We start from the raw sequence: 115,343 nt of genomic DNA, 5'->3' as shown, positions 1-115,343 counted from the left end.
TGAGATGCTTTCCCTGATCCGTATTCCGTATGCGACATATGAGTCCATTATTACTAAAGGCATGGAGGATGGGGAATTAAAACAGGATGACCCACAGGATGTAATGCATATTATCTACGGTCTGTTTAGCGGATTGACCACACTCTATTACGAGAAGGACCTGACGGATATTCGTCGTATTTACCACAAAGGCATAACCGGTCTGCTGGCAGGCATTCAACAACGTTAACCATGAAAAGCTGATGTAACAGTCAGTTTTTCTTTTTAAATATTAATAAACCGGACAGTCGGTTTAAAAGAGGAGATGGAGAATGAACACATTGTTCAGGAATAAAGCTTTTTTAATCGTGACAGGGTCTGATCTGCTGCAAAATCTGGCGATATGGATCCGAAATATGGCGATCCTCTATTATGTGATGGATCGAACTCAGGGAAGTCCAATAGCCGTCTCGCTGATTACCGTACTTGAATATGCCCCGATTTTTGTTTTCTCCATTATAGGCGGTGCACTTGCTGATCGCTGGAATCCCAAACGTACGATGATACTGGGGGATATTCTGAGTGCGTTGTCTATTGTCATGATTATTGGCGTTTTATCTTCCGGGTATTGGCAGATTCTATACGTAGCCACGTTTGTATCGTCTATCGTTAGCCAGTTTTCTCAACCATCTTCTCTAAAGATTGTGAGGCGAAATGTAAAGGGAGAACATTTGCAGTCTGCAATTGCTATTACACAGAGTGGTCAATCGTTGTTTTTAATTCTCGGACCAATCGTCGGAACCTTTATCTACACTGCAATGGGAATTCAGGCATCCATGTACGCATTACTCATTCTATTCCTCATCTCTGCGCTTCTACTCACATTTCTGCCTAAAGACGCCACTCAGCGGGAAACAAATACCTCATTACTAGCGGATATCAAAGAGGGCTGGCAATATGTTGCTCGATCTCGCTCGTTGAAAATGCTTAGTCTGGTATTCATCTGTATAGGGCTTTCTGCAGGTCTCATCAGCCCACTTGGAATATTTCTGATCACCGAACGTCTGGGACTTGAAGCAACGTCGTTACAGTTTTTGTCAGGTGCATCTGGAATAGGTTTATTGATTGGAGGAGGTATTGCGGCTGCTGTAAGTGGCAAGTTGAATCAGACTTTAACTCTAATCGTAGGTGTGCTGTGTCTGGCTGTAGCCACGATGGGGGAAGTGTTATCCAGTTGGTTCTGGCTGACTCTTGTCATCAGCTTTTTGAGTTCAATCAGTTTGGCATTTATCAACGTTATCATCTCTACGTATTTGGTCACCCGGATAGATGAGCACTTGATCGGGAGGGTGAATGGCACCATCACACCTCTATTCATAGGAAGCATGCTTCTTGGATCTTCCATGGCAGGTGTACTGATGAACAGCACATCCATTTATATCGTCTACGCAATTTCGGTTACCGTGATGATGCTGGGTATTGTTCCAGCGATGCGAATTCAATTTCACAATCATCAGACGGCTTCTGCCAGCCAATTGAATTCGGAAATCTCTTCGAGCCAAACCTAATCCATGCATTCTCGTGTAACAATAGTTCGTCTATTAAAAACAAAAATGTACAACAAAAAAAGCAGCGGGATCATCCCACTGCTCTTTTTGTATCTGTATTATAACTTATTGAAAAAGGACGGCGTACTCACCGTATCCTTCTTTTTGCAAGTCTTCTTTGGGTACAAAACGAAGTGCCGCAGAGTTGATGCAATAACGCATTCCACCTGCTTCGGCAGGACCATCGTTGAAGAGGTGACCCAGATGGGAATCACCCTCACGACTTCTCACTTCGGTACGAATCATGAAATGGCTGAGATCGGTTTTTTCCTTCACGTTGTGGTCACGTAATGGACGTGTGAAGCTCGGCCAGCCGCAGCCGGAATCGTATTTGTCGGTAGAACTGAACAATGGCTCGCCAGATACGATGTCCACATAGATACCATCACCGTGGTGATCCCAGAATTCGTTATGGAATGCAGGCTCGGTCGCGCTGTTCTGCGTAACTTCATATTGAAGCGGCGTCAAACGCTCTTTTAGCCCGTCTTTATCCACGTTACCGGACCAGTTGCGTTCGATAAAGTCTACGCGTCCAGAACCTTTGCTGTAGCGTTTATAGTGCGCAGGGTTCTTCCGGTGATAATTTTGGTGATGTTCTTCCGCTTCATAGAACGGTTTCGCTGGCAAGATCGGAGTGAAGATTGGTTTGTCAAAACGTCCACTTTGTCCCAGCTCCGCTTTGGAAGCTTCCGCAATCTGGCGCTGTTCTTCGCTGTGATAGAAGATGGCCGTCTGATAGGAAGATCCACGGTCATGGAATTGTCCGCCTGTATCCGTAGGATCAATCTGCTGCCAGAACAGTTCAACCAGTTTCTTATAAGGGAAGATGGCAGGGTCGAACGTAATTTGTACAGCCTCTACATGTCCTGTTGTCTCCGAGCAGACCTCTTCATATGTTGGATTCTCGGTATGTCCTCCTGTATAACCCGATACGATCTTATGAATACCGGGCAGTTCTTCAAAGGGGGATACCATACACCAGAAGCATCCGCCTGCAAAAGTTGCTAACTCACTTGAATGTTGTTCCATGCTATAGTCACTCCATTTCTGATGAAGATTTAGCGCTCGTGTTCGAGCTCCAGCAATCTACCGTTTTATTAAACTTGTTACACAAGCATTAGGCTTGCTCTTCTATTATATCCTGAATTGGCAAGCCAACCAAGCCGGAATGAAAACAAGCTGAATCTGAACGGTTTGCGAATTCTGAATTCAGGCTTTGTTGCGTGACCGAAAGCGAAATAAGAGCAATACAATGGCCATGAACACCAGATATCCGGCAAGGATCGCCAGGCTCAGCCAGATTGAGGTTTCAGCTTGTGCACCTGCATAGGCAAATACAAAAATCGCTGGCATTTTCCCAATGGCCGTGGCAACCATGAAGACCCAGAATGGCGTGTACGTTATACCTGCGTAGATATTAACGGCCATCTGAGGCACGATCGGTAACAGTCGCATCGACATGACGCCCATGAACGGATGTGCTTCCATCCATGTGGTAAAACGGTTCAGACCCCGAATGCGTTCGAGGTACGATCTCGCCTGATGTCTGAAAATGGTTCTTGCTCCGCCATAAACGAGCATGGCTGCAAGTGTGGTGCCAAGCCAGCATATCCAGGCTGCCGTGGTAGTACCGTAACTGTAACCAAAGGCGATAATAACAAACTTATAAGGAATCACTGGCACAAGAGCAAACAATGTTGCCATGGCGAGTAACAGCGGGATGGACTGATGAAGATCGGTCCAGGCCAGCAGTTCATATCTGTAAATAAACGTGACTCCTGCAAGTAAAACATATAACAGAAGCCATAACCATTTTCGCAAAATCCCAAACGCTCCTTTCAGATCAGGCAGGTCTAGTCGTATCCCGATCTGTACTGCTGTTCCTCCTAAGTTTACCACGTTCGCCCATTGTCTGAACAATTCGAGCGAAGTCTGCTGCAATCACTGGCAAGTTGCTGTCCGAAGGGTTACACTATAGGACGTGGAAATATAGAACCGAACTGAAGGTGGAATGATCATCATGGAAACAACCCAACGTAAACGAGTTGCAATTATCGGCCTGGGCGATATTGCACGTAAAGTATATTTGCCGCTGTTAACAGCTCATCCGAACGTGGAGATTGTAGGCATTATGAACCGATCTCCGGAGCCGGTCAAAGCCGTTCAGGAGGCGTATCGATTAGAACGGGGAACAACGGATCTGAAAGAACTGTTGTCCTGGGATCTGGATGCCGTGTTTGTACATACAGCAACGGAAGCACACTTTGACATTGTCATGCAATGTCTGGAACAGGGATTAGCCGTGTACGTAGACAAGCCGTTATCCTATACGATTCGCGAGTCGGAAGAGATGACTGCTTTTGCCGAGGCACAAGGGCTGCTACTGGCAGTGGGCTTCAACCGCAGATTCGCACCGATGTACCAAAAAGCGAAAGAATGGATGCAGGGTGGAGAAGGCTTCGAGTCCCTGACAGTGACCAAACATCGTACAGGCATTCAGGATCGCCCTGCGGCAGAAACCATCTATGATGATCTCATCCATATGCTGGATCTGATGTTGTGGTACTCGGATCATAATGTGGAGTTGCTTCATCAATGGATTCGGAAGAATGATCTGGACAGACTGCTGCATGCAACTGGAACGGCCAAGCTGGGCAGAACAGCCTACGGTCGATTCGATATGGTGCGTGAAGCTGGGGCAGATCTGGAGAAGATCGAATTGCATGGTGGTGGACGATCTGTTGAAGTGGTGAACATGGACACGATCAGCTGCATGGAACAGGGGAGTCTGGAAACCAAAGAAACGTTCGGGAGCTGGGACACCGTGTTAGCACGCAGAGGTTTTAGCGGAGCAGTTGACAATTTCCTGGCTTGTCTGGACTCACCTGATGATTGCCTGATCAGTGCAAGTCACGTCATGGACAGTCATGAACTGGCTGAACAATTGATTCGCAAATAATTGCAGAATACACATACGGAGGAATACAAGTCATGGATGAATATGAAAAGGAACGTAATAAACAGATCGAGGAAGCCGTTATTGAAACTTATAAACAGGAAGAAGAGATGATGATCCTCGTATTTGCCCAGTGGTGTGTCAATAATGGTTTGGACCCGGAAGAGATGTACCGGCAAGCCTACCCGAATCAGCAGAGCAACGAGCGTTTGCAGCAGGTGCAGAAGCTGATTGTATCCAAGGAGGAAGCCGGTGAGATCCCGGATGATACGGTACTTGGCGTGTTGTCCATGTTTGGCAATGAAGATCTGGCGATGGTTGTATCCGAGGCCATAGCCGCGCGCAAATAAGTTCAACTTACGTATACTGGTATGATTACATCTGTTCCCGGTGAATGACGCGGAATTCCTTCGGGGACATGCCGAACCGGGAACGGAATACCCGATGGAAATAGGTATAGTTGTTAAAGCCGGAAGACTCAGACACTTGCTCCAGAGTCATTGGACTGAAAATAATCCGTTCCCTCGCCATGTTCAGCCTTACGTCAAGCGTGTATTGCATGATGCTTTTGCCAAACGCTTCTTTGAAGAGATGAACACCCCGTGAGACACTGATACCAATATGTGTTGCCACATCATCGAGCTTGAATAAAGAGGAAGCGTTTTCTTCAATATAATTCTTGATCTCATAAGCCACGTAATTGGTATTGGTTATCGTTGGATGCTCCGCGAGCAGACGATCCACTTCGAGACATAAAATTCGCATATAATAACTTGAAATTTCCGGATAAGGATTGGAGATGCGGCGCTGCTCCAGTACGAGCTGTCGAAACAGGACCAAGAGGCTTTCCGTCAGTTCGACTTTAATTCGGGTCGGCCGTTTGTGACGTTTCCACCACTCATCCACCCAGGAACCATTGAAGAAGATGTGATAGTCGCCACTCTCCACCAGTCGTTCTCCCATCGGATTGGTTTCATTGTCTATTCTCAGCTCATAAGGCTCGTCAGGATCAAAAAGAAGCAGATCGCCCGCATCCACCAGGGACATGTCTCCGTCTATGCGTGCGCGGCAACGTCCGTCTGTTTGCAGTCTTAACAGGTAGTTCTTCACCCCTTCAGGCTGCACCATAGCGTAGGGTTTACGATGAAATGAAAAGCCTGCTGTAAGAACTTGGCAGGAAGAATCTGTCGGCATGGGCATACTCCTTGCAATTTGAAAATTATGACCAGATAGTTCATGTTTCAATCATATTATTCATTTTAATTCAAGCTGAAACGGAATACCATAGTATTAGATTTAAGGAACAGGAAACATCCAACAAAACATATGTATCTCAACCATTCAAACGCAGATTTTCACCATGCGTAAGGAGATGAACGTCACAGTGGAGAAAATGAAAGCAGGCATCATCGGGTGTGGTAACATCAGCGCCATCTACTTGGAAAATCTCAAAAACAACCCGGTTATTGAAGTCGTGGCTGTTGCGGATTTGATTCGTGAACGCGCTCAGGAACGGGCAGATGAATTTAATATCGCAAACGTTTACAATGTAGATGAGTTGCTGCAAAATAACGAAATTGAACTTGTGTTGAACCTTACGGTTCCTGGAAGTCACGCCATGACCGATCTGGCTGCACTCGAAGCAGGCAAACATGTGTATGCCGAGAAGCCGCTGGCAATTTCTCTTGAGGATGGTCGCAAGGTTGTTGAGCTGGCTGAGGAAAAGGGATTGTATGTTGGTTCTGCACCGGACACCTTCCTTGGTTCAGGCATACAGACAGCTCGTAAGGCCATTGAAGATGGGCTGATTGGCAAGCCGGTTGCAGCGACTTCATTTTTCATGGGTGGAGGACCAGAAGCTTGGCATCCTAATCCGGAGTTCTTTTATGTTGCAGGTGGCGGACCGATGTTTGATATGGGACCTTACTATCTGACCGCTCTGATTACGTTGCTTGGACCGATACGCAGAATCAGCGCCTCGGCAGGCATACAGATTGCAGATCGCAAGATTGGCTCCGGACCGAAGGAAGGTACAGCGCTTCAAGTAGAGACGCCTACCCACTTGGCAGGAACGATTGATTTCGCAGAAGGTGCCATTGCAACCATGATTACCAGTTTCGATATTCGGGGAGCTTCGGATCTGCCACGTATTGAAATCTATGGTACAGAAGGTACGCTTAGTGTACCGGACCCCAATTATTTTAATGGGGAAGTGAAGGTGCGCAGATACGGTCAAGACACTTGGGAGACGGTCAAACCAGTCTTCGAAAGTGGACAAAACGAACGAGGCATCGGCGTAACGGAAATGGTTGAATCCATTCGTGCCGGACGGGAACACAAGGCCAGTGGCAAGCTTGCTTATCACGTACTGGAAGCCATGCATTCATTCCAGCGTTCTTCACTTGAAGGCAAGCACGTACATCTGGAGAGCAGCTATGATTCTTTTGCAGTAACTCGTACAGTTCAAACTGAGATTGAAACCGTGGAATCCCACTAGTCTGAGTAAAAAGTGTTCGAAGCTTGATGCTCTTGCGAGTGAAGCAGAATAACCAGTATTCTTACGTTCAATTTCAGGATAGAAACACTCTCGATTTTCCACACTAATCAAACAGGCATGTGATCTGAACGGTAATTGTATACAGTTCAATATTCATGAATTCAGCAATCATACGATATCTAATCCAGGGAGGAATCGCACTTGAAACTCGGCGTATTTTTGGTACTATTCGGAGGACGTAAATTGGAGGATGCTCTTGATTATGTAGCATCCAAGGGATTAAAAGCAGTAGAGATCGGAACAGGCGGACATCCAGGCAATGCACATTGTAAGCCAGATGAGTTGTTAAGCAATCCTACAGCATTGAAAAACTTCAAAAATGCAGTGGAATCACGTGGTTTGACGATCAGCGCACTCAGCTGTCACGGTAACCCGCTACATCCGCAAAAGGATATTGCCAAAGGATTCCACGATGATTTTGTTAAAACGGTAGAACTGGCTGAGAAGCTGGAAGTACCTGTAGTGAATACATTCTCCGGTTGTCCGGGAGATCATGAGGATGCCAAATATCCGAACTGGCCTGTTGCACCATGGCCAAATGACTTCCAAGAAATCCTGAAGTGGCAGTGGGAGAACAAAGTTATCCCTTACTGGACAGAGTGGGGTAAATTTGCAGCAGATCGTAACGTAAAAGTTGGATTGGAGCTGCACGGTGGATTCTCCGTTCATACTCCAGCAACGTTGCTGAGACTGCGTGAAGCAGCAGGTGAAGTGATTGGAGCCAATCTGGACCCAAGTCACATGTGGTGGCAAGGTATTGATCCGGTTCAGGCAATTCACATCTTGGGACGTGAAGGAGCCATCCATCACTTCCATGCAAAAGATACAACGATTGATCCGGTAAACGTGAACAAACACGGTGTAACGGATATGCAGGACTATACCAATATGCTGGATCGGGCTTGGCAGTTCCGCTCGGTTGGTTATGGACATGATAACAAGACTTGGGCAGATATTATAAGTGCCTTGCGTCTGGTCGGATATGATTATGTAGTAAGTATTGAGCACGAAGACGGTCTGATGTCGGTTGAAGAAGGATTCTCTAAAGCCGTGCAAAATCTCCAGCAAGTATTGATTGAAGAACCGCTGGGCGATATGTGGTGGGTTTAGAGCTACACTAGGGGGAAATTGAATATGATCAACGTCACCATTTGGAATGAATTTGTCCATGAGAAAATTCACGATGAAGTAAGGGAAGTCTACCCGGATGGTCTGCATCGAGCACTGGCTGACGGACTTGGCGGCGAAGGCTTTGCTATTCGTACAGCTACACTGGATCAGCCTGAACACGGATTAAGTGATGAAGTGCTGAATTCCACAGATGTGCTCATATGGTGGGGACATATGGCACATGATCGCGTAAGCGATGAGATCTCACAGAAGGTTGCGCAGCGAGTGCTGAACGGGATGGGAATGATTGTGCTCCATTCAGGTCATTTCTCCAAACCATTCAAAGCGCTGATGGGAACAAGCTGCGATCTGAAATGGCGTGTAGCTGACGAGCAGGAAATTGTATGGTGTGTTAACCCATCTCATCCGATTGCGGATGGCATAGAAGGCAAGATTGTATTGGAAAAAGAAGAGATGTACGGCGAATTCTTCGATATTCCAGTACCGGATGAACTGGTGTTTGTAAGCAACTTCCAGGGTGGAGAAGTATTCCGGAGTGGATGCACGTTCCGGCGTGGTGAAGGTAAAATCTTTTATTTCCGACCAGGTCATGAGACGTATCCGACCTATTACAAGCCGGAAATATTAAGAGTGATCAGCAACGCTGTGAAATGGGCATATCCTGCCCGCAGCTTTAAGCCGGAATTTGGCAAGAGTGAACCTGTAAGACCATTTGGTGGCGTGCTGGTTTAATTCACTAACTCAATCGTGAAATGGAAATTATAAGTTTTATTCAAAAAGAACCCTTCTCCGAGTCAATGATGACTGTGGCAGTTGGGTTCTTTTTGGGTAAGATAGTACTATGGGGAAGTTATACGATATTTCCCATGGTTACGACGCAGCGTGTAATGTATACTGGGATGTATGATCCATTTTGGATGTTATGCTTCTAAAATTTAAACTTTTTAGTTGCAGGCGTTTTCTTTGAAGCTTAAATATGTTATTATGAAATATACTAACAAAATGTAAGTTGATTTGAGTGATCTCTAAAGAGGTGATTAATGTGGAAGGTCAAGACTTGCGGATGTGTCCGCGTTTTGAAACGGCGTTTTCTTTTTTGGGCAAGCGCTGGAATGGTTTAATTATTCAAACATTGATGAGTGGTTCGAAGCGATTCAAGGATATCTCCAATCTGATCCCATCCATGAGTGATAAGATGTTATCCGAACGGATGAAAGATCTGGAGAGTGAAGGTATTCTGGTTCGTCACGTCTATCCCGAGACGCCGGTTCGTATTGAATATGAACTGACGGATAAAGGTAGAGCGCTCCAGCCTGTCATGAATCAAATTCAAGACTGGGCTGAGAAGTGGGTTGACTAACGTATAAGCATCACCCACTTTCGTTGCATGAATGACATAGACTCCTGATTTCTGTGGAAATCAGGGGTTTTTGTCTTAAGTATAACGTGGATCGGCGTTTTTCTCTTGGGCTATGCACATGTTGTCATGAGTTGTAGTATAATCTATAGAAAATGGCCACAGACGGCCGGAGCGAAGGAGGCCCACTTGTCATGAGAGAAGAAAGCTTATCCCGTGAAGTACGCTACGGCAAAAAAGATATTGCAGAACTTGAGAGCGCATCCATTCAGGTACATCTGATTTACAAAAAAGCTGCGGAGTTGTTTAAGCGCACAGCATATTCCCGTTCGGTTATGGATGATCTTGCCGAAGTGAATACGCATTCTGTGAACAGCGATGGTCCGAGATTAGCTCCGGCGGTGCTGCAAAAATGGATTCAAACGTCCAGGGGCTGGAAGTGTATCGGATGTGAGCTGGGACAACCTGATTCAAAGACTTCTCAGATGGAAGATACCATCCATGGTGAGCGGTTGGTTCTGGATGTGGGAGAAGGTCGGTTGGTTCAGGCAGAAATGCTGATTCAGGCGGTTGTCTGGTCTCAATATGAGAAGATTCGAATGTTTGCACCATGGCTTGGGGATGAACCCTTTTATAGCGTGCAGGAACTGGATGTCATTGCCCGTTATATTGTGCCTACCTATTTCTCGGAACGGCCTTTGCACGAGCAAGGCAAGGTATTCAAGGTCCATCAACAATATGGGCAGATTCCGCTATATCAGGAGTATGTAGACGCACCTTCATGTTGTGTACAGGTGGATGGTGGATTACTTGAAGGTCGATTGCTGACAGGTGTATATGTATCTGAGGAGCAGTTCTTCGGGCTTAATCCATATCTGAAAGATGGCGATGGAGGACGGACATATATGCAGGCTAGTGTCCAGTGATAACGTAACCAATTCGAACATAAAAATGAATTAGAGTGGAGAGCCTGTGTGCAGGCTCTCTTTCTTGTACAAGCCCTATTTGGAGGGGACACCCTATAAAAGTAACGGCTTTGACACTTTTTTTTGCCGAAAGTTGTGCCATAATAGAGGTTATGGACAACAGGGTGAATGATTTTACGCAGGGTGGTGTTACCTACATGATGAAGAAAATCCCCGGTTACATAGGTGTATGTTTGCTCCTACTGGCGATCTTGGCTGGTTGTAGTGAGACACAGCCTTCTGAGCAGCCAATTGTCAAGGAGACAGAAACAGCGAATACGATCACAGTGGCTGTAGATGGCAGTACGTTTTTGCCTGATGCAACAAAGTCCATTAAGCGAGATTTTAGTGAGGGATTGACACTCAAAAAAGCATTACTCAATAGCGGACTGGTTGATTTTACGGCAGATGGCAAACGGATTCAATCCGTCGGTGAAGTTTCTCTGGATTCTTCGCTTAGCTGGGCTGTCAAATTAAATGGCAAGGATATTGAGCAGGAAGATTGGGACATGGAACTTCATGCCAAAGATGAAGTGATCATTTACGTGAAAGCCGCTGACAGTGGGGGAGATGGCGTTGCATATCAGACAACGTTACTCAAGGTTAGCGGTGGAAACATTATGCCAACCCTTAATCGTCAATATGCCGGCGTCTACGTTCAAGAGTGCACAGTTCGTGATGTGTTGAAGTCCAGCGGCATTGTAAGAATGTCGGAGAATAACAAATTTGTCGTTTCGGTCGAGAATGTCACACCTCGTATGAATGAGCGGTGGGTCATTATGGTGAATGACAAAGAATTAATGGAAAATGGTCTGGACATGAAATTGAATCCACGTGATGCGGTAAAGCTTGAATTGACCAATGCATCCTAAGTATACCAAGAAGCCCAATCTCTTTTTAGAGAACTGGGCTTTTTTCATTATAATATATAAGCAATATCCGATTAACATATTCAAATATTAAATACGACAGATCTCGTTCGGGCAAAGTTCACAGTGACAGATCCCTTGCAGCATCTTCAGATCTTTGATAACAATCATGCCATTGTCATATTCAATCGCATCTTTCTTACGCAGATCGCTTAACATGCGGTTTACACTTTCACGTGTGGCTCCAATCATATTGGACAGGTCCGTGTGGGTGATTTTTTTGTGAATAATGACATGCTCCCCATGAGGCTCACCATACGAATTCGACAACCGAATGAGGGTGGAGCAGAGTGCACCCGGTTTGCCATATAACATGAGATCCCGGAATTTGGTCTGTGTCAACCGGTGGTGGATGCCCATCCATTTCATAAAGTCGATCGCAAAGTCACAATGCTGGCAGATTAACATCTCCAAGTCTTTATGCTCCAGTACACCAATCTCACTATCCTCCAGCACTTCCGCTGAGAAGCTGTGTTTAGAGCCAAAGAAGGGATCAGCCTGGCCAATCATATCACCGGATTGATACATGTACATGATCAGTTCCTTGCCTTCATCCGTGGATTTGGTGATCTGGGCACGACCCCGTTTCATATAATAAAGTTTGTCAGAGATGTCGCCTTCCCAGTACAGATGTGTACCTTCCGGATAAGTTCTATCTTTCATGGTAACCAGCAGATGGTTGAAATTTGCTTCCGAGAAACAGTTGGTATTACCGCGCTTTTCCAGTACAGTTGTTAGTTCTCTCATAAGTCTATCTCCCCTTTATGTCCATCGGACGACCTTCTGTAGTAAGCAGTAGCCTCCGAGGTTCGCCGCAAACCGTTGCCGTCCTGATCAGGGTCATCTCGGCCGGGAGGAAGGACGGTACAAATTGCGGTGGTTCAATTTTTAAGTTCAGTATATACCTAATCTTACCGTTTGAGGGGGAAGTAAAGGGGGCAAAAATGACGAAATTTCAAACATTGTGATAAAATTCACTTTTAATGGAGAGGATGAATTTTACAGCCCTATATTTTAAATAGGAAGTGAAAATGGTCGTATGAAGGACACTACAAAACTTAAATTAAATTTGTTATACTTTGTGAAAAAAATCACATAATTAAGTTTATTGTCATGTTACGATGTGAATGTAAACGAGAGAGACAAACTAATACGAACCTTTAGGAGGATGAGGGAGATGGCTGTAAAGAACGAAGTCGCCCCAGCAAAAGAACCGACAGCAGGTCAGTATATTCAAACGTTAATCGACAAAGCGAATAAAGCACACGCCGCATTCATGAAGATGGACCAGAAGCAGATTGACCGGATTGTGCAAGCGATGGCGCTTGCGGGTCTGGATAAACACATGATGCTCGCCAAGATGGCCGTAGAAGAAACAGGCCGCGGAGTATATGAGGATAAAATCACCAAAAATATATTTGCAACTGAATATGTATACCACAGCATCAAGTATGACAAAACCGTAGGTGTGATTGAAGATAACGAGTATGAGAGCTTCCAGAAAATTGCGGAGCCGGTCGGTATTATTATGGGGATTACCCCGGTTACGAATCCAACATCAACAACGATGTTTAAAGCACTGATCTCCATCAAGACGCGTAACCCAATCATCTTTGGTTTCCACCCATCTGCACAGAATTGTAGCCGGGAAGCTGCTAAAATCCTGTTGGAAGCGGCTGTGAAACATGGTGCACCAGCGGATTGTATTCAGTGGATTGATGATCCTTCTATGGATCGTACAAACGAACTGATGAATCACAATGATGTGGCTCTCATTCTGGCAACAGGCGGATCAGGAATGGTACGTGCAGCGTATAGCTGTGGTAAACCTGCACTGGGCGTAGGACCGGGTAACGTTCCTTGCTTTATCGAGAAAAGTGCTGATATCAATCAGGCAGTGACGGATTTGATCCTGTCCAAATCTTTCGATAACGGCATGATCTGTGCTTCCGAACAAGCGGTCATCATTGAAGAACCGATCTTCGATCAAGTGAAGAAAAAAATGATAGCCAATGGCTGTTACTTTGTTAACAAAGATGAAGCAGCAAAATTGACAGCAGGTGCGATTAATGCCGAGAAATGTGCTGTGAACCCGGCGATTGTTGGTCAATCTGCGGTAAGCATTGCGAAATTGTGCGGTATTGAAGTTCCAGCAGGCACCAAAATTCTCGTGGCCGAGATTGAAGGGGTAGGTACCAAATTCCCATTGTCGGCTGAGAAATTAAGTCCGGTACTGGCTTGTTACAAAGTTAAAACGGCAGCAGAGGGTATTGAGCGTGCAGCAGAAGTGGTTGCTTTTGGCGGCATGGGTCACTCCTCGGTTATCCACTCCACAAATGAAGAAGTGATCGGCAAATTTGCAGATCGTCTGCAAACCGGACGGATTATTGTGAACTCGCCATCCACACACGGTGCCATCGGGGATATCTACAACACAAACATGCCGTCATTGACACTGGGATGCGGATCATACGGACGTAACTCGACTTCTTCAAACGTAACCGCTGTGAACTTAATCAATGTGAAAAGGGTGGCTCGCCGTACCGTGAATATGCAATGGTTCAAAGTGCCAAACAAAGTCTACTTCGAAAAAGGGGCAACGCAGTATCTTGCCAAAATGCCTGATATCACACGTGTGGCGATTATTACGGATGCCATGATGGTGAAACTTGGATATGTTGAAAAGGTAGAACACTATCTGCGTCAACGCCAAATGCCAGTAGCGATCGAAGTATTCTCCGATGTTGAGCCAGATCCATCGACAACAACGGTAGACCGCGGAACCGAAATGATGCGCCGCTTCCAACCGGACTGCATTATCGCACTCGGCGGTGGATCACCGATGGATGCTGCCAAAGCTATGTGGTTGTTCTATGAATATCCGGACACGGACTTCAACGATCTGAAACAAAAATTCATGGATATCCGCAAACGGATCTACAAATATCCACGTCTCGGCGTAAAAGCGAAATTTGTAGCGATCCCAACAACATCCGGTACAGGTTCTGAAGTGACATCGTTCGCGGTTATCACAGACAAAAATCAAGGTAACACCAAATATCCATTGGCCGACTATGAGCTGACACCAGACGTAGCCATTGTTGATCCAGAATTCGTATACTCCCTGCCTAGAACAGCTGTTGCAGATACAGGTATGGACGTACTGACTCATGCGATTGAAGCATATGTGTCTGTTATGGCAAATGACTACACAGATGGACTTGCGATCAAAGCAATCCAACTGGTATTCCAATACCTGGAGCAATCGGCACTGCAAGGCGACAAACTGGCACGTGAGAAAATGCATAATGCTTCCACAATTGCTGGTATGGCGTTTGCCAACGCATTCCTGGGCATTAACCACAGCTTGGCGCACAAATGGGGCGGTCAGTACCATACCGCACACGGACGCACCAATGCCATTCTGATGCCACACGTCATTCGTTACAACGCGAAAAAACCGACCAAATTTGCATCGTTCCCGAAATATTCGCACTTTGTAGCGGATGAGCGTTATGCCGAAATCGCACGGATTCTGGGATTGCCTGCACGTACGACAGAAGAAGGGGTAACCAGTCTCATCAATGCGATTCGCAAACTGAACAAAACATTGGGCATTGAAGAATCGTTCCAGGAAATCGGATTTGATGCCAAAGACTTTGAAGCACATGTAGATTATCTGGCTGACCGTGCCTTCGAAGACCAATGTACAACTGCCAATCCGAAGTTGCCGCTGGTAACTGAACTGGCTGATGTATACCGCAACGCTTTCTACGGAAAGTTTGAATAACAAATTCAGAACGAAGTGTGCCTTACGGCAAGAAGATCAGGGTTCCCCGAGAGGGGAGCCCCGATTGCCGTCTTTCACACAATAACGAGAGGGCAGAAAAACAGAAGAGCGAGCATCTGTTTTTCAGGATTTATTCTAAGATATGATTTGCTCCGAGCATAGAGGAGCAAAAGGGTTCTAGAGAGGTTACACGGAATCCGTGATGTGGCTGTTTGAGCCAGATGTTCAAACAATAACGAAGAGGGCAGAAAAACAGAAGAGCGAAGCATCTGTTTTTCAGGATTTATTCTAAGTTTAGTTTTGCTCCGAGCATAGAGGAGCAATGGTTCTTAAAGAGGTTACACGGAATCCGTGACGTGGCTGTTTGAGCCAGATGTTCACACAAGAACGAAGAGGGTAGAAAAACAGAAGAGCGAGCATCTGTTTTTCAGGGTTTATTCTAAGTTTTGTTTTGCTCCGAACATGGAGGAGCAAAGGTTCTTAAAGAGGTTACACGGAATCCGTGATGTGGCCGTTTGAGCCAGATGTTCACACAATAACGGAGAGGGCAGAAAAAACTGAAGAAGCGAAGCGTTCGCCTTTATCCCCGGATTTTCCCCTTTGAAAAATAAAATTGAAAAAATCCGGGGATAACAGCGATCGGAAGTTGTTCTGCCCGCGCAGTGGCTAAGTGTGAATTTACCGGGTTCAATGGGACAAAGCGCAGGTGGAGTGAGTTAGTTCACTAACTTTGTGACAAAAATCACAGATGATGAAAGTGCCAAGTCGTATACTGAAAATGTAAGAAAAACATTCATCCCGCGGTTCCGGTTCCCAAGTAGAGAGAACATGTTCCGGTTTATGTGAAACAATTCACATTAATCGCGGCTCTGGGCACACAATGCTACGAATGAAGCAAGATGTTATGTGTCCAGAAATCCAAATTAGTGGAGGGATTAAGATGTCGGTGATTGAAAAAGATGTCAAACAACAAACAGGCTGGAGAAACTTTACCAAAGGAACATGGACCAAATCCGTAGATGTGAATGATTTTCTGGCACACAACTTGTCTCCGTATTACGGCGATGAAGCATTTCTCGCAGGTGCAACCCAGAATACCAAAGAATTGTGGGATATCGTATCTGATCTGACCAAAAAAGAACGGGATAACGGCGGTGTCCTTGACGTTGATGTGAACACACCAGCGACTATTGTTTCTCACCAACCCGGTTATCTGGATCAATCCAAAGAACAGATTGTCGGCGTTCAAACCGATGCTCCGTTCAAACGTTCCATTCAACCAACAGGCGGAATCCGGATGATGATTGATGCATGTGAAGCATACGGCTTCGAATTGCCTCAAGGCGTCATTGATATATTTACGAACATTCGCAAAACACATAACCAAGGTGTATTCGATGCTTATACTTCCGATATGCGTGCAGCGCGTAAAGCAGGGATTATTACAGGTCTTCCAGATGCGTATGGCCGTGGCCGGATCATCGGTGACTATCGTCGTGTAGCTTTGTACGGGGTAGACTTCCTGATTCGTAACAAAAAAGGCGAATTGAACGCACTTGAAGTTGATGTCATTGATGAAGATGTCATTCGTCTGCGGGAAGAATTGTCTGAGCAGATTCGTGCATTGCAAGAATTGAAGCAATTGGGCGATATGCACGGGTTCGATATTTCCTTGCCAGCGACAACAGCAAAAGAAGCATTCCAATGGTTGTACTTCGGTTATCTTGCTGCCATCAAAGAACAGAACGGTGCTGCGATGTCCCTGGGACGTGTATCTTCTTTCCTGGATATCTACATTGAACGTGATCTGCAAGAAGGTATTCTGTCCGAAGAACAGGCTCAGGAATTGGTTGACCATTTTGTAATGAAACTGCGGATTGTCAAATTCCTGCGTACACCGGATTACAACGAACTGTTCAGTGGAGATCCAACATGGGTAACGGAGTCCATCGGGGGTATGTCTGTAAATGGTGAAACACGTGTAACCAAAAACAGCTTCCGTTTCCTGCATACACTGCACAACTTGGGTCCTGCACCAGAACCGAACTTGACTGTACTATGGTCCACTAAACTTCCAGAAGCTTTCAAAGATTATTGCAGTAAAGTATCCATTGAAACCAGCTCAATTCAGTATGAAAATGATGATCTGATGCGTCCAATCTACGGTGACGATTACGGTATTGCATGCTGTGTGTCGGCTATGAAGATCGGGAAACAAATGCAATTCTTCGGCGCTCGTGCCAACTTGGCAAAAGCTCTCCTGTATGCGATCAACGGTGGTCGTGACGAGAAATCCGGAGCACAAGTTGGACCTGAGTATCCTGCCATTACTAGCGAAGTGCTGGATTACAATGAGGTTATGAAACGCTTCAAACCAATGATGGAGTGGCTGGCGAAGCTGTATATGAACACCCTCAACGTCATTCACTACATGCACGATAAATACAGTTATGAGCGTATCGAAATGGCATTACATGACCGTGACATTGTACGTACGATGGCTTGTGGTATCGCCGGTCTCTCGGTTACAGCAGATTCACTGAGTGCAATCAAATATGCCAAAGTAAAACCAATTCGTAACGAACAAGGCATCGCAGTTGATTTCGAAATCGAAGGAGACTTCCCTTGTTACGGTAACAATGAAGACAGCGTAGACAGCATTGCTGTTGAACTGGTTGAGAACTTCATGGGCATGATTCGTAAGCACAAAGCTTACCGTAACGCAGTGCCAACACAATCCGTTCTGACGATCACATCCAACGTAGTATACGGTAAGAAAACAGGGACTACACCGGATGGTCGTAAAGCAGGTGAACCATTTGCTCCAGGTGCGAACCCAATGCATGGTCGTGACAAAAAAGGTGCACTGGCATCCCTTGGATCTGTAGCCAAATTGCCTTATGAACACAGTCTTGACGGTATTTCCAATACCTTCTCCATCGTGCCAAAAGCATTGGGTAAAGAGGAGACTACACGTAAATCCAATCTGACTGCGATGATGGATGGGTACTTCGGTCAAAACGCTCATCACCTGAACGTTAACGTATTTGATCGTCAGCAATTGATTGATGCGATGGATCACCCGGAAAACTATCCTCAACTGACTGTACGGGTATCCGGATATGCGGTTAACTTCATTAAACTGACTCGTGAACAACAGTTGGATGTCATCAACCGTACGTTCCATGGCTCCATGTAAGTAATTTGCAAGTAGAAGACCGTTAGAGCAAGGCATTCCAAATCATATTAAACGCACAGCGGATGCGGATACAGAAAGGAAGAGGCAGCATGGTTAAAGGACATATTCATTCACTCGAAACTTTCGGGACGGTTGACGGCCCAGGCATCCGCTTTGTGCTTTTTATGCAAGGATGTCTACTCAAATGTCAGTATTGCCACAACCCTGATACATGGGCGCTGGATGGTGGAAAAGAAATGACACTTGAGGAGGTACTGGCTGAAATTGAGCCTTATCTATCCTACTACCGCAGCTCTGGAGGCGGACTCACGATATCTGGCGGAGAACCAACGTTACAGGCCCACTTTGTAGGGGAAATCTTCAAAGAAGTGAAGCGCCGCTGGGGATTGCATACGACACTGGACAGCAACGGATTTAACGAACCGGAACGGATTCACGATCTGTTGGATCACACAGACCTGGTTCTGCTGGACCTCAAACATATTGATGATGAGAAACACATCAAGTTGACAGGCAAATCCAACGAGAGAACGTTGAAAACGGCCAAGTGGTTATCGGAGCAGGGCCGGAAAATGTGGATACGCCACGTGTATGTGCCTGGCATTCATAACGAGGAAGAGGATCTGCTTAACCTCGGACGGTTTATTGGGACATTAAATGGCGTTGAGAAGTTCGAAATTCTTCCATACCATCAGATGGGGATTTACAAATGGGAAGCGCTCGGTAAAGTATATCCACTGGATGGTGTTCCTTCACCAAGTGAAGAAGAAGTGGAGCGGGCGTATCGCCTGATCGAACAAGGTCGCCAGGAAACGGCTGGTGTGGCTTGTTCAGGTAAGTAATCTAACCTTTATATATAGTAAAAACAATCAATCAAGCAGTCCTTGCGAACATATTTCGCAGGGGCTGTTTTTTTGCTGATATCCATTGTAAATGCAAGATTATGGGTCCAGTGAAGGATTTTATCCCTCCATTGATGAATTGTCATCCTTACGATGTAAGCTCCGGCTTTTTATAATCAGAGTGTAAAGCCAAATGCTCAATATCTTGAGGAGGGTCAACCAGATGAAAAAAGGAATGACATTACTGCTTTCATTATTGCTTATCACTTCATGGACTTTGGCGGGATGTGCAAGCTCAAGTAACGAGCCACAGCAGGGCGCAGGCAATACACCTGTGGAGGAGACAAGTAAGGAACCGGTTGAGATGCTTCTCCGTCACACGCAGGTGGGAGCCGACAAACAGAAAAGACTGGCCATTCTGCAGGATGTTGTGGACAAAGTTGAGGGTGAGATACCCAATCTGACCTTTACGCTGGATGGTGTCGAATCCGATGTGAATCGCAAGGAGAAGCTTCGCGGGGAGATGGCGGCAGGTAACCCGCCGGATATATTTGAACTGTTCGGTAGCCCGGATTCCAAAGTTTATGCCAAGGAAGGTATGCTGCTTGATCTGACTCCGATCTTGCAAGAGCTGGGCATTCAGGACCAGTTTACATCGCTTGAACCGTTTACGTATGAAGGCAAAGTATATGGACTGCCGATTGGCGGTTCGGGCGAAGGTTTTTTCTATAATAAAGAGTACTTCGAACAAAAAGGATGGAAAGCTCCAACCACCATGGCTGAACTGGACAATATACTGGCCGAGATCAAGGCCGATGGCAAAGTGCCGCTTGCTTCAGCATCCAAGGCGGGCTGGGTACCGCTTATGTTAACCAACCACCTGTGGTCCCGGTATGCCGGACCGGAGATTACCGCAAAGTTTGCAACAGGTGAAGCGAAGTGGACCGATCCGGGTGTTGTGCAAGGTTTTGCCAAACATAAGGAATGGGTGGATAAGGGTTATTTCAAAAAAGGTGAGCTGGGCTTCGAGTATGCCGAATATACCACGCAATTTACGAGCGGAGAAGCGGTGTTGATGTATGACGGAACGTGGAAATCATCTGTATTCAAAGAAGGCCAGAGTGGTGAATCGCTCATTGGTAAGGTTGGATTCTTCAATATGCCTCCGGTAGAGAACGGAGCAGGTGATCAGACGTCTTTGATGCGTGATGTGAACAATGGATACGGATTCTCGGCAGCAGTGGCGGATGACCCGCAGAAGCTGGAAGCAGTGAAAGCTTTTATCAAAAATTTCTACAATGAAGATATGCAGGTCCGTGGCCTTGTGGAAGATGGTGTGTTACCTGCGATGAAGCTGGATGAGAAAGTGCTGACCGACAGTATTACCGATGATCTGATGAAAGAAATTGTGGCCGTGCTTAATGCGTCCAAGACGTCGTTCCCGGCATTTGATGCACTCGTTCAGGCCGATGTGACGACTGAGATCAGCAATCTGCAGATTCAGAAGTTGATTGGTGGGCAGACCACGCCAGAGAAAATGGCAGAAGAGTTGCAAAAGGTGCAAGAGGAAGCAAACGCTTCCGTAGAATAAATCAATCCAAGTTGAAACTGCGTTCGTTGAAGTGACTGAAGGAGGCTGACCATGAATACTTCACTCCGCAGCCCGTTAATCTATACGTTATTTGTAATGCCAGCCCTAATTCTGTTTGTGATGTTCTTCTTATATCCTATTGGCAGCTCCCTGTATTACAGTCTGACGAGTTGGAATGGGGTATCGGCTGAGCCACGTTTTGTGGGTTTATCCAACTATGTGAAGGCACTGACCGATGAACGCTTTTGGATTTCCACACGGAATAACGGCTTTTTCATCGGATTTTCGGTACTGATTCAGGTACCCCTCATCGTCCTGTTTTCACTTCTTATTGCCAATGTGAAAAGACTAAAAGGTCTGTATAAAACAGCTGTTTTTTTACCATCGATCATGTCGACAGCCGTTATCGGTATCTTGTGGGGGTTCATCTATGAACCCAATATCGGGCTATTAAACAAAATACTTCATGTGCTGGGCATCGATCCAATCTACTGGTTATCGGATAACCGATTCGCAATGTTGTCCATTTTGGTGACCAATGCCTGGCAGTGGACGGGATTTTACATTGTCATGGTGCTGGCGGCCATACTGGCGATTCCCCGTGATCTGGATGAAGCGGCTGCAATCGATGGGGCAACGGCGGTACAACGTGCAATGCGAATTACGTTGCCGCTGATCCGGCCGATCATTTCAGTGGTGATCATGTTGTCCATCGCAGGTGCCATGAAAGCAGCCGACATCGTGATTGTCATGACCAAAGGTGGGCCCGCAGGGTCCACCGAGGTTCTGGCCACATATATGATCAAATACGCGATTACCAACTTCAAATATGGCTATGGCAATACCATTGCAGTGCTGATCTTTGCTCTGACGCTTGTGCTCACTGCGATGTATCAACTGCTGGTAGCGAGGCGGAGCGAGAAGGTGGAATATTGATGGCAAAAAGCTTAAAAAGCAGTATACCTCATGTGTTGTTAATATTGTATTTAATCGCGATTTTGTTTCCCTTTTTATTTGTAATCTTCTCTTCATTTAAGCAGGATAACAATGAAATCGCCTTGAATCCATTCGGTCTGCCTACAACATGGGAGTTTAACAATTACGTGGAGGCTTGGGTGAATGCAAAGATTGGCACATATTTCTGGAATAGCCTGTACATTTCGGTTTTATCGTCGGCGTGTACGATTGTGCTTGGTGCCATGTTTGCTTTTGCCGTAACCCGGATGAGACACCGGAGATGGAGCCTGTTTCTGTACAGCTTAATTCTGGCAGGTATGCTTATTCCCAACAATGCACTTATGCTGCCGATCTATCTGCTTGTTCGCAAAATGGGCATATTGGATACGCATCTGGCATTGATCGTGCCCTATGTGGCCAATGCGATCCCCTTTACCATTATTATACTGGCGGCTTTTATGCGTTCTCTGCCTGGAGAAATTGAGGAAGCGGCGGTCATGGACGGCTTGAGGGCCCCGGGTATCTTTGCTAAAATAGTGATACCTCTTACGGTTCCGGCTATTGTTACCGTTTTTATCGTTAATTTCCTCGGCAACTGGAACGAATTTTTACTCGCCAACTATTTCTTATCCACCGATAAATTGCGTACGCTGCCAGTGGGCATGGTCCAGTTTCGGGATCAATATCAGATGAACTATGCCCAGATGTCGGCAGGTATTGTATACAGCGTTGTACCTGTACTTGTGATCTACGCTATACTCCAAGAGAAAATTATAGAAGGAGTAACTGCGGGTGGTGTCAAAGGTTAATACCATGAACCAGTTGATAGGGAGAACGGGATATGAACTTGCGAATGAAGCTGGCCTTGGCATTTCTGCTGCTGATTATTGTACCGATGTGTGCGCTAGGCATTGGCATGTTTCTGGTCACATCACATACGATTGAGAAAAAATACAATCAACAGGCCGAATATGCGCTTCAGGCCATCAGTTATAATATCGAGAATGTATTTCAGCAGATTAACAATGTGACCGACAACGGGATAGCCACATCGGTTTTCCAAATGGCGTTGAACGCCAAAGATCCGACCAAGCAGGATCTGGGAACCGGTAATCAGTTATCCCTGAATGCCAGCCAGCGCAATTTCCGTTCCCTTCTATATAATTATCCGTTCATCAGTTATGCCTTTTTATATGATTTGCGTTCGTCTGAGAATAACCAGATTGTCTCCATTTTCACTAAAGAAAATTTTCAAGCCCTTCCTTTTCAGCAATTCAAAGTACATCCCTTATTCAACGAAATTCAGCAACTTAATGGCGTGCCCAAATGGCTCGCACCTCTGGAATATCCCGAATTAACCGGGATAGAACCTGTCTTCACCCAGATCAGACTGGTCAAAGAACTCAGTTATTTTCAAAATATCGGCGTGCTTGTTGTTCAGATCAAAAAAGGAGAGATCGACAGGATCTTCCGTCACCTGCAGATCAGCGATTCGGCACAGGATACATCTTTCCTGTTAATTAATGAAGAAGGGCTGATCGTCTATGATCCTGCAGGTATTTATAACGGTGAGAACATGCAAAACCTTGGTGCTGAATCCGGCAGTTACGGTCCTGGCTTTAGCAGTGTCAGAACGGTCTTTGACGGCAAGGAGAGCATCATTTCGCAATATCATCTGAAGAACTATAACTGGAGCCTCGTCAGTGTGACTTCATGGGAAGCCTTATCTGCGGAAACCAATGCCTTTGCCGGTTGGTCTGTCATCATTATTCTGTTATGCCTGCTCGCAGCGATGATCTTTAATCTTTTTTTCATGAATCGCATTACGGGTAACATTGCTGTACTTGTAAGGTTTATGCGTCGTGTGGATGATGGTGATTTTAATGCGAGGGTGGAAGGAAAAGGATTCGATGAAATGCAGCTGCTTGCGCAAGGGTTCAATGAACTATTGGATCGGATCGGGGGATTATTCCGTCGTGTTCGGGCAGAGCAAGAGCAGAAGGCCCAAGCGGAACTACGTGTACTACAGGCCCAGATCAAACCTCATTTTCTGTTTAACACATTGGAATCCATTAATGGATTAGCGCTGCGTGGGGAGGGCCGCAAAGTAAGCGAGATGGTGACCAGACTTGGCAATATGCTTCGTATCAGCATTCAGGATCAGGAGGAGATTCCGCTGGGTGAGGAAATAAGGCATTTGCAGAGTTATCTGGAGATTCAACAGTACAGGTTCAGTGATTTGTTCACCTATGAGATTGACATTCCATCCCATCTATACAGCTCAATCCTGCTCAAGCTGACCCTCCAGCCTCTGGTGGAAAATAGCATTCAACATGGGTTTGAGGGGATCACCTATCCAGGTGTACTGCGGATAAGCGCATATGCGGAACGGGATCATCTGATGTTATGTGTTGAGGATAATGGGATCGGTATTCCCCAGGAAATGCTCGCACGATTTGAGTATATGGCAGAAGATCCGCCGGAAGTTATGCTCGCGGAAGGGGCGGAATCATTATCGTCCATAACGGAACGCCGGGGATTAGGATTACGAAGTGTGGCAGATCGAATTCGTATTCAATACGGGGCCGGGTATGGCATATTTATATGTTCAGCACCGGGGTATGGCACAGTTATTCGATGCATCATTCCATTATATGAGCAGGAGGAAGCCGGATGAATCTGACTGCAATGCTGGTTGACGATGAGCTGCCGATTCTGGAGAATCTGAACTACATTTTACCCTGGGAAGATATGGGGATTGAAATCACAGGTACAGCGAGAAGCGGGGCAGAAGCGCTGGGGAAAGTTACAGAAAGTCATCCAGACATTCTCTTGTGTGATATTCGGATGCCGTCTATGGATGGATTGGAACTTATTCGTTTACTGCGAGAGCAGGGTGAAACGTGTGAAATTATTTTACTGACCGGTTATCAGCAGTTTGAATATGCTCGAACCGCTATTAAATATAACGTACATGAATACATATGTAAGCCAATTGATTATTTGAATCTGGAACATAAACTGCGTGAGCTTGCCGGGCAGATCCAGAAGAGACGTCTGGAAAACGAATCGCAACGTTATCGCAGCCAAGAGATGGAAAGCTGGATCAGACACAAACAGTTGATTGACCTGTTGCGAGGAGAAGCACCATTGAAGATTGCCTATCCTGCTTCTGTTCCTGAATTTATAACAACTGCTGCACCGTATACGTTGCTGCTGGTGGATGCAGTCGGTTATTTTCGCCATTCGATCGGTTGGTCCGAGCTTCAGCACCAACGATGGCATGAGACCGTAATTTCCAGACTTAGGGAAGTGGCAGAGAGAATTACGGGTGACTGTCAGATTCTTTCGACCCGCAAAGGGGAGTGGTGCATCCTGCTGGAGGCATCGGGTGAGTGGAAACGTCGCTCAGAGGAACTGGCCCATCAACTGTGTCTCGAATTAAATGTGATATTATCCTTGGATTCAGGTGTGAAGGTTAGGGTGGTTCAGGATGGTGTGCCTGTGAATCTGGAAAGTCAAATTCTGGAACGATACCGGCATTGTCAAAAAATACTGATGTCCCATTCGGAGAGTGAAGACAAGGTGCTGAAGGCGAGTTGTCCCGAAACCGCCTTATCGTATGATCATACGGCCTCCAATGGGGCTAACTCATGGATTACAAGAGAAGATCTGGAGCTTGTTACTCGGTGGATTCGTCAAGGGAACAAGCAGGGATTACGTGATGTATTGGATCGGCTTAAACAGCAAATGGGGAATTCAGGACAATCCTTCAGCAGGGTAGATGAAACCAATCTTCGGTTTATGCTTGTGCACATGCTTCGTGAACTGCGGGAAGTACAGGCCCTCGCTGAAGAGCACGAAGTGAATTTTTGGAATGCACTGCAAGGGACCGTATCCATGAGGGAACTCCTTGAATTTGCAGAGGTTGTTACCCATGCCTATCAGGGCAAACAAACGCAGCCACGTCCTTCTGTATCGGAACTGATCCTGTCTGCATGTGAGTATATGGACGCACGGCTGCAACAGGACTTAGGAATAGATGAAGTCTCAAATTGGCTCGGAATCAGCCCGGGATACTTCTGCCAACTATTTAAAACCCAAATGGGTGTTACTTTTGTGGAATATATGACGCAGAAACGGATGGAAAGTGCTGCTTTATTGTTGAGTACAACCGAATGGAGCATTACAGCGATTGGGGAAGCCACAGGGTTCAAGGAGCGCCGTTACTTCTCCAAGGTGTTTCATAAACACTTCCACATGAAACCCTCCGAGTACAGGCAGAGTAAACGATTGGGTTCGTAGTGGCAAGGGAACCGGGAGGAGAGGTCAAATGAAACTCTTAAATGATCTGACATTGGAGCAAAAGGTAGGACAATTGTTGATGTGTGGATTTCACAGTCAGCACGCAGATGAACAGATTACTCGCTTAATCCGTGACTATCACGTCGGGGGCGTCATTTATTTCCGGCGCAATGTCGAAAGTGTAGATCAATTGACGCGGCTGTCCGCCGAACTGCAAGATATGGCTGCTGAAGCGGGGGCCCTACCACTCATGATTTCGGTGGACCAGGAAGGTGGCATGGTTGCACGGATTGACAAAGAGGGAATGACCCAAGTGCCGGGTAATATGGCGCTTGGTGCGACAGGCAATCCGGATTATACCCTAGAGTGTGCTCAAATTCTGGGTCGTGAGTTAAAAAGCATCGGTATTGATATGAACCTTGCGCCAGTGGTCGACGTGAATAACAACCCGCTTAACCCGGTTATCGGTGTGCGTTCGTATGGTGAACATGCTGAAAGTGTGGCCACTCATGGCGTAGCAGCCATCACCGGATATCAATCACAGGGCATAGCTGCTACTGCCAAACATTTTCCTGGACACGGAGATACCGCCGTAGATTCTCATCTTGGTATGGTTACAGTACCTCATGATCGAAACAGGCTGGAACAGATGGAGCTGCTACCGTTCCGCCGGGCGATTGAAGCCGGCGTTGATGCTATTATGACAGCTCATGTGATGTTCCCTTCGATTGAGCCCGAGCCCATTCCGGCAACGTTGTCACATAAGGTGTTAACGGGTCTGCTACGTGAGGAAATGGGTTTTGAAGGCATTATTATTACAGACTGTCTTGAAATGCATGCAATATCCAAGCCATATGGTGTAGCTGAAGCTGCGATTCGTGCTGTGGAGGCAGGAGCAGATCTGATTCTGGTGAGTCATACGTTGCAAGATCAGGTTGCTGCGCTGGAAGCCATTGTGGAAGCAGTTCGAACGGGCCGGATCTTGGAAGAAGTTATTCATCAGGCGTTGGAACGCATTATGACATGGAAAAGAAATCGCTGCGGGCAGCAGAATAATCATCTTGTTTCGCTGAAAGCGAATGAAATGGTCGAAGCAACAGATGTTGAACCTGTTGATTGCACTGAATCTACTAAACCCACAGAGCCCAACGAATCGACGTTGTTCAAGATTGCTTCAAGCAGTATTACCATCGTTCATAATGATGGGCTGCTGCCGTTGGACCCAGAGAAGGACGTGTATGTCATCTGGCCTGAGGTTGTGCAACGGACAGAGGTGGATGAACCATGGTCTCATACAGAATCGCTGGGTATGGCGTTATCGCAGCTGCGAGGCAGAGTTCGTGAGCACAAAATTACTACTCAGCCCACTTATGATGAAGCAGATCGGATATCGGCGGATGTGTCGGAGAGTGAACAAGTTATCGTATGTACGTACACATCGGCAGGTCATCTTCCGAAAGGGCAACAGTATTTGGTTGAAAAGCTTAGTAAGAATCATTCGCTGATTGTAATTGCTCTGCGCAATCCATATGATCTGCTGGAGATTTCGAGGCCGGGAAGTTATGTGTGTACGTATGAGAATACACCCGCCGTTGTTCGGGCCCTGTCCCATGTGTTAACAGGTGGACTGCAGCCAACTGGAAGTCTGCCTGTCCGTTTGCGCTAGGCCTATTCAATCCTTAAATCTCTCTGTGATATGGTGCTGATTGACCATCTCCTGGAGAGATTTTTTTGTTAGAATTTTCTATTGGTTAATTTTGGGATATGGATGCTTAAAAGATAATTGATAGATAACTATTTTCATAGTATTTTCCTTCTATTAAAAGTTTACAATTCTCCTCTTAACTTTTTAGCAACTTTTCCCGGTTCCAAGCGTCTAATAATATGACTTTTTGAGGGGGATATTTATAAAATGGGAGCAGAAGGAGCCAAAGACAAAGAATGAATTTGAAGAAGAAATTGTCCATACTTACCGCTTTTGCTGTGTTTCAGGCGTTTGCAGTGATTCCTGCCAATGCACAATCAGCAGATCAGAGCGATACTACATCAGTGAATACAGCCAAAGTTAAATCCGTGGAGGTTGTGAAGAAAGAACAAACCATCGCGGAATCCGAAGTGAAATCCGGAACAAACACTCCAACATCAAATAATGAAACAACTGAAGAAGAGAACCCTGAGACAGTTGTTCCTACAGGAACAGACGCGACTCCTGTTGAGCCGGTAATTGAACCTACGGACGAAGAAGGTACAGCTGAGGAAACACCAGCACCTGCACCAGTTGAAGTGGAGCAACCATCTACAGGCGGTTCATCTGTTGCTGGAGGCGGGGGTGGAGACCTCACTCTTTATATGAACAGTAATAAAATGATGCAAGATGGCAAAACGTATCTTGCTGGACAGCCGATGGCTGTTAAAAATGGTGTATCCTATGTAGCGATCCGTGCTCTCGTTGATCGGGTTGGCTATGATGTCAAATATGATAACACAACCAAAGAAACGATCATTATTAGTGGTGAAGATGAGCTGCGTTTCAAAACAAACAGCAAGATCTATACCGTTAATGGTGTGTCCCGAACGATGAAGGGCGCGGCTTATCAACAAAAAAATACGTTCATGGTGCCGTTGACTTCAATTACACAGGCTCTGGACATTACGTATAAAGTAAATCAATCTGCCAAAACGGTTGTATTGAATCTGAGTACCAAACCGGTGGCAAGCTTCACGGTACAAAAAGAGGTTTTTGCCGGAGACCAGGTAACCTACACAACCAGATCCAGCTCTCCCAAGGGACTCAGCATTGTAGATGAGCGTTGGACAGGTCGTCAGGATTCATTCGACCAACCAGGTGTATACACAGTAACCTATGCGGTCCAGGATTCAAGTGGTCAATGGAGTGATCCGTATTCGGTTACGATTAAGGTTGAAAGACCAAATCTGCCACCTGTCGCAATGTTTACGACAGATAAAGAAGAATACAAAATGGGTGAGAAAATCACTTATATTGATCAAAGCACAGATGATGAGAACGCAATTGTAAAAACAGAATGGGATAACAATGCACTTGCATTCTTTGTTCCAGGACCGAAGACCGTAACGATTACAGTTACCGATAAACATGGTGCTAGCGATAGCTATACCAAGATGATCAATATTACGGGAGAAACACTTTATAGTGTGACTGACTTCAATCAATTGTTCACACCAGTCGGTGAGAAGTTCACTTTTGACGGTGGTGGAGTACCGGCATTGGAGAAAGTTCCTTTCACGTATTATGACGAACCAAGTCTGCTGATCCGCAGTAACAGCCCGGAAACCGTGAATACAGAAGGCATTGTGTACAAGGAATCTTCCTTCGGACAGACACGCTTCATGATTCACCATGTGAACAACACGGGCAAAAACGTGAAAATGTATGTTGTAGCGACAAACAACAATGCATACACGGCGTCCATTGACCAGCAAAACATGGGTTTTGCAGGACCGTCTCCTTTTGCAACGGTAGCTGGAAAGTTGTCGATTGACCGTTGGTTCCAATCCATGCAGAATGGTACCGGACAAAAGAAAGTGTACATCCAGCCAGGAGAAAGCAAGCTGATTCTTAATGATCTGAGCGTTCTTCCGATGAAACAGGGACAAGTCATTTCCTTGTATTCGGATGTATTCAGTGACTATGAACTGGATTACAACATTATTATGATTGAAGAAAACAAGGACCCAATGGAAGTGTTGTCGAGCCTGCCGGTTCTAGATCGTGATGGTGTTCACAACCGCGGAACGTACCCGAATGCAACACGGATCATTACGTACGATCAAGAATTAGGATCGAAGCCTGCACGTCTTCCACTTGGAGATAATGCAAGTGATCCAAACCTTGTGGGAACGGACCCTATGGCTTTCACTGAAGCGTCCAACGCAGGTAACTTCGGTGTATTGTACAAAATTACATTGAATAATGTTGCTCCGCGCACATTGATTTCATTCAACCCTCGTGGAGGCAGATATTCAGGTGTGGCACTCGTGAATGGACAGGTCGTTCAGATTTCCACAGGTAAATCTGTAACTGCACCTAATGAGCAAAGCGTAATGTATCGCACAGGTTCGTACGGCGAGAGTGTAACTATTCTCTTCTCGGCGGCACCAGGAAGTAACTTGCCTGTTAACCTGCTGTTCACGCCGCTTCCGGCTGAAAAGTAATATTATGAACATGCACGGACGGTTTGGAGTGAAAGCTTATATCATATATACCCGTTCACCCCAAAAGTCGCCCGAACGATTGATCATCTGAACCGTCAGGAAGGGACTCCATCAAAATGTAATGTCATTAGCTCAAGCTAGACTAATGGCAATGCATGTGTATGGAGTCCTTTTTATGTGATGTTGAAATGACCTAACCCGGTGTCTTCGTTGACTCTAATCGTAATTTGATGCATTATTAGAGGTATACAAGAAAGCGAAAGTTTTCGCTTTTGCCGAATAAACTGTCGCTCTATGAATGATGCAAAATGCTCGTATGACAGGAGGTGCTTAAGATCATGCTGTCGACAGAACAGATTATTTCGACCATGTCCTCACAGGGGCTTCGCATTACCGATCAGCGGAAAACACTGGCCCGGTTATTTGCCGAGTCCCCCGGGTATCTTACACCCAAGGACGTCTATGAATATATGGGTAAGACTTACAGCGGACTGAGTTTTGACACAGTATATCGTAATTTGCGGGTGATGCAGGAACTGGGTGTACTGGAACAGGTCATCTTCGAAGATGGCGTTAAATTCAAAGCACACTGTAGTGAAGATCATCATCACCATCATATGATCTGTCTGAAGTGTCAGAAGACATATCCTATAATTTTTTGCCCGATGCAGCTTGCGGATGCGCCTGAGCAATTTCAGGTTGTGGACCACAAGTTCGAGGTATTTGGATATTGTAAGGACTGTGCAGAGCATGCTCCGGCCAAAGCAGCGTCGGGACATCAACACGCTCATGGGAAGCACTGACCATGAAGTTATCGCGCAGAATTGCTCAGGCACCCATTCGGGTGTACCGCAACTATATCTCTCCATTAACACCGCCAACATGTCGGTTCTATCCGAGTTGTTCGGCTTACGCCATGGAGGCGATTGAAGTGCACGGTGCGCTCAAAGGTTCGTTGTTAACAGCGAAACGTATTGCCAAATGCCACCCGTTTCATCCAGGCGGTGTAGATCTGGTGCCACCAAAGGCGGAGAAATCCATGATGGTATCAGAGTAACGATGTAGCTTGAAGTATTCGGGTGGCCTGGAAGCAGACCAGGATTGACTTGAGGATGCTGTCCACTTGACAAAGGGGTCCGCATTTCAGTATATTTTTCCTATATGATTTTCCAGTGAAGGGATAAGTACAGACACACCCCCAGTGCAGAGAGCCGGATGAGCTGAGAACCGGTCTGGGAGGAGGATGGAATATGGTCCCGGAGGAACCTCTTTCGAGCGTGCAGACAGTGATTTAAGAGCTGCTGTCGTAAGGCTGAGGCGTGATCCAGCGTTAATGGGCGGTCGAAGGACCGACAGAGCCTGTGTTTTGCGAAAAACATGGGGAATTTGGGTGGTAACACGTGAGAGCAACTCTCGTCCCATAGGGGCGGGAGTTTTTTGTGTTCTTTTTTAGTTGTTTTGGACGAAGAGATCACATGAAACAGGAACATTTGAAGGAGGAGAAGTCATTCATGGCTGACCAAAAAACATTTTATCTGACAACCCCGATTTATTATCCGAGTGACAAATTGCATATTGGGCATGCGTATACAACAGTGGCGGGAGATGCGATGGTTCGTTACAAGCGTTTACGCGGTTATGATGCTCATTATCTGACAGGAACCGATGAACATGGCCAGAAGATTGAGCGCAAGGCACAAGAGAAAGGACAGACACCGCAAGCTTTTATCGACGATATCGTTGTGGGGATCAAGGAACTGTGGAACAAGTTGGACATTTCCAATGACGACTTTATCCGTACAACCGAAGAGCGTCACAAAACCATTGTTCAGGATATCTTTGACCGTTTGCTGAAACAGGGAGATATCTACAAAGGTGAGTACGAAGGATGGTACAGCATTCCGGATGAGACGTATTACACAGAGACTCAACTGGTGGATGTAGAGAAGAATGAGAAGGGTGAGATTATCTCGGCCAAGAGCCCTGATAGCGGACACCCGGTTGAATTGGTCAAAGAAGAATCTTACTTCTTCCGTATGAGCAAATATGCAGATCGTTTGTTGAAATATTATGAAGAGAATCCAGGCTTTATTCAGCCGGAATCCCGTAAGAACGAGATGATCAACAACTTCATCAAGCCAGGTCTTGAAGATTTGGCCGTATCACGGACTACATTTGAATGGGGCGTCAAAGTGAAAGGCGATCCAAAACACGTAGTCTACGTGTGGATTGATGCGTTGTCCAACTATATTACAGCTTTGGGCTACGGTTCATCCGATGCATCCCTTTATAACAAGTTCTGGCCTGCGGATGTACATCTGGTTGGGAAGGAAATTGTTCGTTTCCATACGATCTACTGGCCAATTATGTTGATGGCATTGGATCTGCCTTTACCGAAGAAAGTGTTCGCACATGGCTGGTTGTTGATGAAGGACGGTAAAATGTCCAAATCAAAAGGTAATGTCGTTGATCCAGTGACTCTGATTGACCGTTACGGTCTCGATGCACTGCGTTATTACCTGCTGCGTGAAGTACCGTTTGGTTCCGATGGTACGTTTACACCGGAGAGCTTCGTAGAGCGTGTTAACTCCGACCTCGCGAACGATCTGGGTAACCTGTTGAACCGTACAGTTGCCATGGTAGACAAATATTTTGAAGGCAAAGCCCCGGCGTTTGCTTCGAATGTAACGGAATTTGATGCTTCGCTGGAAGAAGCAGGCCATGCTACAGTGGAAAAAGTGGAACAGGCGATGGAAAACCTGCAGTTTTCCGTAGCACTGACAGCAATCAGCCAGTTTGTCAGCCGCACCAACAAATATATTGATGAGACGCAGCCATGGGCGCTGGCTCGTGATGAAGCAAAACGCGATGAATTGGCATCCGTTATGGCTCACCTGATCGAAAGCTTGCGAATTGCTTCCATTCTGTTGCAACCGTTCCTGACGCGTGCTCCTCATAAAATCTGGGCACAGCTGGGCATTCAGGAAGGTGAACTTACGACTTGGGATACAGCCAAGCAATGGGGTCTGGTTCCAGCTGGAAATGCCTTGCAAAAAGGGGATCCAATCTTCCCGCGTTTGGATTCCGAACAGGAAATTGCTTATATCTCTGAAGCAATGACAGGTGGCCAAAAAGCAGCACAGCCTGAAACAAGTCAAGCAGATGCTGGAGCTTCAGCAGCTGTTGAACCGGTAACTGCACCTGAGGGTACCGAAGAGATCGGTATTGACGATTTTGCCAAAGTTGAACTGCGTGTCGCGCAAGTCATTTCCTGCGAACCTGTCAAAAAAGCGGATAAGTTGCTGAAATTGCAGCTGGATCTGGGTTATGAGCAGCGCCAGGTCGTATCTGGAATTGCGAAGTTCTATTCGCCAGAAGAGATGGTTGGACGCAAAGTCATCTGTGTGACCAACCTCAAACCGGTGAAACTTCGTGGTGAACTTTCCCAGGGTATGATCCTCGCAGCATCGCATGGCGACCAGCTTACACTGGCTACAGTACCAGACAACATGCCTAATGGTGCACAAGTAAAATAAGAATTGAGTTATGAAATTGATTCAAATACTGTCGTAACTATGACTCAAGGTGGCCCGATGTAATTCGGGCCCTTTTTTTTGTTGATATAATTCGTATCTGACGGGAAGAGAACAAGCATATAATGTTATGAACTCCGTACTTCAGGAAAGAATGAATAGGACGGGATAGCTTGACAAGTAGGTTCAGGTTACCTATAATTCTTTCAGTAATGTTTACGATTAAGAGATGCGGAGTGAATCATAATGACATTTTATAAAGTGCAACATCAAGTTCAGGATAACCGTACAGGAAAGACGGGCAAAAGAGGCAACATAAAGCTACTGTGGACGGGTTTGCTTATTCTCACTTTGCTGGTATTGTCAGCGTGTGGGCAGGATAGTTCCAATAGTGCGAAGATTGTGGAAGGCAAGGTAAACGTTGTGACAACATTTTATCCTGTATATGCTTTTACGACTGCAATCGGTGGTGAGGATGCCAATGTCATTAACCTGTTGCCAACGGGAGTAGAGCCACATGACTGGACTCCGAAGAGTCAGGATATCGTTAATACGTCCAAGGCACAGCTGTTTCTCTATAATGGAGCTGGACTGGAAGGATGGGTGCCGAATTTCCTGAAGTCGCTGAATAGTGATACACAGGTGAAGTCTGTTGCCGTCAGTGAAGGTGTTAAGCTGTTAACGGCTGAGGGTGATGATGGGCACGGTCATGGCGAAGAGCACGAAGACGAGCATGCGGATGAACACACAGATGAGGCTACCAGTGAAGATGTCGCTGATCATCATATTGATCCACATACGTGGGTTAGTCCGAAATCAGCCATGATCATGGCTGAAAACATCAAAAATAGTCTGGTCGAGGCAGATCCTGATCACAAAACAGGTTACGAACAACGTTATGAAGAGCTTCGTACCAAGCTTGAGACGCTGGATCAGCGTTTCACAGATGAATTGGCTACCGTACCGAACAACGAAATTGTTGTCTCGCACCAAGCGTTTGGCTACCTTGCACGTGATTATGGATTAACCCAGCATGCCATTATGGGACTTTCCCCGGATGCTGAACCGACAGGACAGGATATTGTGAAGCTTGCGAAACTGGTTAAAGATGAAGGCATTAAATACATTTTCTTTGAAGAGCTGGTATCTGACAAATTGGCGAAAACATTGGCAAGTGAAGCAGGAGTAGAGACCATGGTCCTTAATCCGGTTGAGGGATTGACCAAGGAGCAGGCAACAAATGGGGATGATTATTTCACCCTGATGGAGAAAAATTTGCAAAATCTGCTGATCGCATTAAAATAAGATAGAATGAAGAATTCAGATCGAAGAGTCTTTACCGTTCACGGTGAAGGCTCTTAGGACGCTATGGGATTCTTATATATAATGAAGGGCGGCTTTGCCATGCAGCAAATCATGCCACTATGTCATGATCCAATTATAGAGATCGAGAAACTATCATTTTCCTACGGGGACCAGCGAGTGATTGAGAATCTCGATTTTATGGCCCAGGAACGGGACTTTGTCGGGATTATCGGTTCCAATGGGGCGGGTAAAACGACATTGCTGCGCATGCTGGTAGGACTTCTTCCTCCTGCGCAGGGAGATATCAAACTATTCGGACAGTCGATTCGCAGGTTCAAGGACTGGGACCGAATCGGGTATGTGCCGCAAAAGAATGCATTTAACCCGTTATTTCCTGCGACCGTTCGTGAAGTGGTCATGTCAGGCTTGTACAATAACAAAAACATGTTCCGTCGTATGTCTCGCAAATGTCAGCAACAGTGCACGGATGCGATGCAGGTCATGCGGATCGAGGATCTGGCGAACAAACGAATTGGTCAATTGTCCGGTGGACAGCAGCAGCGTGTATTTTTGGCACGAGCGCTTATCAATCACCCGGATCTGTTGATTCTGGATGAACCTACCGTAGGTATTGATGCTGAATCACAGGCCAGTTTCTTTGAACTGATTACCCATATGCATGAACATCACCGTATGACTTTTCTAATGGTGTCTCATGATATGGATCGGATGGAGAGTTATCTGGGTTCTGAAGCTGCGGTAACGAATGGCAAAATTAATTTTCATGTCCGTCATTCGCATGAGGTACAGGATTGTGCTGAGACCAATCTGCAACATACCACTGCACAGGTACGCTAGCCGTATTTATGGCCCATTAGATTAGAGTAAGGCCGAAGGAGTCGTGTTTGTTTTGGAAATATTAATGAGTGATTTTTTTCAGCGTGCCCTGGCGGGTGGGTTGTTAATTGGCATTACCGCTCCGTTAATCGGACTGTTCCTGGTCTTACGGCGGTTATCCATGATCGGAGACACCTTGTCTCATGTGACCATTGCCGGTGTTGCACTTGGATTCCTGATTGAAGTGTATCCCATTGCGGTGGGCTTGATATTTGCCGTGCTTGCTTCATTTGCGATAGAGAAATTGCGCAAAGCGTACAAGAGTTACGCCGAATTATCGATTGCCATTATCATGTCCGGTGGTGTGGCTCTTGCTTCCTTGTTCTTCACGCTGGGCAAAGGATATAATGCAGATGTCATGAGTTATTTGTTCGGCAGTATATATACATTAGACGCTACGGATCTGAAGCTGGTAGGTGTGGTTACGCTGATCGTGGTGATTGTAGTGGCATTGTTACATAAGGAATTTTTCCTGCTCAGCTTTGAGGAAGATGCGGCAGCGGTTACCGGGTTGCCTGTAAGAATTCTGAACATGTTAATCACTGTGATGACAGCACTTGTCATTAGCACGGCGATCAAGATTGTTGGTGCGCTTCTGGTGTCAGCGCTATTGACCATTCCGGTAGCGGTCAGCCTGTTGATGGCCCGGAGTTTCAAATCCGCCATTATTTTGTCCGTGGTGATTGGCGAAATTGCCGTAGTCCTTGGACTGGTTGTAGCAGGCATCTGGAACCTCGCACCTGGAGCAACGATTGTATTATTGCTGATCATGATGCTGATTCTGACGATGATTGGAAAAAAAGGGTTCCGAGCCTGACGACTGAACGAGCAAGCACGTGAGCCCGGGGAAGGGAGACATCCGCTTCATGCCTGATGTTAATGTATGGATGGCTTTTGTAGCAGGTTTGGTCTCATTTATATCACCATGTTGTCTTCCGCTGTATCCATCATACCTCTCCTACATTACAGGTATGACGGTGCAACAATTGAAGGATGACCGCAATCAGCGCGAAGTCCGCTTTAAGACCATGACGCATACACTGGCGTTTATTTTAGGCTTCTCGGCTGTATTTTATTCGCTTGGCCTGGGTGCTGGACTGTTTGGCCAATTTTTCAATGATAACCGTGAATTGATTCGGCAATTGTCTGCCATTTTGATTATGCTTATGGGGTTATTTTTGCTTGGTGTGTTCAAGCCACAGTTTCTGATGAAGGAACGCAAGCTGGATATGAAATGGAAACCAGCAGGCTATCTGGGCTCTTTTATATTTGGCATCGGTTTCTCAGCAGGCTGGTCGCCGTGTATTGGCCCTATTCTAACAGCGATCATTGCGATGGCTGCAAGTGAGCCCACAACTTGGCTGGCGCTGATAACAGGTTATACGGCAGGGTTTGCAATCCCGTTCTTCATTTTGGCCTTTTTCATTGGTTCGACACGCTGGATCTTACGGTATTCGAATGTCATGATGAAAGTCGGCGGAGCATTAATGTTGTTCCTTGGAGTATTGCTTTTTACAGATCAGATGACGAAGATTACCATCTGGTTGCAGCAGATTACACCAGACTGGATGATTATTTAAACGGATGAACTGAATTTAAGTATTGTTATGTATGGCATAGCAGGCTACATGTTACCAGAGACACTCTGGGTCATGTAACCTGCTTTTTAATCGTTAGGAATGCTTATACCAGCATATCGTTAAGGGCAGTCCCGTTTTTTGTTTAGGTGAAGTAATCAATATTGGCTAGTGGAAAATGTTCAAAGATCCGTTCCGTAATGAATTCGCGCAGCGCATCTTGCTGGTCATCCTTATACACATACTTGTACTGACCCCAGCGGCCCCATTTCATTTTGCGTTTCTCGATATCCATCTCCAGCTTGGTTTTGGGATAACGCTTCTCAATGGTTGCTTTGGCCGTTTTGGTAAAACGGTGCTGGATCATTTCAAAGGTAAGGTCCTTAGTTGCTTCCTCTGGAAGTGTATCTGCCAGTTTCTGCAACAGATCCGAGTATCCTTCTTCCCAGCCGTCATACCACATAATCGGAGCGATAATGAATCCCAGGGGATAACCGGCGTGTGCAATTTTGCCAGCAGCTTCAATGCGTTCCTCAAATCTGGAGGTAGCCGGTTCGAAGTTTTTGATGACATAATCCGAATTGACACTAAACCGGATACGGGTGTGGCCGTTATGCTTGATGTTCAGCAACGGATCAACGTGATGATATTTGGTTACAAAGCGCAAGCGCCCGTATTCTTCATCCGCCATAAAACGAATCAGGTCACTTAAATTTTCCGTGATATGCTCAAGTCCTACGGGATCAGACGTACAGGCGGCTTCAAATCGCGTGATTTCAGGCGCCCGTTCTTCGATGTATCCTTTTGCAGCCTGAATGATCTCCTCGGTATTAACATAGACACGAACATAAGGTTTCGCACCAAGTGTAGTTTGAAGATAACAATAATGGCAGTGCCCCATACAGCCTGTAGAGATGGGAATGGCATATTCCGCTGAAGGTTTCGACTGGTCAAACTTGAGTGTTTTGCGCACACCAACGACCAAAGTACGCTTTGCCATCCGGTACTTTTCTTGTTCGGTTTCACCGGGCAGGTTTGTGATTCGGTTATGGGATGTGGTCATCTGATAAGGTATGTTTTTGGATGTCACCCACTCCATAATCCGTTTGCCTTTATCATATTCCAATGCACCGGGTTCAAAATACACCAAATCGGGAATAAAGGGTTTAGTACCTTTTGCTTTACGAACTGGCGGTGAGGCTACACTTGTACTCACGAAATCACTCCTTTCGATGCGGAACTTTGCTTAGTTTGCCTCGTTTGGTGAGAAGTCACGCTGCCAATTACTTGTGTAACAGCGCGCTCCGAATTGTGCAGGACTTGCCAATGCGTATTGATAACATGTATCATTATAAGATAGGGACCAGGCACGAATAGGGGCCGGTCAGAGAGAAAAGAGGGAAGCAGATGCCAACGCCCAGTATGGAAGATTATTTGGAGCGTATATACAAATTAATTGATGAAAAGGGCTATGCTCGTGTGTCTGATATAGCTGAAGGACTGGAAGTACATCCTTCATCGGTGACGAAGATGATCCAAAAGCTGGACAAAGACGAGTACCTGATCTATGAGAAGTACCGCGGACTGGTGCTTACGCCAAAAGGCAAAAAGATGGGCAAACGTTTGATGGAGCGCCATCATCTGCTTGAACAATTTTTGACAACGATTGGTGTTCAGGAACAAAATATCTACAATGATGTTGAAGGCATTGAACATCACCTGAGCTGGGACTCCATTACATGCATTGAATCCTTGGTTGAATACTTCCGTCAGGATGAGAGCCGGTTGCGTGACCTCAAAAATCTTCAGGACGTCATGAGTAATACGGAGTCTTAAGATTCAGCAGTGGAATAAACATGATGATATACAATGAATTGTATCCTGTGATCAAAGGATGCTTCTTGCCGTTTCAATGGCAGGAAGCATTTTTTTGTGTGCAATCACACCATAATTTGGAGATTTTCGCAACTAAACGAAGGGTAGGAGCGTCTATTAAACTAGTAGAATTTACCGCAAATTTATAATGATTTTGGAGGACTGCACTAATGAATGTTCGTAAAGGATTGATACTGCTGCTCATTTTTGTACTTGGATTACAGACAGCAGGCATGACGGCACAAGCGGCTGGTCAGAAGGAAATCGCTATTTTTCTAGACGGCAACCGTTTGGAATCGGATGTATCACCCTACATCTTGCCCAAAGTAAATGTAACGATGGTACCTCTGCGTGTCATTAGCGAAGGACTGGGTGCGTCTGTTTTATGGTCTCAAGCTACTCGTACCGTGACCATTCAGAAATCCGATTCGGTCATCTCTATGACGAGCGGACGCCAGCAGGCAACTGTGGATAACGCTGTAGTTGGTCTGGATGCATCGGTCGAATTGAAACAAGGTCGGGTCATGGTACCCATTCGTTTCGTCAGTGAGAACCTGGGCATTCGAGTGAACTGGAATCAGTCAGCCCAGACCATTGATCTGTACACAGGAGACGAATCAGTCCCAACTCCTGAACCAACCCCGGCAACCCCAGCGGAGCCTGGAGGCACGGGCACTGTACCAGCTTCTGAAGAGATGCGGGGAGCCTGGATTTCCACTGTGAATGGAGACTGGCCTACATCCGGTGCCAAAGGAAATGTAGAGAAGCAAAAGCAGGAGTATACAAAACAGCTTGATACTTTGCAAGGTATGGGCATCAACGCAGTATTTGTCCAAGTGAGAGCCAATGGGGATGCCATCTATCCTTCAGGTCTGGTACCTTGGAACAGCGTATTAACAGGAACACAAGGTAAAGATCCCGGTTATGATCCCCTCGCGTTTATGGTTGAGGAGGCACACAAACGAGGTCTTGAGTTCCACGCCTGGTTTAATCCGTTTAGAGCAACGAACTCAGCGAGTACATCAAACTTGGCAGCAAACCACATCTCCAAGCTTCATCCAGACTGGATTGTGAATGCATCCGGCAAAATGTACATTAACCCGGGTATCCCGGAAGCCAGACAGCATATTATCGATACGATCATGGAAGTGGTCAATCAGTATGATATTGATGGTGTACATCTGGATGATTATTTCTATCCATCCAATGTGACTTTTAATGATGATGCAGCCTTCAAAACTTACAACACATTGAATACCAAAGACCGTGCTGAATGGCGTCGGGACAATATCAATCAGTTTGTTAAGCAGCTCGGGCAGAGCATTCACAGAGTAAAAGCTAACGTTGAATATGGAATTAGTCCATTTGGTGTATGGCGTAATAAATCCGTTGATCTGACAGGTTCTGATACCAAAGCAGGAGTAACCGCGTATGACAGCATGAATGCAGATGTGCGGACATGGATTAACCAGGAGTGGATCGACTATGTCGCTCCGCAGGTGTATTGGAGTATGACACTGAGCGTAGCCCGATACGACAAAGTCGTGGACTGGTGGGCGAATGAAGTGGCTAACACAAATGTAAAATTGTATATCGGCCACTCACCTTATAAGTTAGGTACGCCAGAGATTGGCTGGCAGACATCACAGGAGATCATCGATCAGCTGAACTACAACAAGAAGTATTCTTCGGTTAAAGGGGATATATTCTTCAGTTCACAATACCTGACGAAGAACCCTCTCGGCCTAATTGCCAAATTAAAAGCTTATTATGGTCTCTAAAACAATTTAACAATACGGTTATAAGACAAACCCTTGTTCTCATAGAGTGGCAGTAGAAACGTGGCTGCCTGGAGAACGGGGGTTTTTTGTTATGTTAATTAACGCTGTGTTTGAAGGTGGAGGCGTCAAAGGGATCTCGCTTGCAGGTGCTGTGCAGGGTGCTCAAGACTGCGGCATTCAGTTTAATCGAGTGGCAGGCACATCATCCGGTTCCATTGTAGCTGCTCTGCTAGCGGCCGGTTACAGGGCCGAGGAGATGAAAGTCATTATTGAGAATACCCCCTTTGTTTCATTGCTGCGTCGCTCCCCCATATTTAATACCCGATGGATCGGACCCGCGGCAAGGCTGTTCTTGAAGAAAGGCTTGTATTCGGGGGAGGCATTGGAATCATGGATTCGCAAGATGTTGGAGCAGAAAGGGATTCGCACATTCGCTGACTTGCCGCAAGGTAAGTTGCTTATTACGGCATCCGATATATCCAATGGAACCATTCTGGTGCTGCCGGACGATATTCGACGGTTCGGCATTGATCCTGCCAAGCTGGATGTTGCAAAAGCGGTACGTATGAGTTGCAGTATCCCTTATTTTTTTGATCCCGTAGTCATACGCAAATCGCCAGTATTCTCCAAAGGACTTCCTTTTCAAGATCAGTTTGTCTATGTAGTGGATGGTGGATTGCTTAGCAATTTTCCGCTGTGGCTCTTCGATGGGGATCGTACGGAACGAGGGGGAGACGTTATTCCGGTTGTCGGATTCAAAATGGTGGGGAAGACGGAAGTGGAACCTGCCCGTATTAAAGGACCGTTAAGCATGCTTCAGGCCCTTGTGGAGACGATGCTCACAGCACATGATGAACGCTACATCGAACAGATTAACCGGTTTCGGACAGTGAAGATACCAACGCTTGGGATTAAACCAACGCAATTTCATTTATCGTTACAGGACAGCACGGCCTTATATCGATCAGGTGCTACCGCAGGGAGTGAATTTTTCAACGGGTGGAATATGAAAGTGTATGATGAACAGCTGGACAAACAAAGAAAAGAATTGCGCAAGAAACAGGCAGAAGCTCCGCCTCTGATTCCTGTATAAACGTGAAAAAAGCAATTCTCCGCATATTGGGAGAACTGCTTTTTTGTATATCAGTAACTTTTAATGAAATTTCGGTATATCTTCATCGCTTTTCCCTTTTTGTCCCTGAATCACTTGGAAAGGATAATCCTTGCGTTTCTTAGAAGAGCCGCTGCTCTTTCTGGCACTGGACTGTGCATTGACTTTTGCCATGGTTCGTGCCGATGGCTTGATCTTTGGTGATTTGGTTTTGCTTGCCCAGCGACGAGGCGGATATTTGTACAGCAGGAATACAGCTCCGAACACGACCAGAGGAATAATGATCCTGGATGGACTAGCGTTCCCCAGCCAAGTCAAGACTCCAACAGCAGCTAGTGCGATGAACGTCCAAAATAAGATTGCCTGCTTGTTCATATCATTCACCCTTTCACAGGATCGAGTGTTGCAACAGGTACTTCTGATGTAGCAGAGACATTGGCAAGCTTGGCATCCAACTCACGCATACGGTTAAACGAAGCAATGGATACTTCTACCTGTTCGTTGGTCGGTTCTTTTGTTGTCAGCAATTGCAGCCACAATCCCGGGTATCCGAGATAACGCAGTACAGGAATATCACGTACTGAATTCGTGAGCTTTAACAGTTCAAAAGAAATGCCTAGCACAACTGGCAATAACAACAGACGCTGACCCATCCGTTCCCAGAGGTTATCGTACGTGAAGAGAGAGTATAGAAACACTCCAATAATGACTGTCAACATAATGAAACTGCTTCCGCAGCGGTAGTGCAGTCGGCTGTACTTTTGCACGTTCTCCGGTGTCAGTTCTTCACCAGCTTCATGTGCGCTGATTACTTTGTGTTCCGCTCCATGATACTGGAAGAGACGTTTAATCATCGGCGTCTGTGAGATTAACCACAGATAGGCGAGTAACAGGATCAGCTTAATGCCGCCTTCCAGTAAATTATGCAAAAACTGATTGTCGAATGCATTTTTGAATAGAAAATTCTCGATAACAACAGGAAGCAATGTGAGCACAACTTTACCAAAAAGGAATGAAAGGATGGCTACGGCAGTCACACCGATGATCATGCTTAGGCTCCAGCCCGAACCTTCTTTCTCTTTTTGCTTGGCTTTCTCTTCCGGTTCCAGTTCATCATCAGCATAGGCGTCAGCAGAATAATTGAGATGTCTGCTACCTTTGACACTTGAATCTATAATGCTGACAATTCCGCGTAATAAAGGAATCCGCCGCAATTTCGTGACCCAGGACTTGTCTTGCTTGGGAACTTCCAGATACGTAATTTCGCCGTCTTTTCTACGAACAGCTGTAACGTTGACATGTTTCCCACCGAACATTACGCCTTCAATGACAGCTTGCCCCCCATAGCTGACAGGCTTGGATTGTTGAGGCAAATTATTCACCTTCCTATTCTGTTCTAGGCCTTCGCGATCAAAGGCAGTTTAATAACCCTATTGTATCGAATTTTAAGACCAATTTCTAGTTTGTGAGTCAAACCTTGAAGGATGTTGTTAAGATTGTCCTGTTTTGAACATACTACCTCGTAGAATCAGAGCGGAAATTCGAGGCATAATGCGGGATTATCAACTGAATAAAGGAGAATATCGATGACAGAACGTAAGCATGAAGATACATCACACGATGAAGGTCAACGTCCCAATGAGCGGCAGCAAAAAGACAGGGGCAGACGCCCTACCCAGAGGCAAGGTCAAGCACACTACTACACGAATCCATTTTCCTTTGCGTTAGAGCTTGGCTTTTTTGCCGGTTTTATCTGGGGCGGGCTACATTGGCTATTCTATCTGTTGCATTTTACGATTGTACCTGTCGGATTTCTGGCCGAGCCTTTTTTCAAACATGAATATATATATACCGCAGCAGGACATTTGACAGGCTGGCTGTTTTTTATCGTCTTTTCCATCTTGGCATCCTTACTCTACACGTTCACGATTAGAAAACTGAAAGGGCCGTTACCCGGCATGGTGTATGGAATCGTCTGGTGGCTGATTCTCTTTATACTGGTCGGACCAAAACTGGGGATGATGAAACCTTTGAACGGTTTAACGTGGGATTCAATCATCACGGAACTCTGTTTCTTTTTGTTATGGGGGCTGTTCATTGGTTACACGGTAGCCATGGAGTACACGGACGAACGCAAACGCGAGCCGGAGCAAGCGGGGGCATAGCGCAAAAAAGCTTCTCAATCCGGCAATGGCTGTGTTAAAATAGCAGATGGTTATTTGCAGAGAGGGTGGAGCAGCGATGAAACGAATTATTGTGATCAATGGTCCGAACCTGAACATGCTTGGTGTACGTGAACCGGGCATCTATGGAACGCTTAGTCTGAAGGATATTGAAGACAAAATTCGCAGACAGGCTGATGAACTTGGCGTCTCCATCGCTTTTTATCAATCGAACCATGAAGGGGACATCATTGACCGCATTCATGCAGCGATGGGTGAGGCAGACGGAATCATACTGAATGCCGGAGCATTTACCCATTATAGCTATGCTATACGTGATGCAATCAATGCTGTAAAAGTCCCTACGGTGGAAGTACATCTATCCAACATTCATGCACGCGAAGCGTTCAGACATCATTCAGTGATTGCAGCGGAAACAATCGGGCAGATTGCCGGGTTTGGCGAAGTAAGCTATGAACTGGGATTGCTGGCTCTTGTGCGTCATCTGGACAAACAAACCTGAGCCGGGAACCCGGGAATGTGAGAGAAAGAAGGGTTACCGATGGAAAACAAACGAGTAAATAAGTTGCGTGAAGCCATGCGTGAGCATGAACTCACTGCAATGCTGATTACAAACCCGATTAACCGTCGTTATATGACGGGCTTTACAGGCTCGGCGGGATATGTGCTGATTACGGAACAGGATGCATATGTGCTGACTGATTTCCGTTATATGTCACAAGCGCCTCAGCAAGCCAAAGGATTTACCGTTGTGGAACATGGAGCTAAGCCGATGGATACGGTGCGCGAATTGCTGACATCCGCGAATATCAAAGAAGTGGGCTTCGAACAGGATAGTGTCACATTCGGCACGCATTCCGCTTATGCTGAAGCACTGCAGTCTATTGAACTGAAAGCTGTATCCGGGATCGTGGAACAACTTCGTATGTTCAAGGATGAAGACGAGATCGCGGTCATGCAGAGAGCAGCAGATCTGGCGGATGCCACGTTCAGCCACGTTTTGCAGTTTGCAAAACCAGGTATGACGGAGCGTGAAGTGGATCTGGAGATGGAGTTTTTCATGCGCAAACATGGAGCAACGTCCTCTTCGTTTGACACCATTGTAGCATCGGGTGAACGTTCTGCTATGCCTCACGGTGTAGCGAGCAGTAAGGTCATCGGACAGAATGAGTTAATTACATTTGACTTTGGTGCACTTTTGGACGGATACTGTTCAGATCTGACACGTACCATTGCAACAGGTACACCTGTACCTGAACTGCGCAAAATTTATGACATTGTACTGGAAGCTCAGTTACATACGCTGGAGAACCTGAAACCGGGTATGACCGGACGGGAAGCAGATGCATTGGCTCGTGATATCATTGCAGGTCACGGATATGGAGATCAATTCGGACACAGCACAGGCCACGGTCTGGGTATGGAAGTTCACGAAGCTCCTCGCCTGTCCAAGCTTAGCGACGATGTATTGAAACCGGGTATGGTTGTTACCGTTGAACCGGGTATATATATTGACGGGCTTGGCGGCGTGCGTATCGAGGATGACGTAGTGATTACCGAGACGGGTATTCATATTCTCACGAAGTCGGACAAGAAGTTCACCGTAATCGGCTAATTTACAGCCACCAGGGATATAAGACGATTTTTAATATAGAGGAATGTACATCTGCGATTGATTCTATGCGAGCGCATACGCAGTGAAGGGGACGGAATCGATTCAGAAGAAGCGTCAGCGTTCGCCTTTGTCTCCCCATTTTCAACCTTATGTAATTCTAATCATGAAAATGGGGAGACAACAGCGATCGGAAGAACGATCCGAACCCGAAACGGTCATGTCGCACAGAGTCACTAAGTAGATGAACTCACTTTTATATTAACCCACCGTCTTATATCACCTACTTTTTAACCATATCAGGAGGGATTTTTTGTGATTTCAGTAAACGATTTTAAAACAGGCTTGACCGTGCAAGTAGATAACGATATCTATACCGTGCTTGATTTCCAACACGTTAAACCAGGTAAAGGCGCTGCCTTCGTACGTTCCAAATTGAAAAACCTGCGTAACGGTAACACCGTTGAAAAAACATTCCGTGCGGGCGAAACGATTGGTCGTGCCATCATCGAAAACCGTGGCGTATCCTACCTGTATGCAAGCGGTACAGAGCACACGTTCATGGATAACGAAACTTATGATCAGTTCACATTGACTAGTGATCAACTGGAATGGGAATTGAACTTCCTGAAAGAAAACATGGTCGTTAAGATTGTTAGCTACCAAGGTGAAATCCTCGGAATTGACTTGCCAACAAGCGTTGAGTTGAAAGTCATCGAGACTGAGCCTAGTGTTAAAGGTAACACTGCACAAGGCGCTACCAAAAATGCAAAAGTGGAAACAGGCTTGAACGTACAAGTTCCTTTGTTTATTAACGAAGGTGATGTTCTCCTGATTGACACACGTGAAGGTAAATACTCTTCCCGTGCGTAACTTTCACAAGCTGTAAGCTAATAAACGGTATTAACAACCCTTTGCCATTCCTTTGGCAGAGGGTTTTTTCGAAAAAAGATTAGCCTATCAGGCGCTTTCGTAATATACTGGGTTAAAGTCATTTCTCGTAGAGAATAATGACGATGGACATTAATTATGCATACTGCACAAGGTAGGGAGTGGATTTGCGTTGTCATTGTACGTCATGAAATTTGGGGGCAGCTCGGTCGGAGATACAGAACGCATGAAGCGTGTAGCCGGACGTGTTGTAGAAAAAGCTGATGAAGGACATCGGTGTGTAGTCGTGGTTTCGGCCATGGGGGATACAACAGATGATTTGATTGATCAGGCAAAACAACTGAATAGTGATCTGCCTGCTCGTGAGATGGATATGCTCTTAACGACAGGAGAACAGATTTCGATCTCTTTGTTATCGATGGCTATTCAAGCGCTTGGACGTAAGGCAGTATCGTTTACGGGCTGGCAGGCGGGATTCCGCACAGAGCCGGTTCACGGAAAAGCACGTATTCATGATATTCAACCTGACCGCGTGAATGCAGCACTTGCCGAGGGCAACATTGTTATTGTTGCAGGCTTCCAGGGCATGACGGAAGACGGCGAGATCACAACGCTGGGTCGTGGTGGTTCGGATACAACAGCTGTAGCGCTGGCTGCAGCAATTAAGGCTGATGCGTGTGAGATCTATACGGATGTAGACGGAATCTATTCTACGGACCCGCGGATCGTTAAGGTTGCACGCAAGCTGAAGGAAATATCGTATGACGAAATGCTGGAACTTGCTAATTTGGGAGCAGCGGTGCTGCATCCGCGTGCAGTAGAGTACGCGAAGCATTCCGGTGTACCTTTAATTGTAAGATCCAGCTTTAACCATAATGAAGGAACGGTTGTGAAGGAGGAAGCAGCAATGGAACAAGGCGTAGTGGTTAGTGGTATTGCCTATGACAAAAATGTGGCTCGCATCAGTATTCTGGGTGTGCCGGATGTACCAGGAGTTCTGGCTGAAGTATTTGGTGCGCTTGCGTCCAATCAGCTGGATGTGGACATTATCGTTCAGAGCGGAGTGATGGATGGCAAAGCGGACTTCTCGTTCTCTGTGGCGCTGTCTGATCGTGAGAACGCATTACGTGTCATTGAAGGCCTTCACAGCCGTTTGCCTTACCGTGAAGTCACATCTGAGGAGAACCTCGTTAAAATCTCCATTGTTGGCGCAGGCATGGTCAGTCACCCAGGTGTAGCTGCGAAGATGTTCAAAGTCATTTCCGCTGAAGGCGTGAGCATCAAGATGGTGAGCACTTCCGAGATCAAAGTATCTTGTGTTATTGACGGAGATAAGCTGCATGACGTCATTAAGGCATTGCATACAGCATATGATCTCGACACTGCCGAGCAAGCCGTTATCGGTGGACCTCAAGATCGCAGATAAGTATTTTCTGTGTGTGTAAATTAGCAAAGGTGTACTGTTGCCAACGGGCAGCAGTACACCTTTTTTTGTTTTTCTCATGGCAATTCTCACATCAACTTGAACATCTTTCCCCCGCGTATGCCTCTATAAGGTTGCATGAGGTTCCCCTCCCCCATCTCGGGAACACAATCCAGCAAGTTTAATTGAGAACAATATGAAATGTCATGAACCCTGCCTAGCTTTTCAAGCCTACGCCCGCTAACAGATCCCTGCACCAGCTCGGGGATGCTCTCTTGACATTGGGATACCGCCTGATGAAGTGCTATGCCGAGATCGTTTAGTTGGAGGGGAGAACAGGATTGACGGTGCAGTTCGTCGATGATACATCCAGCACACAAGGCGTCCTCCAGTGCAAATTCATCCTGATTCCCCGCACATAACAGCAATACATCTCGTTGAAGTTGGCAAAGAACTGCTGCGACAGCCCTGACATTGAGAAATGATCCAGCTAGTACATGTTTCGCCCTGGAAGCTTTGATCAAGGCGCGGGTTCCATCGGTTGTGGTCAGTATGATTGTTTTATCTGCAATGTCCTCAGTCATATATTCATAGGGGGAATTCCCCACCTCGAATCCGGTGATTTTTTTGTCAAAACGTTCCCCGCCTCGAATGCAATCTTTCACTTCCATTTGTTTGGCTTGTGGAACGGTCTCTACAGCAATCACAGCGGAAGCGTCATACGCCAGAGCCGTAATAATCGTACTGGTCGTACACAATACATCAATGACAACTGCACTTCGCCCTGCGATATCAATAGTACGTACTTCATTCACATTGCCAACGACATCAACTCGCACTCCCCACAACTCCTTTCTTATCTGGGGATCGGTAGTTCTGTTTTGAACCGAAATGGAACTTACCTATCTGCAATTACTATATGCATGCACATCTAGACGGGTGCCTAGAACAGAAGGTGCATCTATGCTTTCAACTCTCAACCGTATTCTGAAGAATTGATAGATTTCAGCGTCATAAATTAAATGTACAGGCATAAACTTGAGATATGAACAAGCGCCAGAAGTGTGAACCAAATGATCTCAAGGTTGGAGGAGCCTACTCATGAAGGTGAACTGGAGGGAACTTTTTCCGGAACCGATCCGAACCATTCTTGGAAGAATGCCACCCGCTCTATTGGAACAAGTGGAGGAAGTACGTATTCGTGAAGGCAGACCCCTGGAGATTAATGCAGGCAACACATACCACTTCCTGACACCTCAAGGTTGTCCGACCGGGAATCCTGAAGAAGCGTATGTTCCTCAGAAAGAAGTGACGCACAGGTTGTTGGACCTGATCAGTAACCATTCACTTTATACATTGGAAGAGGAACTGCGCAAAGGGTTCATCACCATACCTGGGGGACATCGAATCGGGCTTGCTGGACGAACGGTACTAAGCGGTGGGCGTGTCGAATACCTGCGTGATATCAACGGGTTTAACGTTCGGGTAGCCCGTGAGGTACATGGAGTGGCTGATCGTATCCTTCCTTATCTTCTCGATATGAAGAGCGGACAGGTCCTGCACACGTTGATCCTATCACCACCACAACAAGGGAAAACGACGTTGTTACGAGATCTGGCGAGACAAATTAGCAGTGGTACAAAGCTTACAGGGGGAACTGAACTGGTTCAGGGAATACGCCCACGTCTGAAAGTGGGCATTGTGGATGAAAGGTCCGAAATCGCTGGTAGCTACAAAGGAGTACCTGGCTTCGACGTAGGTCCCCGAACAGATGTGATGGACGGTTGTCCGAAGGCTGAGGGCATGATGATGATGCTTCGCTCCATGTCGCCCGATGTCCTGATTGTGGACGAGATCGGTCGTCCGGAGGATGCCGAGGCGGTGATGGAAGCCCTGCATGCAGGAGTCTCAGTGATTGCGACTGCGCATGGCCGTGACCTATCGGAGCTGTCGGCCAGACCTGCCCTCAGAACCTTAATTACGGAGCAGATGTTTCAACGTTATGTCCAGCTGCAACGGACGAGCCGGGGCATGACCTTTCGGCTGGCTGATGGCAAAATGCGTGGGTTGCAGCAGACCGGGGCAGGAGGTGAAGCCTTTGGTTAACATGTTTGGTGCGGTAATTATTTTGTTAGCCAGCACCCTCGCCGGATTTTACAAGGCCAGACAGTATGCATTAAGACCGAGACAGTTGCGAGAACTCATTGCAGCCCTCCAGCGACTAATGACGGAGATTAACTATGGGCTCACTCCACTTCCCGATGCCATGGGCAAGATGGGAGCACAGACCAAAGAACCTGTAAAGACGCTGTTTCTTCATGCAGCTACACAGATGGAACCTCCTCATGGACTCACTGCCCGGGAAAGTCTGCAGTCAGGCGTGGATCTGGCGTGGGGAAGATCAGCCATGAAGGCTGACGAGAAGGAAGTGATGCTGCAATTAAGCTTCAGCCTTGGCACAAGTGACCGTCAGGATCAGACCAAACATATATCGTTAGCCATTCAACAACTAATGCATGAGGAATCCCGTGCCCAGGCCGATCAAATGAAATATGAACGAATGAGCCGAAGCCTCGGGATGCTTGTCGGAGCGTTAATCGTCATTCTGATCTTCTGAAATAGCCGGGATAGTGAGGTGCCAAGGTCATGAATCTAGAAGTGAACGCAATCTTTCAAATTGCGGGTATCGGAATCATCATCGCCATGATTCACACGGTACTGAAACAAATGGGAAAGGAAGATATGGCTCACTGGGTGACCGTAATCGGATTTGTCGTTGTATTGTTCATGGTGGTCCGTATGCTGGACAGCCTGCTACAAGAGATCAAATCGATATTTCTTTTTCAATGAAAAACGGTCATGAAGCCGGATGGTGGTGACCTGTGGAAATTATCCAAGTTGTAGGTTTGGCGCTCATCGCAACAGTGCTCATTCTGGTCATTAAGGAACAGAAACCGATGTTTGCCTTTCTGATTGCTGCCGCGACTGGCATTGTCATCTTCATGTTGTTGATTGGCAAAATCGGTGCAGTCATCGAAGTGTTAAAGCGGCTTGCCGAGAATTCAGGCATGGAAAGTATTTATCTGAAAACAGTGCTGAAAATTATTGGCATAGCGTACATCGCAGAATTTGGCGCACAGATTGTCAGGGATGCAGGTCAGGAGAGCATTGCGTCCAAGATTGAACTGGCTGGTAAGGTATTGATCCTTGTACTTGCTATACCGATCATCAGCATTATTATCGAAACCGTCATGAAGCTGATGCCGGTGTAGAAAGGGCGTGCGGACTTCATATGAAATCAATGCATCATAAGCCGCAGTGGCGCCTTACGGTTGTGCTGATGCTCTGTTTTCTGTTTGGTATCCTGGGACAGGTTACTGCAACCTCGCCTTCCGGTGAGTGGATGGAGCAGCAGGCCGATCAGCTTCCCAAGGATCAGGTGGAGAAATACTGGGATCAACTGATGCAACAATACGGTGGTTTCTTCCCGGATGGGAAGACCCCTTCCTTCATGGATATGTTAATCCCCGGCAATGAAGGGTTCAGCCTGAAATCGGTGTTTGTGGCGATCGGAACCTTCATGCTGCATGAAATTTTATATAATGGCAAGCTTCTGGTCACGATTGTGATGTTAAGTGTACTCAGCATGATTCTGGAGACTCTTCAGACCGCATTTGAGAAAAATAATATTAGCAAAATCGCCTATTCCATCTGTTATATGGTCATTATCATCATTGCAATCAACAGCTTCAGTGTGGCGATTGGATACGCCAAGGATGCCATAACTGGCATGATCAACTTTATGATGGCCATGGTTCCCTTGTTATTCACACTGCTTGCGTCCATGGGTAATGTCATCACCGTCTCGGTGACACATCCACTCATCATTTTCATGATTCATCTGGTGAGTACTTTGATTCACTTGCTGGTATTCCCGTTACTCTTCTTCTCAGCTGTTCTCCATCTCGTCAGTTCATTGTCTGACAAGTACAAGCTGACACAGCTGGCAGACCTCCTGCGCAATATTAGTGTGGCACTGCTGGGTATCCTGCTGACGATGTTTTTGGGTGTAATCTCGGTTCAGGGAGCATCGGGATCGGTAGCGGATGGAGTCAGCCTGAAGGCCGCCAAATACATCGCAGGCAACTTTGTCCCTGTCGTGGGCAGAACATTTGCGGATGCGACGGATACGGTAATTACAGCTTCTTTACTTGTCAAAAATGCAATTGGACTCACCGGGGTGATCATCATTTTGTTCCTATGTGCCTTTCCGGCACTCAAGATCCTGGCTCTTGCCTTGATATACAACGTAACTGGTGCCATTATGCAACCGCTCGGAGACACCCCGATTGTAGGATGCCTGCAGGCCATCGGCAAGAGCATGATCTACGTATTTGCGGCGCTCGCAGCCGTCGGGCTCATGTTTTTCCTGGCAATTACCATCTTGCTGACCGCGGGCAATATGACTGTCATGATGCGCTGAATGTATGTTGAGAAGAAAGGGGATGGAAAGGATGGGGTGGCTGAGCAACTGGCTCCAGGAATTGATTATGATCGTTCTGCTGGCGACTTTTGTGGATATGCTGTTGCCCAATCGATCCATGGAACGTTATGTCAAGCTTGTGCTGAGCCTTCTCATCCTGCTGACCCTTTTATCACCCATAACCAAGCTCCTCAAAAGTGATCCGATTGGCGAACTGAAACGGGCAATGTCGGCAATGGATGCTCCATCGGATGGGAATGCAACACTCGAACAGATATTAGCTCAGGGCAAGCGGCTGCAATCCAATGAACAGGAACAATCCTTACAATGGACAGCCAAAGAACTGGCTAATGTCATGAAAGGTCAGATTGAAGAAACAACAGGTGCCAAGGTGCGGTCCGTAGAGGTACAGCTGACCATGAGTAAATATGAAACCGAGATGGAAGTTGCCTCATCAGTCGAACTGCCTGTGATCCAGCGTGTATTGGTCGAGATGGCCGGAGAGGGTGCAGGAAAAGAAGTGAAGGCAGGCCAGCAAGAAGTCGCTGCAAATACACAACCCATATTTGGAACTAATACAGAATCCGAGAAGGATGAAACACATCAAATTCAGCAGCCCATCCAGGTTGGTCAGATTGAAGTGCCTGATATTCAGATTGATGTGAGTAGAGGGCAACGTGATGAAAATGAAGCGTCTTCCGAGCCTGTTATACGTGATCAGGCAGATGAGACGAAGCAGCAAGGTGAGACATCCACAAGGTCCGAACATGCGGTGCAGATTATTACATTGTTGACTGAAAAGTGGGATGTTGATGCAAACAACGTTCAAGTGACAGAACCAAAAAGTGCTGGAGTGCTCTGAGAAGGAGGGTGTCCGATGAAACAATGGTTCAAAAAGATGGAAACCTGGATGGGTGGCGGAGAGGGTGGGGCAAGGCGAAGTCAAACCTTCCGCTGGCTGATTATCCTTGGTTTGATCGGGGTGGGAATCATGCTGTTCAATTCCTTCGTCAATGTCAAAAAAATTGATTCCGAAAATATCGGTCGGGAACCACCGGACCCGGCAACATCCATGGCATCCATACAGAGTGATCCGTCGGAACAGAATCCTTTTCAGGCGATCGAAATTGCATTTGAAGACAAAATCAAAGGTGTGCTGGAAAACATTGTTGGTGTGGGAACGGTTGATGTGATGGTTACCGTGGATTCCACAGAAGAATTGGTCGTTCAGCGGAACGTGAAGGATTCTCAGCAACTTACCGAAGAAACCGATGCTAGCGGGGGCAAGCGACATATGACGCAATATACCCGTGATGGCGAGATTATTACGTACGAAATATCAGGGGATCAGACACCTATAGTGACCAAAAAGCTCAAACCGCAGATCCGTGGGGTGCTTGTGGTTGCGAGGGGTGCAGAGAACAAGGTTGTGAAGGACCTGATAACCGATGCTGTGGAAAAAGGACTGAATGTGGCAGCCTACCGGATCTCGGTTGTCCCGCGCAAACAAGACTAATCTGATGTGTTGAATCACAAGATTCAATTCTCATAAGATTGAAGCCAATTTGAGGAGGAAGTTCTAATGAATAACAAACGTCAAACGGTATGGCTCGTTTCCATGCTGAGTCTGATGGTCATTTTGTCCGCGTATTATCTGTTCACTGAGGATTCCGGTCCAATCAACGCGCCGGTGGCAGACAGTCAGCAAGTGGATGGAATCAAGCAAGGGGAAGCAAAGGAGACGGCAGGCATTCTTGATCCTACAGAAGGTTTTGTTGTGAATGAAGTGGTGAATAGCGGCGAAGTTGAAAGTGATCCAAGTGCGGCTGGCGCTATGGAAGAACCGGCGGCTACGGAAGGTAAAGAAGCTGGAAATACAGAGAAAACACCTGCTGTCGAACCAGGCGAGAATAAGAGTGAGGCAGGCAAAGAAACCAACAAAGAGACCGACAAAGGGGCAACAACTACACCGGAGACAGACGGTCAGACAGGCGGCACTGCAACCAAGACAGATGAGGAAGTCCTCAAGGAAATGGAAGAGCAGAATACGACAGCATCTGCGAGCAGCCAGTTCCAGAACTACCAGTGGCAACGTGAAGAAAGCAACAATCGTAAGTATGAGGAACTGATGACCGTGGCAGGTGATCTGAGCAAAACGCCAGAGGAGAATGCCAAAGCAACGGAGCAACTCCGTACACTGGAAGAAAAAGAAGCCAAAATCACTGGCATTGAAGAGACGCTCTCTCAACAGTACGCTAATGCGATCGTTCAAGAAGATGCCGACAAGTATAAAGTTGTGGTCCTCAGTGACAAACTGGATGTAAAACAGGCGGTATCCATTGTCGATCTGGTCATGAAAGAATTGGCGGTTTCACAGAACAAAATCAGCGTGCAATACGTCACAGAACAGTAATCCAAATCATGGAAATGCAGTCCCGGGAGCTGGTTGTACTCTCGGGCTCTTTCCATTTTTAATGATTATGATATAATACATAAAGCCATATGACCGTCCTAGTGAGACTGGCATGATGCCGAAGGAGTGAATAATGGAAATGTTTAAATTGAGTGAAATCAAAGAACTGATTAAACTGGTAGATGAAAGTTCCGTTCAAGAGTTGGAAATTGAAAATGAAGGATCACGGTTATCGATCCGCAAACCGGGCAAAACGGAGTATGTTCAAGCAGCTGCTGTGCAACCGCAAATGATTGCTGCTCCGCAAGTACAGCCGGCCGCAGTGGTAAGTGAAGCTGCACCGCAGGTCGATACTACAAGTCATTTACATAAAATTGTATCTCCGATGGTAGGTACTTTTTACAGAGCTTCCTCGCCGGAAGCGGGTCCTTTTGTGAGCGCTGGTGATAAAGTTGTTGAGAAAACAACGGTATGTATCATCGAAGCTATGAAGCTGATGAACGAGCTTGATGCGGACATCAAGGGAGAAATCGTTGAAGTGCTGGTTGAGAACGGACAGCTGGTCGAGTATGGGCAGCCCCTTTTCCTGGTGAAACCGGAATAACCGTTATAGCTGGTAAACAGCTAACCGCATGAGCTTCGAAGGAGGACAAAACGAAATGAAATTTCAAAAAATACTGATTGCGAACCGTGGAGAGATTGCGGTACGTATTATTCGTGCCTGCCGTGAAATCGGCATCTCAACGGTAGCCGTCTATTCGGAAGCGGACAAGGATTCTCTGCATGTTCGTCTTGCAGATGAGGCTTATTGTATCGGACCGACACTGTCTAAGGACAGTTACCTCAACTTCACAAACCTGATGAGTGTAGCCACACTGACGGAATGTGATGCAATCCACCCTGGTTACGGTTTTTTGGCGGAGAATGCTGATTTTGCGGAAATTTGTGAGTCTTGCAATATTACGTTTATTGGACCTTCTCCTGAAGCCATCACCAAAATGGGTGACAAGGCTGTTGCCAAACAGACGATGAAAGATGCAGGAGTACCTGTTATTCCTGGATCAGACGGCCTTGTTGAAAATATGGATGAAGCCATCATGATTGCTAGAGATATCGGATATCCTATCATTATCAAAGCTACTGCTGGTGGCGGAGGTAAGGGAATTCGTATTGCCGAAGATGAAGAAACGCTGATTAAGCAGATTACTGCTGCTCAGCAGGAAGCACAAAAGGCATTTGGCAATGCAGGTGTATATCTGGAGAAATTCCTGACAGGTATGAAACACGTGGAAATTCAGATCATTGCTGATAAACACGGAAATGCAGCACATTTGGGAGAGCGTGATTGCTCGGTTCAGCGTCGTCGCCAGAAATTGGTAGAGGAAGCTCCGTGTCCAATTCTCTCCGAAGATGTGCGTACACTGATGGGCGAAGCTGCAGTACGGGCTGCCCTTGCTGTGGATTACTCGGGAGCGGGTACATTGGAATTCCTGCTCAGCCCGAATGGCGAGTTCTATTTCATGGAAATGAATACGCGTATTCAGGTAGAGCACCCGGTTACTGAGATGGTTACTGGCGTGGATCTGATCCGTGAGATGATCTCCGTAGCTGAAGGCAACCCACTTTCATTCCGTCAGGAAGACGTGGTTATCAATGGCTGGTCCATTGAATGTCGTATCAATGCAGAAGATCCGGACCGTAACTTTATGCCATCACCAGGCAAAATCGGATTCTACCTTGCACCGGGAGGACCTGGCGTTCGTGTAGATAGTGCTGCTTATCCGGGTTATACCATTTCACCTTTCTATGATTCCATGATCGCAAAATTGATTGTGTGGGGAGCGAATCGTGAAGAGGCGATTGCCAAGATGAAACGTGCGCTTGGGGAATTTGCGATTGAAGGCATATCTACAACTATTCCTTTCCATCAGAAATTGCTGGAGCACCCAACGTTCATTCGTGGGGACTTTGATATCAAATTTCTTGAGGAAAACGAGATTTAAAAGGTATATTGGGCTTGTTTGTCATAATGTAGCCCAAATGATATAGTATGTAATAATAAGAGCGCATGTCTCCTGCAAAGGATAAGCCCGCACCTCGCGGATGTTTGCAGGAGTTCCGGTAAAGCCGGACCGGAAGGGTTCTGAAGGTTGATTAACCTGAGTCCAGCGCCCTGACGGATGGCCGCAAACTTATCTCGCGAAAGGTGTGTTGAACAGTTATGAGTACACTACCGACTGAATTTGAACGAACGGATATCGGTGAAATCCAGATCGCACCTGAAGTTATTGAAGTGATTGCTGGATTGGCAACCCTTGAAGTGAAAGGTGTTGCAGGCATGAGTGGCGGATTCGCTGGCGGATTTGCTGAATTGCTTGGTCGCAAAAACCTTTCCAAAGGTGTTAAAGTTGAAGTGGGCCAACGTGAAGCTGCAGTTGATGTTTCCGTAATTATCGAGTACGGATACCGTTTGCCACAAGTAGCTACGGAGATTCAACAGAACGTGAAACGTTCCATCGAGAATATGACAGGATTGAATGTGAATGAAGTGAATGTGCACATTCATGACGTTCAGTTCAAGAGCACCGAGAAAGTGGAAGAAATCGACCTGAACAGTCAGCGCGTAAAATAAAAGAAGACAGATTCCCCCGGCATCATCTGCCGGGGGTTATCCCGTCTTGGACAGGTCTTCATTATAGCGAAAGCTAGATGAGGATCTGATTTTTTGCTAGTGAACAGGTTAAGTCATGTTAGTGAGCAAGGGAGGCTGTGCAGTTCGTGGCTAAAATACTGGATCGGCTTCTGTTGTTTATATACAGCATAAGCGTTGGAGCAATATCGGCAGCCGTCATTCTTCTGATTAGCGGTGTGCTGCCTTACGAATTGAATTACCAGCAGGAACAAAACGTTATTGTTGCGTCGGTTATTGCAGCAGCGATTTTGTTTATCCTGAGTTTGCGATTTTTCTACATCTCGGTTCGGCGTGAGCGTGCATCGTTGCCGTCTGTAGATCAACCTACTGAGTTTGGTGATGTACAGATTTCGATGGAGACGATTGAGAATCTCTGTTTGAAGGCAACTTCCCGTTTCAGGGGAGTACGTGATGTCAAGGCACGCATACGTGTGGTTGAGTCAGGACTGGAGATTATGATCCGTGCGGTAGTGGATGGTGAGACACCTATTCCTGCGCTGACTTCTGATCTGCAAAAGGCGATACATGATCATGTACAAGAGATTACGGGCATCCCGGTTTCTTTTGTCACCGTGTATATCGCTAATGTAACCCAGTCGCCTAACTACAAGAGTCGAGTGGAATGAGGTGAGTTTCACTGATGCTGTGGAAAGAGATTTGGGATAGTCACAGAGGCCGAATTACCGGAATTATCGGCGGCATCTTTTTTGGATTTCTTTATGTATGGATCGGTTTTTGGGATATGTTGTTCTTTGCACTCTTGGTGTTCATCGGTTATACGTTAGGCAGACGGAGCGATTCGAAGCTGGGTTCGTCCATTCCCTGGAGGGAGTGGGGACAATGGCTTGGCGATCGCTGGCGTCCGTTTAAGTGACCTACCTGAACCCTGCAATATGTTTCTTCCGAAAATAGAGCTGTAGTTTAGGTTGCCCGTTTTTTGGAGGAAACGTATTGCAGGTTTTTTTTGTGAAAAGGGATAACAATAACAATACCGTGTAAGCCATTGATCTAACCGATACAGGATTTGATGAGATGGATGCATGGATTATAAAATAAGCATGATGACGCTCCAGACGGAGCGCTGCAGGAGGCAGGACATGAAAAGACGTTTGGCAAGGGAAATTGCAGTACAAAGTCTGTATCAGATGGAAATGAATGAGGTAGGCGCAGCAGAAGCTGTAAACATGTTGATCAATGAAGCTGCTGAAGATAATGAAACCGAAGTGGTCATCCGCGATGCAGATGTAATGCGTACTTATGTTACTGAGATTGTACAAGGAGCCTGGAACAATAAGGAAGCAATTGACGGGCTGCTTGTGGATTATTTGAAAGGATGGCAGATTAGCCGTCTGTCACGTGTAGATCGCCAGATTCTACGACTGTCAACGTATGAAATGGTATTCCGTGATGACATCCCGGCAAAGGTATCGGTCAATGAAGCAATTGAACTGTCCAAATATTTTGGTACAGAAGAATCCGGTAAGTTTGTCAATGGCGTACTTGGACGCATGATTCAGGAAGTTGACGCGATTAAAGCAAAATTATCTTAAGTTATGATTAACTATGGAGCATGTTCAAAAGGACCGGTTTTCAGTATCCTTCGTAATCAAAAGCGGTTTTTTTGAACAACCTCTAAATTTATATTCACATAAGGGAGAGAGAGTACAATGACAGCATCTATTATTAACGGTAAAGAAGTATCCCAAGAGATCCGCGCAAGCATGACAACAGAAGTGAAACAGCTTAGCGAACAGGGGGTAGTACCTGGTCTGGCTGTTGTGCTCGTCGGGGAAGATCCGGCATCCCAAGTCTATGTGCGTAATAAAGAAAAAGCATGTCACGACCTCGGTTTCTACTCCGAAGTGCATCGCTTGGATGCAGATACGTCCCAAGAAGATCTGCTTGCGCTGGTGGACAAGCTGAACAATCAACAATCCATAAACGGAATTTTGGTTCAACTGCCACTCCCTAAACATATCGAAGAGAAAGCGGTTATTGATGCAATTGCCGTGGATAAAGACGTAGACGGGTTCCATCCAGTCAATGTTGGTAATCTCGTTATTGGAGACGATAGTCTGCTTCCATGTACCCCTGCTGGTGTAATCGAACTTATCAAGCGTACTGGACTGGAAATGTCCGGTAAACATGCGGTAGTCATCGGAAGAAGCAATATTGTCGGCAAACCGGTATCCCTGTTGCTCCAACGTGAGAATGCAACGGTAACGATGTGTCATTCCCGTACAGCCAACATGAAAGAAATTACACGCCAGGCGGACATTCTAGTTGTAGCCATCGGCCGTGCCAATTTTGTGGATGCTGATTTTGTGAAACCGGGTGCTGTTGTTATTGATGTCGGCATGAACCGTTTGGAGAATGGCAAACTGGCAGGAGACGTTGATTTTGAGAGTGTAAAAGAAGTTTCTGGTCCAATTACACCGGTTCCTGGTGGTGTTGGTCCGATGACAATCACAATGCTGATGCAAAATACATTGATCGCTGCCAAGCGCGCTCACGGATTGGCCTAGGGTTTTGTCTGTGGCAGATCAAAAGATCTACTCCATCAAAGACCTGAACCGATATATTCGAATGAAACTAGAATCGGATCAGGTCCTGTCGGACGTTTGGCTACGCGGGGAGATTTCGAACTTCACACATCACTCCAGCGGCCATATGTATTTTACATTGAAGGACAAGGACAGCCGGATTAAGTCGATTATGTTTGCGTCCCATAACCAGCGATTACCCTTTGTACCGAAGGAGGGTGCAAGGGTTATTGCTCGTGGTAATGTCTCGGTGTATGAACGGGATGGGCAGTATCAATTCTACGCTACCCATATGCAGCCGGACGGGATTGGAAGTCTGTATCTGGCATACGAACAGCTGAAGAAAAAGCTCGAGGAAGAAGGATTGTTTTCACCTTCTCGAAAAAGACAGATCCCTCGTTATCCACAGACCATCGGGGTTGTAACTTCACCGACGGGAGCGGCGGTGCGGGACATCATGATCACACTCCAGCGCAGATACCCTTCTGCCAAAGTTGTTTTGTATCCTGTTCTGGTTCAAGGCAAGGGTGCAGCACCTTCCATCGTCAAAGCGATTGGCAACCTGAATCGGATGGGAGAAGCCGATGTACTTATTGTTGGACGTGGAGGCGGTTCACTGGAGGAATTGTGGGCGTTCAATGAGGAGATTGTGGCAAGAGCAATAGTTGCTTCGGATATTCCTGTCATTTCTGCGGTTGGGCACGAAACGGACTTCACTATTGCTGATTTTGCAGCCGATTTGCGTGCGGCTACACCTACAGCAGCTGCTGAATTAGCTGTACCTAATCGAGCTGAGTTGCTTGATCAGATCGGACAACGTCAGCGCCAGTTACAGCATAGCTTGCGTCAGCGTGCTGTACATAATCGCGAACGGCTAGCAAGATTACAGCGTTCGCCGGTGCTGGTTCATCCAAGACGTACCTTGATGCAACACACCGAACGACTGGATATGATGCACCAACGGCTTTTGAGAACAGTGGATACGCGTATGAAATGGACAGGAGAGAAGCAAGAGCGTTTGCGGGCAGCACTGCAACGATTCAATCCTCGTGAGCAGGTCAATGCAGCACGCCGTGAGAATGCGGCAGCACGCAGACAACTGGAACTTGCGATCAGGTCTATAACCAGATCGAAGCATCAACAGTGGAAATCATCTGTGCGGCATCTGGATGCGCTTAGCCCGCTTAAAGTCATGTCACGGGGATACAGCCTTGTCTATGACGAGCAGGAACAGCGATTAATCAAGTCCACGAAGGATGTACAGCCTGGAGATTCAATTAAGATTAAATTAACAGACGGACAGCTGGACTGTCAGGTTTGGGGAATGAAGGAGGACGACAATACCCATGGCGAATGAACCGGAATTGAATTTTGAAGAGGCAATGGCGGCATTGGAAGACATCGTAGGTCAGCTGGAACATGGTGATGTTCCGTTGGAACAGGCCATCGATCTGTTTCAACGCGGGATGAAACTTTCGCAACTTTGCGGTCTGAAGCTGGAACAAGTGGAACGTAAGATCGAGATGATCGTAGAAGAAGATGGAGAGCTTCGCAAGAAGCCTTTCGGAACTGCTGACGATGAGAGCGGTGAAGTCCATGAGTAATCGTCCTTCGTTTCAAGCATATCTCGAAGAGGTCACAGCTGAGGTGACAGAAGCGTTGAAACACACGCTTCCCGATCATTGGGATGTACCCCAATCGTTGACGGATGCGATGCAGTACTCACTCATGGCCGGAGGCAAACGCCTTCGTCCTCTTCTGGTCGTTGCTGCGGCGGAAGCCTTCGGTGCACAGCGTACAGCTGCAATGCCGGTAGCCTGCGCCGTGGAGATGGTTCATACCTATTCACTGATCCACGACGACCTGCCTGCTATGGATAATGATGATTACCGCAGGGGAAAATTAACGAATCATAAGGTATATGGTGAGGCAACAGCCATATTGGCAGGCGATGCGCTGTTAACCCATGCTTTTTATAGCATTGTTCAAGCTGGACGCCGTAGCGGTGTGGCGGCAGATGCGTTGCTGTCCATCGTAGAGGACATGTCCGAACTCGCTGGAGCAAGAGGTATGGTTGGTGGCCAAGTTGCGGATATGGAAGGCGAGCAAGGCATGACTGATCTTGCACAGCTTCAATATATTCATTTGCACAAAACAGGTGACCTGATTGTTTTCTCCCTCATTGCTGGAGCACGAATCGGTGGAGCAACGGAAGGACAATTGGAAGCCTTGCGTGTATTTGGCCGTGATCTGGGGCTGGCGTTCCAAATTCAGGATGACATTCTCGACTTGACGGGTGACGAGCAGAAGATGGGCAAGAAAACACAGAGCGATGTGAATCAGCAGAAGGTAACATATCCTTATTTTATTGGCATGGAGGCTTCTGTAGCTGAGGTGAAATCTCTTACCCAATCTGCAAAAGACGCACTTGAAAGAGCTGAGTTACCTGATGCATCCAGATTGCTGGAAATTGCAGATTACCTGATGAGTCGAGACCATTAGATTCTGATAAAACGCGCTGTTTCAAAACCTGTATAACCGTGTAATGAATGTAATGTCCTTTTTCCGAGTAGATGGAAAAAGTCTGTCCCGAGTGGATGCGGGAATACATATGGAGAAGAATTTTAAATAACTTGCTGGCGAGAATGCTCGTTATCGGGAGTATAGTGCAGTAAATTATGATTCTTGTTCTTTTATGTTATAATGATTTAATGTCATTTGATTCATAATGTATATATCGATTTACAACAATAACTAAACAATCTAGGAAAGCGGGGAGATTCTCGTGCTGCTTCCACAAATTAAACAACCCAGTGATCTAAAGTCGATGTCTCAGGATGATCTTGCCCTTTTGTCGGCAGAGATCCGGCAGTTTCTGATTGAGAAACTGTCTGTTACAGGTGGGCATCTCGCACCCAACTTAGGCGTGGTTGAGCTCACGGTAGCCCTGCATTACTGCTATAACAGTCCAGCAGACAAAATGATTTTTGATGTAGGGCATCAGGCTTATGTGCATAAAGTCCTGACAGGGCGTATGGATCGCTTTGATACATTGCGTCAACATAACGGTCTGTGCGGGTTTGTCAAACGCAACGAAAGCGAACATGATGTATGGGAAGCTGGACACAGCAGTACTTCGTTGTCCGCTGCGATGGGGATGGCCCTTGCACGTGATCTGAAGGGTGAGGACAACCAAGTTATCGCGATGATTGGTGATGGAGCGCTTACAGGTGGTATGGCTTTTGAGGCCCTTAATCATATCGGTCATGAGCAGAGAAAACTGATGGTTATTCTGAATGATAATGAAATGTCCATTGCTCCAAACGTTGGGGCCATGCATAAATATTTGAGCAAGATTCGTTCGGATCGTCATTATCTGAAAGCAAAAGATGATGTCGAGGGGATGCTTAAAAAAATTCCAGCTATCGGAGATCGATTGGCCAAATCGGCAAGCTGGATCAAAGATAGTGTCAAATATATGATGGTACCAGGTGTTCTTTTTGAAGAACTGGGCTTCACGTATTTGGGACCGATTGATGGGCACGATATTCCCAAATTGATTGAAACCTTCAAACAGGCAGATAACGTTGATGGCCCTGTGCTCGTTCACGTGCTCACGACCAAAGGTAAAGGTTATCAGCCAGCAGAAGCCGATTCGCACAAGTGGCACGGGATTTCACCGTACAAAATTGAATCTGGGCAAGTGCTGAAGGCAGTTGGAAAACCGATGTACACGGAAGTGTTTGGTCAAACGTTAATTGATCTTGCAAAGCAGGATAAGCGGATCGTAGCTGTAACGCCAGCAATGCCTACAGGATCAGGTCTCATTCCTTTTAGTAAGGAGTTTCCTGACCGCATGATTGACGTAGGGATCGCAGAACAGCATGCGGCAACCATGTGTGCTGCACTGGCTATGGAAGGCTTGAAGCCGGTCTTTGCCGTGTATTCTACGTTTATGCAACGTGCATATGATCAGATTGTACATGATATTTGCCGTCATAACGCTAACGTGATGTTTGCTATTGACCGTGCCGGGTTTGTTGGTCCGGATGGGGAAACACATCAAGGGGTATACGATGTGGCATTTATGCGCCATATTCCAAATATCGTCCTGATGATGCCAAAAGACGAAAATGAATTGCGCCACATGATGAAAACGGCGCTTGATTATAATGAAGGTCCAATTGCTTACCGTTATCCACGAAACAATGTGGTCGGTGTGCCTTTGGATGATGTACTTGTTCCGATTCCAATCGGATCATGGGAGCAACTGCGTCCATCAGAGGGATATGCTGTCATCGCTTCAGGGTCGATGGTGCAGCTTGCAGAAGAAGCAGCAGAGATGGTGAAGCGGGAAGGGATCACAGCAGGCGTAATCAACGCTCGCTTCCTCAAACCTCTTGACGAGCAGATGTTGCGTGATTTAGCTGTTCGAGGCACCAAATTGATTGTACTTGAAGAAACATCCCAAGCAGGCAGCATGGGTAGTGCAGTGCTGGAGTTTTATGCAGAACAGGGACTACATGATGTTCATGTACAATTGATGGGGATTCCGGATCGCTTCATCGAGCATGGCAGTATTAAGGAACAACGTGAGGAAGTGGGTCTTACCGTTGAAAATGTATGTGCTGAACTGCGCAAGATGGCTGTTCAATTATCTTACGGCATACCCAAAACACGTTTTCCTTCGTAAATTTACATGATAGGAGACAGACATGTCACTCCCGAAAGAACGAATTGATGTTCTGCTGGTTGAGCAGGGCTATTATGAAAGTCGTGAGAAGGCAAAAGCTGCAATCATGGCTGGACTGGTATATGCCAATAATGAGCCGATCGAAAAGGCGGGCATGAAGATTCCAAGGGAAGCCGAGCTGAAAGTTAAAGGCTCGGTGCATCCCTACGTCGGCAGAGGCGGATTGAAGCTCGAAAAAGCGATCCGTCATTTCGACCTTGATATGAATGGACTTGTCATGCTCGACATTGGTTCATCCACCGGTGGATTTACGGATTGTGCACTTCAGCATGGCGCGTCTCACGTCTACGCTATTGATGTGGGGTATAATCAGCTCGACTGGTCTTTGCGTAATGATGAGCGGGTTACTGTTATGGAACGAACCAATTTCCGCTATGTGACTCCTGAAGATCTGACGGGACCCGTCCCGAACTTTGCGAGCATTGATGTGTCGTTCATTTCACTGCGAATCATATTGCCGCCACTTCTGGCTCTTTTGAAACAACCTGCAGATATCGTTGCATTGATTAAACCTCAATTTGAGGCAGGGCGTGAAAAAGTAGGAAAGTCCGGTGTGGTACGTGATACGAAGGTACACAAGGATGTATTGCAGACCATGCTTCATTTTGCCAGTCAACTTGGTTTGCATCTGCAGAGTTTGACTTTTTCACCGATAACCGGTGGAGAAGGTAATATAGAATTTCTCGCACATTGGCGTCTGGAAGCACCAGAGGCCACACAACCAGAGATCGATCCAGCTTCACTTGACGCACTTGCGGAGCAAGTTGCGAAGGAAGCAGCTCATACATTTACGGGAAACTCATCATAAGATGGGTTTCTTTTCGCTGGAAAGGTGATTGACGTAAAGGGAAATCGTTACTGAACCTCGAATATGTCTTCGAGGTGAGCGATAATGGATGGTCAATATGACACAATCGTTATAGGTGTACTTGCTGTCTGTTTGATCTTGTGGCTGTTCTTTGGCTTACGTAATTGGGTGAACCGACCGATGCCGGTAAGCTTGTCTGGAATGCAACTGAACGTGAAGATTCAGGATTCCCCGGCCTTGGATTTGCTTGAAGCACAGGGTTACGAAGTCATCGGTGGCAAAATGAAAGTTCCTTTGGCTTTTGAGGCCAATGAATCCGTTTATTACAGCAGATTATTCATTGATTATGTTGCAGAACGTGAGGATCTCAGATACCTGGTGAAAACGTCTCGTCGCAGGCAGCCAATTGAAATGACCGGCCCTGCGCTAAGGGATCGCTTCCTCAATTATCTGTTGTTATATCCTGGCTGTGAAGGATTGCTGTATGTTGACGTGGAGGATTCCGATATTAAGTTAATCAGGCTCATGGACTATCAGGAAGATGTGTATGATGGGGATGATCTGGACTAATATAAAAGAATAAACATTGCAGGGCAAAGTCTGCGGCGAATTACAAATGCTGCTTTATTGCAATACATTTAACTGGAGGCATGTATGAAAGGACAAAGGCACATCAAGATTCGTGAAATCATTAGTCAAAATGAAATTGAGACCCAGGATGATCTGGTTGAAGCACTACGCAAATCAGGTTTTCAGGTGACTCAGGCGACGGTATCCCGGGATATCAAGGAGCTTCTGTTAATCAAGATTCCGATGGATGATGGCAGATACAAGTACTCTTTACCAACAGACCAACGATATAATCCGATTCAAAAGTTGAAGCGTGCACTCGTTGACAACTTCCTGCACATTGATCACACAAACAATCTGGTTGTGATGAAATGTTTGCCGGGAACAGCAAACTCCATTGCAGCTTTGCTTGATAATATTGAATGGAATGAAGTCATGGGGACGATCTGTGGAGATGATACCATTCTGATTATCTGCCGGACTGAAGGTAACAGCGTGACCGTTATTGAACGCATCATGGGTTATATTGCTTAAATTAATGGTTCAAAAACATAATTTCTGAGTTAGTCATCCGGAGGTGTTTTTGCAGATGTTAGTTACGTTATCGATTCGAAATCTGGCTGTGGTGGAAGAAGTGGACGTTGTATTCCATCCGGGATTCCATGTACTCTCAGGTGAAACGGGTGCAGGAAAGTCGATTATTATAGATGCACTTGGCTTAATTGCTGGTGGACGAAGTTCAGCTGATCTGATCCGGTACGGATGTGAGAAGGCAGAGATGGAAGCCTTGTTCGAGATGGAGCAGAGTCATCCGGTCTGGCTAACGTTAGAGAAGCTCGGTATCCACTGTGAGCCGGAAGAGCATTTGGTCATTCGACGTGAGCTGAATACTCAGGGGAAGAGTACGTCCCGCATTAATGGGCAATTGGTCAATCTGACCATGCTGCGGGAAGTAGGCGAGAAGCTGATCAATATTCATGGACAACATGAACATCAGAGTTTGCTGCGTGCAGAGAGCCATCTGGGGCTTCTCGATACTTATGGCTCGGAAGTAATAGGACCTGTCAAAGCGAAGTATCAGGAGCGTTACAGCAAGTTTATCACGGCTGAAAAAGAACTGCGTGCGCTTCAGGAGTCCAGTCAGCGGGCATATCAACTCTTGGACATGTATCGCTTTCAGCTTGAGGAGATCGCAGCAGCAAGCCTTACACGAGGCGAGGATGAATTACTCGGGGAAGAACGGGTCAAACTATCCCATAGTGAGAAAATGATGGACAGTGTTGCCGGTGCATATGATCTGCTCAGTGGTCAACGCGGACTTGAAGCTGTGAGCATTGCCCTTTCAAGAATTGAAGACATTTCTGGATATGATAGCAAAGGACTGCAACCAATCGTAGAACAGCTGCAATCCGCATTTTATCAATTGGAAGATGCAACATTTCAGTTAAGGGATTACCGGGAGAAGATTGAATTTAATCCGGCAAGGCTGGAAGAAGTGGAGCAAAGGCTGAATCTGATTTCTGGCCTCAGACGGAAATACGGGGACAGTGTTGAACTTATTCTGAGTTATTATGATCAGATTAGCCATGAAACCGACCAACTGGAGAACAAGGACGAACGGCTGGAGAAATTGCGAGCTGAACGTGACAAAATGCTTAACCTTGTGATGGAATCTGCTGAAGAACTCAGCAAGGTTCGTAAACAATGCGCCGAGGAACTTGCTGCACAGGTGGAAAGCGAGCTCAAGGATCTGCAAATGGAACGGACTACGCTTCGTGTTCAGATTACTCCTTTCGAAGATCCGAAGGGCATTGAATGGAATGGACGCCGTATTCGTCTGAATCGTCAGGGTGCGGACAATGCGGAATTCCTGATCTCACCGAACCCGGGCGAGCCATTACGACCACTTGGCAAGATTGCTTCAGGTGGTGAGTTGTCGAGAATGATGCTGGCGATGAAGAGTATCTTTGCGCGACATGACCGGATACCTGTGTTGATTTTTGATGAAGTTGATACCGGAGTTAGTGGTAGAGCAGCTCAATCCATTGCTGAAAAACTGTTCCGTTTGTCTTCTACTTGTCAGGTTTTCTCAATAACTCACTTACCACAAGTGGCTTGTATGGCAGATCATCAGTATCTCATTGAGAAACATGTCTACGATGGACGGACGATGACGCAGGTGGAATCGCTGTCAGACGAAGGCAGAGTGAAGGAATTGGCACGTATGCTGGGCGGCGTGGAAATTACAGAAAAAACGCTGCATCACGCACAGGAAATGCTGAATTTGGCGGAAGCCAAAAAAGGGTGAAACGGACGGCTGGCGTAATGATTGACAGTAATAAAAGCCTGGGGGCGAGGTTATCTTATAGGTACGCAATTGGCGACCACCTTTCGTCAAGCGAAAGAAGCAAAGGGAGTGTGACAGCCATTGAATTCCCCCCTCAGGAAGAAATTGCTAGGTCTTTTATTTGCCTTCTTTCTTTGTGTGATTAGCCAGGCCATTCAGCCTGTGCAAAGTTATGCTTCACTGCCGGATGAATTGCAAGTGTTTGCTGGCAGGCAAGCGGATGTCCGGCTCGCTGTACCTGCTGCTTCAAGCGCCGTTGTAGATCGTCCTGATATCGTTGGTTTGGATGATCAGGCAGCGATGCATGTTACCAGGCAACAACCTTTGCATCTTCACCCTCAACAGACGGGACATGCCAAATTAACGTTGAAGTTGTGGGGTAAAATTCCGGTCAAAACAGTCCATGTGAATGTGATACCGGATTTGCGTGTTGTACCCGGGGGTCAAACGATTGGCGTCAAAGTTAAATCGGCAGGCATTCTGGTTGTAGGTCATCATCTGGTCCACTCTGGGCAGGATGAGCGTGTATCGCCAGGAGAAACAGCAGGCATTAAGCTCGGAGATCTAATTACGCATATGGATGGTAAACGCCTTGATGGTGTGGCAGGTGTCTCTGAGGCCGTTGAACTTGCAGGGAAAAGTAAAAAAGGTATTGATGTTGTTTTGAAACGTGGTAAGGAAACGGTGAAGACACGATTAACTCCGGCGTATGACTCCGAGGATCAAGCGTGGAGGCTTGGATTGTACATTCGTGATTCTGCAGCCGGTGTTGGCACACTTACCTTCTATGCTCCAGATCAGGGCGTATACGGCGCACTGGGCCATGTCATTACAGATATGAACACACAAACATCTATTGTTGTAGGTAGTGGTCAGATCGTTCAGTCTAATGTGACGTCCATTTCTAAAAGTGAGACCGGTGATCCGGGTGAAAAACGTGCTCATTTCCTCAAGGAAAGCAAAATTCTGGGCAATATTGAACGTAATACGGCTTTTGGCATCTTTGGTAAAATGTCCGGAAATCCTGAGCACAGTCTGTATTCGAAAGGTATTCCCGTCGCTTTTTCTCATGAAGTCAAAGAAGGACCGGCCGAAATACTTACCGTGGTTGACGGCCAACAAGTTGAACGCTTCTCGATTGACATTGTTCATGTGGCAGATCAAACCGAGCCAGCAACAAAAGGTCTTGTACTTCGAATCACGGACCCGAAACTGCTGGATAAGACCGGAGGTATCGTTCAAGGTATGAGTGGCAGCCCCATTGTACAAAATGGTAAGTTGATCGGTGCAGTTACTCATGTATTCGTGAATGATCCAAAATCGGGTTACGGTTGCTTCATTGAATGGATGTTACAAGATGCTGGCGTTATGATGAAAAAGGAAAACGATAAGAACCTCAAGGCTGGTTAAACAGCCCTGAGGTTCTTTTTTGTCGAAAGCAAACATAATATATCGGATAATGAAATAAATTATTTATTATATAGGATCAAGAAAAAAAAATAAAGAAAAATAATTTTCGACAGGAGGAATTTAACTTGCTGTGTCGAAAATTTAACCTGTAAGGAAATGTACGAAACGATGTTTAATTTAAAGGAGGATACCGTTTTGCAAAAAATTGAGGTATTGCTGGCCGATGATAATCGTGAATTTACGAATTTGCTTGCCGAATATATATCTGAGCAGGAAGATATGGAAGTAACCGGTATTGCATACAATGGAGAAGAAGTACTGCAATTGCTGGAGCAAACTCGGGATGTGCCGGATGTATTGATTCTGGATATTATCATGCCGCATCTGGACGGTCTGGGTGTGCTTGAGCGCTTGCGCAACCTGAACCTGTCTCCACAGCCTAAAGTCATTATGCTTACGGCATTCGGACAAGAGAATATCACACAGCGTGCCGTGCAACTCGGAGCTTCTTATTATATTCTCAAGCCATTTGACATGGAAGTGCTTGCGAATCGTGTGCGTCAACTGGTTGGAACACAGACCGCGATGTCCACAAGCAGCGGTTCATCCATGTTCATGAAATCCAATGTTGTGCCAATGGGCAAACACAAAAATCTGGATGCAAGCATTACGTCCATCATACATGAAATCGGTGTACCTGCGCATATTAAGGGATATCAGTATTTGCGCGAAGCCATTACGATGGTGTATAACAATATCGAAATTTTGGGAGCCATCACCAAAACACTGTATCCGGCGATTGCCGAAAAATTCAAAACGACGCCGTCCCGCGTCGAACGTGCGATTCGTCATGCCATTGAAGTGGCATGGACTCGCGGTAACATCGACAGCATCAGTCACTTGTTTGGTTACACGATCAACATCAGTAAGTCGAAACCAACAAATAGTGAGTTCATTGCGATGGTTGCTGACAAGCTGAGAATTGAGCATAAGGTAAGCTGAAAGGGTCAGGAGTAATGATTGGAGAAGAAATTTTGGATTCAGATTAGATTCTAGCCAAATGAATTTTGGGGGTCAATGTCTGAATTCGTTCATTTCAGGTCGATAAACTTCTGTAATATATGCCAACGAATACCGTCAATTATTGGATTTAAGATATCCAGTAAATGACGGTATTTTTGCATAACGAAATAACACAGAACATGGGGATAAAAATTTTATTTCATAAACTTTTACTTTCAGTTAACGCTTTTTTAAGTAGAAAGTGGTACGATGTGACCATTGACAAAGACCTACATATATATTTGAAAAGTACGGATTAGATGCTACGAACAGAGGAGTAGAATAGTATGTTTACGCAAATAGGCAAGATTGCTGAACCGATTCCTGTAGTACAATCTGATACAAAATGTGATATCGTCTATCATCTTTTCAAGTCCAATCCTAGTTTGGAAGGTATAGCTGTTATGGGGGAGAAGGGTGTGTCATTAATGATGCGGCCCCGATTCTTTCAGCAGATTGGCACCCAGTATGGCTATAATCTGTATATGGGACGTCCTGTAGAACTGGTGATGAACACGCAGGCACTGGTCGTGGATTATTCGGAACAGATTACAGATGTCAGTGTTCTAGCCATGGACCGAGATGAAGGGGAAATATATGATCTTGTGTTGGTCACGTCAGGGGAAAGTTTCTTTGGAGCTGTGAGTATTCGCCGTTTGCTGCTTGCTGTTGCTGATGTACGGGCTGAAATGGCGATTTTTATGAACCCGCTGACTGGTCTTCCAGGTAATCATATCATAAATGAAAGGCTGTCTCAGGCTCTTCAGATGGACCATTTTAGCGTACTGTACGTTGATCTCGATCAATTCAAATCCTACAATGATAGCTACGGCTTCAAAATGGGGGATCAGCTTATTCAGGCGACAGCTAACTTGCTTCACAAGCTATTTGTTCCCCCTGAAGCTTTTCTTGGACATATCGGTGGTGATGATTTTATTACGATCCTGAATCACCATGATTACAAACATATTAGTGAGGAAGTCATCTCAGGTTTTGAGGAAATGAAAAAGATATTTTACAACGAACATGATTGGCATAATCAATATGTTCTGGGGGAAGGACGTTCCGGGCTGAATCGGCCGCTCCCTCTTGTGTCGGTATCCATCGCCGTTGTAACCAACAGCAAGCGAAAATATGAAAACATAGATCAGATTATTGATGAGGCCACACGGATCAAAAAAGGTTGTAAAGCGATTGCCGGTAGTGTCATCTGTGCAAATGATTCCGCCATTACTCCGTGCTAGAAATAAGAAATACTCATAGTAGCTACAACTACTAACGCTAAAGATACAAGAAAAACCGCTACTTATCAGGAGTTAGTCACCTGTAATAGCGGTTTTTCTATCGATGGATGCGAGACGAGTGCTGTGTTGTGAAAACACTTCAACCTCATTATGTATACATATAAGTATGTTTGAGCAAAGGGTACTCAGATTCGAATATCGATGGATAGATATGAAGCAGCAGGAGATGCAGAAGCGGGAGTTTGCGGGCCGTTTCCGGATTCCTGATCTGTGGTTCCGCCATCTGATGGGTGCTCCTTACTTCCCGTTTTCTTTCCTTCATTTATCTCCTGATCTTCTTCTCCAGATGTTGCAGAGATAGGAGTTTGTGCTGCCTCTTTAGGTACGGGCTGATGGATCTCTTTCACCAGATCCCCAATCTTTTGATTGACCTTGCTGAGCTGAGAATTGATGTCCTGAACAACCTCTCGTTTTGCCTGAAAGACGGTGCGCTCTGAGTTTTCCAACATCATTGATTTGCCGAGATCGAGATCATTTGTAGGAGGATTAATCTCCAGGACGAGTCGGTCGAATCGCGTCTCTCCTTCAGTGGTCTGAATGGAGCCCTGCATGCGATCACGCAAACCGACCAGCTTACCCAATTGATCGTAAGTCTGACTATGCTTGATCAGGTGATCCAGTGAAGGGGCTTGTGTCTCGTCGGTTGGTTGGGGTTGTTGCTGTTGAGTCTTTTCGGGCTGTCTTAATTTGTTCTTTTCTTGCAACTCTTCAGCTTTAATTTGGGCAATCTGGCTATCGATCTGTGATATGGAGCTTGTTAAGGATTTAATTCGCTGAGCCTTGGTTTTGGTATCCAACTCGTCATTGGTTTTTACACCTTGCATTTCTTCATTGAGCCGGATCTTCTGCTGCATGAGTCCCTGAATTTCTTTATCCCGACTGGAGACCTGATTCCCGGGAGTGAAACTGCTATTGGTTGCAGATGAGATTGAATTCATATCCTCTGTTCTCCTTCTACTCTTTATCATGGTTCTATTTACATATATCGGATGTTAAGAGAAGGATTTGAATAGTTCTTTTTTCGTCTGAATGGATTCATTTACATCGGTTGTATTGCGTACTTTATCATAATAATTGATAATGGTTATCAATAAGTGCGTAGAGTACAGACACAATTTATGTAGACGGAGATGGGTTAGTAAAATGTGGAATGATTATTATATCCTCTGGAACTATGCTGCGGTGAGCATAACAGATATCCGTTACATGGAATTAGAGGCATATGAAAAGATGAAATACAAATTTCCGACAAGTACCTTTGTACTCACCATTCAGGGTGACGCTGAAGTAACGATTGACAACCAAACATATGAAGTGAGTCGCTTTTATATTTTCCATGGGGGAAAAGGGAGTAAGTTGGTGATTCAAGCAGGTGAATCCGGATTGCGCCTATATTACTTGATGTACAAAGCAAACCTGCCTAGTGGAGGGAGAAACGATCTGGGAAGGTTAATGGAGCGTATCAATCCGTTCCAAATGAACTATGGCTTTAACCCCGATATGCCAACCATTCTATATGAGCAATTGAAACAGATGCACTTTTTGTGGGATCAAAAGAACCCTATCCAGCACTTTCAGGCCAAGAGTTTGTTCTATGCATTTGTGGAGCAGATCTCATCACAGATTCCTCGTATATCCAATCGTTATCCAAGTATCAAGGATCAGGTCAGCAAAGTCATTGAAATTGTAGAGTCTTCCTACACCCAGCCACTTACACTTCATGTTTTGGCAGAAATGATCGGGACCAGCCCAAGAAGTTTGTCACGCAAGTTCAAACAGTCGACTGGAACCAGTCCCATCGATTATCTGATTCAGTTTCGTTTGTTCAAAGCCAAGGAGATGTTGCTGCAAACGGACGCCACGTTGGATGAGATAGCTGTAGGAATCGGTTATCCGGATGGATATTATTTGGGGCGTATGTTCAAGAAACATACAGGTCTTTCTCCTCTGCAATTTAAAGAAAAGACCTCAGCACCCCTAAATTGGCCTGATCTGACATCAGGTGTGGCGCGAAATGACATTTTCAGAGGTGGAAGTGAAAGGTATGTTTATACTGATGGTGATAATCATTATCAATATAAACACGGAGGGTCAATAAATATGAACAGACAGACAAGAACGGGAATGTTGCTTAGTATTCTATTAAGTCTTACGTTACTGCTGAGTGCCTGCTCTACAGGTGTTGCCAGCAATTCAAGCGGGGATGCATCGGGAAGCAAAAGTGCATCAAGTTCCACAAACACAGTAACAGCCGATAATCAAACCAAAACATCTGAACCACGTACAATTTCAACGGTGAAGGGAGATATTACAATCCCTGCTGAACCTAAACGGATTGTGGTTGACTTGTATTTGGGAAGTCTGATCGCCCTGGGAATCAAACCTGTGGGTACACCGGAGATGAACCTGAAAAATCCTTATTTTATCGAATCACTTGAGGGTGTGCAAAATATTGGCGAATATGAAACCATTTCTCTCGAAAAGGTGTTGGAACTTGAACCGGATCTCATTGTGACAGGTAATCCTGATTTATTTGATTCCTTTAGCAAAATTGCACCTACCTTGGTTGTACCTTATGGTGAATTGAAAAACACCCACGAAGAAATTGCCTATTTCGGTGAAGTGCTAAATAAAGAAAAAGAATCTGAGGCATGGTTAGCCGATTATGACGCAAGAATTGCAGATGCCAAGAAGCGCGTTCATGAGGCGATTGATCCGCAGGCCGAGGTGTCGGTCATGCAGTTCTATGATAAAGCACCGTTGGCCTTTGGTGATAATTTTGGTCGGGGAGGTCAGGCAGTCTACAGCGCGCTTGGTTTGAATCCTACTGCAGATAAAAAAGAGATTTTAATGAAGGATCAACTGGTTGAAGTTTCGTCGGAAGCGATTCCTGAGTTTGCCGGAGACTACATTATTCTAACAGCGGACAATCTGACACTGGAAGAGTTGAAATCGAAACCGGTCTGGAGTTCACTGGATGCAGTTAAAAATGATCGTGTGTTTATCTGGAGCCCGGATCGTTCATGGTACTTTGACCCGATTGCAACATTGGATCAAACAGAGGAATTGGCCGTGTGGTTTACGAAGATCTCTGAACCCAAATAAGCATAACAAGTGATAGATGAGATGAAATCCAATTCCACTCCAAATTACAGTTGATAATGAAAATTATTATCATTTATAATAAAGGTATATTAGTGAACCTCTGCTACACATATGTTATCGGATGTGTGGCAGGATGATGACCTTGTAAGGCCTTTGTTCCGGGTGAGGCTGGGATTGGAGAGTATTCGATGCAATTAGACGAACAGATGAAATGCTGGAATCATGCCGCTGTTAAGGTTCTGGATATACGCCGAATCGTTATGGAGGAAGGGGCACAACTGAGTTCTTACACACTTCCGGCAAATGGTTTTATATATACGATTCGAGGATCGGCTGTGCTTCAGTTGGATGGACAAACATACAAGGCAGAGCGGTTCTACATGCTTCATGGGGCGAAAGGATCTTCACTGGATATCCAAACCAACGAAGAGTTCGAATATATTCTGCTCTATTACAGAGCATTCCTTGCCTTTCCTAGTTATCGTAAAAAGTGGTTATTGGCACAGCCGGAAGTTGCGCCGTTCTCTTTGCAATATGGATTTGCACCGAGCAGTCCGCTGGGGTTGTTACGTTACCTTGATGAGCTTGAGGGTGCATGGATTCAATCTGGGAGTCTGGATCTGCTTCATACAAAAAGTTTATTTTACCAATTCATTCATGAAATGATGGTTCAGCTAACAGAGCAAGAGATCAAAACTGAGCTTGCTGACCCGGTGAAACAAACACTTCGTTATATACAGAACCATTATAGCGAACAGATCACGCTTGATTCTCTGGCTGAACAATTCAACTACAGCTCTCGTCATTTATCCATGCAATTCAAACGACAGACGGGTCACAGTCCGATTGATTATTTAATTCAGACTCGAATCGCCAAGGCTCGTAATCTGCTTGTACGATCTGATGCAACGCTGAGTGAGATTGCAGCAGAAGTGGGTTATTCGGATGTGTATTATTTTAGTCGTATCTTCAAAAAACATGTAGGAATCTCTCCGATTCTATATCAACGGAAGATGAGAGCAGAGGGGCGAACAGAGGATCGTCCATTGGTAATCTCTGAATCGTCCATTGGCCGAAGATGGAAGTCGGGATATATTGATTATGAGAATCATTATCAATATATAGACGGAGGGTCTACACCAATGAAAAGAAGAAAAACAAGTTCCAGTATGATTATGGTTGCATTATTGAGCATAACGATGCTCCTCGCAGCCTGCTCTTCAGGTACAGCAACAACACCAGCAGCTGGCGAAGGAACGGGTGCCAGTTCCAACAATAACAGCAGTACGGCAGTATCATCAGACACAGGAAGCCAGACGAACAAAGACAATGAAACACGCACGGTCTCCACGGTTAAGGGTGACGTAGTTGTTCCAGCAAATCCTAAACGGGTTGTTGTACTATATCTCCAGGGAGACGTCGTTGCGCTTGGAATTAAGCCAATTGCTACATCTGAAGTATTCAACGGGGCTGCCTACAAGAGTGAGCTTGAAGGTGTAAATTCACTAGGCACCTGGTTCGAACCGAATCCTGAAGCTGTCATTGACCTTGATCCGGATCTGATCATTGTTCCTTCAGAAGAGACGTATACGTTGTTAAAGGATATCGCACCTACGGTATATATTCCATACGAGAAAATGACAACAGAAGAAAGACTCCAGAGTATAGCGAGTATTTTTGGCAAAGAGCAGGAAGCTGAGACATTAATCAATAATCTCAATAGCAAAGTCGAAGAGAGTAAGCAAACACTAGCAGATGCAGGCATATTGGACAAAACGGTTTCCATTGTTGAGGGCGGTTTGAAAGGTATGGTCGTTGTAGAGAGCAAGCAATATGGCCGAGGATCTCAGGCACTATATGAATACTTGGGGATGAAAGCACCTGAAGTGGTACAAAAGAAAATTGATGTAGTTTCGGAAGCTGGAGGCTCCAATTTATCCATGGAAGTACTGCCTGAATATATCGGGGACTACGTGTTTCGTTCGGTGTATGAAGGGGCAGATAACCTTACGGATGATCCAATATGGAGTAGCATCCCGGCTGTTAAAGAAGGTCGCCTAATTGAGATTGATTTTGATTTCTTCTACTATTCGGATATCTATTCAATCAATAAACAAATTGATTTTGTCGTTGAAAAGCTGTTGGCGGCTCCAAGAGCCCAATAGTAAAGAGCGGATTTGTTCGTGAAATTTTTGTACAAGAAATGTTTGTTTTTTAGCCATTGTAATTTGATAAGATTACCATTACACTAGGATTTAAGTGATAATGAGAATCGATATCAAATACTCGATGTTCTGGATCGAATTAACGGAGGTATTTTTAATATGAATCAGCAGTTGGAACTTTATGATGTAACCATTATCGGCGGTGGCCCTGCGGGCATGTACTCTGCCTTTTATAGCGGCATGCGAGATATGAAGACCAAGTTGATTGAGGCACGTGACAGATTGGGAGGTCGCATGCTCTTTTATCCGGAGAAAATGATCTGGGATGTCGGGGGTGTGACGCCAATTCTGTGTGAAGATCTGATCAAACAATTGGAAGAACAGGCAAGAACTTTTGAGCCTACCCTCGTATTTGAACAACAGATCGAAGGATTCGAGCGTCAACCTGATGGCACAATTCTGTTAACTTCTGCAACAGGTGAGCAACACTGGACACGTACCGTCATTATGGCAATCGGATATGGTATATATAAAATGGCCAAGCTGGAGCTTGAAGGTGCAGACCGTTACGAGGTTAGCAATCTGCACTATACCGTGCAGGAACTAGAACCATTCCGCGGTAAACGTGTGCTGATCTCGGGTGGAGGCGACTCTGCTGTGGACTGGGCGAATGAATTGGAAGCTCTGGCAGAGCAAGTTACGGTTGTGCATCGTCGTGACCGCTTTGGCGGGTTGGAGCGTAATGTACTGCGTATGAGAGAGTCCTCTGTAGATGTTCGTACACCTTACGCGGTAGAGACACTGCATAGTATGAGTGGTGATGTGATTGAACAGGTGACCATCTCACACGTGGACACAGGTGAAACTGAACTGCTTGAAGTCGATGCTGTCATTGTAAACCACGGCATGAAGAGTGACTTTGGTCCAATCCGGGATTGGGGACTTGATCTTGGCGAATGGCATGTCACTACAACGGAGAGATTACAGACCAATATTCCTGGTGTTTTTGCCGCGGGTGACTTTGTAGATTATGGTAGCAAACTGTATCTGATTGCGGGTACTTTTACTGATGCAGCCTTAGCGGTAAACAGTGCAAAGCTTTACATGGACCCTGAAGCGGAAAAAGTGGCTTATGTTTCTTCCCATAACAGTCGCTTTAAGGAGAAAAATAAAGCTCTTGGTGTTGTAGAAGAATGAAGGTCTGCGATCGGTTATATTAAGATGACTTCGGGTTCATTCCGAAGTCATCTTTTTTGCATAAAATGGGTAATAAGAAGGCATAATTTTACGAGAAGCAAAGGCTGCCGAATTGTATATACACTACCAAATGTCTATAATAAGCCTGAGAAACATTAGAATGACATCAAGACACAATAATTAGATCAGAGTGGAGTGCAGCGTATGAAAAAGGGATCACAGCCACAACGAGGTTTCACCTTCATCCAGCGGTGGTTCAAACGATCTGATAAAAAAAAGATCAAATGGTCTGAAATGTATCTCGCACTGGCTGGCGCGCTTCATCGCTTGTTGGTTGAAGGGCGGCGTGAACGTTCAGCAGCCAAACGGCTGCATCAGGACTTGCCTATTAACGTGTTGGGCGAGATGAAGCTAGAGCCAGGGGATATTGTGTACACGCCAAGCTCGGAATCGACGTATTACGCCGGGCATATGGGCATTATTGGTCTCGACGGCAAGGTGTATCATGTGCACCCTTATGGGCCTGTATTTGCTGATTCATTAGAGTGGTATCTTACGCGGTTTTATGAAGGAGATCGTTTCATTGTATTCCGTTCCAGACTGAATGAGGCAGGCATGAAAGCAGCCGGGTGGGTACATGACCATTACAAGCAGGTAAAATTCTACCGTTTGCAGACCAATCTGCGCAGTATTGAGCGCAATTACTGCTCCAAGTTTATATATCAGGCCTATCAGTTCACATCGGGACTGGACCTGTGGAGCCGCAAATTTACCCGAATGAATCAGGGTTATATCTATCCATTTCGAATTGAGCGCTCTTCAGAGCTGGACGTTCTGGGAACTTTTTATAAATAAGGCTGGAACCGACTAAAATACTGTTCTTCCGAAAATAAGGAGAGCAGGTTCTGTCGGTTTTTTTTGTATGTGTAGAGATTAAAAACAGGAAAAACGTTCAAAACGTCGAATAGATTATGAGATAGGCATGCACAACTTGGAATCGTATACATAAAAAAAGACGAGATGATTTTTAGCCCAGAGTAAAAAAATGACTACGAAGTAGACGAACAAGAAAGAGTGAAGCGAGATGAAATGGCCGGGTTTCTTACAACGATTCCGACCGAACAAAAACGTGGTTAAGCTATCGGACTATATCCCAAAAAAGGAAAGGAGGCACTACTGTTCCATATGCAAGAAAAACGTTGAATCGGTCGTGCATTATGCGGCGCCACAGGGAAATGTTTCAGGTGTATGCAGTTCTTGTAAGTCTTTGGCGGATGAACGTGGAATGTTTCCCATTTAATAAGAAGAGATGCGCTCAGGAAATAAGAATTTTTTGATTTATGCGCGTTTTTGTAGTACATTAGCAAATGTATTCGAAGGAGGATTCTAATGTACTCAGGTAGACAAGACGATACTTTATACATCATGACCTACACCTTAAACAGCGGTATCAAGGGTACGGTTCCACTGTCTAATAAGCAGATTATTGAGTGGCTGGATTGCTACAGAAATGAGAAGCGCTTCGTGACCGAAATCGGCAAGGAGTTTTTTGGATTGAATGCAGGATTGGTAGCAGACTTCAAGGTTCAAAATCATTTATCGGATTATCAGCAGACCATTATGCCTACACAGCAGCAGGATAACCTGGAACGCTTGTCCAGTGCCTATAAATCAACCGAGTTATTAATGAAGATTGATTGTAAATGTGGCACGGCTTATGTGACGGAATCCCCATACAAGCGCACAAAATGGTACTGTACAAAGTGTAAAGAGATTGTATTTTTGGATGCCAAAAAAGGAATGGTGGAAACGTCGCGTGGTGACGCTTACTACATGACCAACAAATATTTTGTTTCCCGTGACTAGCGGGAAGTGACTCTGGAAGCATCGCTGCGAAGCGGTGCTTTTTTGTGCGAATGTTTGCTCTATAACAAAAAAAGCCCCAAGGGGCCTTTTTGGAAGAAATCAAAAATCTTTTAGCAATTATGATGAGCATTCAACTTTGTGAGGAGGAATGAAGCAGCAACGACAGCGTGGCTCGTAAGCTTCTGAATCGCCAATCATGACAACCGGACCCAAGGTAACAGGCTCCCCATTGACGATACGTTGCGTAAAGGCTGCATCCGGGCTGCCACATACCGCACAGAAAGCCGAGAGTTTCTCAATGTCGTCTGCCATGGCAAGCAAACCGCCGACATATCCGAATTCCTTACCACGGTAATCCATATTAAGTCCGTCCACAATGACATGTTTGCCACAATACGCTAACTCTGAGACAAGTTCCATAATGGCACTGCTGAAAAATTGTACTTCATCAAATGCAACAACATCAGCATCTATGGTTTGGTTCAAGATCATTTCTACGGATTCCGGGGTTAATTGCCGGGGAATGGAATGGGCAGGGAGTCGATAACCAATTCGGCTTACGATCTCGTCCTGGGCAAACCGATCATCCTCGGCTGGTTTGTAGGCCACAACCTTTTTACGGCCAAATTGTATTAATTTCTGACAACGGCGAATGAGTTCACCGGATTTTTCACTGAACATGGGTCCAGTAATTACGGTAATACGTCCTGTTTGCACGGTGCTGCTACTCCTCTCACATACGGGATTCAACAAAAAAAGCGACCTTTACAGAGTACCACAAAATCTTTGGAAAGAGCCAGAACTAATCTGCGCAGCTTTGTGTTACTATATGGATTGTTAAGGTATTGGTTACGGCAGCTAATTAACAGGAGTTGTGAAAAGAGGTGTTTAGTATGAGTGAAGCATTAACATCACTGCAAGCGCAATATGAAAGCCTGAAAGAACAGGGATCTCTAGATGAAGCGGCGCAGGTATTATTTGCAGAACTGTTCGCAGAAGCGGAGAGACTGCAGGCAAGTAACCTTACCTTGCGTAGAACGATTTTGAAGTCTTCTTCCAAAGAATCACGTATGTCTACCAAACTGCGGGATGCCCTATACGAATGACCCGGAGATTACTCCGGGTCCTCTTCTGTCTTTAATTTGCGAGGGAACAGAATACCTGCTGTAATTCTGGCAATCATGGCAAAGGTGAGACCAATGCCTGCAAACATGTAGATTACGGTAAAGGCTTTGCTGAATCCGGTGGATGGCACAAATTCAGGATGTCCCACCGTAGTCAGGGTAACTGCACAGAAGTATAACGCATCGATCCAGTGCAGACCTTCAACACGAGTGTAAAACAAAGTGCCTGACAGCAACGTTGCTGCTGTTAACGCGAACAGAGCCAGAAACTTGGGGTCTTTGAACGCATGGAAAATGCCTTTGAGCAATCGTTGTAACGTGATTAGAAATGATACCATGATGATCCATCCTGTCTATGTAAAGTAGGCGGTGTGTTGTATACACACAAAAAAAGCCCGGACTCATGGAGTCCTTCCGGGCGTCTCTGCTTTTTCGGGTACACTTTTGGACCGGAAACGGGGACCTACATAATTACGCTTGCGGTCACGGAACAAGATCCAGCCTCCCAGAAAACTCATACCTGCGGCAAAAAGAACAAGTCCACCGCCAAAGGAAAGCCACTGGAACCCTGGTGAAATCAGTTCGTTCCCGTGCTCGGCATAATATAGGAACAGGGCATCTTTCATCATCAGAAAACCCTTCATTGCCATTAAACCGGGGATGACCAGAACAACAATTGCCAAAAATCGCGCAAAGACCAATCTTGTATTCATGAGCATTATACCCTTTCTGCCAAAGTCGACATTAAATAAAGGTTACGCTTACAGATCATACCTGATTCCATCATAGCTTGGAATGCATGGGCTGTCCATGTGTGATTGCTTCAAACTTTGAGTTGACCGCTTAAGGAGAGTACAATGGCATATAGAGGGTATAAGCTAAACCATGATTTAAGCCATCATTAATTATATTGAAATTTGATTCATAGAGGAGAGCATGAGAGATGCCAATTACATGTGATGTTGCAATTCTTGGAGGAGGAACTGGTGGATATGTAGCTGCGATCCGGGCTGCACAGCTGGGAAAACAGGTCGTTATCATTGAGAAGGACAAGCTTGGCGGTACCTGTCTGCATCGTGGCTGTATTCCGAGTAAGGCTTTGCTGAAAAGTGCGGAAGTATACGCCGAGATCCAGGAGAGCGAGACGTATGGTATCGAGACAGCTGGAGCTACACTTGTATTTCCCAAAGTACAGGCGCGCAAGGATGCAATTGTCGAACAGCTCCATCAGGGCGTTCAATATTTGATGAAAAAAAATAAAATCCAGGTTGTACACGCGAAAGGTCGCGTCATCGGACCATCCATCTTCTCACCGCAGAGCGGAGCAGTCGCTGTGGAGTTTGAAGATGGCGAGATGGATACGGTAGTTCCAACCAATCTCATCATTGCGACTGGTTCGCGTCCACGTGTGTTGCCGGGCCTGGAACCGGACGGCAAGTTTATTATGAGCAGTGACGAAGCCCTGCGTATGGATGAACTTCCTGCATCACTCATCATTGTCGGTGGGGGTGTGATTGGACTGGAGTGGGCATCCATGCTGAATGACTTTGGCGTAGACATCACAGTAGTAGAAGCAGCTGCTCACGTGTTGCCTGCCGAGGATGAGGATGTTGCCAAAGAAATGCAGCGATTGCTAAGCAAACGAGGTGTTAGTTTCCTGACAGGTGCCACTGTTCTAACGGAAACATATAACACGGATCAAGAGGGCATCCAGATTGATGTGCAGCTTGGTGACGATAAGCAGGAAACGCTGAGAGCGGAGAAAATGCTCGTGTCGGTTGGACGTCAGGCTAATGTCGAAAATATCGGACTCGAAAATACAGATATCAAACTGGAGCGTGGATTCATCGCTGTGAACAAACAGTTACAAACCGGCGAAGGTCACATCTACGCCATTGGTGACTGCATCGGCGGTTTGCAGCTTGCACATGCCGCAAGTCATGAAGGCATTCTCGCTGTCGATCATCTGGCGGGCGAAACGGTACATGCCGTAGAATCCCATCGCATCCCGCGCTGTGTGTATACACGTCCGGAAGCAGCAAGCATCGGATTCACCGAGCGTGAAGCCAAAGAACGTGGTTATGACATTAAAACCGGCAAGTTCCCATTTTCGGCCATTGGCAAATCGCTTATTCACGGAAGTCGGGATGGATTCGTGAAGGTGATCGCAGATGCCAAGACGAATGATATATTGGGGGTACATATGATTGGCACCCATGTGACGGAATTAATCGCTGAGGCTTCTCTGGCTCAGATGCTGGATGCCACACCTTGGGAAGTCGGACAAACTATTCATCCGCACCCTTCTCTGTCGGAAATCATGGGTGAAGCCATGCTGGCGGTCGATGGAAAGGCCATTGGGATGTAAGCCAAACAAGCTTATGAGAAAGGTCCTTTCCTTTTTTGGGTAAAAGGGATTATAATAAGGTTAAGCCAAGTCTTAGTACCAGGTTATAAGATCGGGTAGTAAGAGTGGCACAGGCTCTGATTAAAAGGAGGTACCTCATATGAGTTCACAAGGTACTGCAGACGCGGTCCACCGGCATCAACAGCTGGGACTTAGCGATGGTGAAGTATTGGATATGTACAAATACATGCTGCTCGCACGCAAGTTTGACGAGCGTTGCTTGCTCTTGCAACGGGCTGGCAAAATTAACTTTCACGTATCCGGTGTAGGACAGGAAGCTGCCCAAGTAGGCGCTGCTTTTGGTCTGGATCGGGATCACGATTATTATTTACCTTATTACCGCGATTACGGCTTTGTACTGGCGGTAGGCATGACTCCGCGTGAGTTGATGCTGTCTGCTTTTGCGAAGGCAGAAGATCCGAATAGTGGCGGTCGGCAAATGCCGGGTCACTTCGGTCACAAAAAGCTGCGGATTGTGACGGGTTCCAGCCCGGTTACAACACAGGTTCCGCACGCTGTTGGATTTGCGCTGGCTGCCAAAATGAAGAAGCAAGAATTTGTTTCTTTTGTTACCTTTGGCGAAGGATCAAGCAACCAGGGTGACTTCCACGAGGGAGCCAACTTTGCAGGTGTGCATAAATTGCCTGTCATTATTATGTGTGAGAACAATCAATATGCAATTTCGGTACCGATTCACAAACAGTTGAGCGGCAAAATATCCGATCGAGCACAAGGATACGGGTTCCCTGGACTGCGTGTAGATGGAAACGATGCATTAGAAGTATACGCTGCAGTGAAGGAAGCGCGTCGCCGTGCTATAGCCGGAGAAGGCCCGACACTGATTGAAGCGATGATGTATCGGTTGTCACCTCACTCCACCTCCGATAATGATCTGGCTTACCGGACCAAAGAGGAAGTTGAGGAGAACTGGAAGAAAGATGGCGTTCCTCGCATGAAGAACTACTTGATCGATTGTGGCATCTGGGACGAAGCCCGGGATGCGGATCTGGCTTCGCAGCTTGCGATGGAAATGAAGGAAGCAACTGAATATGCAGACAACGCGCCATATCCTAAACCTGAGGACACTCTGACGCACGTTTATGCGGACAGCGAAGAAGGGGGACGGTAAGTATGGCAGTGATGGAATATATTGATGCAATCCGTCTCGCGATGAAAGAAGAGATGGAACGGGATGAGAATGTTTTTATCCTTGGTGAAGACGTAGGTCTCAAAGGTGGTGTGTTTACCACAACTAAAGGACTGCAAGATCAGTTTGGCGAAATGCGAGTGATGGACACACCTTTATCTGAATCCGCTATTGCAGGTGTTGCCATTGGTGCAGCGATGTATGGCATGAAGCCGATTGCCGAAATGCAATATTCGGACTTCATGTTGCCGGCAACAAACCAGATCATTAGTGAAGCGGCGAAGATCCGCTATCGTTCCAACAATGACTGGAGCTGTCCGATTGTTATCCGTGCGCCGATTGGTGGCGGGATCTTCGGTGGGTTGTATCACTCCCAATGTCCGGAATCGATTTTCTTTGGTACACCTGGTCTGAAAATTATAGCTCCCTACTCGGCATACGATGCCAAGGGACTGCTCAAGGCCGCTATTCGCGACCCGGACCCGGTACTCTTTTTTGAAAATAAAAAATGCTACAAACTTATCAAAGAAGATGTGCCTGAAGATGATTACATCGTTCCGATTGGTAAAGCCAACGTACTTCGTGAGGGTGCGGATATTACGGTGATCGGTTACAGTCAGCCGCTACATTTTGTAATGCAGGCGGCTGAGGAGCTGGAGCGTGAAGAAGGCATTACAGCACACGTCCTGGATCTGCGCACATTGCAACCGTTGGATCGTGAAGCGATTATTGCTTCCGCTCGTCTGACAGGCAAAGTGCTGATTGTACACGAAGATAACAAAACGGGTGGTGTAGGTGCCGAAGTTGCTGCAATTATTAGTGAGGAATGTCTATTTGAACTGGATGCACCGATTCAGCGTCTCTGCGGACCTGATGTGCCGGCCATGCCAATTAGCCCAACATTGGAGAAATTCTACATGCTGAGCAAGGACAAAGCCAAAGCAGCAATGCGTACACTTGCCGAGTTTTAATTTCGTTTTTTGGATCGTTTAAAAGTAAAGTTTGGAGTGATAATCAAATGGCTGAACGTATGAAATGGATCGAGGTCATTATGCCGCAATTGGCGGAATCGCTGGTCTCGGCTACCATAGGCAAATGGTTGAAAAAACCGGGCGACCGTGTGGAACAGTACGAGCCGATCTGTGAAGTAATCACTGATAAAGTTAATGCCGAGATTCCATCCACTGTGGATGGAATTATGGGTGACCTTTTGGTGGAAGAGGGCACAACGATTGCTGTTGGTGAAGCAATCTGCCGCATGCAGGTCGCAACTTCTGACGAAGAAGCGGCTGAGCAAGTAACACAAGTATCGCAGCAACAGGAGCAAGTGCAGCAACATGCGAGCCATACTCCTGATGCCGCGTCAAATACAGCAGGACATGATCCGAACCAGCCGATGCGCAATCGGTATTCCCCGGCAGTGCAATCCTTGGCAGCAGAGCATGGCTTGAACTTGCAAAGCATCCAAGGCACCGGTGCCGGTGGTCGTATTACCCGCAAAGATGTGCTGACATTTGTTGCACAGGGAGGTAACGCGGCTGGATCGTCTGCACCAGCATCATCTCCTGCAGCACAGCATACACCTTCTGGTGTGCCGTCTGCTTCTCCATTCAGCGGAGTGAATCGTGGAAATGGAGAAATGGGTTTAACCGCTGGAGAAGCGATCTCAGCGTCTGATGCAGGTGTTCCTGTGAGACATTCAGGCATTCATCTAACCGAAAGCCCGAAAATTCCACAGATCGAAGTGGAAGGTGGCGGCCAGGGAAGATCGGAGTATTTCATCGATGTTACCCCTGTGCGTAATGCCATTGCCCGGAATATGCGTCAAAGCGTATCGGAAATCCCGCATGCATGGACAATGATCGAAGTGGACGTAACAAATCTTGTGATGCTGCGCAATAAACTTAAGGATGAGTTCAAGCGTAAGGAAGGCATCAATCTGACATATCTGTCCTTCATGATGAAGGGAGTCGTTAACGCGATTAAAGACTACCCAATCATGAACTCGGTATGGGCAGTGGACAAAATTATCGTCAAACGGGACATTAACCTGTCCATGGCGGTAGGAACCGAAGATTCCGTACTTACACCTGTAATCAAACATGCCGATCAGCGAAATATTGCAGGTCTGGCCCGTGAAGTGGATGAACTGGCTCGCAAAACACGTGAAGGTACGTTGAAGCTGGATCATATGCAAGGTGGTACGTTTACGGTAAACAACACAGGTTCATTTGGTTCGATCCTGTCCCAGCCAATCATTAACTACCCGCAGGCAGCGATTCTTACATTTGAGTCAATTGTCAAGAAACCAGTGGTTATTAATGATATGATCGCTGTTCGTTCGATGGCTAACCTGTGTCTATCACTGGATCACCGAATCCTGGATGGTGTAATCAGCGGACGTTTCTTGCAACGTGTCAAAGAAAACCTTGAAGGATATACCATGGAGAGCAAGGTGTATTAAGTAAATAGTTGACGGGAAAGTGTATGTGCCGGAGGCCGTGCACTTTTCCTGCTGTCTATGGACAAGTGCTCAATTGTACAATGAACCTGAAGCAGAAGGGTGTGGGGAATCATGAGCAAGCCGCTGGATGTTGCATACATACCAATGCTTGATTATGAAGAGGCTTGGAACCGCCAGAAAGCGATTGTGCAGCGATTGGACGAGGGCGAGGGAGCGGAGCAGATGCTGCTTTTACAACACCCGCCTACGTATACAATCGGATCACAAAATCATCCGGAGCATCTGCTTCTCAGTCCGGAAGAGTTGCGTGAGCAAGGGATTTCTTTGTTTCAAATTGACCGCGGCGGTGATATTACTTATCATGGCCCGGGCCAGTTGGTAGGTTACCCGTTATTGATTCTTGGTCGGGATGAAGACCTGGATCTGCACGGCTATTTACGGAAACTTGAGCAGGTACTTATGGATTATCTCGCAGACCAGGGCATCGAAGCCGGACGCAAAGAGGGTTACACGGGTGTGTGGATTGGCGATATGAAGATCGCTGCAATTGGCATCAAGTTTAATCGTTGCAAACACCGCCGCGGTTTTGTGACCAGTCACGGCTTTGCTTTTAATATCAGCTCAGGCATTCAACATGCAGGTTTTCAGGGGATTGTTCCTTGTGGGATTGAGCAGTATGGCGTTACCTCACTGGAGGATATAACAGGCAAGTCGTATGCGGTGGAACAGGTAGCGCAGGAGATTGTTCCGCACTTTAATCGTATTTTTCCATATGAGATTAATTGGGTCACGGAAAAAGAAGCCCTTCAACGTCTGTAAACAGTTCGTCGAAAGGCTTTAGGTTGCTATCCGAACAGCAACGGTTCGAGAGCTATGAAAAGGGTGGACCCGATCATGGCGATCAGCATGAGATAGATGATGATTTTGAACCATTTCTTTTTTTGCATGATGAGAGAACTCCTTTCAACATAAAGTGTGTGTTCAAAAAGACTGGTTTTCAGTACCAAGAAGATGGAATGAAGCTAGAAATGGAGTAGCGGAGCGTAGGAAAACTACGTGAGCAACGGACATTTCGGCTGAATTCCATATTCGATGCTGATGATGCCGCCAGGCATCCTTCGTAATCAAAAGCGGACTTTTTGAACAACCTCATAAAAAGTAAACAAGCCATAGTAATTGTATTGTACCGTATCCACGAGAGGGAGGAAAGTCCTATGATTAAACAACAACGTGTTATCGATCAGTTTATGGAACTGGTGCAGATTGATAGTGAAACGAAAAATGAACAGAACATCTCGAAGGTGTTAAAAGAACAGTTTACAGAGCTTGGTCTTCATGTCTATGAGGACGACACGATGGAGCAAACCGGACATGGCGCCGGAAACCTCGTTATTACCTGGGAAGCCGAAGGAACAGATGGAGTTGCACCGATCTTTTTCACATGTCATATGGACACCGTAACGCCAGGACAGGGAATCAAGCCTGAACTGGGTGAAGATGGCTGGATTCGCAGTGATGGAACAACGATCCTGGGAGCAGATGATAAAGCAGGGATTGCGGCATTGTTCGAAGCGATTCGTGTGATCCAGGAAAACAAGATTCCTCATGGTAAAATTCAATTTGTCATTACAGTTGGCGAAGAGTCTGGCCTGGTGGGCGCACGTGCGATGAATCCGAAGGATATCGATGCCGAGTTCGGTTATGCGCTTGACTCTAATGGAGCTGTAGGCACGATCTGTGTAGCTGCACCAGCCAGAGCTGAAATTCAAATGAGCATCTATGGTAAGTCCGCACATGCGGGCGTGAACCCGGAAGACGGGATCAGCGCCATTCAGGTAGCAGCCAAAGCAATTGCAGCGATGACACTGGGCAGAATTGATGATGAAACGACAGCAAACATTGGCAAATTCCAGGGTGGATCACCACTCAACGTGGTATGTGACTTTGTACAGCTTGAAGCGGAAGCCCGCAGTATTGTGCAGGAGAAAGTTGAATTGCAGGTTGCACAGATGCGTGACGCGCTGGAAACGACATGTCGCAAATACGGTGCAACGGCTGAATTCAGAAGTGAGATCCTCTACCCTGCATTTGGCTTCCATGATGAACACGAAGTTGTACAGCTTGCACAGCGTGCCATCCGCAGTATTGGGCTGGAGACCAGTACGTTTGCTTCCGGTGGTGGCAGTGATGCCAATATCTTTAACGGATTCGACATTCCAACAGTGAACTTGGCGGTAGGGTATGAGGATATTCATACGACCAAAGAACGCATTCGTGCCGAAGACATTGTGAAGTTGTCTCAGGTAGTCGTAGCTATTATTCAGGAAACGGCAGCTGACAAGAAATAATATAGAGCGCATGTTACCTCACATGTTGTTAGACAAAAGTCCGAACCCGGTCTGTACCGGATTCGGACTTTTTGCGAATTCATGTTATATTTCAAGGGAGAAGACTCGTTAATTTAGGGTCAAAAGGAAGCAAAATCATGTTTCAATATGTTTATTTACGTCCAGCGAGCACATCGACTAACTTGGCATCCGGGCCCCACTCGCGCAACCATTGCTTGAGTATGAGCTGCACTTGCCGGGCTTGTCCTACCACGTGTACGGATTGAGGCGTCATATAACTGTTCATCGAAAGTCCCCCTGATTCGTTTTATTTGCTGTGAGAATTCTATACGCTCACCATATGCCCAAAATCAGAAATATATACATTAACCGAATATTTAATCCTACGATATGGAGTTGAAGAACAAATGAAACCAAACCAATCTGCCCAATCCATCCATGCAGCACAACCTGCCAATCCAAAGCTGGATGAAGTGACCGTATCCACCAAGCCAATCTTCGAGGGCAAAGTGATTTCACTTCAAGTCGATACCGTTAAACTGCCAAACGGCCAGACGGCTACACGTGAGATAATCCGGCACCCTGGAGCGGTAGCTGTACTCGCTCTGAATGGGGATCGCATGCTTGTTGTAGATCAGTATCGTCAGGCAATGGGGCGCACCGAAGTGGAGATTCCTGCGGGGAAACTGGACCCGGGTGAAGAACCAGAGGTTGCAGCAGCACGTGAATTGCGAGAAGAGACAGGATATGTAGCCAAGTCGCTACGTCATTTGCGTTCATTCTACACGTCACCGGGATTCGCAGATGAGATCATTCATCTTTACATCGCTGAAGAGTTGGTAGCAGGGGACATGGCGCTGGACGAAGACGAATTCCTTGAAGTTGCCGAAATAACTCTGGAGGAAGCCTATGCGCTTATGGACGAGAACCGTATTAGCGATGCCAAAACGATGATGGCTGTGTACGCGTGGGACCTTTACAGAACGACAGGACGGTTCTAGGCATGCAAGGCCAACTGAAAACGTCCACGATGTGGGAGCCCTGTTATACAGACCTGCATATCCATATCGGACGAACCTCTCGCGGAGAGGCCGTTAAAATCAGCGGCAGTCGCGATCTGACATTTGAGAATATCGCTCGGGAAGCATCGGATCGCAAAGGAATTCATTTGCTTGGTGTTATTGATTGTCATTCTCCGGTTGTACAGATGGATATTGAGCAATTGCTGGAGAGTGGTACCATGTCCGAGATTGAGGGCGGCGGTATTGCCTACCAGGACACTACCATTCTGCTGGGTACAGAGATTGAGCTGCGCGAGCCTGGAATGCGTGAGTTTCATATGCTGGCGTACTTCCGTGATCTGAAAACGATGAAGTCTTTCACGGACTGGATGAAACGTTATATGAAAAATGTGAACCTCAGTTCTCAGCGGGTGTACGTGCCCGCGCTAGAGATGCAGGCTGAGATTAAGGCACTTGGTGGGCTTATTGTGCCTGCACATGTATTTACACCGCATAAAGGCATCTATGGCAGTACTGCGCCCCGTATGGGCGATGTATTGGATACCCGTCTTGTGGATGCTGTCGAGTTGGGGTTAAGCTCTGATTCATCCATGGCCAGTTATATTCGGGAGTTGGATCATGTACCGTTTCTCACCAACTCGGATGCTCATTCACTCGGTAAGATTGGACGGGAGTATAACGAACTGCAAGTCGCTGCCCCTTCTTTTGATGAATTCCGTATGGCACTTCAAGGAGAAGCCGGCAGGAAAATTGCGGCCAATTATGGACTGAATCCAAGGCTGGGCAAGTATCACCGTACTTACTGTGCAGCATGTGGCAGCATTATGGATGAGCGAGCGATGTCAGCAGAGCGTTGTCCGCACTGTGGCAGTCTGAAGCTGGTTCAGGGGGTGCTGGACCGCATTCTGGCGATCTCTGATCGGGAGAGTCCTCATGTCCCTGCAAACAGACCGGCCTATCATTATCAGGTACCACTGGAGTTCATCCCCGGACTTGGCAAAGCCAAACTGCGCCAGCTACTGGACCATTTTGGTACAGAAATGAATGTACTTCATCGCACGCGTGAGGAAGAGCTTGCTGCGGTTGTTGGACCTGTGCTAGCAGGCTTAATTGTGGCTGCACGGAACGGACAACTGGAGCTGTCCTCCGGAGGTGGCGGCACGTACGGTAAAGTTGCTGTTCAGGAAAAAGCTTCGGAGTGACCCGTGTAATTACTCCTAGGTTCAACTGATAAAGCTTCACTTCACGTAGAGCCAATCTGGACAAGAAGTCATACAGGTGCGTTCCGGTTCATAAGAATGACTATGAGGATGTAACTGAGAATCCTTGCAGCATGATACCGGAAAGGGGACTCGTACCTGTATGCGCTCTTCCTACTTTACATTTAAAGGTCAGACTTCGTTATATGTATTCGTGGCTGTCTTGTTTCTGGTCGGCGTCATTTTTGGCGCGCTCATGGTGAACGCATTGTCTCTTGAGCAACGTCAGGATCTGGAGGGTTATCTGGGCAATTTCTTCATGACCGTGCAGCACAGCGCACAAGTGACTGAGACCGGGGCATATTGGGACATTGCCATGCTCCATCTGAAATGGGTGGGTCTGATCTTTATTCTGGGTTTATCCGTCGTTGGACTACCCGGTATACTGGTTCTGGATTTTCTAAAAGGTGTGCTCATTGGATTCACAGTGGGGTACCTTGTTGGGCAGTATTCCTGGAAAGGGCTGCTGTTTGCACTGGTGTCCGTGGCACCGCATAATCTATTTGTCATTCCGATCCTTCTGATCTGCAGTGTGGCGGCGATGACGTTCTCGTTATACATCATTCGCAATCGTGTTTTGATGCAGCGAACACCTGGTCGACAAAGGCCTTTTGCTTCATATATAGTGTTAACTTTGGTTATGGCTGCATTGCTGCTCGGCGTGGCATCTTTTGAAACATGGGTTACACCTGCGATGATGCGCTGGGTCACGCCAATGCTACTACCGGCCTAACGTGCACCGTATAGTGTAAAATGTTGACTTTAATTACGCACTCCCCCTATAATGAAAAGAGTGGGTTAAGTTGCAGTGTGCAGTGATTTCCTAGGGGGAGGGAGAAAATGGAAGCACGGATTGATAAAATTAAGCAGCAACTACAGTCCCAAGGATATAAATTAACGCCCCAGCGGGAAGCCACCTTAAGAGTACTTCTTGAGAATGAAGAAGATCATCTGAGTGCAGAAGACGTATTCATGCTCGTTAAAGAAAAGGCTCCCGAAATCGGTCTGGCAACCGTGTACCGTACCCTCGAACTGCTGAGTGAGCTGCATGTTGTAGAGAAAATCAACTTCGGCGACGGTGTAGCGCGTTATGATCTGCGCGGAGATACATCCAAGCATCACCATCATCACTTAATCTGTGTTCAATGCGGAAGTATGGATGAAATACGTGAAGACTGGCTTGGACCGCTTGAAGAGCGTTTGGAGCGGGAATTCAACTTTTCGGTAGTAGATCACCGACTGGACTTTCATGGAATTTGTTATCGTTGCAAAGCTAAAAATGAACAGAAACCCAAAGATGAAGAATAACATAGCATATCTTCAAGCTCTCACCGGCGGTTTTGACGGGAGAGCTTTTTTGGCACAGGACATGATCTGGAGTTTCCTCCGAATGGCATAAATCTGTGTTTATGGACATACCCTGATTCAAGGACAATACCGGATTCGAATCAGGAGGGGGACACGCCCATGATTATATCAGTGCGGAGAGGGCTCCGTTTTATTCGATTTATTATATTTTTTGCCGCATTAGTTTATCTGTTCTATCATGTTCTGGATCTGTTTAATGGCTGGATCTCACCTGTGGATCAGTATCAGATGCCGACTGGCAATGCAATCAAAGTATTTCAGGAAACGGATTGGCCGGGTAATGGAGAAGGACGTCCTACGATGGCAGAGCGTCTCCGTTTGTTCTATTGGTACGGGGAGTAGCTTCGAACAGCCAGGGATGCAAATACGGGAGCAGTCTGCCATAGCGGCAGATCTGTCAGTTGAGGAGCGTTGTACATGAAACAGACGATACATGCCTATGCCTTATACTTGGAAGATGATAAAGGGATGTCGAGCAGCACGCTTGAATCGTATCTCCGAGACGTGGACAAGTTCATTGAATTTGCAGAGAAGGAATATGGCATACGCGAAGCCGATCAGGTCAGACGCACACATGTCGTCCTGTTTGCAGGTCAGCTCAAACAGGCAGGACGTGCCAATGCAACCATTGCCCGCAGCATCGTATCTCTGCGCTCCTACTTTCATTTTTTGATGCGGCGGGGTGAGATTATACAGGACCCTACGTTTGATGTGGAAGCTCCCAAGGCGGATAAGACGCCACCACAGGTGTTAAGTATCCAGGAGATCGAACAACTGCTGACAGCGCCTGATATTCGTTCACCGCAGGGTGTGAGAGATCGAGCGATGCTTGAACTATTATATGCTACAGGCATTCGGGTCTCTGAACTGATTGCGCTTGACATTCGGGATGTACAGCCAGGCATGCGCTTTATACGATGCGGTGGGGCGGGCAAGGAACGCATCCTTCCCATCGGTGCACCAGCTGCACATTGGGCGAGTGTATATGTGGAGGAATTCCGCAACAAGTTGCTCAAAACCGATTCGGACGAGCAGGCACTATTCGTGAATGTATCTGGCAGACGTTTAACCCGGCAGGGCTTCTGGAAGCTGCTCAAAAAAGCGGCGGTGGACGCGGGAATCTCGGAAGAAATAACGCCGCATACGCTGCGTCATTCCTTTGCGGCACACCTGATTGCCAATGGGGCGGATACACGTGCGGTTCAAGACATGCTGGGTCACGTGGAGCAACCTGGACAACAATATGGCAATCATGGTCGCAAAACCATGAAAGAAATCTATGAAACCCATCATCCGAGGGCAAGATAGATTTTGACGCATGGCATTCACAAATAAATGCGGAACATTGGACCGATTTAGGATAAAATAAATTGAATACATCCAAACGCCGTTATACATAAGACGGATCGTTTCAACTCAAGGAGGAACATACAACGCATGACAGCATTAAACCAACAAATGATTTCGGAAGCAGCATCTTATATTCAAAGCAAAAGCTCCATCAAGCCGGAAGTCGGTTTGATTTTGGGTTCGGGTCTTGGCGTACTGGCAGAACTGATTGAAGATGGCGTAAGTATTGCTTATCAGGATATTCCACATTTTCCGGTGTCCACAGTAGAAGGACATGAAGGTGAACTATTGGTCGGAACCATTAAAGGTCGTCCAGTCGTGATGATGAAAGGCCGTTTCCATATGTACGAAGGATATGGTCCGGAATTGACAGCTTTCCCGGTACGGGTTATGAAAGAACTGGGTGTAAGTAGCTTGCTTGTAACCAATGCTGCAGGCGGTGTGAATACGTCGTATGAAGCTGGAGACTTGATGCTGATCTCTGACCACTTGAATCTCACAGGCAAAAATCCACTGATTGGACCAAATGACGCTGCACTGGGCGTTCGTTTCCCGGATCTGTCCGAAGCATATAGCCGCCGTTTGCGTGCGCTGGCGAAGGATACGGCCGCGTCACAAGGTTTTAACGTGCGTGAAGGGGTATACGCAGGTATGCTTGGTCCAAACTACGAGACACCGGCAGAGATCAGAATGCTGCGTACATTGGGCGCAGACGCAGTGGGCATGTCCACTGTATCTGAAGTGATCGTGGCACGCCACGCAGGCCTGGAAGTACTCGGTATTTCCTGTATCAGCAACATGGCTGCCGGAATTCTGGACCAACCACTGTCACATGATGAGGTTATGGAGACAACGGAACGTGTGCGTGAGTCGTTCCTGGCGCTGGTAGTGGCAGTTATTCCACAAATGTAAGCAAGATTTGAGTAGAGAAGGTTACCTCTTTGGATGAGAAATCATCGGGAGGTAACCTTTTTTTGTTGTGTTAAACGTACGGTTACTCATTCGTTGAGTGCAGTGCATTTTTTAGCTTTGACCACATTTTCAATAAAAGTTCGGGAAATCATGCTTTACATGGAATAATTTACTGGAAACGGGCCGACAATGATTAGCAGTACATGCATGGAACATGCAGTAAGCAAGTCATTTGAGGAGGTAAACTTGTGAAGAAAAGAATAATGGCATCGTTCATGACCCTTTGTATCCTGCTGTCCCTTTTGGCATCAACGGCATTAGCTGAAGAAACACCGAAGGCAGCGGAAGGAACTGATCTGGCCCCGTCGGCGCGCTCTGCGATCTTAATGGATGCAGACACGGGAACGGTCATTTATGAGAAAAACAGTCATGATCAGCTGCCTCCGGCGAGCATTACAAAAATTATGACCATGCTGCTTACGATCGAAGCGATCGACTCAGGCAAGCTGAAGCTGACGGACAAAGTAAGAGCGAGCGAATATGCAGCTTCGATGGGCGGTTCGCAGATCTTCCTGGAGCCTGGGGAAGAAATGACAGTTGATGATATGTTAAAAGGGATCGCGATGGCTTCGGGCAATGATGCCTCGGTAGCTATGGCTGAGAAGATCGCTGGCTCGGAAGAAGCCTTTGTACAGCTGATGAATGAGCGTGCGAAGGAGCTTGGCATGAAGGATACTCATTTTGCCAACTGTAACGGTCTGCCGGTCGATAATCATTATTCTTCCGCCCATGATATTGCCGTCATGAGCCGTGAACTGTTGAAACATTCCGGGATTACGAAGTACACCGGTGCATATCAGGATTACCTTCGCAAAGATACGGAAAAGCCATTCTGGCTGGTTAACACCAACAAGCTGGTTCGTTTTTATCAAGGGGCAGACGGTTTGAAAACAGGTTACACTTCCGAAGCGAAATTCTGCTTGTCTGCAACGGCGTCCAAAGATGGATTGCGTGTCGTTTCCGTGGTACTTGGTGAACCAAATACCAAAACACGGAACAGTGAGGTATCTTCGATGTTTGACTATGCGTTTAGCCAATATACGATGAAGGCGCTCTACAAGGCAGGGGATCTGCTGGGCAGTCTGAAGATCGAAAAAGGTGAAGTTGCCGAATTGCCTCTAAATGCCACGCAAAATTATAGTGTACTGATGCGCAAAGGAGCCAAATCCAACGACATCCGACATGAATTGTTGGTTGCCAAAGAATTGAAAGCTCCGATCAAGGCTGGGCAAAGTATAGGTAAACTTGTGGTTTACCAGGGCAATGATGTGATTAAGGAGTTCGATATTCAGGCTCCGCAGGATGTGAATAAGGCTGGCTGGTGGAAGCTGTTCAAGCGGACAACATCCAACCTGTTTGACTAAACGGCGATTTCTGCGAGTTGCACGCATCCTTCGAACATATTTTGTAGTTAAATAGGGGTTTTCTTCTAGTTTTGTCGGGGGGCAGGAAAAGCCTTCGGAAGCGTAGAAATCCTTGTTCTAAGACAGGGAGGAGAGTGAGCAAACGTGAACTTGCATGTGGAAATGGAACACCATCGCGGGATTCTGATTGTACGATTATCCGGGGAGCTGGATCACCATACAGCTGACATGGTACGGATGCAGATGGATGAAGCCATCCAGCGGAGACAAAGCGAGCATCTCGTACTCAGCCTGAAAGATCTGCAATTTATGGACAGTTCGGGTCTGGGTGTCATTTTGGGAAGATACAAGCTCATTAAGAATAAAGGTGGCAAGATGGTGGTCTGTGACGTCAATTCGCCAGTGTACCGATTGCTGGAAATGTCGGGTCTGTTCAAGATTATGCCGATATACGAAAATGAGGGAACTGCTCTCTCAGGTCTGGAGGTCGTCTCATGAATGAAGGAACAGGGACAAATTTCATGAATCTGCAATTCGCGGCCAAGTCAGAGAATGAGTCGTTTGCACGGGTAACCGTTGCTGCGTTTATCTCCCAGCTTGATCCAACGATGGACGAGCTCAGTGACCTGAAGACGGTCATTTCGGAAGCCGTGACCAACAGCATCATCCACGGATACAACAACAACTCCGAAGGTGTTGTGTCTATCCAGGCCGAGATTCGGGAAGACATGATCACAATCATCGTGGAAGACCGCGGTGAAGGAATCGAAGATCTTGAACTCGCCAAGCAGCCGCTATATACGTCCAAACCCGAACTTGAGCGGTCGGGCATGGGCTTCACCATTATGGAAAACTTTATGGATGAATTCGAAGTCAGCAGTGAGCCCGGCAGAGGCACCTCCATCAAGATGAAAAAAAGGATTGAATCCAAGAAAGCATTGTATAATTAGGGGTTGGTGTTCTTATGGATGCTGAAGTGAAACCATCTTCACAGACCTATTTGGACGATGCCGAGGTCAAACGGCTGATTGCGCTCAGTCAGTCGGGTGACCATGTCTCACGGGATACGCTGGTGAACTGCAACATCAGACTCGTCTGGTCCGTCGTACAGCGTTTTATGAACAGGGGATATGATCCGGAAGATCTGTTCCAGATTGGTTGTATCGGTCTGCTCAAGTCAGTGGACAAATTCGATCTCAGTTATGACGTGAAGTTCTCAACCTACGCGGTACCGATGATCATCGGAGAAATCCAGCGATTCCTGCGGGATGACGGTACCCTGAAGGTCAGTCGTTCACTAAAAGAGATGGCGAATAAAGTCCGTAAAAAAAGGGACGAACTGTCTAAACATCTGGATCGTCTGCCAACGATTAAGGAAGTTGCCGCAGAGCTGGGGGTAACCCCGGAGGAAGTCGTATTTGCCCAGGAAGCGAACAAACCACCCACCTCCATTCATGAGACGGTATTCGAGAATGACGGTGATCCCATCACCTTAATGGATCAGATTGCCGACGAGTCTCAGGAACGTTGGTTTGACAAACTGGCCTTGAACGAAGCCATCGGTGGTCTCAGTGAGCGGGAGCGGTTAATCGTGTATCTTCGGTATTACCGGGATCAGACGCAGTCCGAGGTTGCCAGCAGGCTGGGAATATCTCAGGTACAGGTATCGCGTCTGGAGAAAAAAATACTGCAATCCATCCGCGACCAGATCGCACAGTGATTTTGTGGAGTGCAACAACAATATTGGCGCTTATGCACCAATATACGACAACTAACAACCTTCTATCGCGCATTATGGCGAAGAAGGTTATTTGTTGTTAATACGGGGAGATCCCGAACGATTGGACTGCATGACCAGCATCATGCCAAGAATACATGCCATACCAATCCATTGATAGAAGCCAAAAGGTTCATGGAGCCATATGACAGTTGTTCCAACAGCAGCAAGGGGCTCTGCGCTCCCGAGCAGGCTTGTTTCCTTGGGTGTAAGACTTTTGAGACTCGCAATATAAAACCAAAAAGCAATCATGGTCCCAAAAAGGATCGTAAATATCAAATAACCGTAGGTTTCCAGCGTGATGCTAGCAAAATTCATTTTCCAGGGTGGGTGAATAAAACTCATTCCCAAACCAGCGATGATCATAGCCCAGCCAACCACAACAAGTGAATCGAATTTTTTAATCAGTTGCACGGCATACAGCGTATAAAATGCAGCTGAAACCCCGGATAATATGCCCCACATCACTGCGAGCCAGGAGACAGATAACTGCGTGAGTGAGCCGTTCGTCAGTAGGAGAAAACACCCACCGAGAGCCAGAACGGCGCATGCAAGGTCATTGCGTGTAAGGACAGACTGCTTACGGAGTGCGATGTAAATCATGATCATGACAGGGGAAAGGTACTGCAGGAGTGTAGCTACCGCTGAATTACCGTGTTTAATGGATGCCATGTACGTATACTGGACGGTAAGCATGCCGACCAATCCAAAGATGATCAGCTGTCCAGCAGTTTTTTTATTTCTCCACACATCAAAAATCTGAAATCGTCCATTAGTAAACGATTGAATAACCAGTAATAGTAACCCAGCGATCAACAATCGTACCGTGACATACCAATTGACCTCAATTCCATCCAGTTGAAACAGTTTTTGAGATACCGTACCCCCAATGCCCCAACAGATGGCTCCGGTCAGAACGAGTACGATGCCTGAAATTTTGGATTTTGCAGAAGTTGTCATTCTTGTTCGCCTCACCTTAAATATAAGAATAGTGTTATATTAAGGAGAAATGGGGTACATTAATATCAATATTACACTTAAAAATATAACTATATTGAGATGAGGGCCATGCGGAAAATCGAATTTATCATTGATCAACAATTGAAAGAAATGACGCAACACCGTACCGATACATTATCTATAGCCTGTTATGAGACAACCATTGTTCAAAATGTTCACGGACATATTCCTCTCCACTGGCATGATGAATTGCAGTTTGTTACCGTTCTTCAGGGTACGGCGTTGTTCCATATCAACGATCAAAAGGTGATTTTGTCCAAAGGTGACGGGATTTTTATCAACAGTGGAATAATGCATATGGCCGAAGATCATGGTGTGAGCGAGAACTGCATTTATTTATGTCTGAATTTGTCCCCGCATGTTATCATGCCTTCGGATTTGTATATAAAGTACGTACATCCATATGTAACAGCAACTAATTTGCCTTTTCTGTATATCGAAAGAGCTAACGCTTGGGGAGAACAAATCCTGGATGCTATTGCACGGATTAGAAAGGAGCTAGTGTACCAAGTTCCTTTTTACGAAGTGAATGTTGCTTCTGCGGTGCTGAATATGTGGAAACTGCTGATTATGAACGGATATTCCCTGGAACATGATCCATCAGAGATGAGCAGAAACAAGCGAATGAAAGACATGTTGCAATGGATTAATCTCAACTATACCGATCCAATTAAGCTGGAATATATTGCTAAGGCCGGACAGTTAAGTCGATCGGAGACATGCCGTTATTTCAAGCAAATTCTGAAAACTACACCCATGCAATATGTGATTGAGTACCGCATCCAAAGAAGCATTGAACTATTGCAACTCTCCGAGCGTAGCATCACCGAAATTGCCTATGAGGTCGGTTTTAACAGCACAAGTTATTACATTAACCAATTCCGCAAAACAATGAATTCAACCCCTTTACGATTTAGAAGGGAATTGAACAAAAGAGAAAAAGAACATAATTGTTGAGTTATTGTTCATGATCCGTGAACCTATTTACCAGTACCAAGAGTCGCCCATATGGCGACTTTTTTGATATGTAAAATAATGTTTCACACTTAGTTACGCCTCAAACCGATCACAAGGAGAGCGTATAAAAGGCTGTAGTCTAAGACGGTTCCAGAAGACAACTTCAAGAGTCATAGAATTTTGAGCAAAATAACCCCAAAAAGCTCATCTTTCAATTCCCTTCCTGCCTACTCCCCCAGCATATTTATTTCAAACGTTTGGAAACGGGGGGACGATGGGTAGCGGAGGGATGGAATCGGTCAAAAGGAGCGAAGCGTGAGGGTTCATCTAAGGATACATAAGCAACGCAGGCGGCAGATTAGACCTGAAGAAGCGAAGCGTGCACATTTGTTTCCAAATTTCTACACAGTTGTATTCTAAGACGCATGCAGAAGACAAACTCCAACGTCATAGAATTTTGAGCAAAATAACCCCAAAAAGCTCATCTTTTAATTCCCTTCCTGCCTCCTCCCCAGCATATTTATTTCAAACGTTTGGAAATGGGAGGACGATGGGTAGCGGAGGGTTGGAATCGGTCAAAAGGAGCGAAGCGTGAGGGCTTGCCTAATGATACATAAGCAACGCAGGCGGCAGATTAGACCTGAAGAAGCGAAGCGTTCGCCTTTGTCTCCAAATTTCTAACACTTAGAAATCAATCAAAAGAATTTGGAGACAACAGCGATCAGAAGGTTGGTCTGCCGTCGGAGTGTCTGCGTGTATCCTCCCCCGAGCAACAGCGACCAATAACCGATCCATCCCGCAGCGTCAACTCACCCTTCCACCTTTTTTCCAACCCGTTTGTAATAAATTTGCACATTCTTCAAATACTAACCTAAATTACGCAGTAAAGGAGTGCTATGGATGTCCCAGACACCCACTCCAATGGTCTATATTCGTCTGCGCAGCCGTATTCGCATCCAGAGGGGCAGAGCAGTCAAGCTTGGAGACATTGCACATGTACTGACCTCTTCTGAAGACCAGGAGGGCAGGCTACTGGAGCTTGAACTGCTGCGCCCTGGACCGGAGGATGGCAATCTGATCCTCATTGATATATTGCAGATTATTCCCCGAATTCGGCACGTCTTGCCGGAGGTAAGTGTGGAACTGATGGGATCAGGTCATACGTTGGTTGAAGTTATCGCGGGAAATGGTCAACCTTCCAAGTCCCTGTTCATTCTGGTTTGGCTACTGCTGTTCTTTGGATCAGCCTTAACGATCATGAATTTTCATGCCGATGTGAACATGCAGGAAGTACAGATTCGAATTGTGGAGATGCTCACTGGGCATCGGGACGAACATCCCTATCTGTTCCAAGTGGCGTATTCCATTGGCATTGGATTTGGAATGGCAGTATTTTTTAATCATTTGTTCAAGAAAAAGTGGAATGAGGAACCTACCCCGCTGGAAGTGGAGATGTTCCTATACCAGCAAAATGTAGATAAATATGTGGTGATTGAAGAAAGCGAACGGATGCACGAGCAGGAACGCAGGGAGATGAATGCGGATGAGCGTTCTTAATGGAGCAATCAGCATTGTATTGGGTATTGCAGGGGGAATTGCCGTAGGGAGCGGCGTAATTGCGCTCATTCTGGTGCTCGATATGATTCCCAGGTTGGCCCAACTTACGCAATCGTATGACAAGACTCACTGGTACGAAGGGGCGCTGATCGGTGGTTCACTGCTCGGGACGGTGGCGGATTTCTGGCACTGGAAAATGCATGGGGTGCTGCTGCTCAGTCCAATCGTTGGTTTGTTCTGTGGGGTGTTCATCGGTCTGCTGGCCGCAGCGCTCACTGAGGTGCTTAATGTACTGCCCGTACTAGCCAAACGATTGGGCATGAAACCTTATTTGTTTGGATTACTGCTCGCCATGATTTTGGGCAAAATGACAGGTTCCCTGTTTGATTTTTTCATATATCAGCGGTAACTCGTGGCCATAGGAGGATGGAAGATGGATGAACAAACAGAGCACACAGGCCAGGAAAATAGTGAAGGTATAACGGAAGAGATGTTACACAAGTCTGCTTATGAGATTCAGAAGGAAGAAGAGGAGAAAGCGTACAGTAAGAAAAAACAAAATGAGATGTCCGACAGCATTGAGGAATCCGTGCAATATTGGCAGGAAAACGATGATATCTCCCCACGCATGAGTGAGAATAGATATACACTGCAACAGGTCCTGGGGCTTGGAGAATCGTTCGACGTGAATATGAGGGAAATGGTCCTGGGTGGCAAGCACGTTGGATTGCTGATGATCACCGGCTTCGCCAAGGATGAGATTTTGCTTGAAGTGTTGAAAAGACTCACCTATCTCACGCCGGATGACGTGTCCGGACATGCACTCAAATCTTATTTTGAATGTTACATTCCCCATATTCAGGTGGAAAAAGTCGAGAAGATGAGTGCGGTCATCAACAAGGTTCTTACCGGTATGAGTGCAATGTTCGTTGAAGGGGACCGCTCGGTCTTAATTATGGATACCCGGAGTTATCCGGTACGTTCACCCGAAGAACCTTCATTGGAAAGGGTAGTCCGGGGTTCCAGAGACGGCTTTACCGAAACACTCCTGACCAATGTAACCTTGGTCCGCCGTAGAATTCGCGACCCAGGACTGAAATTTGAGATCATGCAGGTGGGGCGGAGAACACAAACCGATGTCTGCGTGGTGTACATTGACGATATTGTGGATAAAGTGCAGGTGGATTCCGTTCGTGAAAAAATTCAGCGAGTTGATATTGATGGTATTCCCTCCGCCGATAAACAGCTGGAAGAAGCGATTATCAACAAGGGTTGGAATCCGTTTCCACTCGTCCGGTATTCCGAACGACCGGATGTTACAGCTTCCCATTTGCTGGAAGGACGTGTTGTCATTTTCGTAGACACTTCCCCCAGTGTGATGATTCTGCCTACGACCTTCTTCGACCTGTGTGAGCATGCGGAGGAGAATAGACAGACGGCCTTGATGGGGACGTATTTACGATGGGTGCGTTTTGCAGGGATTCTCATATCCTTGTTTTTGCTTCCACTATGGCTTCTCATGGTTATTGATCCTTCAATTAAACCGATGGGACTCGACTTCATTGGTCCGCAGGAAAATGTAAAGCTTCCGTTAATTCTACAGTTTCTACTGATCGAACTGGGCGTCGATTTATTACGGATGGCAGCGGTTCATACGCCTACACCTCTGGCATCGGCCATGGGTTTGATCGCGGCGATTTTAGTTGGGGATATCGCCGTCAAAACAGGATATTTTGTCAATGAGGTTGTACTCTATATGGCGATCGCAGCCATCGGAATGTTTGCCACGCCGAGTTACGAGCTTGGACTTGCCAACAGGCTAGTCAGGTTGGTTCTGTTAGTCGCTGTTGCAATATTCAAGGTTCCGGGATTGGTGGTGGGCAGTACATTGCTCATATTGGCGCTCACCATTCACCGGTCGTACAATTCTTCGTATCTCTGGCCTTTTATACCGTTTAATGCAAAGGCCCTGGGCAACTTTTTATTCCGGCTTCCGTTGCTAGAAAATAAAAAACGTCCATCATTCAACAAAACCCGTGACAACACCAAAATGTCTGATGATCCAGACGGTGAACTGCGAAAAAGTAAAAAACACAAATGATCTTCCGAAAAATCCATTCATCTCGCTGCCTAATTTGATATACTGGTGTAAAATCATTGGAATAGCAACTGTTCCAGTATATAAAAAAGTGAGGAATGCAGATTATGTATTTACATGGTACAAGTAAAATAAACGCGCAAGGGCATCTGGAGATTGGCGGAGTTGATGCAACAGATCTGAAAGAACAATTTGGAACTCCCCTGTACGTTGTGGACGAGCAATTGGTTCGCGAGCGTTGCAGAGAGTACATGGAAGCATTCCGTGCTTCCGGATTGGGCTTCCAAGTTGCATACGCAAGTAAAGCATTCTGTGTAATGGCGATGTGTGCCCTTGCAGCTGAAGAAGGACTTTCCCTGGATGTTGTATCTGACGGTGAACTGTTTACTGCACTGCAAGCAGGATTCCCGGCTGAGCGCATTCATTTCCACGGTAACAACAAAACGCTGGAAGAGATCGAAATGGCTCTTGATGCGGAGATCGGATGCTTTGTTGTTGATAACTTCAATGAACTGCATCTGTTGCAGGCTGTAGCAGCGGACAAAAATCGTAAAGTAAACATTTTGCTTCGTGTGACGCCTGGTGTTGAGGCCCATACGCATGAATATATTTCCACAGGTCAAACGGATTCCAAATTTGGATTCGATATCGGAAATGGTACAGCATTTGAAGCGATTGACTTGGCTTCCAAGCAGTCTAACCTGGTATTGCTCGGTGTGCATTCCCACATCGGTTCCCAGATCTTCGAAGTTGAAGGCTTCCAGATGGCTGTTCAACGTGTTGCTGAATTTGCAGCAAGTGTATATGAGCGTCTTAATGTTGCTTTCAAAGTGGTTAACCTTGGTGGTGGATTCGGAATCCGTTATATCGATGGAGATACACCGCTTGAAGTTGCGCAATACGTGAAGGCTATTACAGACGCAGTTAAAAATCATTTTGCTCAAATCGGCTATGCCGTACCTGAGATCTGGGTTGAGCCAGGCCGCAGTATCGTGGGTGAAGCGGGAACAACGCTGTATACTGTTGGAACAAGCAAAGACATCCCAGGCGTGCGTAAATACGTTGCCGTTGATGGTGGTATGACCGATAACCCACGTCCTGCTTTGTATGAATCCAAGTACGAAGCTGTGCTTGCCAACCGTGCGAATGAGGCTGCTCAGGAAACGGTATCTGTTGCGGGTAAATGCTGCGAGAGTGGCGATATGTTGATCTGGGATCTGGACCTGCCAAAAGTGGAGAGCGGCGATCTGCTCGCTGTAGCTTGTACAGGTGCATATAACTACTCCATGGCGAGCAACTACAACCGTATTCGTCGTCCGGCTGTTGTGTTTGTCAAAGACGGTCAAGGAGATGTCGTAGTACGCCGTGAGACGTATCAAGATATCATTCAGAATGACCTGGTACCAGCGCGCATTGGCAAACAGCCAGTTACTCGCTAATTCGTCAAAAGGCGTTTCTGCATTATTCAAGATATAGGGATTTTGCAGTTGAAGCAGATGAAAAGGGAACTTCCTTTTTCGTCTGCTTTTTGCGTATTTGAGCTAAATCACGAAAAAAGTTGCCGTTTTTTTTGCGATCCAGACATTTTCGGTGTACACTAAGAAAAGTGCTGTAATGCTTGGCCCAGGGTCATGCGTTCTGGCACCATTAACGATGGTCAATACGAAAGGAGTCATTTACATATGGCGAAACAAGCGAAAATTAAATTGGCAAACGGCGGAGAAGTTCTGATCGATCTGTTCGATCAAGAAGCTCCAAACACTGTAGCAAACTTTGAGAAACTGGCTAACTCCGGTTTCTACAATGGTCTTACATTCCACCGCGTTATCCCGGGCTTTGTAGCTCAAGGCGGATGCCCTAACGGTAGCGGTGCAGGTGGCCCAGGTTACACAATCAACTGTGAAATTAACCCGAATAAACATGAGCGCGGAACACTTGCTATGGCACATGCTGGCCGTAACACAGGTGGAAGCCAGTTCTACATCTGCTACCAACCGCAACCACATTTGGATGGACAACATACTGTATTCGGTAAAGTAACTAAAGGTATGGAGTTTGTGGACGCTTTAGAAGGTAAAGACAAAATGGAAACTGTTGAAGTTGTAGAAGCTTAATACCTTCACCTTAACTGGATCCAAACATGAAGTGCTTCTTTTATAGAAGCACTTTTTTTATTTTTTACATACTTGAAATCGATGATTAGAAAGGATGAATAAAACCTTGGATATGGTTACTCAGCTAAGCTTGTTAAAACAAATTTATAGTGAGCGCACGTTGTGGGATGAAGAACTTCAGGCATCGCGCCATGTTGTTCCGGATAGTCTATCGGTAAAGGATCGAGAAGCGATTGAGGCAGCCGGGCATGAACCGAATCGATTTGTACGTCCGCAACATGATGAAACGATTACTGAGCTGAAAAAAGTTGCGAATCACTGGACGATCAATGATGCAGCGCAGGCCTTTGTATCCTCTTTGTGGTCAGCACCCATGATCTGGCGCTCGTTGCTTACGGGCAAGCTTATTGCGAGCAGTATGCCAAGTCATGAACATACGCCATATCCATCTTCAAACACTTGTAAGATCTGCGGATTAAGTGTAGATCAAGCAACCGACACAACGCTGCAATGGTATTGGCGGATGACCAATGGAACCCCGTTGGACGGTGATCCTTTTGGATATGTGTTGGCACTTCGAGAGCTGGCTGCCGCGAAGGAGCTTCCAATACCCAATGAGTACGACCGCTGGACATTCCGTGCGGTGTTAACGGTGCTGCGCGAATTACCTCCCAGAACACGTTACAGCAAGGCAGCAGTAGCGCTCAAGAAGGAACGTCTTTTGCCTACACAGAAGGAATATGCCTACCGTGATTTGCTTGAGACGTTAGCTCTGATTGGCATATTGGATACGCCTGAACATCCTGGAATGATTACGAAATTCACCTCTTACATACAGCGTGACGCACGCCCCAATGTGCGGGTTGAAGTGCAGGCCCCTCTGGCGTGGTGGGACTCATCTGTCGGAATCAATGAGAACAACCTGAACAAGATATTTCATGATTTTGATCTGAATAATATATCTCTTGCGGATAAGCCTGATGAGAGTCCAGCTGTAAAGGACACGATCTTAGGAGCATTGGAGAAGAAGAGAAGTGTTCGCGGAAAAGTACCAAAGGCATCTCCTGATGCAGGTACCGGGGAGGTACAGTCTGGAGATGTGTATGCTGTTCGGGTCCGGGAAGGTGTATGGGTGACAGTATACTGTCATGAAGTCAGAGACAAGCGTGTCATCGTTGAATATTTGGATGGTGTCTTTCCAGAGATGCCGGGAAAAGCAGATTTGCATGGAACGTTTCGACCGAGAGCGAATGGACGCTGGAAATGCTCGGCTATTGCGATTGATTCCACAAGTTGGGTCAGAAGGGTGGCAAGAGAGTTCCCGCTTCCGACTTCGCCCCTGCAAGAACCTGATCGCACTCCATTCCATAATGCCAAAGAATTAAAGCATATGGCGAGCTGGTGTTTTCCTGATATGTAGAATGCTGCGATGGATGTGAAATGTGCCTCCAAACAAAAACCGTACCTCCTTGAGAGGAAGCGGTTTTTTGTTGTTTCTTAGCTTATTAAAAGTTAGTATGTGACAAAAAGGAACAAAAAACAATTGATTTTTTGGCATTAAAGTGCTAACATCCAAGTAATAACGAAAGCAATCCTTCAGGGCAGGGTGCAATTCCCTACCGGCGGTGATGCAGGAAGTGTAAGGACACATGTCCAGCACTTGATGCAAAGTCCGTGACCTGTCTGCCTGTGGCAGATGGCTGATCTGGTGTAATTCCAGAACCGACAGTATAGTCTGGATGGGAGAAGGAGAGGTGCAGACCTAACAGGTTTGCATTCAGCAGGAGTATTGCTGTACAGTCTAGATTGGTAATGTCTTGCACTGTGCAGGGAAGATCCGGTTACGCCGGACAGTTCCATACATATGCCACACTATAAAAGCTCTTTACCTGTAATTGATGTTCATTAAGGTATGTGTCTATTTTCACTTGCCCGAAATGAAGTTTTGGGCAAAGTGTTGGCGTGCTGTATCCATTTCACTCCTGCTGGTGACATTTGTCTCTCATCATCCCCATCGAACTGATTGTTCGACGGGGATTTTTTAATAAAAAAGACTTTAAACCGCGGGGTGAACGGATTTGGAAATGATCAATGATGAATTTTATATGGCACTGGCATTGGATATGGCGGAACGAGCACAAGGACAGACGGGGATTAATCCGGTCGTTGGATGTGTAGTTGTGAAAGAAGGTCGTATTGTAGGTCTGGGGAGCCATCTGAAACGTGGAACCGGTCATGCGGAGGTGCATGCCCTTAACATGGCAGGCAGCGATGCAGAAGGAAGTACGGTATACGTTACACTTGAGCCCTGTAGTCATTATGGCAAGACGCCACCTTGTAGTGAACGCCTGATTCATGAAAAGGTAAAACGTGTTGTCGTATGTTGTGAAGATCCAAATCCGCAAGTATCCGGCAGAGGCATCAGCATGCTTCGTCAACAAGGCATTGAAGTTGAAGTTGGCGTACTGCGTGAGCGTGGAAGACGCATGAATGAAAAATTCATTAAATTTATAACAACGGGTCTACCTTTTGTGACACTGAAAACGGCTACTACTTTGGATGGCAAAATTGCTACTCGCAGCGGAGACAGCAAGTGGATCTCCAACGAGCCCGCTCGTGAGATTGTGCATGCCCTTCGTCATCGTCACCAGGGAATTATGGTTGGCGTCGACACAGTGATTGCCGATAATCCGGAACTTACAACCCGTTTACAAGTGGAAGGCATTAGTCCGGTGCGCATTGTGGTGGATTCCAAGTTGCGTCTTCCCGTAGGTGCCAAAATGGTTAAGGATGGTCTTGCTCCAACATGGGTTCTCACCACAGACGAAGCCAGTCCTGAAGCTGCTGAACGTTTGGAAGCTTACGGTGTTGAGATTATACGCTGTGGTCCTGGACCACGTGTGGATCTGTTAAGCGGACTTAGCAAGTTGGGTGAGCGTGAGATTGGTTCGATTTTGCTTGAAGGTGGGGGCACTCTGAATGGAGCCATGCTGGAGGCACGGTTGGTCGATCGACTGCTCATGTTTATCGCTCCGAAGATTGTAGGCGGTTATGATACACCTGGAAGCTTCCGCTTCGAAGGTGTGGAACGTATGAATCAGGCGATTCAATTGAATCAGTTGGAGATCGAAAAAGTTGGAGATAATATCAGCATTGGCGGTATTCCGGTGTGGCCTGAATAAATAAATGAATTTTAAAGAAACAAGTTAGACTCTTTATAAATTGAACAAGGGAGGCGGCAGCATGTTTACCGGTTTGGTGGAAGAAGTCGGTCAGATCCGGCGTATTGGTCGGAAAGGCGAAGCGATGGTCCTGAATATCGGAGCTTCCGCCATCATGGACGATCTGAAGATTGGTGATAGTGTAGCAGTGAACGGCGTGTGCTTAACTGCGACAACGCTCGAAGGTGGAGGTTTTACCGCCGATGTAATGCCTGAAACCTATCGCCATACCAATCTCAGTCAGCTGCAATCTGGCAGTAAAGTTAATCTGGAGCGGGCCATGCAATCCGGCGGGCGTTTTGGCGGACATATCGTTCAGGGCCATGTCGATGGTACCGGAGTGATTGGCAGTATAACACGTGATCAGAATGCGATTGTGTTTGAGATCAAACCTGATGATCACCAGTTGTTCAAATATCTGATTCCCAAAGGATCGGTTACACTGGATGGCATTAGCTTGACCGTTGTCCATACATCGGATACCGCATTCACGGTTTCCATAATCCCGCATACCATTGGTGAAACTGTACTAAATGTGAAAAAGACAGGGGATACCATTAATATCGAATGCGATATTTTGGGCAAATATGTGGATCATCTGCTCCAGTATGGGAGAGGACATCGAGAGACGGGTGCTGGCAAGCCGCGCAGTATCAGTGAAGATTTTCTCTCCAATCACGGATTTGCATAAATAGAAACAGAAATAAACTGGAGGTGGACCCATGTCAGAACAATCCATTTTGGATACGATAGAAGAAGCTATATATGATCTCATGCGTGGTAAACCCGTCATTGTTGTGGATGATGAAGATCGGGAGAATGAAGGCGATTTTATCGCTTTGGCCGAAAAGGCGACACCTGAAGTCATTAATTTCATGATTACTGAAGGTAGAGGTCTGGTCTGTGTTCCGATTACACAACAACGTGCGGACGAACTGAATCTGAAACCGATGGTTCAACAAAATACGGATTTCCATGGAACAGCCTTCACCGTCTCTGTGGACCACAAAGATACGACAACAGGTATCTCGGCACATGAACGCTCTATTACCGTGAAAGGTCTGATTGATCCTGAAGCGAAAGCTGGGGACTTCCGTAAGCCTGGTCACATGTTCCCGCTGATTGCAAAAGATGGCGGTGTACTTCGTCGTGCTGGGCATACAGAAGCGGCGGTAGATTTGGCCATTATGTGTGGTTCATATCCCGCAGGCGTGATCTGTGAAGTGATTAAGGAAGATGGCACAATGGCCAGACTTCCGGATCTGCAGGAGATTGCCCGCAAACATGATCTGAAGCTGATCAGTATTCAGGACATGATTCGTTACCGTAACGAAAAAGAGCAGCTGGTCCAACGTGAAGTGGCTGTACGTATGCCAACGGACTTTGGCGAGTTTCAAGCGGTGGCTTATACAAACGCTGTGGACAACAAGGAGCATGTGGCTTTGGTCAAAGGTGAAATAGATGGTTCCAAACCCGTACTTGTACGTGTGCACTCTGAATGTTTGACTGGTGATGTATTCCATTCCCATCGTTGTGACTGTGGTCCTCAGTTTGATGCGGCACTCAAACAGATTAACGAGGAAGGCAACGGCGTACTGCTCTATATGAGACAGGAAGGCCGGGGCATTGGGCTAATCAACAAACTCAAAGCCTATAAGCTGCAAGAGGAAGGTCTGGATACGGTGGATGCAAACCTGAAGCTGGGATTTGCTGCCGACTTGCGTGATTACGGGATTGGCGCTCAAATTCTGAAAGACCTTGGGGTTCGTCAGATCAGACTGTTAACTAACAATCCTCGTAAAATTAAAGGCCTTGAAGGATACGGACTTGAAGTTGTAGAGCGTGTTGCGATCCAGATGGAAGAGAACGAGGACAATACGGTTTATCTTCATACAAAGCAAGCAAAGCTGGGGCATATGCTCAAGTTTGATGATATCGAACAAAACGAACAGTAAATATATTTTAGATGAATAACGTTCACCATGTAATTTATGGAAGAGATTAATTAGGATTTCCGTTACTTACATTACATTATACCGTTAGGGAGATGACTTGAATGCCACAATTTTTTGAAGGACATTTAGTATCAGAAGGATCACGTTATGGAGTTGTCGTTGGACGTTTCAACGAATTCATCACCAGTAAATTACTTAGCGCGGCGCTTGATGCATTCAAACGTCACGGCGTGCAGGATGATGAAGTGGATGTAGCCTGGGTTCCAGGAGCGTTCGAAATCCCTCTGATTGCGCAGAAAATGGCGGAGAGCGGCAAGTATGATGCGGTGATTACCCTGGGAACTGTAATTCGTGGATCCACTACGCATTACGATTATGTGTGCAACGAGATGGCTAAAGGGGTAGCAGCAATTAATCTGAAAACTGGCGTGCCTACAATCTTTGGATTGGTTACGACAGAAAATATTGAACAAGCGATTGAACGTGCCGGAACCAAAGCGGGTAACAAAGGTTGGGATGCAGCTACGGCGGCAATTGAGATGGCAAACTTGACGAAACAGCTAAAATAGTGCTTATTTAATAGTAGTGCCCTGCTTTGCGCAGACGAACACGGGAAACCGGATTCGGACGGCTTAGCAGGGTTTTGTATTTTTCTGGCGGGAGGATTCGTCTAGTGACGGTAGTTACATACAAACTGGAGACTTTTGAAGGGCCTTTGGATCTGCTGCTTCATCTGATTGATAAGGCTGAAATTCATATCCAGGATATTCCCATCAGCGATATTACCGATCAATACATGGCGTATCTGCATTCGATGCAGGAACTGGAACTGGATATTACGAGTGAATTTCTGGTCATGGCAGCAACATTGCTGTCGATCAAGAGCAAACTTTTATTGCCCAAACCACCGGTCATTGAGGACTTCGAGGATTATGATTTTATGGAAGAAGAAGATTATGATCCACGTGCAGAGCTGATTGCACGTCTGATAGAATATCGCAAGTACAAGGGAATTGCGCGTCATCTTCATGAACGGGAGTGGGAACGTAGCCTTATATTTTCCAAAGAGCCCGAGGATCTGCGCCCCTATATGCCCGTAGAAGCCCAATCGAACCCGGTTGAGGGTTTACACACCTCTGACCTGATTGCAGCCTTTCAGAAGGCGCTACGTAAGGCTGAGAAGCGCACAACTGTAACCCGAATCAAACGGGATGAGATTTCGGTTAAGGACCGGATACGGGATGTCATCGGCGCTTTGGAAAGTATGGGGCCGGGAGGCAGACTGTTATTCTCCAAGTTGATGGACGAGCATATCTATCGCCATGAGATTGTTGTCACTTTTCTGGCGGTGCTGGAACTGATGAAGATGAAGCAGATTGTCTGTTATCAGGAACGGATGTTTGAGGATATCGTTATGGAGTGGAGAGGGGAAACAAAGAATCATGGATTTTCCGAAATTGAAATCGATTATTGAAGGCCTGCTGTTTTTGTCCGGAGAAGAAGGTCTGAGTATCAAACAAATCGCCGAGATCGTCGACCAGCGAGTGGAGCTTGTAACGGACGCGATTGAGGAGATGATTCATGAATTCTCACAGCAGGGACGAGGTGTACAGATTCTCAAGATCGCTGGTGTAGTTCAGTTGGGAACCTTGCCTGACCACGCTGTATATTTCGAGAAACTGGCATACTCTCCCGCACGCACGTCCTTATCCCAGGCGGCTCTGGAGACGCTGGCCATTGTGGCGTATCGTCAGCCGATTACACGGGTAGAGATTGAGGAAATCCGCGGTGTAAAATCGGAGCGGGCCATTCATACGCTTGTGAATAAGGATTTGATTATTGAAGTGGGACGAGCCGAGGCGATCGGACGACCAATTCTGTACGGAACGACCAAGTCATTTCTGGATTATTTCGGACTGGCTTCAATTAAAGACCTTCCGGAACCAGGCTTGTTCGAAGATTCGGAAAACCTGGAGGAAGAGACACAACTGTTATTCAACAAACTGGATCTGCAACAACTGGAACCGGAAAGTGCTGATCCGGCGGATGATCTAAGTCATATCGACAGCGAAGATGATAGTACGGATTCTTCACTCTAATTTGCAAGCTCATACTAACCGACACCCATCAGTGGAGTCGGTTTTTTTGTGCATTGTTTTAGAAAAATGGTGGATAGAATAGTTTCTAAATAAATATGAAATGGGATTTTTAGGTCAGACGTGAATTTTTTCCTATTCAGAGTGTCATACTAGACGAGAAAAGAATTGAGGGCTTGGAGGTAAGGCCTGTGTGGATTTGGCTTGGAGGAATCGGTTTGTTGTTCGCATTGCTGATTGCCGCAGTCCTCATCTCAAATGTTCATGTACATTTTACATTCAGTAAACATAAAAGTGATGATTACGCCAATATTAATGTTCGTTTTCTCTATGGAATTGTGCGGATTAACTATGAGATCCCGAGTATTGTTTTCCGCAATATGAAGGAAGGTTTTCTGGTCAAGACCGAACAATCCATGAATCATTCGAGAGGCGAAGCCCAGGGAAGTGAGCGGGTC

At 46.3% G+C, this 115,343-nt stretch carries 113 protein-coding genes and 1 riboswitch (2 of these 114 cut by a window edge); of the genes, 98 read left to right on the top strand and 15 right to left on the bottom strand.

Going from position 1 to position 115,343, the window contains the following annotated elements:
• A protein-coding gene (locus NZ043_RS30155; RefSeq protein ID WP_339309971.1) for a TetR family transcriptional regulator C-terminal domain-containing protein crosses the window boundary here: on the top strand, window positions 1–229 show its 3' end. It extends 380 nt beyond the left edge of the window; only the last 229 of its 609 coding nucleotides appear in the window; its start codon lies beyond the left edge, outside the window; it ends in the stop codon at window positions 227–229.
• Between the two features lie 82 nt (window positions 230–311).
• Window positions 312–1,547: an MFS transporter gene (locus tag NZ043_RS30150; RefSeq protein ID WP_249913449.1), complete on the top strand. Its 1,236-nt coding sequence runs from the start codon at window positions 312–314 to the stop codon at window positions 1,545–1,547.
• A 105-nt stretch (window positions 1,548–1,652) separates the two neighbouring features.
• On the opposite strand, the gene msrA is transcribed toward NZ043_RS30150, so the two are convergent.
• Both msrA and NZ043_RS30140 read right to left on the bottom strand, forming a co-directional pair.
• Window positions 1,653–2,615, bottom strand: coding sequence for a peptide-methionine (S)-S-oxide reductase MsrA (msrA, locus tag NZ043_RS30145; protein ID WP_091028748.1), 963 nt, complete (start codon window positions 2,613–2,615; stop codon window positions 1,653–1,655).
• 180 nt (window positions 2,616–2,795) lie between these two features.
• A complete protein-coding gene (locus NZ043_RS30140) occupies window positions 2,796–3,506 on the bottom strand; it encodes a VTT domain-containing protein (protein ID WP_339309970.1) in 711 nt (236 codons plus the stop codon).
• Window positions 3,507–3,606: 100 nt separating this feature from the next.
• On the opposite strand from NZ043_RS30140, the gene NZ043_RS30135 reads away from it, so the two are divergent.
• Both NZ043_RS30135 and NZ043_RS30130 read left to right on the top strand, forming a co-directional pair.
• A complete protein-coding gene (locus NZ043_RS30135; protein WP_091028752.1) occupies window positions 3,607–4,545 on the top strand; it encodes a Gfo/Idh/MocA family oxidoreductase in 939 nt (312 codons plus the stop codon).
• 32 nt (window positions 4,546–4,577) lie between these two features.
• On the top strand, window positions 4,578–4,892 hold the full coding sequence (locus NZ043_RS30130) for a hypothetical protein (RefSeq protein ID WP_091028755.1): 315 nt from the start codon (window positions 4,578–4,580) through the stop codon (window positions 4,890–4,892).
• A gap of 25 nt (window positions 4,893–4,917) precedes the next feature.
• Here the strand turns inward: NZ043_RS30130 and NZ043_RS30125 are convergent, their stop codons facing one another.
• Complete coding sequence (locus NZ043_RS30125; RefSeq protein WP_133385436.1) at window positions 4,918–5,736, bottom strand: AraC family transcriptional regulator; 819 nt, start codon at window positions 5,734–5,736, stop codon at window positions 4,918–4,920.
• 190 nt (window positions 5,737–5,926) lie between these two features.
• Between NZ043_RS30125 and NZ043_RS30120 the strand changes: the two genes are divergently transcribed.
• The 6 genes from NZ043_RS30120 (at window position 5,927) to NZ043_RS30095 (ending at window position 11,424) form a co-directional block, all read left to right on the top strand.
• Window positions 5,927–7,039, top strand: coding sequence for a Gfo/Idh/MocA family oxidoreductase (locus tag NZ043_RS30120; protein ID WP_091028759.1), 1,113 nt, complete (start codon window positions 5,927–5,929; stop codon window positions 7,037–7,039).
• A gap of 201 nt (window positions 7,040–7,240) precedes the next feature.
• Window positions 7,241–8,209 (top strand): sugar phosphate isomerase/epimerase, encoded by a 969-nt coding sequence (locus tag NZ043_RS30115; RefSeq protein ID WP_091028762.1) that lies wholly within the window; start codon window positions 7,241–7,243, stop codon window positions 8,207–8,209.
• Between the two features lie 24 nt (window positions 8,210–8,233).
• Complete coding sequence (locus NZ043_RS30110) at window positions 8,234–8,962, top strand: trehalose utilization protein ThuA (RefSeq protein ID WP_017687549.1); 729 nt, start codon at window positions 8,234–8,236, stop codon at window positions 8,960–8,962.
• Window positions 8,963–9,293: 331 nt separating this feature from the next.
• Window positions 9,294–9,590, top strand: coding sequence for a helix-turn-helix domain-containing protein (locus tag NZ043_RS30105; RefSeq protein WP_076333333.1), 297 nt, complete (start codon window positions 9,294–9,296; stop codon window positions 9,588–9,590).
• Window positions 9,591–9,781: 191 nt separating this feature from the next.
• Window positions 9,782–10,513, top strand: a complete 732-nt coding sequence (locus tag NZ043_RS30100; RefSeq protein ID WP_091028765.1) for a hypothetical protein — start codon at window positions 9,782–9,784, stop codon at window positions 10,511–10,513.
• A gap of 197 nt (window positions 10,514–10,710) precedes the next feature.
• Complete coding sequence (locus tag NZ043_RS30095; RefSeq protein WP_017687552.1) at window positions 10,711–11,424, top strand: hypothetical protein; 714 nt, start codon at window positions 10,711–10,713, stop codon at window positions 11,422–11,424.
• 87 nt (window positions 11,425–11,511) lie between these two features.
• Here NZ043_RS30095 and NZ043_RS30090 read toward each other — a convergent pair whose 3' ends face one another.
• Window positions 11,512–12,228: a Crp/Fnr family transcriptional regulator gene (locus NZ043_RS30090; RefSeq protein ID WP_076333276.1), complete on the bottom strand. Its 717-nt coding sequence runs from the start codon at window positions 12,226–12,228 to the stop codon at window positions 11,512–11,514.
• Between the two features lie 430 nt (window positions 12,229–12,658).
• On the opposite strand from NZ043_RS30090, the gene adhE reads away from it, so the two are divergent.
• From adhE to NZ043_RS30005, 17 genes are all read left to right on the top strand, one after another.
• The gene (gene adhE, locus NZ043_RS30085; protein WP_074095716.1) at window positions 12,659–15,271 is read left to right on the top strand and encodes a bifunctional acetaldehyde-CoA/alcohol dehydrogenase; all 2,613 of its coding nucleotides are present in this window, start codon (window positions 12,659–12,661) and stop codon (window positions 15,269–15,271) included.
• A 940-nt stretch (window positions 15,272–16,211) separates the two neighbouring features.
• Window positions 16,212–18,470 (top strand): formate C-acetyltransferase, encoded by a 2,259-nt coding sequence (gene pflB, locus NZ043_RS30080; RefSeq protein ID WP_133385430.1) that lies wholly within the window; start codon window positions 16,212–16,214, stop codon window positions 18,468–18,470.
• A gap of 89 nt (window positions 18,471–18,559) precedes the next feature.
• The gene (pflA, locus tag NZ043_RS30075; protein ID WP_091028774.1) at window positions 18,560–19,312 is read left to right on the top strand and encodes a pyruvate formate-lyase-activating protein; all 753 of its coding nucleotides are present in this window, start codon (window positions 18,560–18,562) and stop codon (window positions 19,310–19,312) included.
• Window positions 19,313–19,535: 223 nt separating this feature from the next.
• On the top strand, window positions 19,536–20,903 hold the full coding sequence (locus tag NZ043_RS30070) for an extracellular solute-binding protein (protein ID WP_091028776.1): 1,368 nt from the start codon (window positions 19,536–19,538) through the stop codon (window positions 20,901–20,903).
• A 51-nt stretch (window positions 20,904–20,954) separates the two neighbouring features.
• Window positions 20,955–21,839 carry a sugar ABC transporter permease gene (locus tag NZ043_RS30065; RefSeq protein ID WP_339309969.1) on the top strand — a complete coding sequence of 295 codons (885 nt, stop codon included), beginning with the start codon at window positions 20,955–20,957 and terminating at the stop codon, window positions 21,837–21,839.
• The gene (locus NZ043_RS30060) at window positions 21,839–22,669 is read left to right on the top strand and encodes a carbohydrate ABC transporter permease (protein ID WP_091028779.1); all 831 of its coding nucleotides are present in this window, start codon (window positions 21,839–21,841) and stop codon (window positions 22,667–22,669) included. Before NZ043_RS30065 ends, NZ043_RS30060 begins: the two co-directional genes overlap by 1 nt.
• Window positions 22,670–22,701: 32 nt before the next feature.
• The gene (locus NZ043_RS30055) at window positions 22,702–24,537 is read left to right on the top strand and encodes a sensor histidine kinase (RefSeq protein ID WP_339309968.1); all 1,836 of its coding nucleotides are present in this window, start codon (window positions 22,702–22,704) and stop codon (window positions 24,535–24,537) included.
• A complete protein-coding gene (locus NZ043_RS30050; RefSeq protein ID WP_339309967.1) occupies window positions 24,534–26,165 on the top strand; it encodes a response regulator in 1,632 nt (543 codons plus the stop codon). Before NZ043_RS30055 ends, NZ043_RS30050 begins: the two co-directional genes overlap by 4 nt.
• 28 nt (window positions 26,166–26,193) lie before the next feature.
• On the top strand, window positions 26,194–27,831 hold the full coding sequence (nagZ, locus tag NZ043_RS30045; protein WP_339309966.1) for a beta-N-acetylhexosaminidase: 1,638 nt from the start codon (window positions 26,194–26,196) through the stop codon (window positions 27,829–27,831).
• Between the two features lie 275 nt (window positions 27,832–28,106).
• On the top strand, window positions 28,107–30,359 hold the full coding sequence (locus tag NZ043_RS30040; RefSeq protein ID WP_289389726.1) for a stalk domain-containing protein: 2,253 nt from the start codon (window positions 28,107–28,109) through the stop codon (window positions 30,357–30,359).
• 338 nt (window positions 30,360–30,697) lie between these two features.
• Window positions 30,698–31,162, top strand: coding sequence for a Fur family transcriptional regulator (locus NZ043_RS30035; RefSeq protein ID WP_074095707.1), 465 nt, complete (start codon window positions 30,698–30,700; stop codon window positions 31,160–31,162).
• A 2-nt stretch (window positions 31,163–31,164) separates the two neighbouring features.
• On the top strand, window positions 31,165–31,416 hold the full coding sequence (yidD, locus tag NZ043_RS30030; RefSeq protein ID WP_017687565.1) for a membrane protein insertion efficiency factor YidD: 252 nt from the start codon (window positions 31,165–31,167) through the stop codon (window positions 31,414–31,416).
• A gap of 418 nt (window positions 31,417–31,834) precedes the next feature.
• Window positions 31,835–33,895: a methionine--tRNA ligase gene (gene metG, locus NZ043_RS30025; RefSeq protein WP_339309965.1), complete on the top strand. Its 2,061-nt coding sequence runs from the start codon at window positions 31,835–31,837 to the stop codon at window positions 33,893–33,895.
• Window positions 33,896–34,138: 243 nt separating this feature from the next.
• On the top strand, window positions 34,139–35,197 hold the full coding sequence (locus NZ043_RS30020; protein WP_289389721.1) for a zinc ABC transporter substrate-binding protein: 1,059 nt from the start codon (window positions 34,139–34,141) through the stop codon (window positions 35,195–35,197).
• Window positions 35,198–35,296: 99 nt separating this feature from the next.
• On the top strand, window positions 35,297–36,055 hold the full coding sequence (locus tag NZ043_RS30015) for a metal ABC transporter ATP-binding protein (protein ID WP_091018152.1): 759 nt from the start codon (window positions 35,297–35,299) through the stop codon (window positions 36,053–36,055).
• Window positions 36,056–36,107: 52 nt separating this feature from the next.
• Window positions 36,108–36,911: a metal ABC transporter permease gene (locus tag NZ043_RS30010; protein ID WP_017687569.1), complete on the top strand. Its 804-nt coding sequence runs from the start codon at window positions 36,108–36,110 to the stop codon at window positions 36,909–36,911.
• Window positions 36,912–36,960: 49 nt separating this feature from the next.
• The gene (locus NZ043_RS30005) at window positions 36,961–37,674 is read left to right on the top strand and encodes a cytochrome c biogenesis protein CcdA (RefSeq protein WP_036614418.1); all 714 of its coding nucleotides are present in this window, start codon (window positions 36,961–36,963) and stop codon (window positions 37,672–37,674) included.
• A gap of 142 nt (window positions 37,675–37,816) precedes the next feature.
• Here NZ043_RS30005 and splB read toward each other — a convergent pair whose 3' ends face one another.
• Window positions 37,817–38,887: a spore photoproduct lyase gene (splB, locus tag NZ043_RS30000; RefSeq protein WP_133385423.1), complete on the bottom strand. Its 1,071-nt coding sequence runs from the start codon at window positions 38,885–38,887 to the stop codon at window positions 37,817–37,819.
• A gap of 191 nt (window positions 38,888–39,078) precedes the next feature.
• Here splB and mntR point away from each other — a divergent pair, with 191 nt between their 5' ends.
• The 3 genes from mntR to NZ043_RS29985 all read left to right on the top strand — a co-directional run bounded on the left by mntR (window position 39,079) and on the right by NZ043_RS29985 (window position 42,420).
• Window positions 39,079–39,507 (top strand): transcriptional regulator MntR, encoded by a 429-nt coding sequence (mntR, locus tag NZ043_RS29995; RefSeq protein WP_036614415.1) that lies wholly within the window; start codon window positions 39,079–39,081, stop codon window positions 39,505–39,507.
• Window positions 39,508–39,716: 209 nt separating this feature from the next.
• On the top strand, window positions 39,717–41,327 hold the full coding sequence (locus NZ043_RS29990; RefSeq protein ID WP_339309964.1) for a family 10 glycosylhydrolase: 1,611 nt from the start codon (window positions 39,717–39,719) through the stop codon (window positions 41,325–41,327).
• Window positions 41,328–41,418: 91 nt separating this feature from the next.
• On the top strand, window positions 41,419–42,420 hold the full coding sequence (locus tag NZ043_RS29985; protein ID WP_339309963.1) for a patatin-like phospholipase family protein: 1,002 nt from the start codon (window positions 41,419–41,421) through the stop codon (window positions 42,418–42,420).
• 60 nt (window positions 42,421–42,480) lie between these two features.
• Here NZ043_RS29985 and NZ043_RS29980 read toward each other — a convergent pair whose 3' ends face one another.
• Window positions 42,481–42,813 (bottom strand): hypothetical protein, encoded by a 333-nt coding sequence (locus NZ043_RS29980; protein WP_036614407.1) that lies wholly within the window; start codon window positions 42,811–42,813, stop codon window positions 42,481–42,483.
• A 5-nt stretch (window positions 42,814–42,818) separates the two neighbouring features.
• Complete coding sequence (locus NZ043_RS29975; protein ID WP_062835280.1) at window positions 42,819–43,811, bottom strand: DUF1385 domain-containing protein; 993 nt, start codon at window positions 43,809–43,811, stop codon at window positions 42,819–42,821.
• A gap of 213 nt (window positions 43,812–44,024) precedes the next feature.
• Between NZ043_RS29975 and NZ043_RS29970 the strand changes: the two genes are divergently transcribed.
• The 5 genes from NZ043_RS29970 to NZ043_RS29950 all read left to right on the top strand — a co-directional run bounded on the left by NZ043_RS29970 (window position 44,025) and on the right by NZ043_RS29950 (window position 48,550).
• Window positions 44,025–44,603 (top strand): YqhR family membrane protein, encoded by a 579-nt coding sequence (locus NZ043_RS29970; RefSeq protein ID WP_091028804.1) that lies wholly within the window; start codon window positions 44,025–44,027, stop codon window positions 44,601–44,603.
• Between the two features lie 76 nt (window positions 44,604–44,679).
• Window positions 44,680–45,123, top strand: a complete 444-nt coding sequence (aroQ, locus tag NZ043_RS29965; protein WP_062835278.1) for a type II 3-dehydroquinate dehydratase — start codon at window positions 44,680–44,682, stop codon at window positions 45,121–45,123.
• Between the two features lie 39 nt (window positions 45,124–45,162).
• Window positions 45,163–46,236, top strand: a complete 1,074-nt coding sequence (locus NZ043_RS29960) for a Xaa-Pro peptidase family protein (RefSeq protein WP_339309962.1) — start codon at window positions 45,163–45,165, stop codon at window positions 46,234–46,236.
• Between the two features lie 312 nt (window positions 46,237–46,548).
• Complete coding sequence (efp, locus tag NZ043_RS29955) at window positions 46,549–47,106, top strand: elongation factor P (protein WP_017687580.1); 558 nt, start codon at window positions 46,549–46,551, stop codon at window positions 47,104–47,106.
• 190 nt (window positions 47,107–47,296) lie between these two features.
• Window positions 47,297–48,550: an aspartate kinase gene (locus tag NZ043_RS29950; protein ID WP_047843625.1), complete on the top strand. Its 1,254-nt coding sequence runs from the start codon at window positions 47,297–47,299 to the stop codon at window positions 48,548–48,550.
• Window positions 48,551–48,636: 86 nt separating this feature from the next.
• Here NZ043_RS29950 and NZ043_RS29945 read toward each other — a convergent pair whose 3' ends face one another.
• Window positions 48,637–49,386, bottom strand: a complete 750-nt coding sequence (locus NZ043_RS29945) for a 2-phosphosulfolactate phosphatase (RefSeq protein ID WP_339309961.1) — start codon at window positions 49,384–49,386, stop codon at window positions 48,637–48,639.
• 262 nt (window positions 49,387–49,648) lie between these two features.
• Here NZ043_RS29945 and spoIIIAA point away from each other — a divergent pair, with 262 nt between their 5' ends.
• The 26 genes from spoIIIAA (at window position 49,649) to NZ043_RS29815 (ending at window position 72,872) form a co-directional block, all read left to right on the top strand.
• Window positions 49,649–50,653: a stage III sporulation protein AA gene (gene spoIIIAA, locus NZ043_RS29940; RefSeq protein ID WP_036674989.1), complete on the top strand. Its 1,005-nt coding sequence runs from the start codon at window positions 49,649–49,651 to the stop codon at window positions 50,651–50,653.
• Window positions 50,646–51,164, top strand: a complete 519-nt coding sequence (gene spoIIIAB / locus NZ043_RS29935; RefSeq protein WP_036614389.1) for a stage III sporulation protein SpoIIIAB — start codon at window positions 50,646–50,648, stop codon at window positions 51,162–51,164. The genes spoIIIAA and spoIIIAB overlap by 8 nt, the downstream gene beginning before the upstream one ends.
• 29 nt (window positions 51,165–51,193) lie before the next feature.
• Window positions 51,194–51,397 carry a stage III sporulation protein AC gene (spoIIIAC, locus tag NZ043_RS29930; protein WP_017687585.1) on the top strand — a complete coding sequence of 68 codons (204 nt, stop codon included), beginning with the start codon at window positions 51,194–51,196 and terminating at the stop codon, window positions 51,395–51,397.
• A gap of 32 nt (window positions 51,398–51,429) precedes the next feature.
• Entirely contained in the window at window positions 51,430–51,819 is a 390-nt protein-coding gene (gene spoIIIAD, locus NZ043_RS29925; protein WP_017687586.1) for a stage III sporulation protein AD, read from the top strand.
• Window positions 51,820–51,839: 20 nt separating this feature from the next.
• The gene (spoIIIAE, locus tag NZ043_RS29920) at window positions 51,840–53,030 is read left to right on the top strand and encodes a stage III sporulation protein AE (protein WP_091028810.1); all 1,191 of its coding nucleotides are present in this window, start codon (window positions 51,840–51,842) and stop codon (window positions 53,028–53,030) included.
• A gap of 31 nt (window positions 53,031–53,061) precedes the next feature.
• Entirely contained in the window at window positions 53,062–53,892 is an 831-nt protein-coding gene (spoIIIAF, locus tag NZ043_RS29915) for a stage III sporulation protein AF (RefSeq protein WP_339309960.1), read from the top strand.
• A 15-nt stretch (window positions 53,893–53,907) separates the two neighbouring features.
• The gene (spoIIIAG, locus tag NZ043_RS29910; RefSeq protein WP_017687589.1) at window positions 53,908–54,546 is read left to right on the top strand and encodes a stage III sporulation protein AG; all 639 of its coding nucleotides are present in this window, start codon (window positions 53,908–53,910) and stop codon (window positions 54,544–54,546) included.
• A gap of 66 nt (window positions 54,547–54,612) precedes the next feature.
• A complete protein-coding gene (locus NZ043_RS29905) occupies window positions 54,613–55,443 on the top strand; it encodes a SpoIIIAH-like family protein (RefSeq protein ID WP_339309959.1) in 831 nt (276 codons plus the stop codon).
• Window positions 55,444–55,582: 139 nt separating this feature from the next.
• Window positions 55,583–56,047 (top strand): acetyl-CoA carboxylase biotin carboxyl carrier protein, encoded by a 465-nt coding sequence (gene accB, locus NZ043_RS29900; protein ID WP_036614903.1) that lies wholly within the window; start codon window positions 55,583–55,585, stop codon window positions 56,045–56,047.
• 55 nt (window positions 56,048–56,102) lie between these two features.
• Window positions 56,103–57,446: an acetyl-CoA carboxylase biotin carboxylase subunit gene (gene accC, locus NZ043_RS29895; RefSeq protein ID WP_036614375.1), complete on the top strand. Its 1,344-nt coding sequence runs from the start codon at window positions 56,103–56,105 to the stop codon at window positions 57,444–57,446.
• Window positions 57,447–57,664: 218 nt separating this feature from the next.
• Window positions 57,665–58,075 (top strand): Asp23/Gls24 family envelope stress response protein, encoded by a 411-nt coding sequence (locus NZ043_RS29890; RefSeq protein ID WP_017687593.1) that lies wholly within the window; start codon window positions 57,665–57,667, stop codon window positions 58,073–58,075.
• Between the two features lie 146 nt (window positions 58,076–58,221).
• Window positions 58,222–58,761 (top strand): alkaline shock response membrane anchor protein AmaP, encoded by a 540-nt coding sequence (gene amaP, locus NZ043_RS29885; RefSeq protein ID WP_339309958.1) that lies wholly within the window; start codon window positions 58,222–58,224, stop codon window positions 58,759–58,761.
• Window positions 58,762–58,775: 14 nt separating this feature from the next.
• On the top strand, window positions 58,776–59,009 hold the full coding sequence (locus NZ043_RS29880) for a DUF2273 domain-containing protein (protein ID WP_017687595.1): 234 nt from the start codon (window positions 58,776–58,778) through the stop codon (window positions 59,007–59,009).
• A 223-nt stretch (window positions 59,010–59,232) separates the two neighbouring features.
• Complete coding sequence (gene nusB, locus NZ043_RS29875; protein WP_017687596.1) at window positions 59,233–59,685, top strand: transcription antitermination factor NusB; 453 nt, start codon at window positions 59,233–59,235, stop codon at window positions 59,683–59,685.
• A 117-nt stretch (window positions 59,686–59,802) separates the two neighbouring features.
• Window positions 59,803–60,660, top strand: coding sequence for a bifunctional methylenetetrahydrofolate dehydrogenase/methenyltetrahydrofolate cyclohydrolase FolD (gene folD, locus NZ043_RS29870; protein WP_017687597.1), 858 nt, complete (start codon window positions 59,803–59,805; stop codon window positions 60,658–60,660).
• Between the two features lie 10 nt (window positions 60,661–60,670).
• Window positions 60,671–62,035: an exodeoxyribonuclease VII large subunit gene (gene xseA / locus NZ043_RS29865; RefSeq protein WP_339309957.1), complete on the top strand. Its 1,365-nt coding sequence runs from the start codon at window positions 60,671–60,673 to the stop codon at window positions 62,033–62,035.
• A complete protein-coding gene (xseB, locus tag NZ043_RS29860; protein WP_017687599.1) occupies window positions 62,025–62,282 on the top strand; it encodes an exodeoxyribonuclease VII small subunit in 258 nt (85 codons plus the stop codon). The genes xseA and xseB overlap by 11 nt, the downstream gene beginning before the upstream one ends.
• Entirely contained in the window at window positions 62,257–63,180 is a 924-nt protein-coding gene (locus NZ043_RS29855) for a polyprenyl synthetase family protein (RefSeq protein WP_339309956.1), read from the top strand. The genes xseB and NZ043_RS29855 overlap by 26 nt, the downstream gene beginning before the upstream one ends.
• 283 nt (window positions 63,181–63,463) lie before the next feature.
• Window positions 63,464–65,371: a 1-deoxy-D-xylulose-5-phosphate synthase gene (dxs, locus tag NZ043_RS29850; RefSeq protein ID WP_339309955.1), complete on the top strand. Its 1,908-nt coding sequence runs from the start codon at window positions 63,464–63,466 to the stop codon at window positions 65,369–65,371.
• Window positions 65,372–65,393: 22 nt separating this feature from the next.
• The gene (locus NZ043_RS29845; RefSeq protein ID WP_074095692.1) at window positions 65,394–66,239 is read left to right on the top strand and encodes a TlyA family RNA methyltransferase; all 846 of its coding nucleotides are present in this window, start codon (window positions 65,394–65,396) and stop codon (window positions 66,237–66,239) included.
• An 84-nt stretch (window positions 66,240–66,323) separates the two neighbouring features.
• Window positions 66,324–66,809, top strand: coding sequence for a hypothetical protein (locus tag NZ043_RS29840; protein WP_076215803.1), 486 nt, complete (start codon window positions 66,324–66,326; stop codon window positions 66,807–66,809).
• Between the two features lie 84 nt (window positions 66,810–66,893).
• Entirely contained in the window at window positions 66,894–67,343 is a 450-nt protein-coding gene (gene argR, locus NZ043_RS29835) for a transcriptional regulator ArgR (RefSeq protein WP_017687604.1), read from the top strand.
• 55 nt (window positions 67,344–67,398) lie between these two features.
• Entirely contained in the window at window positions 67,399–69,117 is a 1,719-nt protein-coding gene (gene recN, locus NZ043_RS29830; RefSeq protein ID WP_133385415.1) for a DNA repair protein RecN, read from the top strand.
• 120 nt (window positions 69,118–69,237) lie between these two features.
• Complete coding sequence (gene spoIVB, locus NZ043_RS29825; protein ID WP_076215808.1) at window positions 69,238–70,566, top strand: SpoIVB peptidase; 1,329 nt, start codon at window positions 69,238–69,240, stop codon at window positions 70,564–70,566.
• 195 nt (window positions 70,567–70,761) lie between these two features.
• Window positions 70,762–71,568 carry a sporulation transcription factor Spo0A gene (gene spo0A, locus NZ043_RS29820; RefSeq protein WP_062835258.1) on the top strand — a complete coding sequence of 269 codons (807 nt, stop codon included), beginning with the start codon at window positions 70,762–70,764 and terminating at the stop codon, window positions 71,566–71,568.
• 347 nt (window positions 71,569–71,915) lie between these two features.
• On the top strand, window positions 71,916–72,872 hold the full coding sequence (locus NZ043_RS29815) for a GGDEF domain-containing protein (protein WP_339309954.1): 957 nt from the start codon (window positions 71,916–71,918) through the stop codon (window positions 72,870–72,872).
• 185 nt (window positions 72,873–73,057) lie between these two features.
• On the opposite strand, the gene NZ043_RS29810 is transcribed toward NZ043_RS29815, so the two are convergent.
• Window positions 73,058–73,870 carry a FlxA-like family protein gene (locus NZ043_RS29810; RefSeq protein ID WP_091028832.1) on the bottom strand — a complete coding sequence of 271 codons (813 nt, stop codon included), beginning with the start codon at window positions 73,868–73,870 and terminating at the stop codon, window positions 73,058–73,060.
• A gap of 292 nt (window positions 73,871–74,162) precedes the next feature.
• Here NZ043_RS29810 and NZ043_RS29805 point away from each other — a divergent pair, with 292 nt between their 5' ends.
• From NZ043_RS29805 to NZ043_RS29785, 5 genes are all read left to right on the top strand, one after another.
• Window positions 74,163–76,037 (top strand): AraC family transcriptional regulator, encoded by a 1,875-nt coding sequence (locus tag NZ043_RS29805; RefSeq protein WP_339309953.1) that lies wholly within the window; start codon window positions 74,163–74,165, stop codon window positions 76,035–76,037.
• A 188-nt stretch (window positions 76,038–76,225) separates the two neighbouring features.
• Window positions 76,226–78,202: an AraC family transcriptional regulator gene (locus NZ043_RS29800; RefSeq protein ID WP_339309952.1), complete on the top strand. Its 1,977-nt coding sequence runs from the start codon at window positions 76,226–76,228 to the stop codon at window positions 78,200–78,202.
• Between the two features lie 159 nt (window positions 78,203–78,361).
• Window positions 78,362–79,399 carry an NAD(P)/FAD-dependent oxidoreductase gene (locus NZ043_RS29795; protein WP_017687612.1) on the top strand — a complete coding sequence of 346 codons (1,038 nt, stop codon included), beginning with the start codon at window positions 78,362–78,364 and terminating at the stop codon, window positions 79,397–79,399.
• Window positions 79,400–79,603: 204 nt separating this feature from the next.
• On the top strand, window positions 79,604–80,254 hold the full coding sequence (locus NZ043_RS29790) for a hypothetical protein (protein ID WP_036672336.1): 651 nt from the start codon (window positions 79,604–79,606) through the stop codon (window positions 80,252–80,254).
• A 534-nt stretch (window positions 80,255–80,788) separates the two neighbouring features.
• On the top strand, window positions 80,789–81,265 hold the full coding sequence (locus tag NZ043_RS29785) for a hypothetical protein (protein WP_017687614.1): 477 nt from the start codon (window positions 80,789–80,791) through the stop codon (window positions 81,263–81,265).
• A gap of 117 nt (window positions 81,266–81,382) precedes the next feature.
• Here NZ043_RS29785 and NZ043_RS29780 read toward each other — a convergent pair whose 3' ends face one another.
• Entirely contained in the window at window positions 81,383–81,982 is a 600-nt protein-coding gene (locus NZ043_RS29780; RefSeq protein WP_062835251.1) for a thymidine kinase, read from the bottom strand.
• 176 nt (window positions 81,983–82,158) lie between these two features.
• Here NZ043_RS29780 and NZ043_RS29775 point away from each other — a divergent pair, with 176 nt between their 5' ends.
• Window positions 82,159–82,371, top strand: coding sequence for a hypothetical protein (locus NZ043_RS29775; RefSeq protein WP_339309951.1), 213 nt, complete (start codon window positions 82,159–82,161; stop codon window positions 82,369–82,371).
• 8 nt (window positions 82,372–82,379) lie between these two features.
• Here NZ043_RS29775 and NZ043_RS29770 read toward each other — a convergent pair whose 3' ends face one another.
• Both NZ043_RS29770 and NZ043_RS29765 read right to left on the bottom strand, forming a co-directional pair.
• Complete coding sequence (locus NZ043_RS29770) at window positions 82,380–82,727, bottom strand: potassium channel family protein (RefSeq protein ID WP_192133999.1); 348 nt, start codon at window positions 82,725–82,727, stop codon at window positions 82,380–82,382.
• Between the two features lie 63 nt (window positions 82,728–82,790).
• Entirely contained in the window at window positions 82,791–83,102 is a 312-nt protein-coding gene (locus tag NZ043_RS29765; RefSeq protein ID WP_036607881.1) for a DUF2627 domain-containing protein, read from the bottom strand.
• Between the two features lie 230 nt (window positions 83,103–83,332).
• Here NZ043_RS29765 and lpdA point away from each other — a divergent pair, with 230 nt between their 5' ends.
• From lpdA to lipB, 5 genes are all read left to right on the top strand, one after another.
• Window positions 83,333–84,757, top strand: a complete 1,425-nt coding sequence (lpdA, locus tag NZ043_RS29760; RefSeq protein ID WP_339309950.1) for a dihydrolipoyl dehydrogenase — start codon at window positions 83,333–83,335, stop codon at window positions 84,755–84,757.
• Between the two features lie 139 nt (window positions 84,758–84,896).
• A complete protein-coding gene (locus NZ043_RS29755; protein ID WP_036607878.1) occupies window positions 84,897–85,925 on the top strand; it encodes a thiamine pyrophosphate-dependent dehydrogenase E1 component subunit alpha in 1,029 nt (342 codons plus the stop codon).
• Between the two features lie 2 nt (window positions 85,926–85,927).
• Window positions 85,928–86,914 (top strand): alpha-ketoacid dehydrogenase subunit beta, encoded by a 987-nt coding sequence (locus NZ043_RS29750; RefSeq protein ID WP_017687621.1) that lies wholly within the window; start codon window positions 85,928–85,930, stop codon window positions 86,912–86,914.
• 47 nt (window positions 86,915–86,961) lie between these two features.
• On the top strand, window positions 86,962–88,407 hold the full coding sequence (locus tag NZ043_RS29745) for a dihydrolipoamide acetyltransferase family protein (protein ID WP_339309949.1): 1,446 nt from the start codon (window positions 86,962–86,964) through the stop codon (window positions 88,405–88,407).
• Window positions 88,408–88,518: 111 nt separating this feature from the next.
• Window positions 88,519–89,226 carry a lipoyl(octanoyl) transferase LipB gene (gene lipB / locus NZ043_RS29740; RefSeq protein ID WP_339309948.1) on the top strand — a complete coding sequence of 236 codons (708 nt, stop codon included), beginning with the start codon at window positions 88,519–88,521 and terminating at the stop codon, window positions 89,224–89,226.
• A 26-nt stretch (window positions 89,227–89,252) separates the two neighbouring features.
• On the opposite strand, the gene prli42 is transcribed toward lipB, so the two are convergent.
• The gene (gene prli42, locus NZ043_RS29735; RefSeq protein WP_017687624.1) at window positions 89,253–89,354 is read right to left on the bottom strand and encodes a stressosome-associated protein Prli42; all 102 of its coding nucleotides are present in this window, start codon (window positions 89,352–89,354) and stop codon (window positions 89,253–89,255) included.
• A 267-nt stretch (window positions 89,355–89,621) separates the two neighbouring features.
• Here prli42 and NZ043_RS29730 point away from each other — a divergent pair, with 267 nt between their 5' ends.
• A complete protein-coding gene (locus NZ043_RS29730; RefSeq protein WP_133385404.1) occupies window positions 89,622–90,755 on the top strand; it encodes a M20/M25/M40 family metallo-hydrolase in 1,134 nt (377 codons plus the stop codon).
• A 151-nt stretch (window positions 90,756–90,906) separates the two neighbouring features.
• Here NZ043_RS29730 and mciZ read toward each other — a convergent pair whose 3' ends face one another.
• The gene (gene mciZ / locus NZ043_RS29725) at window positions 90,907–91,041 is read right to left on the bottom strand and encodes a Z-ring formation inhibitor MciZ (protein WP_339309947.1); all 135 of its coding nucleotides are present in this window, start codon (window positions 91,039–91,041) and stop codon (window positions 90,907–90,909) included.
• A 121-nt stretch (window positions 91,042–91,162) separates the two neighbouring features.
• On the opposite strand from mciZ, the gene NZ043_RS29720 reads away from it, so the two are divergent.
• The 11 genes from NZ043_RS29720 to sigF all read left to right on the top strand — a co-directional run bounded on the left by NZ043_RS29720 (window position 91,163) and on the right by sigF (window position 99,810).
• A complete protein-coding gene (locus NZ043_RS29720; protein WP_076333240.1) occupies window positions 91,163–91,756 on the top strand; it encodes an NUDIX hydrolase in 594 nt (197 codons plus the stop codon).
• 2 nt (window positions 91,757–91,758) lie between these two features.
• Complete coding sequence (locus tag NZ043_RS29715; protein WP_339309946.1) at window positions 91,759–92,979, top strand: endonuclease Q family protein; 1,221 nt, start codon at window positions 91,759–91,761, stop codon at window positions 92,977–92,979.
• 160 nt (window positions 92,980–93,139) lie between these two features.
• Window positions 93,140–93,769 (top strand): stage II sporulation protein M, encoded by a 630-nt coding sequence (gene spoIIM / locus NZ043_RS29710; protein WP_017687629.1) that lies wholly within the window; start codon window positions 93,140–93,142, stop codon window positions 93,767–93,769.
• Window positions 93,770–93,876: 107 nt separating this feature from the next.
• Window positions 93,877–94,344: a Fur family transcriptional regulator gene (locus tag NZ043_RS29705; RefSeq protein WP_036607866.1), complete on the top strand. Its 468-nt coding sequence runs from the start codon at window positions 93,877–93,879 to the stop codon at window positions 94,342–94,344.
• Window positions 94,345–94,503: 159 nt separating this feature from the next.
• On the top strand, window positions 94,504–94,746 hold the full coding sequence (locus NZ043_RS29700) for a DUF4227 family protein (RefSeq protein WP_017687632.1): 243 nt from the start codon (window positions 94,504–94,506) through the stop codon (window positions 94,744–94,746).
• 75 nt (window positions 94,747–94,821) lie between these two features.
• A complete protein-coding gene (locus NZ043_RS29695) occupies window positions 94,822–95,712 on the top strand; it encodes a tyrosine recombinase (RefSeq protein ID WP_289389690.1) in 891 nt (296 codons plus the stop codon).
• Window positions 95,713–95,841: 129 nt separating this feature from the next.
• Window positions 95,842–96,666: a purine-nucleoside phosphorylase gene (locus tag NZ043_RS29690; RefSeq protein WP_036607861.1), complete on the top strand. Its 825-nt coding sequence runs from the start codon at window positions 95,842–95,844 to the stop codon at window positions 96,664–96,666.
• A 248-nt stretch (window positions 96,667–96,914) separates the two neighbouring features.
• On the top strand, window positions 96,915–98,090 hold the full coding sequence (locus tag NZ043_RS29685) for a D-alanyl-D-alanine carboxypeptidase family protein (protein ID WP_339309945.1): 1,176 nt from the start codon (window positions 96,915–96,917) through the stop codon (window positions 98,088–98,090).
• Between the two features lie 144 nt (window positions 98,091–98,234).
• Window positions 98,235–98,588 carry an anti-sigma F factor antagonist gene (gene spoIIAA / locus NZ043_RS29680; protein ID WP_017687636.1) on the top strand — a complete coding sequence of 118 codons (354 nt, stop codon included), beginning with the start codon at window positions 98,235–98,237 and terminating at the stop codon, window positions 98,586–98,588.
• The gene (spoIIAB, locus tag NZ043_RS29675) at window positions 98,585–99,040 is read left to right on the top strand and encodes an anti-sigma F factor (RefSeq protein WP_036672324.1); all 456 of its coding nucleotides are present in this window, start codon (window positions 98,585–98,587) and stop codon (window positions 99,038–99,040) included. Before spoIIAA ends, spoIIAB begins: the two co-directional genes overlap by 4 nt.
• 14 nt (window positions 99,041–99,054) lie before the next feature.
• The gene (gene sigF, locus NZ043_RS29670; RefSeq protein ID WP_036607856.1) at window positions 99,055–99,810 is read left to right on the top strand and encodes an RNA polymerase sporulation sigma factor SigF; all 756 of its coding nucleotides are present in this window, start codon (window positions 99,055–99,057) and stop codon (window positions 99,808–99,810) included.
• Window positions 99,811–99,897: 87 nt separating this feature from the next.
• Here sigF and NZ043_RS29665 read toward each other — a convergent pair whose 3' ends face one another.
• Entirely contained in the window at window positions 99,898–100,827 is a 930-nt protein-coding gene (locus NZ043_RS29665; RefSeq protein WP_289389689.1) for an EamA family transporter, read from the bottom strand.
• A 108-nt stretch (window positions 100,828–100,935) separates the two neighbouring features.
• Here NZ043_RS29665 and NZ043_RS29660 point away from each other — a divergent pair, with 108 nt between their 5' ends.
• The 14 genes from NZ043_RS29660 to NZ043_RS29595 all read left to right on the top strand — a co-directional run.
• Window positions 100,936–101,844 (top strand): AraC family transcriptional regulator, encoded by a 909-nt coding sequence (locus tag NZ043_RS29660; protein ID WP_339309944.1) that lies wholly within the window; start codon window positions 100,936–100,938, stop codon window positions 101,842–101,844.
• Between the two features lie 900 nt (window positions 101,845–102,744).
• Entirely contained in the window at window positions 102,745–103,401 is a 657-nt protein-coding gene (locus NZ043_RS29655) for a stage V sporulation protein AA (protein ID WP_249913476.1), read from the top strand.
• Window positions 103,382–103,810, top strand: a complete 429-nt coding sequence (locus tag NZ043_RS29650) for a stage V sporulation protein AB (RefSeq protein WP_026080996.1) — start codon at window positions 103,382–103,384, stop codon at window positions 103,808–103,810. The genes NZ043_RS29655 and NZ043_RS29650 overlap by 20 nt, the downstream gene beginning before the upstream one ends.
• A gap of 24 nt (window positions 103,811–103,834) precedes the next feature.
• Window positions 103,835–105,502: a spore germination protein gene (locus tag NZ043_RS29645; RefSeq protein WP_339309943.1), complete on the top strand. Its 1,668-nt coding sequence runs from the start codon at window positions 103,835–103,837 to the stop codon at window positions 105,500–105,502.
• 104 nt (window positions 105,503–105,606) lie between these two features.
• Window positions 105,607–106,938: a diaminopimelate decarboxylase gene (gene lysA / locus NZ043_RS29640; protein WP_017687645.1), complete on the top strand. Its 1,332-nt coding sequence runs from the start codon at window positions 105,607–105,609 to the stop codon at window positions 106,936–106,938.
• A gap of 243 nt (window positions 106,939–107,181) precedes the next feature.
• The gene (locus NZ043_RS29635; RefSeq protein WP_017687646.1) at window positions 107,182–107,613 is read left to right on the top strand and encodes a peptidylprolyl isomerase; all 432 of its coding nucleotides are present in this window, start codon (window positions 107,182–107,184) and stop codon (window positions 107,611–107,613) included.
• A gap of 112 nt (window positions 107,614–107,725) precedes the next feature.
• Window positions 107,726–109,033, top strand: coding sequence for a hypothetical protein (locus NZ043_RS29630; RefSeq protein WP_339312908.1), 1,308 nt, complete (start codon window positions 107,726–107,728; stop codon window positions 109,031–109,033).
• 168 nt (window positions 109,034–109,201) lie between these two features.
• Window positions 109,202–109,368: riboswitch (FMN riboswitch) on the top strand.
• Between the two features lie 323 nt (window positions 109,369–109,691).
• Window positions 109,692–110,795, top strand: a complete 1,104-nt coding sequence (gene ribD, locus NZ043_RS29625) for a bifunctional diaminohydroxyphosphoribosylaminopyrimidine deaminase/5-amino-6-(5-phosphoribosylamino)uracil reductase RibD (protein ID WP_176872572.1) — start codon at window positions 109,692–109,694, stop codon at window positions 110,793–110,795.
• A 61-nt stretch (window positions 110,796–110,856) separates the two neighbouring features.
• Window positions 110,857–111,525, top strand: a complete 669-nt coding sequence (gene ribE / locus NZ043_RS29620; RefSeq protein ID WP_036607839.1) for a riboflavin synthase — start codon at window positions 110,857–110,859, stop codon at window positions 111,523–111,525.
• A gap of 31 nt (window positions 111,526–111,556) precedes the next feature.
• Window positions 111,557–112,789 carry a bifunctional 3,4-dihydroxy-2-butanone-4-phosphate synthase/GTP cyclohydrolase II gene (locus NZ043_RS29615; RefSeq protein ID WP_091028885.1) on the top strand — a complete coding sequence of 411 codons (1,233 nt, stop codon included), beginning with the start codon at window positions 111,557–111,559 and terminating at the stop codon, window positions 112,787–112,789.
• Between the two features lie 101 nt (window positions 112,790–112,890).
• Entirely contained in the window at window positions 112,891–113,358 is a 468-nt protein-coding gene (gene ribE / locus NZ043_RS29610) for a 6,7-dimethyl-8-ribityllumazine synthase (protein ID WP_017687651.1), read from the top strand.
• Window positions 113,359–113,462: 104 nt separating this feature from the next.
• Window positions 113,463–114,263, top strand: coding sequence for a segregation/condensation protein A (locus tag NZ043_RS29605; RefSeq protein ID WP_076328266.1), 801 nt, complete (start codon window positions 113,463–113,465; stop codon window positions 114,261–114,263).
• Window positions 114,232–114,888: an SMC-Scp complex subunit ScpB gene (gene scpB / locus NZ043_RS29600; RefSeq protein WP_249913478.1), complete on the top strand. Its 657-nt coding sequence runs from the start codon at window positions 114,232–114,234 to the stop codon at window positions 114,886–114,888. The genes NZ043_RS29605 and scpB overlap by 32 nt, the downstream gene beginning before the upstream one ends.
• 188 nt (window positions 114,889–115,076) lie before the next feature.
• On the top strand, window positions 115,077–115,343 hold the beginning of the coding sequence (locus NZ043_RS29595; protein ID WP_249913479.1) for a DUF2953 domain-containing protein. Its footprint extends 465 nt past the window's final position; 267 of the gene's 732 nt are visible here — the first part of the coding sequence; the start codon lies at window positions 115,077–115,079; its stop codon lies off the right edge, out of view.

The organism is Paenibacillus sp. FSL k6-2145, from assembly GCF_037976585.1.
Lineage (GTDB): Bacteria > Bacillota > Bacilli > Paenibacillales > Paenibacillaceae > Paenibacillus.
Note: the sequence above shows the minus strand (reverse complement) of the source record. Positions and strands in the feature narration are given on the sequence as shown.

Coding starts and splice junctions, on each gene's coding strand:
- NZ043_RS30150 (WP_249913449.1), top strand. CDS start 312: ATGAACACATTGTTCAGGAATAAAGCTTTTTTAATCGTGACAGGGTCT.
- msrA (WP_091028748.1), bottom strand. CDS start 2,615: ATGGAACAACATTCAAGTGAGTTAGCAACTTTTGCAGGCGGATGCTTC.
- NZ043_RS30135 (WP_091028752.1), top strand. CDS start 3,607: ATGGAAACAACCCAACGTAAACGAGTTGCAATTATCGGCCTGGGCGAT.
- NZ043_RS30130 (WP_091028755.1), top strand. CDS start 4,578: ATGGATGAATATGAAAAGGAACGTAATAAACAGATCGAGGAAGCCGTT.
- NZ043_RS30125 (WP_133385436.1), bottom strand. CDS start 5,736: ATGCCGACAGATTCTTCCTGCCAAGTTCTTACAGCAGGCTTTTCATTT.
- NZ043_RS30110 (WP_017687549.1), top strand. CDS start 8,234: ATGATCAACGTCACCATTTGGAATGAATTTGTCCATGAGAAAATTCAC.
- NZ043_RS30105 (WP_076333333.1), top strand. CDS start 9,294: ATGTGTCCGCGTTTTGAAACGGCGTTTTCTTTTTTGGGCAAGCGCTGG.
- NZ043_RS30100 (WP_091028765.1), top strand. CDS start 9,782: ATGAGAGAAGAAAGCTTATCCCGTGAAGTACGCTACGGCAAAAAAGAT.
- NZ043_RS30095 (WP_017687552.1), top strand. CDS start 10,711: ATGATGAAGAAAATCCCCGGTTACATAGGTGTATGTTTGCTCCTACTG.
- NZ043_RS30090 (WP_076333276.1), bottom strand. CDS start 12,228: ATGAGAGAACTAACAACTGTACTGGAAAAGCGCGGTAATACCAACTGT.
- adhE (WP_074095716.1), top strand. CDS start 12,659: ATGGCTGTAAAGAACGAAGTCGCCCCAGCAAAAGAACCGACAGCAGGT.
- pflB (WP_133385430.1), top strand. CDS start 16,212: ATGTCGGTGATTGAAAAAGATGTCAAACAACAAACAGGCTGGAGAAAC.
- pflA (WP_091028774.1), top strand. CDS start 18,560: ATGGTTAAAGGACATATTCATTCACTCGAAACTTTCGGGACGGTTGAC.
- NZ043_RS30070 (WP_091028776.1), top strand. CDS start 19,536: ATGAAAAAAGGAATGACATTACTGCTTTCATTATTGCTTATCACTTCA.
- NZ043_RS30065 (WP_339309969.1), top strand. CDS start 20,955: ATGAATACTTCACTCCGCAGCCCGTTAATCTATACGTTATTTGTAATG.
- NZ043_RS30060 (WP_091028779.1), top strand. CDS start 21,839: ATGGCAAAAAGCTTAAAAAGCAGTATACCTCATGTGTTGTTAATATTG.
- NZ043_RS30055 (WP_339309968.1), top strand. CDS start 22,702: ATGAACTTGCGAATGAAGCTGGCCTTGGCATTTCTGCTGCTGATTATT.
- NZ043_RS30050 (WP_339309967.1), top strand. CDS start 24,534: ATGAATCTGACTGCAATGCTGGTTGACGATGAGCTGCCGATTCTGGAG.
- nagZ (WP_339309966.1), top strand. CDS start 26,194: ATGAAACTCTTAAATGATCTGACATTGGAGCAAAAGGTAGGACAATTG.
- NZ043_RS30040 (WP_289389726.1), top strand. CDS start 28,107: ATGAATTTGAAGAAGAAATTGTCCATACTTACCGCTTTTGCTGTGTTT.
- NZ043_RS30035 (WP_074095707.1), top strand. CDS start 30,698: ATGCTGTCGACAGAACAGATTATTTCGACCATGTCCTCACAGGGGCTT.
- yidD (WP_017687565.1), top strand. CDS start 31,165: ATGAAGTTATCGCGCAGAATTGCTCAGGCACCCATTCGGGTGTACCGC.
- metG (WP_339309965.1), top strand. CDS start 31,835: ATGAAACAGGAACATTTGAAGGAGGAGAAGTCATTCATGGCTGACCAA.
- NZ043_RS30020 (WP_289389721.1), top strand. CDS start 34,139: ATGACATTTTATAAAGTGCAACATCAAGTTCAGGATAACCGTACAGGA.
- NZ043_RS30015 (WP_091018152.1), top strand. CDS start 35,297: ATGCAGCAAATCATGCCACTATGTCATGATCCAATTATAGAGATCGAG.
- NZ043_RS30005 (WP_036614418.1), top strand. CDS start 36,961: ATGCCTGATGTTAATGTATGGATGGCTTTTGTAGCAGGTTTGGTCTCA.
- mntR (WP_036614415.1), top strand. CDS start 39,079: ATGCCAACGCCCAGTATGGAAGATTATTTGGAGCGTATATACAAATTA.
- NZ043_RS29990 (WP_339309964.1), top strand. CDS start 39,717: ATGAATGTTCGTAAAGGATTGATACTGCTGCTCATTTTTGTACTTGGA.
- NZ043_RS29985 (WP_339309963.1), top strand. CDS start 41,419: ATGTTAATTAACGCTGTGTTTGAAGGTGGAGGCGTCAAAGGGATCTCG.
- NZ043_RS29980 (WP_036614407.1), bottom strand. CDS start 42,813: ATGAACAAGCAGGCAATCTTATTTTGGACGTTCATCGCACTAGCTGCT.
- NZ043_RS29970 (WP_091028804.1), top strand. CDS start 44,025: ATGACAGAACGTAAGCATGAAGATACATCACACGATGAAGGTCAACGT.
- aroQ (WP_062835278.1), top strand. CDS start 44,680: ATGAAACGAATTATTGTGATCAATGGTCCGAACCTGAACATGCTTGGT.
- NZ043_RS29960 (WP_339309962.1), top strand. CDS start 45,163: ATGGAAAACAAACGAGTAAATAAGTTGCGTGAAGCCATGCGTGAGCAT.
- spoIIIAA (WP_036674989.1), top strand. CDS start 49,649: ATGAAGGTGAACTGGAGGGAACTTTTTCCGGAACCGATCCGAACCATT.
- spoIIIAC (WP_017687585.1), top strand. CDS start 51,194: ATGAATCTAGAAGTGAACGCAATCTTTCAAATTGCGGGTATCGGAATC.
- spoIIIAE (WP_091028810.1), top strand. CDS start 51,840: ATGAAATCAATGCATCATAAGCCGCAGTGGCGCCTTACGGTTGTGCTG.
- spoIIIAF (WP_339309960.1), top strand. CDS start 53,062: ATGGGGTGGCTGAGCAACTGGCTCCAGGAATTGATTATGATCGTTCTG.
- spoIIIAG (WP_017687589.1), top strand. CDS start 53,908: ATGAAACAATGGTTCAAAAAGATGGAAACCTGGATGGGTGGCGGAGAG.
- NZ043_RS29905 (WP_339309959.1), top strand. CDS start 54,613: ATGAATAACAAACGTCAAACGGTATGGCTCGTTTCCATGCTGAGTCTG.
- accB (WP_036614903.1), top strand. CDS start 55,583: ATGTTTAAATTGAGTGAAATCAAAGAACTGATTAAACTGGTAGATGAA.
- accC (WP_036614375.1), top strand. CDS start 56,103: ATGAAATTTCAAAAAATACTGATTGCGAACCGTGGAGAGATTGCGGTA.
- NZ043_RS29890 (WP_017687593.1), top strand. CDS start 57,665: ATGAGTACACTACCGACTGAATTTGAACGAACGGATATCGGTGAAATC.
- NZ043_RS29880 (WP_017687595.1), top strand. CDS start 58,776: ATGCTGTGGAAAGAGATTTGGGATAGTCACAGAGGCCGAATTACCGGA.
- nusB (WP_017687596.1), top strand. CDS start 59,233: ATGAAAAGACGTTTGGCAAGGGAAATTGCAGTACAAAGTCTGTATCAG.
- folD (WP_017687597.1), top strand. CDS start 59,803: ATGACAGCATCTATTATTAACGGTAAAGAAGTATCCCAAGAGATCCGC.
- xseB (WP_017687599.1), top strand. CDS start 62,025: ATGGCGAATGAACCGGAATTGAATTTTGAAGAGGCAATGGCGGCATTG.
- NZ043_RS29855 (WP_339309956.1), top strand. CDS start 62,257: ATGAGAGCGGTGAAGTCCATGAGTAATCGTCCTTCGTTTCAAGCATAT.
- NZ043_RS29845 (WP_074095692.1), top strand. CDS start 65,394: ATGTCACTCCCGAAAGAACGAATTGATGTTCTGCTGGTTGAGCAGGGC.
- NZ043_RS29840 (WP_076215803.1), top strand. CDS start 66,324: ATGGATGGTCAATATGACACAATCGTTATAGGTGTACTTGCTGTCTGT.
- argR (WP_017687604.1), top strand. CDS start 66,894: ATGAAAGGACAAAGGCACATCAAGATTCGTGAAATCATTAGTCAAAAT.
- recN (WP_133385415.1), top strand. CDS start 67,399: ATGTTAGTTACGTTATCGATTCGAAATCTGGCTGTGGTGGAAGAAGTG.
- NZ043_RS29815 (WP_339309954.1), top strand. CDS start 71,916: ATGTTTACGCAAATAGGCAAGATTGCTGAACCGATTCCTGTAGTACAA.
- NZ043_RS29810 (WP_091028832.1), bottom strand. CDS start 73,870: ATGAATTCAATCTCATCTGCAACCAATAGCAGTTTCACTCCCGGGAAT.
- NZ043_RS29805 (WP_339309953.1), top strand. CDS start 74,163: ATGAAATACAAATTTCCGACAAGTACCTTTGTACTCACCATTCAGGGT.
- NZ043_RS29800 (WP_339309952.1), top strand. CDS start 76,226: ATGCAATTAGACGAACAGATGAAATGCTGGAATCATGCCGCTGTTAAG.
- NZ043_RS29795 (WP_017687612.1), top strand. CDS start 78,362: ATGAATCAGCAGTTGGAACTTTATGATGTAACCATTATCGGCGGTGGC.
- NZ043_RS29790 (WP_036672336.1), top strand. CDS start 79,604: ATGAAAAAGGGATCACAGCCACAACGAGGTTTCACCTTCATCCAGCGG.
- NZ043_RS29785 (WP_017687614.1), top strand. CDS start 80,789: ATGTACTCAGGTAGACAAGACGATACTTTATACATCATGACCTACACC.
- NZ043_RS29775 (WP_339309951.1), top strand. CDS start 82,159: ATGAGTGAAGCATTAACATCACTGCAAGCGCAATATGAAAGCCTGAAA.
- NZ043_RS29770 (WP_192133999.1), bottom strand. CDS start 82,727: ATGGTATCATTTCTAATCACGTTACAACGATTGCTCAAAGGCATTTTC.
- NZ043_RS29765 (WP_036607881.1), bottom strand. CDS start 83,102: ATGAATACAAGATTGGTCTTTGCGCGATTTTTGGCAATTGTTGTTCTG.
- lpdA (WP_339309950.1), top strand. CDS start 83,333: ATGCCAATTACATGTGATGTTGCAATTCTTGGAGGAGGAACTGGTGGA.
- NZ043_RS29755 (WP_036607878.1), top strand. CDS start 84,897: ATGAGTTCACAAGGTACTGCAGACGCGGTCCACCGGCATCAACAGCTG.
- NZ043_RS29750 (WP_017687621.1), top strand. CDS start 85,928: ATGGCAGTGATGGAATATATTGATGCAATCCGTCTCGCGATGAAAGAA.
- NZ043_RS29745 (WP_339309949.1), top strand. CDS start 86,962: ATGGCTGAACGTATGAAATGGATCGAGGTCATTATGCCGCAATTGGCG.
- lipB (WP_339309948.1), top strand. CDS start 88,519: ATGAGCAAGCCGCTGGATGTTGCATACATACCAATGCTTGATTATGAA.
- prli42 (WP_017687624.1), bottom strand. CDS start 89,354: ATGCAAAAAAAGAAATGGTTCAAAATCATCATCTATCTCATGCTGATC.
- NZ043_RS29730 (WP_133385404.1), top strand. CDS start 89,622: ATGATTAAACAACAACGTGTTATCGATCAGTTTATGGAACTGGTGCAG.
- mciZ (WP_339309947.1), bottom strand. CDS start 91,041: ATGAACAGTTATATGACGCCTCAATCCGTACACGTGGTAGGACAAGCC.
- NZ043_RS29720 (WP_076333240.1), top strand. CDS start 91,163: ATGAAACCAAACCAATCTGCCCAATCCATCCATGCAGCACAACCTGCC.
- NZ043_RS29715 (WP_339309946.1), top strand. CDS start 91,759: ATGCAAGGCCAACTGAAAACGTCCACGATGTGGGAGCCCTGTTATACA.
- spoIIM (WP_017687629.1), top strand. CDS start 93,140: ATGCGCTCTTCCTACTTTACATTTAAAGGTCAGACTTCGTTATATGTA.
- NZ043_RS29705 (WP_036607866.1), top strand. CDS start 93,877: ATGGAAGCACGGATTGATAAAATTAAGCAGCAACTACAGTCCCAAGGA.
- NZ043_RS29700 (WP_017687632.1), top strand. CDS start 94,504: ATGATTATATCAGTGCGGAGAGGGCTCCGTTTTATTCGATTTATTATA.
- NZ043_RS29695 (WP_289389690.1), top strand. CDS start 94,822: ATGAAACAGACGATACATGCCTATGCCTTATACTTGGAAGATGATAAA.
- NZ043_RS29690 (WP_036607861.1), top strand. CDS start 95,842: ATGACAGCATTAAACCAACAAATGATTTCGGAAGCAGCATCTTATATT.
- spoIIAB (WP_036672324.1), top strand. CDS start 98,585: ATGAATGAAGGAACAGGGACAAATTTCATGAATCTGCAATTCGCGGCC.
- sigF (WP_036607856.1), top strand. CDS start 99,055: ATGGATGCTGAAGTGAAACCATCTTCACAGACCTATTTGGACGATGCC.
- NZ043_RS29665 (WP_289389689.1), bottom strand. CDS start 100,827: ATGACAACTTCTGCAAAATCCAAAATTTCAGGCATCGTACTCGTTCTG.
- NZ043_RS29660 (WP_339309944.1), top strand. CDS start 100,936: ATGCGGAAAATCGAATTTATCATTGATCAACAATTGAAAGAAATGACG.
- NZ043_RS29655 (WP_249913476.1), top strand. CDS start 102,745: ATGTCCCAGACACCCACTCCAATGGTCTATATTCGTCTGCGCAGCCGT.
- NZ043_RS29650 (WP_026080996.1), top strand. CDS start 103,382: ATGCGGATGAGCGTTCTTAATGGAGCAATCAGCATTGTATTGGGTATT.
- NZ043_RS29645 (WP_339309943.1), top strand. CDS start 103,835: ATGGATGAACAAACAGAGCACACAGGCCAGGAAAATAGTGAAGGTATA.
- lysA (WP_017687645.1), top strand. CDS start 105,607: ATGTATTTACATGGTACAAGTAAAATAAACGCGCAAGGGCATCTGGAG.
- NZ043_RS29635 (WP_017687646.1), top strand. CDS start 107,182: ATGGCGAAACAAGCGAAAATTAAATTGGCAAACGGCGGAGAAGTTCTG.
- NZ043_RS29630 (WP_339312908.1), top strand. CDS start 107,726: ATGGTTACTCAGCTAAGCTTGTTAAAACAAATTTATAGTGAGCGCACG.
- ribE (WP_036607839.1), top strand. CDS start 110,857: ATGTTTACCGGTTTGGTGGAAGAAGTCGGTCAGATCCGGCGTATTGGT.
- NZ043_RS29615 (WP_091028885.1), top strand. CDS start 111,557: ATGTCAGAACAATCCATTTTGGATACGATAGAAGAAGCTATATATGAT.
- ribE (WP_017687651.1), top strand. CDS start 112,891: ATGCCACAATTTTTTGAAGGACATTTAGTATCAGAAGGATCACGTTAT.
- scpB (WP_249913478.1), top strand. CDS start 114,232: ATGGATTTTCCGAAATTGAAATCGATTATTGAAGGCCTGCTGTTTTTG.